Source organism: Micromonospora sp. WMMD1082, assembly GCF_029626175.1.
Lineage (GTDB): Bacteria > Actinomycetota > Actinomycetes > Mycobacteriales > Micromonosporaceae > Micromonospora.
In genome coordinates this window covers 5,134,131-5,248,102 of the sequence record NZ_JARUBM010000002.1, presented here as the reverse complement: position 1 = coordinate 5,248,102, position 113,972 = coordinate 5,134,131, and the positions used below count along the sequence as shown (strand labels likewise).

119 protein-coding genes, 2 tRNA genes and 1 pseudogene (2 of these 122 cut by a window edge) are annotated in these 113,972 nt (G+C 70.0%); 46 read left to right on the top strand and 76 right to left on the bottom strand.

Going from position 1 to position 113,972, the window contains the following annotated elements:
* The 4 genes in view from O7615_RS24245 to O7615_RS24230 are tightly spaced (at most 40 nt apart) and all read right to left on the bottom strand, a layout consistent with a single transcriptional unit that may run on beyond the window.
* Positions 1-171: the beginning of a hypothetical protein gene (locus O7615_RS24245; RefSeq protein WP_278180091.1), read on the bottom strand. Its footprint begins 888 nt before the window's first position; only the first 171 of its 1,059 coding nucleotides appear in the window; its start codon is at positions 169-171; its stop codon lies beyond the left edge, outside the window.
* Positions 164-3,481: a carbohydrate binding domain-containing protein gene (locus tag O7615_RS24240; protein ID WP_278180090.1), complete on the bottom strand. Its 3,318-nt coding sequence runs from the start codon at positions 3,479-3,481 to the stop codon at positions 164-166. The genes O7615_RS24245 and O7615_RS24240 overlap by 8 nt, the downstream gene beginning before the upstream one ends.
* Positions 3,482-3,521: 40 nt before the next feature.
* A complete protein-coding gene (locus O7615_RS24235) occupies positions 3,522-4,388 on the bottom strand; it encodes a hypothetical protein (RefSeq protein ID WP_278180089.1) in 867 nt (288 codons plus the stop codon).
* Entirely contained in the window at positions 4,388-7,213 is a 2,826-nt protein-coding gene (locus O7615_RS24230) for a hypothetical protein (protein ID WP_278180088.1), read from the bottom strand. The genes O7615_RS24235 and O7615_RS24230 overlap by 1 nt, the downstream gene beginning before the upstream one ends.
* A 170-nt stretch (positions 7,214-7,383) precedes the next feature.
* Here O7615_RS24230 and O7615_RS24225 point away from each other — a divergent pair, with 170 nt between their 5' ends.
* Genes O7615_RS24225 through O7615_RS24215 form a run of 3 tightly spaced genes read left to right on the top strand, consistent with a single transcriptional unit; the run spans position 7,384 to position 8,948 of the window.
* Positions 7,384-8,235: a peptidoglycan-binding domain-containing protein gene (locus tag O7615_RS24225; RefSeq protein WP_278180087.1), complete on the top strand. Its 852-nt coding sequence runs from the start codon at positions 7,384-7,386 to the stop codon at positions 8,233-8,235.
* A 9-nt stretch (positions 8,236-8,244) separates the two neighbouring features.
* Positions 8,245-8,634: a hypothetical protein gene (locus O7615_RS24220; protein WP_278180086.1), complete on the top strand. Its 390-nt coding sequence runs from the start codon at positions 8,245-8,247 to the stop codon at positions 8,632-8,634.
* Complete coding sequence (locus O7615_RS24215) at positions 8,631-8,948, top strand: hypothetical protein (protein WP_278180085.1); 318 nt, start codon at positions 8,631-8,633, stop codon at positions 8,946-8,948. Before O7615_RS24220 ends, O7615_RS24215 begins: the two co-directional genes overlap by 4 nt.
* Positions 8,949-8,997: 49 nt before the next feature.
* Here the strand turns inward: O7615_RS24215 and O7615_RS24210 are convergent, their stop codons facing one another.
* Positions 8,998-9,933, bottom strand: a complete 936-nt coding sequence (locus O7615_RS24210; RefSeq protein ID WP_278180084.1) for a hypothetical protein — start codon at positions 9,931-9,933, stop codon at positions 8,998-9,000.
* Positions 9,934-10,074: 141 nt separating this feature from the next.
* On the opposite strand from O7615_RS24210, the gene O7615_RS24205 reads away from it, so the two are divergent.
* The gene (locus O7615_RS24205; protein ID WP_278180083.1) at positions 10,075-11,076 is read left to right on the top strand and encodes a hypothetical protein; all 1,002 of its coding nucleotides are present in this window, start codon (positions 10,075-10,077) and stop codon (positions 11,074-11,076) included.
* A gap of 134 nt (positions 11,077-11,210) precedes the next feature.
* Here the strand turns inward: O7615_RS24205 and O7615_RS24200 are convergent, their stop codons facing one another.
* The 19 genes from O7615_RS24200 to O7615_RS24110 all read right to left on the bottom strand — a co-directional run bounded on the left by O7615_RS24200 (position 11,211) and on the right by O7615_RS24110 (position 24,047).
* Entirely contained in the window at positions 11,211-11,447 is a 237-nt protein-coding gene (locus tag O7615_RS24200) for a hypothetical protein (protein WP_278180082.1), read from the bottom strand.
* A 38-nt stretch (positions 11,448-11,485) separates the two neighbouring features.
* The gene (locus O7615_RS24195) at positions 11,486-11,830 is read right to left on the bottom strand and encodes a hypothetical protein (protein ID WP_278180081.1); all 345 of its coding nucleotides are present in this window, start codon (positions 11,828-11,830) and stop codon (positions 11,486-11,488) included.
* Positions 11,831-11,842: 12 nt separating this feature from the next.
* A complete protein-coding gene (locus tag O7615_RS24190) occupies positions 11,843-12,271 on the bottom strand; it encodes a hypothetical protein (protein ID WP_278180080.1) in 429 nt (142 codons plus the stop codon).
* On the bottom strand, positions 12,271-12,522 hold the full coding sequence (locus O7615_RS24185) for a hypothetical protein (protein ID WP_278180079.1): 252 nt from the start codon (positions 12,520-12,522) through the stop codon (positions 12,271-12,273). The genes O7615_RS24190 and O7615_RS24185 overlap by 1 nt, the downstream gene beginning before the upstream one ends.
* A gap of 3 nt (positions 12,523-12,525) precedes the next feature.
* Positions 12,526-13,071: a hypothetical protein gene (locus tag O7615_RS24180; RefSeq protein ID WP_278180078.1), complete on the bottom strand. Its 546-nt coding sequence runs from the start codon at positions 13,069-13,071 to the stop codon at positions 12,526-12,528.
* Complete coding sequence (locus O7615_RS24175; protein ID WP_278180077.1) at positions 13,068-13,850, bottom strand: hypothetical protein; 783 nt, start codon at positions 13,848-13,850, stop codon at positions 13,068-13,070. Before O7615_RS24175 ends, O7615_RS24180 begins: the two co-directional genes overlap by 4 nt.
* A gap of 1 nt (position 13,851) precedes the next feature.
* Positions 13,852-14,787: a hypothetical protein gene (locus tag O7615_RS24170; protein WP_278180076.1), complete on the bottom strand. Its 936-nt coding sequence runs from the start codon at positions 14,785-14,787 to the stop codon at positions 13,852-13,854.
* Between the two features lie 146 nt (positions 14,788-14,933).
* Positions 14,934-15,221, bottom strand: coding sequence for a hypothetical protein (locus tag O7615_RS24165; protein ID WP_278180075.1), 288 nt, complete (start codon positions 15,219-15,221; stop codon positions 14,934-14,936).
* Positions 15,221-15,604, bottom strand: coding sequence for a hypothetical protein (locus O7615_RS24160; protein WP_278180074.1), 384 nt, complete (start codon positions 15,602-15,604; stop codon positions 15,221-15,223). The genes O7615_RS24165 and O7615_RS24160 overlap by 1 nt, the downstream gene beginning before the upstream one ends.
* The gene (locus O7615_RS24155; protein WP_278180073.1) at positions 15,601-16,107 is read right to left on the bottom strand and encodes a hypothetical protein; all 507 of its coding nucleotides are present in this window, start codon (positions 16,105-16,107) and stop codon (positions 15,601-15,603) included. Before O7615_RS24155 ends, O7615_RS24160 begins: the two co-directional genes overlap by 4 nt.
* Positions 16,104-16,622, bottom strand: a complete 519-nt coding sequence (locus O7615_RS24150; protein ID WP_278180072.1) for a hypothetical protein — start codon at positions 16,620-16,622, stop codon at positions 16,104-16,106. The genes O7615_RS24155 and O7615_RS24150 overlap by 4 nt, the downstream gene beginning before the upstream one ends.
* A 146-nt stretch (positions 16,623-16,768) precedes the next feature.
* Entirely contained in the window at positions 16,769-16,957 is a 189-nt protein-coding gene (locus O7615_RS24145) for a hypothetical protein (RefSeq protein ID WP_278180071.1), read from the bottom strand.
* 302 nt (positions 16,958-17,259) lie between these two features.
* On the bottom strand, positions 17,260-18,261 hold the full coding sequence (locus tag O7615_RS24140; RefSeq protein ID WP_278180070.1) for an N-6 DNA methylase: 1,002 nt from the start codon (positions 18,259-18,261) through the stop codon (positions 17,260-17,262).
* Positions 18,262-18,353: 92 nt separating this feature from the next.
* Positions 18,354-18,869 carry a hypothetical protein gene (locus tag O7615_RS24135; protein ID WP_278180069.1) on the bottom strand — a complete coding sequence of 172 codons (516 nt, stop codon included), beginning with the start codon at positions 18,867-18,869 and terminating at the stop codon, positions 18,354-18,356.
* A 67-nt stretch (positions 18,870-18,936) separates the two neighbouring features.
* Positions 18,937-19,104, bottom strand: coding sequence for a hypothetical protein (locus tag O7615_RS24130; RefSeq protein WP_278180068.1), 168 nt, complete (start codon positions 19,102-19,104; stop codon positions 18,937-18,939).
* Positions 19,105-19,449: 345 nt separating this feature from the next.
* Entirely contained in the window at positions 19,450-19,869 is a 420-nt protein-coding gene (locus O7615_RS24125; RefSeq protein ID WP_278180067.1) for a hypothetical protein, read from the bottom strand.
* Between the two features lie 8 nt (positions 19,870-19,877).
* Positions 19,878-20,705: a hypothetical protein gene (locus tag O7615_RS24120; protein ID WP_278180066.1), complete on the bottom strand. Its 828-nt coding sequence runs from the start codon at positions 20,703-20,705 to the stop codon at positions 19,878-19,880.
* 64 nt (positions 20,706-20,769) lie between these two features.
* Positions 20,770-22,482 (bottom strand): major capsid protein, encoded by a 1,713-nt coding sequence (locus tag O7615_RS24115; RefSeq protein ID WP_278180065.1) that lies wholly within the window; start codon positions 22,480-22,482, stop codon positions 20,770-20,772.
* A 239-nt stretch (positions 22,483-22,721) separates the two neighbouring features.
* Positions 22,722-24,047 (bottom strand): hypothetical protein, encoded by a 1,326-nt coding sequence (locus O7615_RS24110; protein ID WP_278180064.1) that lies wholly within the window; start codon positions 24,045-24,047, stop codon positions 22,722-22,724.
* 163 nt (positions 24,048-24,210) lie between these two features.
* On the opposite strand from O7615_RS24110, the gene O7615_RS24105 reads away from it, so the two are divergent.
* The 4 genes from O7615_RS24105 (at position 24,211) to O7615_RS24090 (ending at position 28,773) form a co-directional block, all read left to right on the top strand.
* A complete protein-coding gene (locus O7615_RS24105) occupies positions 24,211-24,387 on the top strand; it encodes a hypothetical protein (protein WP_278180063.1) in 177 nt (58 codons plus the stop codon).
* 90 nt (positions 24,388-24,477) lie between these two features.
* Positions 24,478-25,707, top strand: a complete 1,230-nt coding sequence (locus O7615_RS24100; protein WP_278180062.1) for a radical SAM protein — start codon at positions 24,478-24,480, stop codon at positions 25,705-25,707.
* The gene (locus O7615_RS24095; RefSeq protein WP_278180061.1) at positions 25,704-27,077 is read left to right on the top strand and encodes a radical SAM protein; all 1,374 of its coding nucleotides are present in this window, start codon (positions 25,704-25,706) and stop codon (positions 27,075-27,077) included. Before O7615_RS24100 ends, O7615_RS24095 begins: the two co-directional genes overlap by 4 nt.
* Complete coding sequence (locus O7615_RS24090) at positions 27,070-28,773, top strand: carbamoyltransferase C-terminal domain-containing protein (RefSeq protein WP_278180060.1); 1,704 nt, start codon at positions 27,070-27,072, stop codon at positions 28,771-28,773. The genes O7615_RS24095 and O7615_RS24090 overlap by 8 nt, the downstream gene beginning before the upstream one ends.
* Here the strand turns inward: O7615_RS24090 and O7615_RS24085 are convergent.
* The 4 genes from O7615_RS24085 to O7615_RS24070 form a co-directional block, all read right to left on the bottom strand.
* Entirely contained in the window at positions 28,748-29,383 is a 636-nt protein-coding gene (locus O7615_RS24085; RefSeq protein WP_278180059.1) for a pentapeptide repeat-containing protein, read from the bottom strand. The genes O7615_RS24090 and O7615_RS24085 overlap by 26 nt on opposite strands.
* Positions 29,380-30,078, bottom strand: a complete 699-nt coding sequence (locus O7615_RS24080) for a pentapeptide repeat-containing protein (RefSeq protein WP_278180058.1) — start codon at positions 30,076-30,078, stop codon at positions 29,380-29,382. Before O7615_RS24080 ends, O7615_RS24085 begins: the two co-directional genes overlap by 4 nt.
* A 142-nt stretch (positions 30,079-30,220) precedes the next feature.
* Positions 30,221-31,159: an aminoglycoside phosphotransferase family protein gene (locus O7615_RS24075; protein ID WP_278180057.1), complete on the bottom strand. Its 939-nt coding sequence runs from the start codon at positions 31,157-31,159 to the stop codon at positions 30,221-30,223.
* Positions 31,160-31,174: 15 nt separating this feature from the next.
* Positions 31,175-32,542 (bottom strand): helix-turn-helix transcriptional regulator, encoded by a 1,368-nt coding sequence (locus tag O7615_RS24070; protein WP_278180056.1) that lies wholly within the window; start codon positions 32,540-32,542, stop codon positions 31,175-31,177.
* A gap of 629 nt (positions 32,543-33,171) precedes the next feature.
* Between O7615_RS24070 and O7615_RS24065 the strand changes: the two genes are divergently transcribed.
* The 9 genes from O7615_RS24065 to O7615_RS24025 all read left to right on the top strand — a co-directional run bounded on the left by O7615_RS24065 (position 33,172) and on the right by O7615_RS24025 (position 40,073).
* On the top strand, positions 33,172-33,447 hold the full coding sequence (locus O7615_RS24065) for a hypothetical protein (RefSeq protein ID WP_278180055.1): 276 nt from the start codon (positions 33,172-33,174) through the stop codon (positions 33,445-33,447).
* Complete coding sequence (locus tag O7615_RS24060) at positions 33,444-33,677, top strand: hypothetical protein (protein ID WP_278180054.1); 234 nt, start codon at positions 33,444-33,446, stop codon at positions 33,675-33,677. The genes O7615_RS24065 and O7615_RS24060 overlap by 4 nt, the downstream gene beginning before the upstream one ends.
* Complete coding sequence (locus O7615_RS24055; protein ID WP_278180053.1) at positions 33,674-34,420, top strand: GPP34 family phosphoprotein; 747 nt, start codon at positions 33,674-33,676, stop codon at positions 34,418-34,420. The genes O7615_RS24060 and O7615_RS24055 overlap by 4 nt, the downstream gene beginning before the upstream one ends.
* 44 nt (positions 34,421-34,464) lie before the next feature.
* The gene (locus O7615_RS24050; protein WP_278180052.1) at positions 34,465-35,958 is read left to right on the top strand and encodes an APC family permease; all 1,494 of its coding nucleotides are present in this window, start codon (positions 34,465-34,467) and stop codon (positions 35,956-35,958) included.
* A 17-nt stretch (positions 35,959-35,975) separates the two neighbouring features.
* Positions 35,976-36,635 (top strand): GNAT family N-acetyltransferase, encoded by a 660-nt coding sequence (locus tag O7615_RS24045; protein WP_278180051.1) that lies wholly within the window; start codon positions 35,976-35,978, stop codon positions 36,633-36,635.
* Between the two features lie 11 nt (positions 36,636-36,646).
* Positions 36,647-37,249 (top strand): GNAT family N-acetyltransferase, encoded by a 603-nt coding sequence (locus O7615_RS24040; protein WP_278180050.1) that lies wholly within the window; start codon positions 36,647-36,649, stop codon positions 37,247-37,249.
* Positions 37,250-37,341: 92 nt separating this feature from the next.
* The gene (locus O7615_RS24035) at positions 37,342-38,217 is read left to right on the top strand and encodes a hypothetical protein (RefSeq protein ID WP_278180049.1); all 876 of its coding nucleotides are present in this window, start codon (positions 37,342-37,344) and stop codon (positions 38,215-38,217) included.
* 386 nt (positions 38,218-38,603) lie between these two features.
* Entirely contained in the window at positions 38,604-39,257 is a 654-nt protein-coding gene (locus O7615_RS24030) for a hypothetical protein (protein WP_278180048.1), read from the top strand.
* Between the two features lie 105 nt (positions 39,258-39,362).
* A complete protein-coding gene (locus O7615_RS24025; protein WP_278180047.1) occupies positions 39,363-40,073 on the top strand; it encodes a hypothetical protein in 711 nt (236 codons plus the stop codon).
* 334 nt (positions 40,074-40,407) lie between these two features.
* Here O7615_RS24025 and rplL read toward each other — a convergent pair whose 3' ends face one another.
* The 3 genes from rplL to O7615_RS24010 form a co-directional block, all read right to left on the bottom strand.
* Positions 40,408-40,797 carry a 50S ribosomal protein L7/L12 gene (gene rplL / locus O7615_RS24020; protein WP_278176935.1) on the bottom strand — a complete coding sequence of 130 codons (390 nt, stop codon included), beginning with the start codon at positions 40,795-40,797 and terminating at the stop codon, positions 40,408-40,410.
* Between the two features lie 55 nt (positions 40,798-40,852).
* On the bottom strand, positions 40,853-41,398 hold the full coding sequence (rplJ, locus tag O7615_RS24015) for a 50S ribosomal protein L10 (protein ID WP_278176936.1): 546 nt from the start codon (positions 41,396-41,398) through the stop codon (positions 40,853-40,855).
* A 351-nt stretch (positions 41,399-41,749) separates the two neighbouring features.
* Positions 41,750-41,911, bottom strand: coding sequence for a hypothetical protein (locus O7615_RS24010; protein ID WP_278180046.1), 162 nt, complete (start codon positions 41,909-41,911; stop codon positions 41,750-41,752).
* A gap of 268 nt (positions 41,912-42,179) precedes the next feature.
* On the opposite strand from O7615_RS24010, the gene O7615_RS24005 reads away from it, so the two are divergent.
* Positions 42,180-42,512 carry a PadR family transcriptional regulator gene (locus tag O7615_RS24005; RefSeq protein ID WP_278180045.1) on the top strand — a complete coding sequence of 111 codons (333 nt, stop codon included), beginning with the start codon at positions 42,180-42,182 and terminating at the stop codon, positions 42,510-42,512.
* Positions 42,509-43,003, top strand: coding sequence for a hypothetical protein (locus O7615_RS24000; RefSeq protein ID WP_278180044.1), 495 nt, complete (start codon positions 42,509-42,511; stop codon positions 43,001-43,003). The genes O7615_RS24005 and O7615_RS24000 overlap by 4 nt, the downstream gene beginning before the upstream one ends.
* Before the next feature lie 102 nt (positions 43,004-43,105).
* On the opposite strand, the gene O7615_RS23995 is transcribed toward O7615_RS24000, so the two are convergent.
* From O7615_RS23995 to O7615_RS23970, 6 genes are read right to left on the bottom strand one after another with little or no spacing between them, the layout of a single operon-like run.
* Entirely contained in the window at positions 43,106-43,261 is a 156-nt protein-coding gene (locus O7615_RS23995) for a hypothetical protein (RefSeq protein WP_278180043.1), read from the bottom strand.
* A 12-nt stretch (positions 43,262-43,273) separates the two neighbouring features.
* The gene (locus O7615_RS23990) at positions 43,274-45,466 is read right to left on the bottom strand and encodes a phage minor head protein (RefSeq protein WP_278180042.1); all 2,193 of its coding nucleotides are present in this window, start codon (positions 45,464-45,466) and stop codon (positions 43,274-43,276) included.
* A gap of 2 nt (positions 45,467-45,468) precedes the next feature.
* Complete coding sequence (locus tag O7615_RS23985) at positions 45,469-45,702, bottom strand: hypothetical protein (RefSeq protein ID WP_278180041.1); 234 nt, start codon at positions 45,700-45,702, stop codon at positions 45,469-45,471.
* A complete protein-coding gene (locus O7615_RS23980) occupies positions 45,695-45,925 on the bottom strand; it encodes a hypothetical protein (protein WP_278180040.1) in 231 nt (76 codons plus the stop codon). The genes O7615_RS23985 and O7615_RS23980 overlap by 8 nt, the downstream gene beginning before the upstream one ends.
* The gene (locus tag O7615_RS23975) at positions 45,922-47,790 is read right to left on the bottom strand and encodes a hypothetical protein (protein WP_278180039.1); all 1,869 of its coding nucleotides are present in this window, start codon (positions 47,788-47,790) and stop codon (positions 45,922-45,924) included. Before O7615_RS23975 ends, O7615_RS23980 begins: the two co-directional genes overlap by 4 nt.
* A 3-nt stretch (positions 47,791-47,793) precedes the next feature.
* Complete coding sequence (locus O7615_RS23970) at positions 47,794-48,108, bottom strand: hypothetical protein (RefSeq protein ID WP_278180038.1); 315 nt, start codon at positions 48,106-48,108, stop codon at positions 47,794-47,796.
* 72 nt (positions 48,109-48,180) lie between these two features.
* Between O7615_RS23970 and O7615_RS23965 the strand changes: the two genes are divergently transcribed.
* Both O7615_RS23965 and O7615_RS23960 read left to right on the top strand, forming a co-directional pair.
* Positions 48,181-48,807 carry a hypothetical protein gene (locus O7615_RS23965; RefSeq protein WP_278180037.1) on the top strand — a complete coding sequence of 209 codons (627 nt, stop codon included), beginning with the start codon at positions 48,181-48,183 and terminating at the stop codon, positions 48,805-48,807.
* A gap of 496 nt (positions 48,808-49,303) precedes the next feature.
* Complete coding sequence (locus O7615_RS23960; RefSeq protein WP_278180036.1) at positions 49,304-49,699, top strand: hypothetical protein; 396 nt, start codon at positions 49,304-49,306, stop codon at positions 49,697-49,699.
* Positions 49,700-49,929: 230 nt separating this feature from the next.
* Here the strand turns inward: O7615_RS23960 and O7615_RS23955 are convergent, their stop codons facing one another.
* Together O7615_RS23955 and O7615_RS23950 are read right to left on the bottom strand one after the other, a co-directional pair.
* Entirely contained in the window at positions 49,930-50,451 is a 522-nt protein-coding gene (locus O7615_RS23955) for a hypothetical protein (protein WP_278180035.1), read from the bottom strand.
* Position 50,452: 1 nt separating this feature from the next.
* Positions 50,453-50,830: a hypothetical protein gene (locus tag O7615_RS23950; protein ID WP_278180034.1), complete on the bottom strand. Its 378-nt coding sequence runs from the start codon at positions 50,828-50,830 to the stop codon at positions 50,453-50,455.
* Between the two features lie 121 nt (positions 50,831-50,951).
* Between O7615_RS23950 and O7615_RS23945 the strand changes: the two are divergent.
* The 3 genes and pseudogenes from O7615_RS23945 to O7615_RS23935 form a co-directional block, all read left to right on the top strand.
* Positions 50,952-51,306: pseudogene (locus O7615_RS23945) on the top strand (transposase); the annotation flags it as partial.
* Positions 51,307-51,600: 294 nt separating this feature from the next.
* A complete protein-coding gene (locus O7615_RS23940) occupies positions 51,601-52,251 on the top strand; it encodes a hypothetical protein (RefSeq protein ID WP_278180033.1) in 651 nt (216 codons plus the stop codon).
* A gap of 63 nt (positions 52,252-52,314) precedes the next feature.
* Positions 52,315-52,674, top strand: a complete 360-nt coding sequence (locus O7615_RS23935; protein WP_278180032.1) for a hypothetical protein — start codon at positions 52,315-52,317, stop codon at positions 52,672-52,674.
* A gap of 906 nt (positions 52,675-53,580) precedes the next feature.
* Here the strand turns inward: O7615_RS23935 and O7615_RS23930 are convergent.
* The 6 genes from O7615_RS23930 to O7615_RS23905 all read right to left on the bottom strand — a co-directional run bounded on the left by O7615_RS23930 (position 53,581) and on the right by O7615_RS23905 (position 58,333).
* On the bottom strand, positions 53,581-54,171 hold the full coding sequence (locus O7615_RS23930; RefSeq protein WP_278180031.1) for a hypothetical protein: 591 nt from the start codon (positions 54,169-54,171) through the stop codon (positions 53,581-53,583).
* 99 nt (positions 54,172-54,270) lie between these two features.
* The gene (locus O7615_RS23925) at positions 54,271-54,636 is read right to left on the bottom strand and encodes a recombinase family protein (RefSeq protein ID WP_278182212.1); all 366 of its coding nucleotides are present in this window, start codon (positions 54,634-54,636) and stop codon (positions 54,271-54,273) included.
* A 207-nt stretch (positions 54,637-54,843) separates the two neighbouring features.
* Positions 54,844-55,245, bottom strand: coding sequence for a hypothetical protein (locus tag O7615_RS23920; RefSeq protein WP_278180030.1), 402 nt, complete (start codon positions 55,243-55,245; stop codon positions 54,844-54,846).
* A gap of 12 nt (positions 55,246-55,257) precedes the next feature.
* Positions 55,258-55,929, bottom strand: a complete 672-nt coding sequence (locus O7615_RS23915) for a hypothetical protein (RefSeq protein ID WP_278180029.1) — start codon at positions 55,927-55,929, stop codon at positions 55,258-55,260.
* 2 nt (positions 55,930-55,931) lie between these two features.
* Positions 55,932-56,717, bottom strand: a complete 786-nt coding sequence (locus O7615_RS23910; protein WP_278180028.1) for a phosphoadenosine phosphosulfate reductase family protein — start codon at positions 56,715-56,717, stop codon at positions 55,932-55,934.
* A 44-nt stretch (positions 56,718-56,761) separates the two neighbouring features.
* Positions 56,762-58,333 (bottom strand): ParB/RepB/Spo0J family partition protein, encoded by a 1,572-nt coding sequence (locus tag O7615_RS23905; protein WP_278180027.1) that lies wholly within the window; start codon positions 58,331-58,333, stop codon positions 56,762-56,764.
* A gap of 147 nt (positions 58,334-58,480) precedes the next feature.
* Here O7615_RS23905 and O7615_RS23900 point away from each other — a divergent pair, with 147 nt between their 5' ends.
* Positions 58,481-59,812, top strand: coding sequence for an ATP-binding protein (locus O7615_RS23900; RefSeq protein ID WP_278180026.1), 1,332 nt, complete (start codon positions 58,481-58,483; stop codon positions 59,810-59,812).
* A gap of 8 nt (positions 59,813-59,820) precedes the next feature.
* On the opposite strand, the gene O7615_RS23895 is transcribed toward O7615_RS23900, so the two are convergent.
* The 5 genes from O7615_RS23895 to O7615_RS23875 form a co-directional block, all read right to left on the bottom strand.
* Entirely contained in the window at positions 59,821-61,218 is a 1,398-nt protein-coding gene (locus tag O7615_RS23895) for a terminase family protein (protein ID WP_278180025.1), read from the bottom strand.
* Between the two features lie 3 nt (positions 61,219-61,221).
* Positions 61,222-61,530 (bottom strand): hypothetical protein, encoded by a 309-nt coding sequence (locus O7615_RS23890; protein WP_278180024.1) that lies wholly within the window; start codon positions 61,528-61,530, stop codon positions 61,222-61,224.
* 85 nt (positions 61,531-61,615) lie between these two features.
* The gene (locus tag O7615_RS23885; protein ID WP_278180023.1) at positions 61,616-61,765 is read right to left on the bottom strand and encodes a hypothetical protein; all 150 of its coding nucleotides are present in this window, start codon (positions 61,763-61,765) and stop codon (positions 61,616-61,618) included.
* Positions 61,743-62,357, bottom strand: a complete 615-nt coding sequence (locus tag O7615_RS23880) for a hypothetical protein (protein WP_278180022.1) — start codon at positions 62,355-62,357, stop codon at positions 61,743-61,745. The genes O7615_RS23885 and O7615_RS23880 overlap by 23 nt, the downstream gene beginning before the upstream one ends.
* Positions 62,358-62,426: 69 nt before the next feature.
* On the bottom strand, positions 62,427-62,711 hold the full coding sequence (locus O7615_RS23875; protein ID WP_278180021.1) for a hypothetical protein: 285 nt from the start codon (positions 62,709-62,711) through the stop codon (positions 62,427-62,429).
* A 280-nt stretch (positions 62,712-62,991) separates the two neighbouring features.
* On the opposite strand from O7615_RS23875, the gene O7615_RS23870 reads away from it, so the two are divergent.
* Positions 62,992-63,558 carry a hypothetical protein gene (locus O7615_RS23870; protein WP_278180020.1) on the top strand — a complete coding sequence of 189 codons (567 nt, stop codon included), beginning with the start codon at positions 62,992-62,994 and terminating at the stop codon, positions 63,556-63,558.
* Between the two features lie 62 nt (positions 63,559-63,620).
* Here the strand turns inward: O7615_RS23870 and O7615_RS23865 are convergent, their stop codons facing one another.
* The 5 genes from O7615_RS23865 to O7615_RS23845 all read right to left on the bottom strand — a co-directional run bounded on the left by O7615_RS23865 (position 63,621) and on the right by O7615_RS23845 (position 66,941).
* A complete protein-coding gene (locus O7615_RS23865; protein WP_278180019.1) occupies positions 63,621-64,565 on the bottom strand; it encodes a ParB N-terminal domain-containing protein in 945 nt (314 codons plus the stop codon).
* Positions 64,562-65,038 (bottom strand): DUF6085 family protein, encoded by a 477-nt coding sequence (locus tag O7615_RS23860; RefSeq protein WP_278180018.1) that lies wholly within the window; start codon positions 65,036-65,038, stop codon positions 64,562-64,564. Before O7615_RS23860 ends, O7615_RS23865 begins: the two co-directional genes overlap by 4 nt.
* Positions 65,035-65,493: a hypothetical protein gene (locus tag O7615_RS23855; protein ID WP_278180017.1), complete on the bottom strand. Its 459-nt coding sequence runs from the start codon at positions 65,491-65,493 to the stop codon at positions 65,035-65,037. Before O7615_RS23855 ends, O7615_RS23860 begins: the two co-directional genes overlap by 4 nt.
* On the bottom strand, positions 65,490-66,833 hold the full coding sequence (locus O7615_RS23850) for a hypothetical protein (protein ID WP_278180016.1): 1,344 nt from the start codon (positions 66,831-66,833) through the stop codon (positions 65,490-65,492). The genes O7615_RS23855 and O7615_RS23850 overlap by 4 nt, the downstream gene beginning before the upstream one ends.
* Before the next feature lie 35 nt (positions 66,834-66,868).
* A tRNA-Gly gene (locus O7615_RS23845) sits at positions 66,869-66,941 on the bottom strand.
* A 162-nt stretch (positions 66,942-67,103) separates the two neighbouring features.
* On the opposite strand from O7615_RS23845, the gene O7615_RS23840 reads away from it, so the two are divergent.
* The 3 genes from O7615_RS23840 to O7615_RS23830 all read left to right on the top strand — a co-directional run bounded on the left by O7615_RS23840 (position 67,104) and on the right by O7615_RS23830 (position 70,420).
* On the top strand, positions 67,104-68,177 hold the full coding sequence (locus O7615_RS23840; RefSeq protein WP_278180015.1) for an XRE family transcriptional regulator: 1,074 nt from the start codon (positions 67,104-67,106) through the stop codon (positions 68,175-68,177).
* A complete protein-coding gene (locus O7615_RS23835) occupies positions 68,164-69,312 on the top strand; it encodes a hypothetical protein (protein WP_278180014.1) in 1,149 nt (382 codons plus the stop codon). Before O7615_RS23840 ends, O7615_RS23835 begins: the two co-directional genes overlap by 14 nt.
* Positions 69,313-70,228: 916 nt before the next feature.
* Positions 70,229-70,420 (top strand): helix-turn-helix domain-containing protein, encoded by a 192-nt coding sequence (locus O7615_RS23830; protein ID WP_278180013.1) that lies wholly within the window; start codon positions 70,229-70,231, stop codon positions 70,418-70,420.
* Between the two features lie 294 nt (positions 70,421-70,714).
* On the opposite strand, the gene O7615_RS23825 is transcribed toward O7615_RS23830, so the two are convergent.
* Both O7615_RS23825 and O7615_RS23820 read right to left on the bottom strand, forming a co-directional pair.
* The gene (locus tag O7615_RS23825) at positions 70,715-72,010 is read right to left on the bottom strand and encodes a site-specific integrase (protein ID WP_278180012.1); all 1,296 of its coding nucleotides are present in this window, start codon (positions 72,008-72,010) and stop codon (positions 70,715-70,717) included.
* 242 nt (positions 72,011-72,252) lie between these two features.
* Positions 72,253-72,336: transfer RNA gene (locus tag O7615_RS23820), tRNA-Leu, on the bottom strand.
* A 211-nt stretch (positions 72,337-72,547) separates the two neighbouring features.
* Here O7615_RS23820 and O7615_RS34345 point away from each other — a divergent pair.
* Positions 72,548-74,827 carry a tetratricopeptide repeat protein gene (locus tag O7615_RS34345; protein WP_347405099.1) on the top strand — a complete coding sequence of 760 codons (2,280 nt, stop codon included), beginning with the start codon at positions 72,548-72,550 and terminating at the stop codon, positions 74,825-74,827.
* Positions 74,828-74,840: 13 nt separating this feature from the next.
* Here the strand turns inward: O7615_RS34345 and O7615_RS23810 are convergent, their stop codons facing one another.
* Positions 74,841-75,551 (bottom strand): HAD family hydrolase, encoded by a 711-nt coding sequence (locus O7615_RS23810; RefSeq protein ID WP_278180011.1) that lies wholly within the window; start codon positions 75,549-75,551, stop codon positions 74,841-74,843.
* A gap of 43 nt (positions 75,552-75,594) precedes the next feature.
* Here O7615_RS23810 and O7615_RS23805 point away from each other — a divergent pair, with 43 nt between their 5' ends.
* Positions 75,595-76,593 (top strand): adenosine deaminase family protein, encoded by a 999-nt coding sequence (locus O7615_RS23805; RefSeq protein ID WP_278180010.1) that lies wholly within the window; start codon positions 75,595-75,597, stop codon positions 76,591-76,593.
* Between the two features lie 103 nt (positions 76,594-76,696).
* Here O7615_RS23805 and O7615_RS23800 read toward each other — a convergent pair whose 3' ends face one another.
* Positions 76,697-77,041, bottom strand: a complete 345-nt coding sequence (locus O7615_RS23800; protein WP_278180009.1) for a helix-turn-helix transcriptional regulator — start codon at positions 77,039-77,041, stop codon at positions 76,697-76,699.
* 51 nt (positions 77,042-77,092) lie between these two features.
* On the opposite strand from O7615_RS23800, the gene O7615_RS23795 reads away from it, so the two are divergent.
* Positions 77,093-78,388: an enoyl-CoA hydratase/isomerase family protein gene (locus tag O7615_RS23795; protein WP_278180008.1), complete on the top strand. Its 1,296-nt coding sequence runs from the start codon at positions 77,093-77,095 to the stop codon at positions 78,386-78,388.
* Positions 78,389-78,434: 46 nt separating this feature from the next.
* Here the strand turns inward: O7615_RS23795 and O7615_RS23790 are convergent, their stop codons facing one another.
* From O7615_RS23790 to O7615_RS23780, 3 genes are read right to left on the bottom strand one after another with little or no spacing between them, the layout of a single operon-like run.
* Positions 78,435-79,124, bottom strand: coding sequence for a response regulator transcription factor (locus O7615_RS23790; RefSeq protein ID WP_278180007.1), 690 nt, complete (start codon positions 79,122-79,124; stop codon positions 78,435-78,437).
* Positions 79,096-80,418 carry a histidine kinase gene (locus O7615_RS23785; RefSeq protein WP_278180006.1) on the bottom strand — a complete coding sequence of 441 codons (1,323 nt, stop codon included), beginning with the start codon at positions 80,416-80,418 and terminating at the stop codon, positions 79,096-79,098. The genes O7615_RS23790 and O7615_RS23785 overlap by 29 nt, the downstream gene beginning before the upstream one ends.
* Before the next feature lie 8 nt (positions 80,419-80,426).
* The gene (locus tag O7615_RS23780; protein WP_278180005.1) at positions 80,427-80,996 is read right to left on the bottom strand and encodes a hypothetical protein; all 570 of its coding nucleotides are present in this window, start codon (positions 80,994-80,996) and stop codon (positions 80,427-80,429) included.
* Positions 80,997-81,268: 272 nt separating this feature from the next.
* On the opposite strand from O7615_RS23780, the gene O7615_RS23775 reads away from it, so the two are divergent.
* Positions 81,269-84,340, top strand: a complete 3,072-nt coding sequence (locus O7615_RS23775) for a M4 family metallopeptidase (protein ID WP_278180004.1) — start codon at positions 81,269-81,271, stop codon at positions 84,338-84,340.
* A gap of 79 nt (positions 84,341-84,419) precedes the next feature.
* On the opposite strand, the gene O7615_RS23770 is transcribed toward O7615_RS23775, so the two are convergent.
* The 3 genes from O7615_RS23770 to O7615_RS23760 are packed head-to-tail and all read right to left on the bottom strand — an operon-like array spanning position 84,420 to position 87,425.
* Positions 84,420-85,925, bottom strand: a complete 1,506-nt coding sequence (locus O7615_RS23770; protein ID WP_278180003.1) for a tripartite tricarboxylate transporter permease — start codon at positions 85,923-85,925, stop codon at positions 84,420-84,422.
* Between the two features lie 20 nt (positions 85,926-85,945).
* Complete coding sequence (locus O7615_RS23765) at positions 85,946-86,407, bottom strand: tripartite tricarboxylate transporter TctB family protein (protein WP_278180002.1); 462 nt, start codon at positions 86,405-86,407, stop codon at positions 85,946-85,948.
* A gap of 1 nt (position 86,408) precedes the next feature.
* Entirely contained in the window at positions 86,409-87,425 is a 1,017-nt protein-coding gene (locus O7615_RS23760) for a tripartite tricarboxylate transporter substrate-binding protein (RefSeq protein ID WP_278180000.1), read from the bottom strand.
* 170 nt (positions 87,426-87,595) lie between these two features.
* On the opposite strand from O7615_RS23760, the gene O7615_RS23755 reads away from it, so the two are divergent.
* Complete coding sequence (locus tag O7615_RS23755; RefSeq protein ID WP_278179999.1) at positions 87,596-88,279, top strand: response regulator transcription factor; 684 nt, start codon at positions 87,596-87,598, stop codon at positions 88,277-88,279.
* A gap of 6 nt (positions 88,280-88,285) precedes the next feature.
* The gene (locus O7615_RS23750; protein ID WP_278179998.1) at positions 88,286-89,761 is read left to right on the top strand and encodes a HAMP domain-containing sensor histidine kinase; all 1,476 of its coding nucleotides are present in this window, start codon (positions 88,286-88,288) and stop codon (positions 89,759-89,761) included.
* A 42-nt stretch (positions 89,762-89,803) separates the two neighbouring features.
* Here the strand turns inward: O7615_RS23750 and O7615_RS23745 are convergent, their stop codons facing one another.
* Both O7615_RS23745 and O7615_RS23740 read right to left on the bottom strand, forming a co-directional pair.
* A complete protein-coding gene (locus O7615_RS23745; RefSeq protein WP_278179997.1) occupies positions 89,804-90,763 on the bottom strand; it encodes a TAXI family TRAP transporter solute-binding subunit in 960 nt (319 codons plus the stop codon).
* 83 nt (positions 90,764-90,846) lie between these two features.
* A complete protein-coding gene (locus O7615_RS23740) occupies positions 90,847-91,179 on the bottom strand; it encodes a nuclear transport factor 2 family protein (RefSeq protein ID WP_278179996.1) in 333 nt (110 codons plus the stop codon).
* 138 nt (positions 91,180-91,317) lie between these two features.
* On the opposite strand from O7615_RS23740, the gene O7615_RS23735 reads away from it, so the two are divergent.
* Together O7615_RS23735 and O7615_RS23730 are read left to right on the top strand one after the other, a co-directional pair.
* Positions 91,318-91,857 (top strand): helix-turn-helix domain-containing protein, encoded by a 540-nt coding sequence (locus O7615_RS23735; RefSeq protein WP_278179995.1) that lies wholly within the window; start codon positions 91,318-91,320, stop codon positions 91,855-91,857.
* Between the two features lie 198 nt (positions 91,858-92,055).
* On the top strand, positions 92,056-92,805 hold the full coding sequence (locus O7615_RS23730; protein WP_278179994.1) for an alpha/beta hydrolase: 750 nt from the start codon (positions 92,056-92,058) through the stop codon (positions 92,803-92,805).
* On the opposite strand, the gene O7615_RS23725 is transcribed toward O7615_RS23730, so the two are convergent.
* Positions 92,802-93,233, bottom strand: a complete 432-nt coding sequence (locus O7615_RS23725; protein WP_278179993.1) for an alpha/beta fold hydrolase — start codon at positions 93,231-93,233, stop codon at positions 92,802-92,804. The genes O7615_RS23730 and O7615_RS23725 overlap by 4 nt on opposite strands.
* A gap of 130 nt (positions 93,234-93,363) precedes the next feature.
* Entirely contained in the window at positions 93,364-94,065 is a 702-nt protein-coding gene (locus O7615_RS23720) for an alpha/beta hydrolase (RefSeq protein WP_278179992.1), read from the bottom strand.
* 369 nt (positions 94,066-94,434) lie between these two features.
* On the opposite strand from O7615_RS23720, the gene O7615_RS23715 reads away from it, so the two are divergent.
* Positions 94,435-95,175 carry an alpha/beta hydrolase gene (locus O7615_RS23715; protein ID WP_278179991.1) on the top strand — a complete coding sequence of 247 codons (741 nt, stop codon included), beginning with the start codon at positions 94,435-94,437 and terminating at the stop codon, positions 95,173-95,175.
* 12 nt (positions 95,176-95,187) lie between these two features.
* Here the strand turns inward: O7615_RS23715 and O7615_RS23710 are convergent, their stop codons facing one another.
* The 7 genes from O7615_RS23710 to O7615_RS23680 all read right to left on the bottom strand — a co-directional run bounded on the left by O7615_RS23710 (position 95,188) and on the right by O7615_RS23680 (position 103,518).
* Positions 95,188-95,658: a MarR family winged helix-turn-helix transcriptional regulator gene (locus O7615_RS23710; protein ID WP_278179990.1), complete on the bottom strand. Its 471-nt coding sequence runs from the start codon at positions 95,656-95,658 to the stop codon at positions 95,188-95,190.
* Between the two features lie 87 nt (positions 95,659-95,745).
* Entirely contained in the window at positions 95,746-96,495 is a 750-nt protein-coding gene (locus tag O7615_RS23705) for a glucose 1-dehydrogenase (RefSeq protein WP_278179989.1), read from the bottom strand.
* Positions 96,496-96,607: 112 nt separating this feature from the next.
* Positions 96,608-97,231 (bottom strand): NAD(P)H:quinone oxidoreductase, encoded by a 624-nt coding sequence (gene wrbA / locus O7615_RS23700; protein ID WP_278179988.1) that lies wholly within the window; start codon positions 97,229-97,231, stop codon positions 96,608-96,610.
* A gap of 166 nt (positions 97,232-97,397) precedes the next feature.
* Positions 97,398-100,169, bottom strand: a complete 2,772-nt coding sequence (locus O7615_RS23695) for a LuxR family transcriptional regulator (protein ID WP_278179987.1) — start codon at positions 100,167-100,169, stop codon at positions 97,398-97,400.
* Positions 100,170-100,247: 78 nt separating this feature from the next.
* On the bottom strand, positions 100,248-100,937 hold the full coding sequence (locus O7615_RS23690) for a GntR family transcriptional regulator (protein ID WP_278179986.1): 690 nt from the start codon (positions 100,935-100,937) through the stop codon (positions 100,248-100,250).
* A 32-nt stretch (positions 100,938-100,969) separates the two neighbouring features.
* On the bottom strand, positions 100,970-101,101 hold the full coding sequence (locus O7615_RS23685) for a hypothetical protein (protein ID WP_278179985.1): 132 nt from the start codon (positions 101,099-101,101) through the stop codon (positions 100,970-100,972).
* Entirely contained in the window at positions 101,098-103,518 is a 2,421-nt protein-coding gene (locus tag O7615_RS23680) for a hypothetical protein (protein ID WP_278179984.1), read from the bottom strand. The genes O7615_RS23685 and O7615_RS23680 overlap by 4 nt, the downstream gene beginning before the upstream one ends.
* Before the next feature lie 411 nt (positions 103,519-103,929).
* On the opposite strand from O7615_RS23680, the gene O7615_RS23675 reads away from it, so the two are divergent.
* The 8 genes from O7615_RS23675 to O7615_RS23640 form a co-directional block, all read left to right on the top strand.
* Positions 103,930-104,544 carry a helix-turn-helix domain-containing protein gene (locus O7615_RS23675; RefSeq protein WP_278179983.1) on the top strand — a complete coding sequence of 205 codons (615 nt, stop codon included), beginning with the start codon at positions 103,930-103,932 and terminating at the stop codon, positions 104,542-104,544.
* Positions 104,544-104,915: a hypothetical protein gene (locus tag O7615_RS23670; protein WP_278179982.1), complete on the top strand. Its 372-nt coding sequence runs from the start codon at positions 104,544-104,546 to the stop codon at positions 104,913-104,915. Before O7615_RS23675 ends, O7615_RS23670 begins: the two co-directional genes overlap by 1 nt.
* On the top strand, positions 104,912-105,832 hold the full coding sequence (locus tag O7615_RS23665) for an ATP-binding cassette domain-containing protein (protein WP_278179981.1): 921 nt from the start codon (positions 104,912-104,914) through the stop codon (positions 105,830-105,832). The genes O7615_RS23670 and O7615_RS23665 overlap by 4 nt, the downstream gene beginning before the upstream one ends.
* On the top strand, positions 105,829-106,626 hold the full coding sequence (locus tag O7615_RS23660; RefSeq protein ID WP_278179980.1) for an ABC transporter permease: 798 nt from the start codon (positions 105,829-105,831) through the stop codon (positions 106,624-106,626). Before O7615_RS23665 ends, O7615_RS23660 begins: the two co-directional genes overlap by 4 nt.
* Before the next feature lie 215 nt (positions 106,627-106,841).
* Positions 106,842-109,454 (top strand): fibronectin type III domain-containing protein, encoded by a 2,613-nt coding sequence (locus tag O7615_RS23655; RefSeq protein WP_278182211.1) that lies wholly within the window; start codon positions 106,842-106,844, stop codon positions 109,452-109,454.
* A 25-nt stretch (positions 109,455-109,479) separates the two neighbouring features.
* Positions 109,480-110,475, top strand: a complete 996-nt coding sequence (locus O7615_RS23650) for a MoxR family ATPase (protein WP_278179979.1) — start codon at positions 109,480-109,482, stop codon at positions 110,473-110,475.
* A gap of 15 nt (positions 110,476-110,490) precedes the next feature.
* A complete protein-coding gene (locus tag O7615_RS23645) occupies positions 110,491-111,696 on the top strand; it encodes a DUF58 domain-containing protein (RefSeq protein ID WP_278179978.1) in 1,206 nt (401 codons plus the stop codon).
* Positions 111,697-111,737: 41 nt separating this feature from the next.
* Positions 111,738-113,972, top strand: the 5' portion of a protein-coding gene (locus O7615_RS23640) for a transglutaminaseTgpA domain-containing protein (protein WP_278182210.1). It continues 267 nt past the right edge of the window; 2,235 of the gene's 2,502 nt are visible here — the first part of the coding sequence; it begins with the start codon at positions 111,738-111,740; its stop codon lies off the right edge, out of view.

The window sequence follows — 113,972 nt, the reverse complement described above, 5'->3', positions numbered from 1 at the left end:
CTCCACCCGCCGCACGATGATGCCGGTCACGTCATGGACCAGGCTCGGTGTGGTGTCCCGCAGCGGCGTTACCGGCCCGCGCCGCGTCCCGGTCCGCCCGTCCACCAGCGCGAACCGGTACGACACCGACCGCTGCCCGACCCCGGACGGCAGGTCCAGTGGATCACGCACCGCAAATCCCGACACCCTCCACCTCCCACGTCGCGCCGGCCACATCAAGGAACACCTTCGTGCCCTTCGGCTGCGCCTCGAAGTCCGGGCCGACGATCAGCGGCCCGTCGACGCCGTTGCGCACCTCCACCCGCGACACCGTGATGTCTCCGCGAGCGCTCACCTCGATGAACCCCGCGTCCAGGTCCAGCGGCTCCGGGAAGCCATCCACCGCGAACCCTGACCCCCACGTCACCCCGTCCAACGACGTGTAGAACGTCACCCGGGCCTGGCCGTCACCGGCGTCCAGCTCGTACGCCGCCCGCAGCCAGCGCCGCTGGTTCCGCACCACCCCCAGCTGCTCTGCCGGCACACACTCGTAGAACACGTCGTAGTCGAACACCTCGAAGCAGGCTTCTACGTCCGACCAGCGGACGTTCCAACCCGACCCGAGGAACTCCGGGTTCGTGTCGGAGAAGTGCTCGATACGCACCTCCCACAGATCGCCGGTCGGGCGGATCTCCACCCGCAGGTCGACGTCGGGCATCGGCTTCCGTACCTGGACGCTGTCGACCTCCACCCGCCCGTCGATGTTGCCGTTCCCTGGCGACAAACCCGCCCCGACGCCGGCCAGGCCCGCCGCTGGCAGCGTCACCTCGACCTCCTGCACCGTCCATCCCGGCCAGTAGCTGCCCGGCTCGTCCTTCCACGCCGCCGCCCGCACCACCTGACCCCGGACCTGCATCCGGAACCAGTACCAGTCACCGACGACGACTGGCACCTCAACCCACTGCCAGTCGTACGCCGTCTCCAGCTCCGCCAGGACGATCGACTCGCCCTCGTGCAGCATCTCCAGGCCGACGCCGACCGTGCCGTCCGGAGCGAACGCCAGCCGAGCCATGTACCCGTTCGCCTCATCGAGGTGCCGGCCGTGCAGGTACGCGTTGATCGGCTCCCCTCCGGGTGGCCGGGTGATCCGCAGCCGCGCCAACACCTCGACGTCCCGCACGGGCGGGCCGGTGACGACCTGCCTGTCCACCGGCTCTGGACCGATCCCCGCCTCGTCGATGAACAGGCGATGCGAAGGGGGAGCCTCACCCGGCAGGTACACATCCCCGGCTACCTGCACCGTGTCCTCAGGAGCCGTCCAGGAGAACACCAGCTGCACCCACGTATTCGCCGGCACCGTCACCGGGTCGCTCTCGTCCAGGTCCAGCAGGTCGCCCTCGCCGTCGAACCAGTAGAGCGACAGCACGACATCGCGCGACACGTCGCAGCGCACCCACGCCGCGATCCGCCACGTCGCTCCTGGCACCGTCTCGGGGCCCGGCTCGCACTCGACGAACACGAAATCGTCTTCGCCGCTGGGCGTCAACAGCCCCGACGCGACACCCTCGTGGGCGTGCTCGGTCGACCGGACGAACGTGCCACCGCTCGGCTCCCAACCGGCCACGTCTTTCTCGAAGTACGGGTTCGCGTTCAGCGGCTCAGCCAGCTGGATCACCCCGACGCCGCCAGTCACCCACAGGTCCTCCGGCGGCCCGGACACCACCACCCACGGGTCCCCCGGCCTGTTAGTCGACCCGAACCCGCCGGTCGGCACTTCCCGATCGAACTGGTCGTCCACAGCCAGCGGACTCCAGCCGACGCTGGCCGGAGTGTCCGCCGCCGCGTACACCTGGGTCGTGTGGCCCTCTGGGCGCAGCCCTTCACATGGCGGCGGTCCACCGTCGACCGGCGCGGGAATGTCCGCCGCCTCCACGATCGTCACCTGCGCCAGCTGCATCTGCCCGCGCTGCCGCTTGCGCCGCACCGACCCGGACGGCACCAACAGCGTCGCCAGCCACCGGTTGTCCAGCTCGTCCCGCACGCACACGTACGGCACCTGGTCCCAGGCCAGATCCCGCAGGCTGCGGAATCCCCGGTCGAGGGTCTGCGCCGGCACCGCGACCGCGTTGACCAGCACGGTCCGAGTGAACTCCACGCCGCCGCGTTCCAGCGGGCGGAACGCCGCCCGGTAGTCGCGGCCGTACATCGCCCGCAACTCGACGTCCCGGGCCTCCGGGAACGTGAACTCCTCACCCGCGTTGCGGTCCTGGTTCGTGACGTACGCCAGGTTGCCGGCCGGGTGGTGGTTGCTCGTCAGGATCAGCGCACCGACATCCACGCGGGTGCCGGTCACCCCCGGCGCGGGGATCGTCGCCGCGACCGGCGCCGACCAGGGCCCGGGCACCCCGATGCGGTGCATCATCCGAATCCGGTACCGCGACTCGACACCGACCCGCGCCTCGTAGTCGTCGACGGCGGTGACGTTCGGCGCGGTGACCAGCGCGACCGTCTCCCACGCCTCGTCGTCCATCGTGTCGTCCTGGCGCTGCACCTCGTACGCGCCCCACCCGGCCACGACCTCGCTGTTGACGGCATCCCACGCCAGTCGGTGATAGTGGATGCCGGTCGGGACTCCGCCCGCCGGGCGGTCGCACTGATCGTCGACGACCGTCAGCGGCTGCACAGCCGACTGCACGACCAGGCCAGCAACCTCGTCCATCTCCCGGACCAGCATCAGGGTCAGATCCGCCGACCGGTCGTCAGCGTTGTCGATAGTGGCGTATGCTTCCGCCCCGCCGTACGTCGCGTCGCTGATCGTGCTCGGCCCCCCGCTGCCCGGTTCGGCGTCCGCGCCGAGGACCTGCCACGGCGCATCATCCTCCGCAGAGCTGGCCATCGTCCACCACATCACCCCACCGCCGCCGGCTGTCTCCAGCGGCGGATCCAGCCGCAGGGTGACCTCCCGCCACCCGTCGGCGACCTCCGGCAACGTCTCGAACTCGCCAACGCTGATCGTCGCTCTGGCGCCGAGGCTCACCCACGGGTCCGCCGGATCGGCCTGGTACAGGTGCAGCGGCTCCCGGGTGCCGGGCAGGTGCCGCGCGTAGAACCGCACCCACACGTACGTGCCGGCCGTGTCATCGACGATCCGCTGCATCAGGTCGCCGCCGAAGAACCGCCCGGACACCGTGCCGATCGCCTGCGCGAGGTAGACGTGGGAACGCCTGTCGGCGTCGCCCGGCAGCGGCAACCCCGTGTACATGACGATCGCCGGCAGGTCGTTGACCGTCTCCACGCTCGGCACGGCACCCTCGCGGACCGTCTTGCGGAGCTGCACCCCCCGCAGGCTGGGCAGCGCGTCGACCGTACCCAGCCGGTCAACCGGCACGGGCACCGTCGACGCCACGGACAACTGCCCGGAGCTCGCCCGACCAACCGTCACCGCGTACCGGTCGCCCGGCCGCATGGACACCGCGGACCCGTAGTTGTACATCCCGAACATCGGGACCTCGTAGTACGCCCCGCCCTGCTGGCCGGCGCCGTCAGAGATGTCGACCCCTCCGCCGCCGGCCCGGTTCTCCCCCCCCGTACGCCACCTCCAACGCGAGGTAGTGCAGCCGGAACACCGCATCATCGAGTGCCGACCCGGCAACCTGGAGGCACACGTTGACGTTCGTGCCGCCAGGTGCCGCCCACGCCGTCAGCCCCGACGTGGGCGACGTGTGACCCGCATACGTGTACGGCATCCGCCACTTCGTGGTCAGCGGCGTCGCCGCGGTGCTCCACCACGGGTTGAGCTCGCCGAGCCGCGACCGCCGCACCTCCGTCGCGGCCGCGTGCAGCGCCGGCCCCGTCAACGTCTCGTCCATCGGCCACACCACACCGGCCGACGGCCGTTCCAAGCCGAGCGTCACCCCCTCGGCCAGGTCGGCGAACGGGCCCGACATCACGTACAGCACCGACACGTCCAGGATCCGCCGCCGGTACAGAGCCCCCTGCACCGCCGCGGTGACCGTCGAGAACCAGAACCGGGCGGCGGCACCCGGACCCGTCAGGGCGATGTACCGAGGGTCGGACGGGTTCGCCACCGCGTCCTCCACGGACATGGCGGAGCCGCCCAGGGCCGCGCCGGCCAGCAAGGCCCCCGACCCGCAGGGAATCACCAGCTTCCGCACCGGTCCGGTGCCGGCGATCACGCCCGCCTGATACAGGTTCACCAGCAGCTCGGTGCGCGTCGGTCGACCCGGCGGCGTCGACGTCGACCGCAGCCACACCCGATCCACCTTCTCGGTAGCGGTCCTGAACGTGTACCCAGCCTCGGTGGCGGTGTCCAACACGACCGGTGCCTTCACCATCGGCGCCCACTGCATGCCCAACACGTACGGCCGGTCCGGGTTGTACTCGCCCATCAGATCGTCCTCACCGTCGTGGCCACGGACCGCCGGGCCAACGTCTCCAACACGCCGTCGCCGACCGCCCGACCCGCGTCCAGGGCCTCCTGTCGGGTCGGCACGACACCCTCGAACACCACTGAGATCGCGCCTCTGCCGAACGTGATCGGCGTCCCGCCTCGGCCCATCTCGCCGGCGAGCAGCGACAGCAGGCCCGACTCCTCGGCGAGCTGCCGGGCCCGCCGGGGCCGGGTCAGCGGGATCACTACCTCGTCGCCGGCCTCGCCGCCGACGAACAGCGTCGGGGCCCGCAGGATCGCGCCGTTGGCAAGCATCGGGATCCGGGGCAACGACCCGGGCAGCATCGCGTCGACCTTCGCGATGCCCGAGTTGATCGCTGCGATAATCCGGTTGAGCTGACGGCGGATCGTGTCCGTGATCGCCGACGCGATGCTGCCCAGCGACGGCACCTGCCGCAGCCCGTCAACGAGCTTTCTCACCAGCCCGGACCCTGCACTGAGGAACCGGCCGGCGTACCCGGAGATGCGACCGGGAATATCGTTGATAAACGACAAGATCGAGTTGAAGCCATTCACGGCCGCCGTGCGGCCGCTGCTGAGCGCGTTGCGGAACGCGTTCGTGATGATTCCGCCCAGCCGGGACAGCCCCGACCCGATCCGGTCCGGCAGGTCCAGCGCGAACCTCACCACCGCGTCGACACCGGTCCGGAACGCCTGCCGGCCCAGGTCGATCGCCTGGTGAAGCAGGTTGCGCAGCAGCCCCGGCAGCGCGTTGAGGCCGGCGAGGATCTGCCCCGGCAGCTGCGTCACCGCGTAGAGGATCAGCCCGATACCGACGCCCAGGGCCTGCAACGCCAGGTTCGCCGCCGACGTGAACAGCGACCACAGCAGCTGCGGCAGGCTCGCCAGGAACGCGCCGATCCTCCCGGGCAGCTCCGCGAACCACGTGCCGATCGACTCGAAGAAGCCCTTCACCGCGGTCCACGCCGTCGAGAACGCCCCGCCGATCGCCGACCCCACGCCACCCCAGTCGATCCGGGTCAGCCAGCCCGCGACGTCGGCCAGCCAGCCGGCCACACCCGACAGCGGCGACAGCAGCCACGCCATCGCGGAGGCGAGCGCCGACACCAGCGGCGCGACCGCCTGAGCGGCGAGGAAACCGACCAGCACCGCCGCGACCTTGATGAGCGGCGCTGCGACGGACACCGCGACGGCGGCGAGCTGCGCGACCAGCTCGATCAGCGGCGTCAACGCCACCAGGATGTCCACCATCGGCGGCAGCAGCCCGACGAGCGTCGGAATCAGCGGCATCAGGGCCTGCACGACCTGGACGACCAGCGGACCCAACGCGGCCAGGATCGGCGCGAGGGCAGTGCCGAGAGCGGCGACGACGTTGCCGAGCGGCGGACCCAGCTTGGTGAACAACTCGGCGAGCAGCCCGGCGACCGGGGCGAGGACCGCCGTCACGGTCCGGCCGAGTTGAAGCAGCACCGGACCGAGTGCCGACACGATCGGTCCAAGCAGCGGACCCAACGCGGTCAGCGCCTGCGCCAGCGGCCCGACCAGCATCGTCACCAGCTCACCGATCACCGGCAGGACCGGGGCGAGAGACACCAGCAGCGACGCGAGGAGCTGACCGATCGGCCCCAGCGACGGGGCGAGCGCCTGGATGCCCTGCGACAGCGCCGAGAACACCGGCCCAAGGGCTGGGCCGAGGGCACCGATCGCCGGCACGAGCGCCGATGCCAGCGCCTGCAACGCCGGCACGATGGCCTTCGCGATCGGCAAGAGCGCCGGCACCAGCGAATCGCCGATGATCCCCAGCAGCGTCATTAACACCGGCGACAACCCGGCCGCGACCGTGCCCAACGCCTGGAACACGCCACTCAGCGCGGCTCCGCCCTCCGCCGTGGCGAAGAACTCCCGCAACGTGCCCGTCGCCTGGACAAGTCCGGCGAGCAGGCCGCCGGTCGCCGCCTCGCTGGCCGCCTGGAGGACGCGGTTGAGGATCGCGCCGACGTTCGCCGTCAGCTGGCCCAACTGCGACAGCACCCCGCCCGCGCGGTCGATCGCCGCGACGGCCGTACCGCTGGCGGCCATAGCCGACAGCCACTCTCCGAACCGGACCGTAGCCCCGCCGGCAAGGTCGGACACCCGCGCGATCGACGGCAATGCCACCGCGGTGATGTCGCGGAACCCGGTCAACAGCGGCCCGATCGACGTGGCCAGGCTCCCCACCGACAGCCGAGCCGTGTCCAGGACCCCGGAGAGCACCTGCACGCTGGTCGCCTCGCGGACGAACTCCAACGCCGCCCGCGCCGCCGCCCCCCACTCGGAAGCGACACCGGCCAGGCCGGTCCGCAGCGGGCCCGCCAGCACCGATGCCGTTGCCGACAGCTGCCCCACCAACTGGCCCGTGAACGCGTCCTGCGCGGCGCTCCGCACGTCCGACAGCGCCGGGTAGATGTCGCGGAACTCCCGCGCCAGGCGCTGCGCCTGCGGGGACAGCTCCGCGATCGCCGCCTCGAACTTCGCGATGTCATCGCCGCCTGCGGTGGCGAACGCCTCGCCGAGCCCACGAGTGGCGACCATCAGCGCGCCGATGGCAGCCCCGCCGACCACCGCCGCCGCCGCCGGCAGGGCGTACATCGCTCCGCCGACTGACGCCAGGGAACCGGCCAGTCCGAGGAGGCTTCCTGACGCGCTTGCCGCGATCGTGCCAACCGACGCGATCTTGAACGCCTGCGTCAGGCCCCTCCGCAACTCCGGCGCGAACCGCTTTACGTCGCCGACGATCTCGATGTACGCACGCCCCAGCGCCACACCCTCAACGTAAGCCGTCTGATAGGGCCGCAATCGTCCATTGCGGCCGTATAAAAAACTCACATCGCTGCACCTCGGAGCGCCAGGGGGAGTCGCGTCGGCCGACTGCGGCCCGCTACCGTGAGAGGCGTCCCCCGACAGCCTATTGACGCTGCCGGGAGGACAACTCAGTGGACATCATCAGCCGCGCCGAATGGGGCGCCCGACCACCCGAAGGCCGCGACGTCACCACCTGGTCGAGGCGGACCGTCTTCATGGGCCACTACTCGGCCGCCAGCGCTACCCAAACCCCGCGTCAGATCCAGGACTTCCACATGCGGGAACGGGGCTGGGCCGATATCGGCTACAACTTCCTCATCTCGTCGACCAGCGGCGCGATCTTCGAGGGCCGAGGCTGGTTGACGATCGGCGCGCACTGCGCCGGCCACAACACCCCGGCCATCGGCGTCTGCGTCATCGGTGCCGACAAGCCCGGCGTGCAGGACGTCTCCGACGCCGCGCGCCGCTCCTTCAAGTGGCTCTACGAAGAGGCCAACCGGCGCAAGGGCAGCAAGCTGACCCTTCTCGGCCACAAAGACCGCGGCAACACCGCCTGCCCCGGCGACGAGATCTACTCGTGGCTCAAGGCGGGTCTACCAATCATCGGGCAGCCCGCGCCGGCACCGAAGCCCCCCACCGGCAGCAAGCCCGCACCCGGCACCCCCATCGCCTTCCCGTTGCCGGGCGGCTGGTACTTCGGCCCCGCGTCCGGCCCGGACTATTCGGTGTCCGGCAAGTACGAGCGCTACTTCCGGGGCCGCACCGACCGGGCCTGGCTCAAGGAGTGGGCCACCCAGCTCGGCAGGCGAGGCTGGAACATCGGCAAGGACCGCCGGTGGCTGTCCGGGCACGGCAACGACGGCATCTACGGTCCCGAGTACCGTGCCTTGACCCTGGCGTTTCAGCGTGACCAGCGTCTCCGCCAGGACGGGCTGATCGGCATCAACACGTGGACCGCCGCCTACCGCAACCCGGTCACCTGACGGCCGCCGATGAAGCCCGAACTGGTCCTCACGCTGCTCGGCGGCGGGTCGATCGCGGGCATCATCGTCGACCGCATCTGGACGTGGCTCGCTGGTCGGCGGAAGGAACGCGTCACCCTCGCCGACCAGTCGACCCAGATGGCAGAGCGGCTGCTGGTCCGCATGGACGCCCAGCTGGCCGGGGCCGAAACGAAGCTCCAACTCGCCGAGACGCAGATGGCGGCCGCGAACCTGACCATCGCCCAGCTCCGCGAGGAGCTGACCCGCACCAAGGGCGAGGTCGCCCACCTACGCGCCGAGCTGCGCAGCCGCAAGGACGTATCCGCTGAACGTGACCGACTCCTGGTCGAAAACGCCCAGCTCAAAGCCCAGGTCATCTCCCTCGGAGGACAACCATGACCCACACGACCCAGACCCGCCACCCATGGCGGGCAACCCTTCGCACCATCTTCGCCGCCGTGATCGGCCTGCTGTCGCTGCTGCCGACCATCGCGCTCGCGGCCGGCGTGGACGACGTGCCGCTCATCGCCCAGGCCCTCGGCGTCGCCGCCGCGGTGACCCGGGTCCTCGCGATCCCCGGCGTCGACGCCTGGCTCCGGGAGTACGTGCCGTGGCTGGCGAGCGCACCGAACGGCGAGGCGCAGTCCGAGGCGACGGACCAGCGGACGCCGCTACCGCCGCGCACCACCTTCCGCGACAGCGACTTCCGATAGTCCAGCGACGGATCATGACGGCTGTTGAGGCGGTAGCGGCGATGCGATGTCAGCCGAAGGCGCCGTTGAAGGCCAGTTCGGTAACGGCCTGAGCAGCGCCCCCAGCGGCGGCGGTCACCGAGCCAACGCCGAGCTTGCTGGCAATAGCGCGCAGCCTGCCGGTTTTCGCCATCACCTCGCCGGTGTCCGGCTCGTCGCTCTCGACAGCGGCGCGGAGTTCAGTCAGGGCGTCGAGGAGTTCGACGCGCTGACTGTCCGCGATGTCGGCCGCCGCCTCCTGCACCTTGTCGAGCAGCCGGAGCACGTCCTCGACGGTCAAGCCCTCCGTGCTGGCCTTCGCCTTGGCACCGATGGCGACGGGTCCGTTAGTGCTCTGGATCGTCGTGTTGTAGACATCCCCGATGCGGTGGCTCACCGCGGCGTCGACCTGGTCCTTCTTGGGTAGCTCGGTCAAGGGCGTGTCGGCGGTAAGGTCCGCGACGAGGTCCACAAGGTTGGTACGGATCTGACCGAGGATGCCTGCGATCGTTGAGCCGGACACGACGTAACGCAGGCCCATGATGCCCTCGAACTCGTCGAGCCTGCTGTTCCATGCGCTCTGCGCGTAGGCCAGGCCGGATGATCCGAAGGCCGAGTGCGACTGCACGGCAAGCCGCTCCAACTCCTCGATCGGCTGCCTAAACGGGAACGTGTCCGACAGGTATTTTCCCGCGTCATGCGGCAACTGATTGCGATCGATGATCTGATTCTGGGCGACTGTGAAACCGCCGAACGAGTCCATCGCGATCGGCGGACTAGGAATCTTGCGGTACTGCGGGATCTTGTCGTCGGCGCCGTACCCATTGAGCTCCTTGCGCGCCCAATCTCGCAACGCCTCGGAGCCGGTCTCGGCCCCGAGCAGCAGGCACTTACGGAGCAGCCCGGCGAGCGGCTCCGATTCATCGAGAAGGCGCTCGCGCAGCGAGCGAAGCAATGTATCGGTCATGTGTCGAGACTAGGAGAAGGGTCCGACAACCGAGCGGAGGCGCGCAACCGGCCGGCGTCCCGTCACGGGAGATGTTTGGCCCAATCGCTTCACCTTGCCCGCCTGGCCCGCGTCATTGCGTTGCTCGGTTAGCATCCGCCGGTGGACATCCTCTCGGAAGCACAGTACGAGGTGCTTGCCTTCGTCGGCGCCTGCAACCGGAACTTCTACAACCCGACTGCGACGCAGGTGGTGCTCTGGCGGAACAACCGCAACCCGGCGCACCCTGTGTACCGAACCGTTAGCCGGCCGGTCGGGCCGGCTACCGAGCGTGTCGTACCGCTCTACCGTCTGAGCACTGCGGGTAACCGAATGGTCGAGTCTCTTCTGGGAGACGTCCTGCGGCCGATCCAGGACAGGATGAGCGTGCTGGCGACGGCGCGGGTCTATCTTGCTGGCCACCCCCGCCACGTCACCGAGCAGCAACTTGTGAAACCGGGCGAGACGATGACCGAGCACCTGGTCCGTCTCACCTGGCTTGAGGAGGTCCCGGCACCGCATGGCGAGGACTTTGGGCTTCGGCTTACAGATCTGGGCCGCGCGCTGCTCCGTGACGCCGAGACAGACGACGAGAGCGACGAGGACGTTAGCGTCGTTGTCCTCGGGCGGGAGGACCCTCTCGCGTACCCGATCCTCGTCGGGCAGTTCGCTGCGGCCGGGACCGGGCTGCTGGTCGACCCGTACCTGAAGCTGGCGGATCTGCACACGATCGTGGTTAGCACCCAGCTCACGCGGTTGCTGGTGAGTGGAAAGCCCAACAACCGTGGCGTGGTCGCGTCCATGGAGGCTTACCTCGGCAGCAAGAGCCTCGCCCGGCAGATCGAGGTCCGATCGTCAGAAGGGCTACACGATCGGGTACTCATCGCGGACGATGGAGATGTGCTCACCGTCGGCACGTCACTCAACGGTGTCGGACGGACGACAACAGTCATGACTCCGATCCCGTCTCCGGCTCGGAAATCCCTGCGGGACGAGTACGAGCGGCTCTGGTCGGAGGCGACTCTGGTTGGCCCGAGCCCGACAGAGGACGAGGCAGACGAGGATCCCGACAACGTCAGTTCGCCGGAAGCAGGAGAGCCCTCGGGTGAGGGCGGTAAAGCCTGAGCCGCGTCTTCGTGGTGCTCTGGAGTTGGCTCTACGAGGTACCCAACCTCAGAGCAGTCCGAGGCTGGGGTTGGGCGATGTGACAAGGGACCCGCACTTCACGACGAAGGGCGACCCGACAGGGTCGCCCTTCGCTATCCGCGTGCCGCCCGCCGCATCCCGCCCAAAGCTCGGAGGAACGACTCGTCCGTCTCCTCGTCCGACCACTCGTCGCGGCCGTCCAGGTCGGCGCCGGTCGGCGGCGTCTCCAACGCCTGCCGGAACTTTGCCACGTCCTTCTCCGTGCCGCCTTCCACCCACCAGGCGTAGATCACGTCCAGCAGCGACGGCAGCGGCAGGTCCAGCGGCTCCCGGCCGGTGCGCAGCAGCACGCTCCCATGGAACTCGGGCCAGCGTGTGACCGCCAGGGTCAGGAGTCGCTGCCCGATCCAGTAGGGCGGCCGGACCACTCCTCACACACATGCTCGAAGATCGCCATGGCGTCGGGGAAGTCGAAGCTGTCCGTCGTGTTCAGCAACCGCCGCCGGAACACCGCCAGGCTGGCCGGGTCGAGGGTCTGCTCGAAGAAGTCCAACACCGCCGCCACCTGATCCGCTTCGGTGCGGCTCTGCGACGCCGCCGCGATCAGGTACGCCAGCTGAGCGTCCTTCGGCGCCCGGCAGGTCATCTCCACCGTGTCCAGCTTGAACTTCACATCCGGCAGCTTCCTACCGCTGTCGGTGGCCGTCTTGGCGCTAGTCGTGAACTCCCTCAACGTGTGTCCTCCCTATCTCCGGACGAGCCGGAATCCCTCCTGGCGCGCCACGTCTTCCATCGCCTCACGCAGCCACGGCTGCGCCCGAGTCCCCGGGTGGTTCACCAGCGTCGTGAACACCACCTGCCCGCCCGCCTCGAACCGCAAGAACCCGCCGGCGCGGTGAGGCCGGATGACGTGGGCGCCGCCGCCGTCGTGCACGGCCGCCGCGTACTCCACATCGTTGTGGACGAACCCGTACACCTGACCCAGGCGTACGCCGACCTCCTCGCGGTGCGCCGACCGCAGCCGTCCAGTGTCGACCGGGCACGTCAACACCGCCCGGGTCCGCACCTTCCGCGCCACCGAGCGGACGAACCGGACCACCGGTCCGACCGGGCCGTAGAGCAGCTTCCGGATCTCCCCGGCGTGCAGGTCGATACGAACGTCGGCGCGGACCATCAGCGCCGACGGGTGCGTCTCGCCGGTGCCCGCTCCTCGTCGACGCCGTCGGCCGTCTCGGTGTCGGCCGGCGGCTCGTCGACATCGGCCACCGCTGTGGTCGGCTGCTCCGGGTCGAGGACCTCGTACCGGCCGGCGTCGACCAGCTTGGCCAGCCGCGGCCCCCACTCCACCCCGTGCCGTACCTCGCCATCGGCGACACCGGGCATCGCCGTCAACGCCCGCACCGTCACCGCCTGCCCATCCCGCATCGGTCACGCCTCCTCGCACACGCAGATGTTCGTCATCACCGCGACCAAGACCTCCTGGCCGACGCAGCCGCCGGACGGACCGACGCTGGACTGCTCCCCGATCCACACCGCCTCCGCCTCTCCAGCGTTCAGCAGCTCGCCCAGGACCGACCGTCGGATCCGGCCGGCGTCGTCGGCCAGTTCCGCCGCCGAGCGCTCGAGTTCAGCGGCGGTCGGCGGCTGGCCGGCGTCGTCGATCGTCGGCGCGCACCGGGCGCTGCCCGCGCCCAGCTCCACCGCCCAGAACGCCCCCGGGTCGGCCCCGGAGTCCAGTGGAGTGCCCCGACCGCCCGGGAACTCGGCCGGCAGCACCGGGTACGTCCGCACGATCCGCACCCACGCCTGCCCGTCGCAGCAGGAGTCGATCGCCACGTCCCTGCCGGGTACCACCGCGCACACCGCTGGGGTGCCGCCGAGCGCGTCGGTCAGCGCCTCGCCGACGAGCTCACGCAGCCGCACCGCCACCGGCCACGCCACGTCGTCGGCGACGGTCAGCTCTGGCTGCGTCATGACGTTCGTCTCCTGCCTCTGTCCAGGTCCGGGGACCACACCACCGAGTCGCGGGGCAACCGGTGCGGGTTCACCACCCGCAGCCACTGGTCGACCTCCGGCAGCCCGGTCATGCCGTCCTTCACGAGCTGCGACGGGTCCACGAACGTGGCCTGCACCCCTTGGCGCACCACCGACTGCACCCGCCGAGGTAGCCGGCAGGTGCTGTCCCCGGTAAGGGCCTTGGCGACCTCGCAGGCGTACTGGCCGGCGGCGACCTGCCCGCCGACCGGCACCTGCACACCCCGGCGGTACGTCACCGCCCACGCGCCCGGCTGGTCGTCGCCGAGCGTCAGGTCCTGCGTCCACGGCCAGGAGCCGCCGTCGACGCGGACCAGCCACCGCCGGTCCTGCACCACGTACGCCTCGGGAGACAACACCTCGCCGTCCACCATCGCCTGAATGACGTCGTAGACCGGGCCGTTCAGCGACACCTCCGCTGCCGCCGGCACGCATTCGCAGCTGCCGAACCCGACGCAGCCGCACCAGGTCACCGCTAGGCTGCCGTACGGCAGCGTCAGCCACGGCTCTCGCCGCAGCCACCCGTCGTAGGTGCCGCGCCGGCACGGCCGCACCGTCAACGAGCACAGGCCGAACCGGCGACCCGACAGTGACCACAGCACCTCCCGCGCGAGGTCCGTGGCCGCCGTCCTGGCCGCCTCGTCGATCGTGTCCCAGCCCTTGCAGTACGCCGTGTTCAGCTGCCACTCGCAGGGGCCGGTCCGTGCCGGCTGCGTCACATCAGGCCGCCACGAACGACTTGAAGCGCTGCGCGCCCGACACCGTGTGCGTCACCGTGATCAGGTGCGTACCCGCCGCCGCGTACTGGTGGCTCACCGACGCGGCCATGGCCGGGCCGGCGGACTGCGTACCGTCGCCCCAATCCACCGTGTAACCGTTGTCCGGCAGCGCCGGGACGTACGTCGCGGTGAACTCGGCGGTCAGACCCGTCGCGTCGTCCTCGTCGGCGACCACGGTGCCGTCCGGCGGCCGCAGCGTCACGCCGCACGTCGGCGCCGGGGGCGGCAGCATCGTCCAGTCCATGTGCAGCAGGTCGGCGTCGCCCATCGGATCCATCAGCGGCTCGACACCCGTCGACCGTAGGTACACGTCGTACGGGCCGACACCCCAGCCCGCGTTCTCGATCGCCTTGCCGGTCAGCGTGAAGTTCGCCGCCCCGTTCTCGATCGTGAAGTCTCCGATCATCCCGTCGATGATCTGCGGCAGCAGGAAATATCCGAACCGGGGCCGCTGCACCGCGCCGGGCTGGCACTTCTTGAGCTGGGTGCCCGACCACAGCTCCAGGGCCACCGCCGAGTCGAGATTCACCTTGCTGGTGATCCGCAGGCCGGTCGCGTTACCGTCCTCGTCGAGCACGACCGGCATCCCGCTGAACAGCGTGTACAGCTCCGGGTCGACCCGCCCGCAAGTGACGGTGACGTTGTACAGCTTGATTCGCCGCCGCGCCGGCTCGTAGACGAGCGGGTCACCGTTGGCGTCCTTCTGGTCAATCTCCTCGCCCTCGTCGACCTCACCGGCGTACTCGACGGAGATGAAGCCCTTGGACGTGACGTGGATCGGCCAACCTCCGGCGCCCAGGATCGGGTCGCCGCACACTCCGAGCTTCGTGGCCCGGAGCATCTTCCCCTTCACGGGGGTGTCGCACACCGCGGACATCGGCACATCCTCAGGAGGAGAGTCCCATTGCCCGGCCCGCAGCCAGCGGCGAATACCTCGCCAGCGTAACCGAGAGGGCGCTGGCCCCGGGTGGGACACAGCGCCCTCGTCGACGAGCTAATGGCCTCGCAGTGCCAGGAGTCCCGTCACAGCTGGCGGCCGTCGATCACCTCAACCTCCATGCCCAGCTTGCTGGCCTTCGCCCGCAGCTCCGACTCCACCTCGTCCCAGGCGGCACCGTCGAGCACGAACGCCGAGCGGCTGTCACCCTTGACCATCGTCACCAAGACCGCCCGGGCGACGTCAAGCACCCGGCCGCTCCGCGAGCAGGTGATCGCCCGCATCACGGCGTGCCGCAGAACCTCGCGGTTGACGTACCGGTCCCGGTCGGCGTCGTTGTCGGCCATCAGCGCCCGCAGCACATCGCCCGACATCAGCGCCTCCCCACCGGGGCGACGAGCGGCAGCACCAGCGTGCCCTCCGCCACCGGCACCGCGCACAGGTCACACAGCGCCCGCCTCGGCGTGCCCATGGCCAGGTCCACGCGGATTGCCATCGGCCGCCCGCACGCCACGCAGGGCAGCCGCACCAGCCGCCGCACCGACAGCCCCAGCAGCTCCATTCCGCGCGGCACCAGCGTCTCCCTCGGCGTCCCGCCTGGCAGGGGCCGGATCACCAGGTTGACCGTCGTCGGGAACTCCCGCACGGCCTGCACGTCCATGACCTCCACGAGTTGCCCGAACAGAAGCACCTGGTCCCGGCGGTGAAGGTCCTCTGTCCTGACGGGCAGCCCGCCGTGCTTCACCTCGCCCATCATGCCGCCGCCTCCTTCCGGGCCAGCCAGCACCAGCGGGCCTCCACGTCGACCACGATCCGCGTCGTCAGGTCCGCCCACACCCCGGGCGGCAACGTCGCCAGGTGGTGCCACTCGCCGCCGTACGCCGCGTAGACATGCAGCGCGCCCAGCTGGTGCTCCCACAGGTACGCCCAGCACTCGCCGCCGAACGGGCGGCCGTTGCCGATCGACCCGGCGATCACCGGGCCGGACTCGGCACCGTGCTCAGCGCGGCCGACGCCGGACACGTACCGCCACCGGTCGCGGCCCTCCTCGACCACGGCCGTCGGCCACTCGGTCGCGGCGAGCAGCTGCCAGTCTCGGCGCAGGAGCGTCCCCACCAGCCGATCCGTGTTTCCCCGGAACTGGCCGGCCCACATCGCCCGCAGCTGGACGAGCGTCCAGGTCGGCTGGCCCTCCAGCTCGACGTGCCGCGCCCGGAACGACCCGGCCTCCGGAACGAATCGTCCCACCAGCGCCCTCATCGCGCCTCCTCCATTTCCAACTCCTTGGCGGCGGCCAGGTACGCCATCCGGTCACCGCACAGCCACTGATGCCGGTAGCCCGCCCGCTGCACGTCCAGCAGCTCAAGGCCGGGCACCAGCGGCAGCTCGGACACCGACCAGCACGCCCACGGCACCCACTTGCGCACGAACGGCGCGGTGGGCACCCCGAGGTAGACGTGCAACCGGTGGCCGCCGAACAGGTACGCCCACTCCCGGTCGTCGGTGCCGGTGGCGTCGATTCGGCCAGTCAGCACGTCGCCGGGCTCCTCGTCGGGGACACCGATCATCTGGGTGAACCCGGGCAGCGCGTAGACGCGCCGCCAGCTGCTCTCCAACAGCCGGTCGACAGCGGCCGCCAGGTCGTGGTCCAGCTCCTCGTGCACCAGCACCGACAGGGCCGGGACGATCGCGGTCGGGCAGCCGTCGTAATGGACGGGCCGCGCCCGGTACGAGCCATCAGCATCCTCGATGCCGATCAGCGCGCGTAGACCCATGTCAACCTCCACGTGAACTTGGGTCTTGCTCGAACAGTACCTTGCATCTATACGGTCGCAATAGTCAATAGCGGCCGTACGGCATGAGCCCAGCTAGGGACTCCGCATCAGGGCCGGGCGGCCACCCGGCCCCGACTACGCAGTCACTAGACGCGCTTCGGCACCGTCACCACGCCGACCCACTCGCCGCGCCCCAACTCGCCCTCCCGCCGCCGGAACACGGGTACGGCCGGGCCACAAACATCGAGGCCCTCACGCAGCAGCACCTCCACGGCCTCGCGCACGATCTCCACCCCGTCACCCACGCCGCGCAGTTCGATGTACGCCTGAAACACAGCCGACTCCGCCGGCCGCGCGTCACACTCGTCAGCCGGCTCGTCAGCGTGCTTGCAGTCCGGCTCATGCGGATCCGCAAAGTGTGCCCCGCAGTGCCTGCAGCAGTTGTTTTCGTCCAGGCAGTTGAACAGTCCACAGGACTCTTCCGCCACGTGCCTGCCACGCTGCGCGTTGCTATCGCCCATGTTTACCTCCACGTGAACTTGGGCTTCGGTTGTACATAGATATTGTATGACACAGAGCCCCGCATGTACATAAAAGATGTACATGCGGGGCGTGGGGCGGATCACACAAGCCCAGGTCAGAACAGGCGACCTTGGCGGAACACCGCCTCCGCGTCGAACGTTGACGAGTCCGGGGCAGGTGGGGGCGGGGGCGGCGCCTTCGGCATCGCCATCCGCACGTGCCGCTCCAGTGCGCTCTCTGGCGTCGGCAGCTCCAGCACCTCCCGCACCGCGCGGATCTGCTGGGCCACCCGCCACGCCCGCCGCATCTCGTCGATCGCGATCTGCCGGGTCCGCAGGGCCTCGTGCATCCACCTGTCCAGCAAGCCGTCACCGCAGCCGACGACCACCCGCCAGCCCAACCCCCACAGGTGCAGGTTCACCGCGCACAGCGCCGCCGCCAGCGGATCCAGGTCGTTCGCCCACCACTCACACACCGCCGGGTCGAGGCCCTTCTCCCGCATGGCCCGGGCCGCGCCGAGAAGCATCGTGCCCGTGCCTGCGCACGGCTCCAGGATCCGGTCGCCCTCCTTCGACCCCGCCATCCGGCCGAGCAGTTCCGTCACGTCCACCGGCGTCAGGAACTGGCCAATGCCCTTCCGCCCGCCGTGGCTCTTCATCTGCTGGAGCAGCGTCCCCAGCAGGTCGTAGTCGCCCCAGCCGTTCGGCCCGAACCGGGCGAGCACCCCGCGCCGCAGCGCCGCCTGGCCGACCGCGTACACCGCCCGCTTCACCGTCTCGTCCGGCTCATCCTCGGTCCACTCCCACAGGTGCTTCGTCCGCGGGTTCAGGTCCGGGCGCAGCGCTGCGAACTCGCACCACAATCGCTGGATGAGCAGCCAGAAGCCCTCGTGGTTCAGGCGCTCTGCCATCTCGCCCACCCGGTCGAGCTGGTCGGGGTCCGGCGCCTCCCGCGCCAGGATCGCCAGGACAGCCACCACCGACATCGGCACCTCGATCCGCGAGCCGCCGTACCGGCTGTGCCATGCCTGGTCGACCGCCTCCGCGATCGATCGCGCGTGCTCGCGCGGGTTGGACGGCACGGCGTTCGCGCGCCCCGCCACCGTCGTAGTCGACATTTCTTCTCCACATGAACTGCCGCCGGCTATCCCGCCGGCGGGAACGGCAGCGCCCCCGCAGCCGGCTGGCTGCGGGGGCGCTCAGTCGTCGGTTAGCCCGCAGTCGGCTCGTCGGTCGGGGCCGCGTCCCGGGCGGAGCTGTCTGCGGCCGCGACGGTGGAGCGCTGCGCGTCCGCCAGGTCCATCTCGTCCCGGTAGCGGTAGATCGGACGGGACGCGCCGTCCCACCCGACCAGCACGACCGCGCGGCGGACCGGCGACTCGACGGCTGCGCTAGCCGCCGGCTTAGGCCGCTTCAACCGCGCCATCTCGGCGGCCAGGCCCAGGGCCGCGCGCCGCTCGGCGACCTCCATCAGCACCGCGTCGTACGCGCCGGCCTTGTCGACCGCGCCGGCCGTCAGCTGGCCGCGCACCGTCTTGCGCAGGTCGCCCTTCTTCGCCAGCTCCAAGCCGCGCTCGGCGGCGGCGATGAGCTCACCGGTCACCCGCTCCAGGCGCTGCTCGGCGCTGGCCACCCGCAGCGCGAGGCGCGCGATGAGGTCGATCCGGTCGGCGTCCTCCGCCGGCACCCGGTACGCCCGAAGTAGCTCCTGAATCCGTTCTTCCATCTCTGCCCGTCCTCTGCCTGAAACGGCGAGCCGGCCGGGGCTTCCCAGCCGGCGCGCAGCGGCTTTCTCAGCTCGCCCGGTTGGCCTTCACGCTCTCGGCGACGAATGCCAGGGCCGTCCGCCGCTCAGCCACCTTCATGAGCGCCGCGTCGAACGCCGCCGCCTTGTCGCTCACAGCGGCCAGCAGGTCGCCGCGCACAGACGTCCGCAGGTAGCCCGCCGTCGCGGTCGTCACGGCGCTCGCGGTCGCCGCGGTGAGTTCGACGGCCTGCCGGCTCCAGCTCCCGCTCGGCCTCGACCAGCCGCACGGTCAGCTGGAGGATCAGGCCGTCCCCCTCGGCACCCTCGGCCCCGACATTGAACTCCGCGAGCCGCTCGTTGATCCGGTTCTCCATCTCGATCCCTCTCAGCGGGGGTGGCGCGTTGCGTACATATTCATTGTATACATCAGGCATCTTTACCGTACATATTTTTTGTATGTGTGGGCTGTGGATCGAGTCACACGAAAGACGCCGCCCCGCCGGTCCACGAGGAAGGGACCAGGCGGGGCGGCGTAGCCCGAGGTGTTAAGGTCAGCCGGTCAGCGACCACGCGAGGACCGCGACCGGGCCGCCTTCCCCGGCGGCTGAGAGGAACCGCCCACCGGCTCGGCGTCCAACTCGGACACGTCGGCCCCGGCGACGACCGACGCGCTCTCCTCGCCGGCCCCAGCCGTCTCACTCTCGCCGCCGGCCTCAGCCAACGTGCTCGCCTCGCCGCCCTCGACCAGGGCGCTGTCCGCCTCAGTGCCGGCAGGCGCCTCCAGGCTCGGCTGCACCAACCGGCTGCCGCCGGTGCCGAGAACCACGTCTGCGATGTCGTCCGGCACCTCGAACGCCAGGCCCAACGCCCCATCAGTGTTCGTCCGTACCTCGTCGTGCCGCTCTGGACCGGCCGCGTCGAGCAGCTGCCGCGCCAGCCGCCCAGCGTCTTCCCGATCCGTCGGGTAGATCAGCGTCATCTCTCCTCCTACGCCGGCACGCCCGGCAGCTTGACCTTCACCGCCGCCACCGTGCAGCTCCACCCCACCGTGTAAAACCGCTCAGCGACCGCGAACACCTCGTTGGACGTGCGGTTCAGGGACTCCGGCAGTCTCGGCAGGAACACCGCCGACCTGCGCACCATCACCGGCCCGGTCCCGTACAGCCATGCCTCATCCGCGTCCGGCACCTCACCGTCCGGCCCGACACCGGTCGTCTGCGCGAACACGACCGGGTTGCCCAGCGGCCCGACGAGCCGCGGCCCCTCCAGCCGAGTCAGCTGCTTCGACGCGAACCAGCCGGCCGTCCAGCGCGGGGCCCACAGCACGCCGAGCACACCCGCCGCCTGCGCCAGGTGCGACTCCAGCAGCCCGACGCCGGCCTCCAGTGCGACAGGCGCCGCGTCGGACCCGAAGAGCACCGCCGTACTGGCGGCTGCCAGGTGCGGCGTCGTGTCGGCCTCGCCGGTCCAAACGTAGTGCTCCAGCGACTGCTGCTCGACCAGGCCGATAGCCCGCCGGGCTCGCTCCAACAGGTCTGGTCGGGCCGCCGACCGACCCGTCAGACCTGTGTACAGCCGGATCACGCGGGACTGCACCAGCGGCACCCCGTCGGGCAGTTCCATCGCCTCCCGGTCGAGGTCCGACGCCGCCGCCGTGTTCGTCGGCGCGGGTGCGTCGACGCACTGCGGCTCCCACTCCACGCCGGCCTGGAACTCGCGCTGGTCCGCCGGATCGACCACGGCCGCCGCCGAGAACAGGCTGTACCGGTACGGCGTCGCCGCAGGAGCGTCGACGTACACGAAGGGCTGAGTCATCCGCCACCTCCCTGTGAAACTGAGGGCCACACCTGGTAGGGCGTCAGCCCCATCGGTGGGTCGCTCAGTCCTCGGACGTCGCGCACGAGAACGCGACGGTCTGCCCGGTGACACCGGTCGGGCACAGCGGCACGGTCAGCCGGTACGACACGTAACACCGCTTCACCAGCAGCGTCGCCTGCTCAGTGAACAGGGCGATGTACTCGTTCTCCTTCAGCTTCATGCTGTCGTAGACCGCCGACAGGTCGATGATCGGCTTCGTACCCTTCACCCACGTACCGGGCGCGTAGATCAGGAAGTCGACCGTAGCCGGCCACTGGCCCGGCGCGGTGGCCCCGCCGAATCCGGCACCGCCCGCGTTGACGTATCCGTCCTGCCAGTCATAGATGAACTGTGGACGCAGGTGCCTCCGCGTGAACCAGGCGGTGATTTGCTCGTCGGTCACGTCGAAGTAGGGCACCCCGGCTCGGCGTGCCATGTCGGCCCGGATCCAGTCGAGCAGCCACAGCGGCACGACACACTCCAGCAGGGCACGCCGGCTCATCCGATACCGGTACCGGTAGTCGGTCGCCGCGAGCGACAACGCACCGAGCACCGCGGTGGTCGTCTCGTCGCCGCCGATGTCGCCGCCGAGAGTGAGCGTGAACTGCGTCGACTGCGACGGAGCGGTGGCCATCCGCTGCACCATCCGCGCGTTGATCTTATGCTCGTGGGCGGTCATCGCCCGCCGCACCACGTCCCGAGTCAGTTCCGGCCACACCGCGTTCTGCACGATGTCCTGCTCAATCTGCACTCCGTCGATTTCCAAGCGGGTCTCGACGAAGTCGACCGTGGGCACGCGGTAGCTCGGCTTGTCGGTGCCGGCGACCGAGTCGGCCTCCGTCTGCACGAACCCGGTCGCCGAGTACAGCGTGGCGAAGTCCAGGTTGGCCGGCACCTTGATGCCGCCGCCACGGGGGATCGAGATGCCCGGCAGGTCGAGGATGCCCTCGGTCGTCTCCAGCCCTTCGCACAGCTCCCACAGCGTCTCCGACGGCGCACCCCAACCACCGGCGGCCACCAGGTTCCCGCCGGTAAGACGCGATTCGCTGCCGGCCAGGTCGATCAGTCCCAGGTCGACCAGGCCGCTGCCCCCGGCGACGAGGGCCTGGTCGACGGGCAGCTCCACCCGAGCCACGTTCTGCTTGATGCGCGTCTGCACCTGCGAGCCCACGCCACGCGGGAACCCCGCGAACTTGTCATCGAACGCCGCCGCGACCTCGGTCACCGACGAGAACACGTGCCCATGCGGCACGTTCGGCACATCCGCCGCCGCCTTGATGATCGCCGACCGGCCAACCTGCGTCACCTTCGGCTTCGGCTGCCGGCGGGCCGCTCGCCGCGCCAGCGACGCCACGACCGGCATCGGCTGCTGCGGTGCTGGCTGTGCTTCGGCCGGGGGTTCCTCGGCCGAAGGCTCCTCAACCGGGCCGCCTTCACCGTCGCCGCCGCCCGGCTCATCGTCGCCGCCCTCACCGTCGGGCTCCTCCGGGTTCCCGTGAATGGCGGCGTCCAGGTCATCCAGCTCCGACGCGACCGCTGCCGCGTGTTGCTCGATCTGTTCCTGCTGTGCACGAACCGACGCGACGAAGGTCGCCAGTTCCCGCAGCCGGACCAAGCCCGCAGCGTTCAGCTCCGGGTCGTCACGAAGGGCGTCAAACGCCGCGACGGCCTCAGCTTCCAGGCGACCCAGCGCATCAAGGTCGAGCCCGTCCAAGCTCGCGGGAATCTCAAACACCGTCGGCTCCTCAGCACGGTAGGGATCTCATCCCGACCGGCCCGCAGCCAGCATCGGCGGTACAGCGCCCAGACTAACGCAGCGAGGGACGGGCAGGTCCGACGCAGGCTCCGCGTCAGCGTCCGTCGGGCGTTGAAGCCCCTCTACGCCCATAGAGCGGATCGCACTACGTGTCGCGCGTTCGGCGGATCGTGGTGCCAAGGATCGGTGCCCCACAGCTCGTCGCGAGGGCCCGCCACTTACGCCGCAAGAACCTCCGCGAGTCCGCGTGCAGCTGGCCTAGAGCGGAGGATTGCAGGGATGCTGCGGTAAAGGTCGACGGCACGGCGGCGGGCCAGGCCGGTGCGGTAGCGAGCGGGGACGCCAACAAGAGTGGCGGTGGCGGCATGGCAGGCGTCGATGGTGTGTCCGTCGCGGTGTTGGCAGGCTGCGGCGTCGAGGCGTAGCAGGGTGGGGGTAAGTGTGCTGGTGGGGGCGGAGAGGGCGAGGGCGTGAGCCTGGCTTTCCCGTGCGCGGTTCGTCTCGCCGAGCGCGGTGAGGGCGTGGGAGAGATGGACGTGGTGCTTCTGCTCGCAGTGGCCGAACCAGGTGTCCGCGCGTTCGGTCTCATTCAGCCTGTCGGCGAGGCGGTCGGCGTCGCGAAGTGCCGCGGTGGCTTCGTCGCGGCGTCCGGCCAGAGCGTAGGCGCGGCCGGTGACGGCGGCGGCGAGGGTAGCGACGGCAGTAGGTGCTGTTCCAGCGATGCGCCTAGCCTGTTCAGCTAGTTCGGCTGCGGCCTGGGGTGCGCCGAAGTTGAGCGGCAGCATCGCCTTACGAGCGAGGATCCAAGCATGCAACTGCCGGTCGCCGGACTCCTCTGCGGAGCGGGCTGCGGTGGCGAACCAGCTGTATGCCTCGCGCTGGTTGCCGAGGTCGTGAAGGACGACAGCGGCCATGCCGCCGAGTTGGCCCATGATCCGTGTCAAAGCGGTCCGGGTCACAGCCGGCTGAGGACGCTGGAGCAGGGGAACCACGTCGGCGAAGTCGGCGATCAGGTCGGCCAGGACGTCAGTAGGCGCCCGGCCTCCGTAGCCGTAGCTGTGCTTCTCGGTCGCGGCCTCGAGATGCCCGAGGTCAGCCGGGTCGGTGACGGCGAGGGCGTTATCGGCTTTGGCCAGCACGTCGGACAGCTCAGTGAGCGGGGCAGCGGTCAGTCCAGCGGCGAGGGCGGAGCGCAGAAGATTTCGTCGATGCATAGATTCATCCTCCCTCGCGGGCTGCTGTTCGACACCGGTGTGGCTCTCCCAGGATCGCGCAGCCAGGCCCACCATGGCACCGGGGATGCGCAATCCGTCGGCGATCCGTTCGATGGTGTCGATGCCGGTGATCCGCGCTTCGCCTCGGGCGACGAGGCTGATCCGGTCGGCTTTCAAGCCTGCGGCGGCGGCCATGGCGTTCCAGCTCAGCCCCGCCGCCTTTGCGGCGGCGAAGACCGCTTGAAAGTTGCGGTCGCGTAGGGCTTGCACCACGACGGGGTCGCGAAGCAGTCGGCGGGGAAGCATGCGTGCGGATGCCGACGGATCCACAGGACTCCTCAATGGAATCGCAGGCTGATCGGTGGACTATACCGCCAATCACCCACACCCGTGTGACCCCCCGTAATGGTGCCCCCATCGTAGGGTTACACGGCGTGGGTTGGGTGGGGTGTAGTGACCCTCGTCGTTGCAATCCTCGTAGGAAGGCAGATCGATGGTCCCCAACACCTCGCCCACGGCCCCCGCGGCCACCTCGACCCCCAGAGGCTCCGACCGCGTCCGGCAGTTCTCCTCCGTTGCGGAGGCGACGCTCGCGCTGGGCTGCAAGACCTACTCCGGCACCATCGCCCAGGGCGGTGGCGGCCTCCCCACCGTGACGTCCGCGCAGTAGATCCGCCCCCGCTCTTGATCAGAGCGGATCGAGATGGCTGCCGGCTCGCGAACCCCGTCGCGGGCCGGCAGCCCAGTCTGGGAGGCACCTGTGACATCACTTCCCCCGGCGCTGCGGATAGCGGACATGCGGCTCCGCCACGAGCACTTCGGCGCCTTCGCCTGGACCACCACCCAGCCCCGCCGCTTCGTGGAACTACCGAGAGCAGCGGCGATGGTCGCGCTGCTGGCTCGCGAGCCGCTGGCCCCGCAGTTCCCGCCGTTGGCACAGACCGCCCTCGGCGACCGTTTCGGCCTCGACCAAGCCCGATGGGATGCCACCGTCGGTGACCTGCGCTCCGCAGGTGTTCTTGCGCCGGCTGACGATGTGACGGCCGAGCCGGTGACCGCCGCGCGTGTTCACGCGGTCGCCGACGAGGCGGACACTGCCCGGCCCAAGGTGAAGGTGCTCAAGCCGTTCTGGGTCCATCTCCAGCCATTCACGGTCTGCAACCAGCGGTGCTTGCACTGCTACTGCTCGGGCAGCCCCAAGGCAGACCCGTTCCTGGTGCCTCTGGACGGGTGGCACGAGATCATCCGTCGGCTCGACGACTACGGCGTGCCGGACATCTACATCACCGGCGGGGAGAGCCTCCTCTTGCCGGGATTCTTCGACCTAGCGGCCGACATCATCGGCCGGGGGTTGGGCTTCGGGGTGTCAACCAACGCCACGGTGCTCAACGCCGGCCGGCTGGAGCGGCTGCGCGAGTTGGCGGTGTCCCCGGTGCAGGTGTCGCTGGACGGTGGCCAGGCCACGACGCACGAGATGATCCGGGGCGCGCCGGGATCCTGGCCCAAGACCCTCGCGGGTATCCGTGCGCTCGGCGAGTTCACCGAGGTCGTCATCAACACCGTGGTCAACCACGTCAACCTGGGTGAGCTGGAACAGGTCGTGCAGGTCGGACTCGACGTCGGGGTACGCCGGTTCAAGTTCTTCCCGCAGAAGCCGGTCGGGCGGTCCAACCCAGCGGTGACCCTGAACGACCGCACGATCCTGACTGTACTGCTGCCGGAATGCCAGCGTTTGGCTCAGGCGTACGACGTGGAGATCGAGACGATCAGCCCGGCCCAAGGGTGCGGCAGCGGCAGCATCGGCTTCGCCGTCGACCAGCGCGGCGACGTGTACCCGTGCATCTTCGGGGTGGAGAACCGGTCCCTGCGGGCCGGGAATCTCCTCACCGACGACCTGGACACCATGTGGTTCGGCGCAGCGGTGTGGGAGCAGTTCCGCGGTGAGTCGACCACGCCGTGCCGGCGGTGCGAGGTGCCATGCCCGCGGTGACCGATCCCGACCGGGCGAGGGTGCTGGTGTGGGCGCCGACGCTATACGAGTCTGGGTTCAAACAGCGCCACGTCGACGGCGACGCCCTGGCAGTACAGGCGTCCCTGCGCACCGCCGGCTACGACAGCGTCTTGTTAGACGCCTACTACCGGGGCAGGCCCGCCGTGAGCCTAGCCGACACCCTCGCTGATGCCGCCGCCGTCACCGGGTTCGACGTGCTGGTTGTGCACCTGTTCACCTCGGACGCGTACGGACCTCGGCTGCGGCGCATCGCCGACGAGTTGGTGGCCACGCGGCTACGGCATCCTCGGCTGGCCGTCATCGGCTTCGGACCTCTCGCGGTGTCCGCCGCCGGGGAGTTGATGGCGCACGGCGCGGTGGACCACGTTGTCGCCGGGCCCGCCACCGTCGCGACCGACCCGTTCGTCGCAGGGCTTCTAACGCACCTTCGCGCGCACCTCGCGGTCTACACGTCGCTCCGGTCGCTCACCGCTGCCGACCTGCCCTACGGCGCCGACTCGGTGGTGTCGGTGGCCGCGAGCCGGGGTTGCCGATCCCGCTGTACGTTCTGTGCCTACAACGCCGACCTGCCCGGCGGCGGCTGGCGTGACATGCCCATGGCCCCGGTCGTTGACGACATCGCCCACCTGCACCAGGCCATCGGGGCGACAGCGTTCGCGTTCTCGGACTCCGACTTCGGTGGCACCCGCCACGAGTGCGCCCGCCGCGCCGTCGAGTTGCGCGACGGTCTGCGGGCGACGGGCCTCGCGGGCACGCTCACGTTCGCGATCAGCGTGCGCGCGGAAACCCTCGACCCGGACACCGTCGGCGTGCTGGCCGACGCGGGGGTCCGCACCATGCTCATCGGCGTGGAATCGTTCAACCCGGACACCCTGCACCGCGTCTACGGCAAACGTCAGAACCTCACGCACCTGCGGGAGGTGGTGGCCGCCGCCGATGATGCCGCAGTCACGACCGTGGCCAGCTACATCTTGTGGCATCCCTGGCAAACCCTCGACGGGCTCCGCACCGAACTGGATGCCCTGCACCGCTTCGGCCGACACCGGATCCCGCACTTCATGGCCCGCAGCCGCCTGGAGGTCATCCCCGGCACCGTCATCGAACGGCAGATCGCCGCTGACGGGCTGCTCATCACTGCACCGTTCCACCGCGCGTTCACCATCGCGGACCCGGCCGCCGCCGCCGTCGCCGATGCCCTGACCGAGTGGTTTGCCACCACGGCGGCGCCGGTGCTCGCCGGCCTGCACGAAGCCGACCCCGGCAGCCTGGACCGGCTCGCCGAACTCAAGATCGCCGAGTGGGCATGGCTCACCGAAACCGTGCACCGAGAGGCCGCCTGTCATGGGTGATCTGCTGCTCGGCATCCACGGCGGTGCGAACGCCACCGCCGCCATCGCCGTCGACGGGCACCTCGCGCACTGCGTGCAGGAGGAACGGCTGACCGGGATCAAGGGCTACATGGGCTTCCCGCACCAGGCCGTCGCCGCGTGCCTGCGCGCGGTCGGCGCCGTCCCCAGCGATGTCACCGAAGTCGTCTACGGCAGCCGCTCCGGGCCCGTGGACCACTGCCCCCGCGACGAGTGGCTGCACCGTCTCGCCGCCTTCCACCACCAACCGACCCTGGTCGAGGGCGAGGAGCACCTGGTGGTCGCCGCGCCCGGCGCGATGCCGCGACGGGTCACCGAGCTGCTGCGGCAGGATGGCCTCACCGCCGCTCGGGTCACCTACGTCGACCACCACACCGCGCACGCCGCCGCCGCATACTACGGGCTACGCACCGACCCCGACCGTCCCTACCTGGTACTGACCTGCGACGGGTTCGGGGACGGCGCCTGCGCGACCGTCTCCGCCTGGACCGCCGGCCAGCGCACCGAGATCGCCCGCACCGACATGCGCAACTCCATCGGCCTGCTGTGGTTCTGGTTCACCCACGCCGCCGGGTTCACCCCACACGAGGACGAGTACAAGCTCATGGGCATGGCCCCCTACGCCCGCCCTGACCGGGCCCGGCAGGTCGCCGACATCCTGCACACCTACCTCGGCCTCGACCCCACCGGCCTCCGGCTGCACCGCACCACGACCGCCAGCATCGAGCGAGCCTGGCCCGACATCGAACAACGCCTGCGAGGCCGACGCTTCGACGACCTCTTCGCCGGCCTGCAACTGTTCACCGAAGACCTGCTCACCCGATGGACCCGCAACGCCGTCACCGCCACCGGCATCCGAGACGTGCTCGCCGGCGGCGGCGTCTTCATGAACATTAAGGTCAACCAGCGTATCGCCGATCTGGACTGCGTCGACACATTCGCTGCGTTCCCCTCCTGCGGCGACGAAAGTCTCCCGCTGGGCGCCCTCTACCACCGCCTCGCCGTCACCCATGGGCACCACAGCGTGCAGCCGATGGCCGACTGTTACCTCGGCGACGACATCACCCCCGACGACGCCCGGCGCGCCGTCGCCGGCACCGGTCTGCACCTGCACGAACCCGACCGCATCGAGGACGTGGTGGCCGGTCTCCTCGCCGAGGGGCAGATCGTCGCCCGCTGCACCGGCCGGATGGAGTACGGCGCCCGCGCCCTCGGCAACCGTTCCATCCTCGCGAACCCTGCCGACGCCGATGTACCACGACGCCTGAACCAGCTCATCAAGCAGCGGGACTTCTGGATGCCGTTCGCGCCCGCGATCCTCCGCAGCCACCAGCACCGCTACATCCGCAACCCCCGCCGGCTACGCAGCCCTTACATGATGCTCGGCTTCGACACCCAACCCGACGCCGCCACCGACATGATCGCGGCAATCCACCCCGCAGACCTGAGCTGCCGACCTCAGATCGTCGATGAGGACAGCCCCACCGGCCTCGCCAGGATTCTGCACGCCTACCACGCCCGCACCGGCCAGGCCGTGCTGCTCAACACCTCGCTGAACCTGCACGGCCACCCCATCGCCCGCACCGCCGTCGACGCCGTCACCGTGCTCCGGCACTCCGACCTGGCCTACCTCCAACTCGGGCCGTACCTCGTCACGAAGCACGCACCGACATGCTGAGGCTCATCGCGATATCCACCGCCTGATCGGCCGTGATGATCGCCTCCCGCAGCTCCACCTCGCGCGGGTCGAACGCGGTCAACACGCTGCCCCGCAGGTCCGCGCGGGAAAAATCCGCCTCCCGCACATCCGCACCGGACAGGTCCACATCCCGCAGCACGACACCCTGGCACCGGGCACCGCTCAGGTTCGCCCCGCGCATCCGCACCCGGGTGAACTCGGCGGTGCCCAGATCGGCGCCCAACATCTCGACGTCCGACCAGTCCCCGCCCTGCACCTCCAGACCAGATAGGTCACACCGGTCGAACACCGACCCGGTCAGCGTGCAGTCCGTCATCGACGCATCCCAGCAGTTGCAGCCAGCGAACCGGCAATCCTTGAACGTCGAACCGACAAGCCTCGCGCAGTTGAACCGCACCGCGGTGAACGTGCATGACTCGAACACACAGTCTTCAAGCGTCGCCTCACACAGGTCGACCTCCCGGATCGCGGCCCCCTCGTACCGCAACCCCACAAACCCTTCCGCCCCATCGGAGCTCGGTTCCGGAGCCGGCCAGTCAGCACTGGTGACAACCGGCCGGGCCGCCGATGTGCGCCTACCCGCCCTCATGAATCCTCATCCTCAATACGAATGCCCGCGGCCCGTGCAAGCCCATACGACAGACTCATCAAATCGGTGTGGTGCACGATCGCTCCCTTCCAATTGGAAACGTCACCCACACCGGCCAAATTGCAGCCGCGGAACCGCGCCCCTTCCATTGAGGCATGGTGGAACACCGCACTGGTCAGATCGCAATCCCGAAACACTGCTCCACTCAGATCGGCGTTGGTAAAGTCAGCTCCGCTGAGATTGCATTCCACGAAGCTGACCGCATCAAACTTCGTCATCCGCCAAGCCGACAAATCCGCCCGACACTCCGCGATGGTGACATCCCGCAGTAAACCGTCAGCCCAGGTCACGCCTGTCATCCTGCATTGGGAAAGCCGAATCCGGGTCATGCTTCCACCGTCAGAGCGGAGGTTCGCCAAGCTGGAGTCCGTCACCAGACAGTCCGTCATCGTCACTTGGTCCAAGCGGCAGCTGGACAGATCCGCCCCGCGAAAGCGGCACTGGGCAAACGTTACCGAGTCGGCATCCTGTCCGGCCAGGTTGACGCTATAGAAGGCGCGGCTCTCTAGCTCCGACTCAGATTCCAGAGCGGCGGCCTCGAAGAGCAGTAGTTCGGACGGCGGCAACGGACTCCGAGGGTCTCTCACCTTCCTGGTAGCGGCTGAACGGGCGGTGGACACACGTCGGGGTGACATGCCCTTCAGCCTAGGCCCTACCATCCTGATTGCCAGGGGTTGAATCGCCGTACTTCAACTGGATCGAGACAACACCGGTTACCGAGGACGGCCCGAACCGCCGTCCTGTAGAGCAATAGCCCAGCCGCGTGGGCTGGGCGAACTATCGGTAGCGCTGCCATACTGCCGAATTGTCGCCAGCCAGGTACGTACGTAGCCGATGTCCCAGCGTATCTGCCACTTCGGGTCTGCCGGGAAGCTTGTCCATCACGCTGGTCACGAGTTGGAGTTCGCGCACGTCCCGTAGCAGCGGCCAGAACGGCGACGTCGCAAGGTCGAAGCCGTAGGCCGCTGTGAACCTCTCGTACGGCTCTGTTGGGTCGCCGAAGCGGATGGCGCTGTGCACCAGCGGGACCAGGTCCCACTCCCGCGGCCCGATCGCCAGCGAGTCGAAATCACACAACCGGCCCGCGAGGACGTTGCCGACGTGGGCGTCGCCGTGCACGACACCGATGGGTAGCTGCCAGGTGGCGGACGCGACCTGAGGTTCCAACTCGTCGCAGCGCTCGCGCAGCCGTGCAACGAGATCGTCGAGTGGTAGCGCGACTTCGCGTGATGCCCATCGTTGCGTGAACAGCAGTTCGTCGGCGGGGAGAGTGGCGAGCCCGGCCAGCCGGCGTCGAGCCGTGGCGACGGGTGACCAGCGCGGCAGGAATGCTGGTGTCTCGACGATGGCGTGCAGCCGCGCCAGGGGTGCGGCCAGTTCGACTGGATCGGGGCGGCGTGCCGGATGCGGAAGGTAGTGCCAGATCGTGGCCACCCACTCGTCGACCACTACGGGCTGCGCGACGCTGGTGTCCAGTTCGACCGCTGGCACCTCGTGCTGTCTGAGCAGTGCCATCGCGCGGACGACGCGTTGAGCCCGCTCTCGTGCCACCTCGCCACGCGACAGCCGTAGCACTCTGTCGCCGATCCTGTAGACCGCGTTGATCGTGTATCGCATGAGTTGCGCCTTGCCAGAGACAAGTCCGGCCTGCTGGCGGACGGCGTCGAGTCCCCGCTGGATCTCGTCGGCAGCCTCAGCGGTCAGGGTGGTCGACATACCCGCCAGGTTAGGTCACGCGGCCACTCGTGCTCGGATGGCCGTCACCACCTCCGCCAGCTGCCTGTCTCGGCGCGGTTCGATAACGTCCGCGACGTCGCTGAGCCGGTCGAGCAGCCGGCGAGACCTCACGTGTTCTGCCGCATCCAGGACTGCTTGAGCGTGGGGTGCAACCTTGTCTTGTTGCCCGAGAAGGGCGTACCCCATTGCCATCGTCACGTGGTCGAACGCACCGCTGCGTGATGTCTCGGTTCGCCGCTCCAACGCCCGACTCGCATGATTCAGCGCAAGGACGGCGTGTTGCTCACGGTACTGAGAATAGCGAGCGAGGGCAGAGTGGACGACTCCTGACATGCCCTCCAAGTCGCCTGGCTCGCAGAAGAACCGCGTCCATTGGGGTGCTTGCGTGGTGTCGGCCCTGCCGATTTCGTCGCGAGCGCGCGCTAGTGAGTCGCGCATCGCGGGCGCGTTTCCCATTCTGGCGTGGGCCCAGGCAATGTTGGCGTGCAGGATCGCCACCGACGTCAAGCAGTTCGAGTTCGTGGCAACCATCTGGCCGAGCTGGAACAGGTGCAGCGCCTCTGCGGAGTTCCCCTGGTGGATGCTGACGCGGCCGAGCCGATAGTAGGCATCCGCCATCAGCGTTGAGCTATCAGCTTTTTGCGCGTAAACGAGACCTTGCGCGAGATGGCGGCGCGCGTCCATATGTTTACCCAGATCATGGGACATCCACCCAACGAGGTTGTGCAGGTCCGCCAGCCCGGCATACAACGCAGCCGCGATGCCGGGAGTTTGGCAACGGCTGCGAGTGAGACACTGCGCCCATGCCAGGTAGCCCAGCGCCGAATCACGGCACGAGCCACCGCCGTACGCAGCATCCAACTCTCGATGACGCTGAGTAATCTCCCGAACGGTAGCGACGGCCGCCGGATTCACGACTTCCGGCACTGATGCCGGCCATTCTCCTGACCGAGGAAGCCATACTTCGACGTCCGGTGAACCGCCAACGGCAAATCCGGCCAGTGCAGCAATGAACTGCCTTCGCTGCCCAGGTTCATCCAGAGGAAGCGGCTCGGCATGATTCGCGTAAGCCGATTCTGTCCCGTATCCGAGGCCCATCAAGGCACGCGGAATGCCTAATCCCTCTGCGATACGCACAAGGACGTCGTAAGCCATGACCTGGCGGCCGCGGGTGATTTCGTACACCTCCGACGCAGCGAATCCAGCAAGCTCGGCGATACGGCGCTGCGTCATGCCGTGACGCCGGTTCAGCAGCATGAAGATTTGACCAACGTCCCGGCGCGCCAGGGCACTTCGCATGGCTGGCTCATCCCACCACGACTGATCAGGATGCATCATCTGCGAAAAGCGGTCCACGTTCACGACAGCCCCATCGACGGAGGGAAGTGAGAGCAGCATAACCCGCAGTCATCGCCCAGCCAGCCTTCCTCGTCCTCGGACCAGCCAAGGCGACTAGTCGCGCTAGTCGCCACCCGCAGCCCGAGCTATCCCGCACGGTCTGACCTGCCGCGCGGGTTCCATGCCACCGGCGCCGGTTGCCATGGTCAAACCGCTTCCACATTGCCTCCGACGACCCACTGCCTTCACGAAGCCAGGAACCCGTCGGAGGCCGGCGAACAAGCCGGGTGCAGTGCCCATGCGTTCTCACACGGGAACGGGCACCGCAACCCAATCGGTCAGGTGCGCGGTCGGTGCCGGGGAGGGCCCGGCCGCGCATCTCAAACCGCTCAGAAGAAGGTGACCGCAGTGCGCGTCAAGTGGTTCGTCCCCGGTGACGGTGAGCAGTCCTTCAAGCCCTTCGGCATCGACTGCGAAGGGCCGGCCACGCGCTACGCCCACAGCGACGGGTCTGCGCTCGCCGGCCATAGCGGTGAGGGCACCGCATCACTCACCCATCTCGCCAGGAACAAGCACACGTTTCACGCGAGTCCCGACCGGCCCTCCCCAGGCACCGGCCTGCGCCAGCGTTCGGAGCGAGGAAGGACACGGCCATGAACCGAAGCCCTGAGCCTCTCCCCGACATCGCCCCAGGCACTCTGCTGCTGCTGGATCCGAACGACTGGTCCTACGGCCGTGATCTCACCCCCGGCACACCGGTCGCCGTCACCGTAACGGGCGTCCGTGATCTGCCGAACCGCAGCGACGAGTGGGTCTGGGTGCTCGGCCACCAACCCGAGTGCGTATACCCGCACGTCGACCGGCACCCGCCATGTATGGAGATGCGGGTCACCGTCGCCGCCATTCGCCGTCACCACGCCACGCAATGACCGGCACCGACGACGGTGATCGCGCGGTGGATCGCTTCGAGTCCGCGCGCAGCACCGTGCTTCAGCACCGCGACGAGGGCAGCTGCTTCCACTGCCGCGACGGCGGGTGCGGGCAGTACGCCTGGGCGGTCGAGGAACTGGGCCACCATCCCGGTGGCCGTGACCTCCTCCTACAGCTCGGGCTCCCCATCCCCTGTGACCCATCGACTCAGGAAGGCCAGCCGCGGTGAACACCCCACCTCACGGCGCAGCCGACGATTACGCCCCACACCTGCGCGAGCATGCGGCACCAGCAGAACCGACTCGGCCGGTACGCGCCATCGGCAGCGCCGCAGCGCAACCCACACGCCTCGCTGACGAGTTCTTCTACCTGGCGCACGACGATCAGACCGGCCGCCCTCGCCTGTTCGAGTCCGCGACGGCGCACGGCCTGGCCGCCGCGCTGCTCGCCGAGCTGTACCGGGAAGGCCGGATCACCTTCGAGGGCCGGCACATACGGGTGACCAACCCCTTCCCGCCGACGGATTGGCTGCAACACCTCGTCCTCGACCGCCTCGTTGCCGAACCCCGTCACACCGCGACCCGCACGTGGCTGGCATTCCTCGGCACCACCGCCTACGAGCAGGTGGCGACCCGGATGTGGCAACTCGGACTGCTCCAGCCGCAGCAGGTCGGCCGGTTCTGGCGGCAACGAACCGTCTACGTCCCCACCGATATGAACACCGCTGCCTGGTCGTGGGCGCGGCTGTCGTTCCAGCTGCGCAACTACCGCCCACTCGACGCCTTCGACGTGGCGCTCGCGGGTGTGGCTCTGCACACCCAGCTCTCTCCGATCCTCCTCGACGGCACATCCCCGACGACGCGGGCGTTCCTGCGCCAGCAGATCGAGCAGGCCCACCCGCCGTTGCGCGACCTGCTCGCCGACCTCGGCGCCGTGGTCGGTGGCGCTGTCCTCAGTCACCGCACCTCCTAAGTGTGCGGCCCCCTCCATCCCTCCTTCATTTGAGAGAGACCTCCATGCCTCGTTCCAGTCCTGACACCGTGTCCGCCGTGCTTGCGCGGGGGCGGCTCGGTATTCCGTCGGTGGTGTTCTTCGTGATCGCCGCCGCCGCACCCCTCACGGTGATTGCCGGTGGGGCGACCACCGGGTACGCGGTCACCGGTGTGACCGGCATCCCCGTGTCGTACCTGCTGGTCGCGGCGGTGCTGGCGTTGTTCGCGGTGGGCTATGTGGCGATGTCGCGGCGGATCGTCAACGCGGGCGCGTTCTACACCTACGTCACCCGGGGCCTGGGTCGCCCGGCCGGGGTCGGTGCGGCGATGGTGGCGTTGCTGGCCTACAACGCGATGCAGATCGGCCTGTACGGCGGGGCGGGTGCGGTGACCGCGATGTTCCTCAACGACCGGTACGGGTTCAACCTGCCCTGGTGGGCGTGCGCCCTCACGGTGTGGGCGGTGGTGGCGGTGCTCGGCGTGGCTCGGATCGACCTCAACGGTCGCGTCCTGGCCGTGGTGCTGGTCGCCGAATGCGTGGTCGCGTTGACCTTCGACGCCATCATGGTCACCCACCCGGCCGACGGGACGGTCAGCTTCGACACCCTCGCCCCGTCGCACGTGTTCGCCGCCGGGATCGGGGCCGCGCTGGTCACCGCGATCACCGGGTTCGTCGGCTTCGAAGGCACCGTCGTGTTCTCCGAGGAGACCAAGGACCCCCGGCGGACGATCGCCCGCGCCACCTACATCGCCGTCGGGGTGACCGGTCTGCTGTACGGGTTGTCGGCGTGGGCGATGTCGGTGGCCACCGGCCCGGACCGCATCGTCGAGGCGGCCCGCACCGACGGCACCGACCTGATCTTCAACCTGGTGTCGCCGTACCTGAGCCAGAGTGTCATCACCGTCGCCCGGGTCCTGTTCATCACCAGCCTGTTCGCCGCCCTGCTCTCCTTCCACCACACGGTGGCCCGGTACCTGTTCGCCCTCGGCCGGGAACGGGTCCTACCCGCCGTGTTCGGCCGCACCAGCCGCCGCACCGGCGCCCCCAAGGTCGGCTCCCTCGTCCAGAGCGGCCTCGCCCTGGCGGTGCTGGTCGGTTATGCCCTCGCCGGGGCGGATCCGATCGTGCACCTGTTCTTCTGGATCACCGTCACCGGCGGCCTCGGCGTCCTCATCCTCATGACCGTCACCTCCGCCGCCGTCATCGGCTTCTTCACCCACACCCTCCACACCGAAGGACCCTGGCGAGCATTCATCGCACCCCTGGCCGCCACCATCGCCCTCGGCGGGATCCTCACCGTCACCCTGCGGGAGTTCGCCACCCTGCTCGGCGTCGCCCCGGACTCGCCGCTGCGGTGGGCGTTCCCCGCCGCGTACGCCGCGGCCGCGCTGCTCGGCATCGCCTGGGCGCTGGTCCTGCGGGCTGCCAACCCGGAGGTCTACCACGCCATCGGCCTCGGCGCCGACAGCGACATTGGTCCGCTGCGCGTCCCCGACGCCGTCCGCCAACCCGCCTAACCAACCAGGGAGTTGCCGTGACCATCACCAACAACGAGCTGCGTATCCGACCCGCCGCCGAAGCCGACGCCGCACCGCTGATCGCCGTTCTCGCCGAGGCGTTCCACGCAGGGCCTCTCGCCGAGTGGCTGATTCCCGACCCGGGCGACCGGCGGGCGGTCTACTACCGGTACTTCGCCGACGCCTTCTACCAGGGCCTGGCGCGGGGACAGGTTTACACCACCGGCGACCAGGCGGCCGTCACCATCTGGTACCCCCGCCTGGCACCCGCGCCCACCGACAGTCATCGGCGGGTGGAGGAGTTGGAGGGCATCGCGGGCGCGTACGCGCCGAAGTTCGTGCTGCTGGAGGAGATGTTCGACGCCTTCCACCCGGACGAGCCCCACCACTACCTGGCCTACGCCGCCGTCGACCCCCGCCGGCAGAACCGTGGCATCGGCACGGCGCTGCTCACCGACTACCATCGTCGTCTCGACGAACTCGGTCTGCCGGCGTATCTGGAGGCCAGCAACCTGCACAACCGGCGGATCTACCTGCGCCACGACTACACCGCCGGCCCCACCATCGTGCTCCCCACCGCCGGGCCACCCATCTGGCGCATGTGGCGCGGCGCCCCCACCACCAACGACGGCCGGACCCCGTTCCCACCCACCAGACCACGCCGGCGGTCACTGTGACCACCACCCCCGTGACCACCACACCGATCCGGCCCGCACAAGCCGGCGACGTGGCCGCCATCACCGCCCTACTCACCGACGCGGTCGCCAAAGACCCGATGGGCGCATGGCTGGTACCCGACCCCGCCGAGCGGCGGCACGTCTTCCACCGGCTGCTCGCCATGGAAATCGACCACGCCATCGAATGGGGCAACGTCGACGTCACCCTCGACATGACCGCCGTCGCCGTCTGGCACCACCACCCCAGACCACCCACCGCACCCCTGTTCGACTACCACCTCTACACCTCCGCCGGCCCCGCCCTCCCCCGCTTCCAACGCCTGCACACCCTCATCCGCCGCTACCGCACCGCCGCCCCACACCACTGGCTCGCCTGGCTGCACGTCACCCCCAACACCCGCCAACAGGGCACCGGACAGGCCCTGCTCGAACAGCACCACCAACGCGTCGACCAACACGGCTATCCCATCGACACCATCGCCACCAACACCCCCACCCGCGACTACCTGACCAAACACGGCTACCGCGCGGGAACCCCCCTACGCACCCGCCCACACCTGTGGCCCCTGCACCGCGCCGGGCGACCCGTCCCGCCCACCACGGCGGGCAGCTAAGCCACCCACCCACACCCGATTTCGGCGGGCTGCCGCAACGACGCGGCAGCCCCAGGCGACGAAGATTAACCACGGCAAGGAATCCCATACCCATGATCCGTTCGACCGGCCCTGCCCGCCGCGTGACCGCTGCTCTCGGCAGCCTCCTGCTCGCCGGCTGCCAGGCCGCTCCCGCCATCCCCGCCCCCGCACCACCCTCGTCGACCTCGGGCAGTCAGCAGCCCACGGCCACCCCTGACACAGCGGCGGCCACCGCACCCGGCCTCACCCCGCAACAACGCCTCACCACCATCGCCACCACCCTGCACCCGGTCCCCGCCGACAACACCACCCACCTGCCCATCACTTACCTGCACCTGCAAACCTGGACCCGCGCCACCACCGTGATCCGCCGCGAAGACCTACAACGCTGGCGGCACCCAGATGGCTCCGGCCGCGAAGTCAGCCGCCGCGCAGCCGACGTGCGGGACGTCGACCACCAACCCACACCTGGCGAACGGCACCTGTTCCTCGACGCCCCGCCCACCACCACCCGCTACCGAGGCGACCTACACCCATACCTGCCCGAACCGCTGCCCACCGACCCGAGCACCCTGGCGGAGCTGCTGGCACCACCCGAACTGGCCACCGAACCCGCCTACCCCAGAATCCTCACCGGAGCAGTCATCGCCCTCGCCGCCAGCCAATACCTCAACCAACAACAACGCACGACCACCCTGCACGTCCTCGCCACCGTCCCCGGCATCGACTACCTCGGCACCACCACCGACCTCGCCGGACGCACCGGACTCGCCTTCCAGGTCATCGCCGACACATCGACCACCACACTGATCATCAACCCCGCCACCGGTGAACTACTCGCCGCACAAGAACGCATCACCGGACCCAGGCTCGGCCTGTTCTCCCACGTCCTCATCCTTCGGCGGGGACACACCAGCACAGACGGCGTACCGCCCGAGCCCGCCTAGCCCCGGGGTAGTGGCTTCTACGGCGACGGCTACTCACACCACCGACACCACATCCCTGCCTCAACGGCCCAGCAGCCCTCCGGGAACCAGACCAACACGGCAAGGACCTACGCACATCGCAGCAGTCGATGCAGCAAATGCAAGTGCGTTCTGCAACCTCTAAACTACTTACCGTGCTTTATGCCGGATCATTTGCCCGAATTCTAGCCGCAGCGAGCTGAATCATCATCACTCTTCGTGACCAATCCGTCCGATAGGTCTGATGTGGCAAAAGATGCGCCTTGATCCCATTGAATCGATCACCTACGGTGAGTGAATCGAGCGGTGACGATGCGTCCACATCGCCACCGCCCTTCGTCCTCACTGATCACAGAAGGAGGCTCTCCATGAGGACACGTGCCAGATTACTGCTGTCCGCATCGCTGGCCCTATCGATCGTCCTGCTAGTTCCCACCGCCGCTGTCGCGAACTCCGCAGAACCGGCAACGCCAACGCCCGCAGCGTCGAAGGCGGCTGACGAAGAACAGGGTGTCGACAAGAAGACGGTCCTCTTCGTCACCCCGAAGAAGAAAGAGAACGTGGCTCGCTTCACGGTCAGCAACTTCCGCCTACTGCAGGATCCGCCCCTAGGCGGCTGCGACTTGAGCGACGTGAACGGCAGTATCAGGGCCACGTACCTCAATGGTGTTCTGGCAACCACCGAATCCGAGTGGAGCGCCAAGGTGCTGTGCATCACGACCGCACCGGGCCAGGCGATGGCCGGCATCAGCGTGGACTCCACCTGGTGGCATAACGGGGTAAACGTCGCAAACGGTGCCACGTTCACCTGCACCAACTGCAACCTGGGGAACTCCACCGGCGCTGACATCTGCGCTGGCGTCACTTGCGCCGGAGGCTACTTCGCCGGCTCACTGGTCACCCTCACCCTGCCGGCAGGATGGATCTGGACAGGGACACCGTCGAACTGCCTTGCCCTCTCGCCGCAGGCAATCACCTGCTCGGAGGTAAGCAACGTGGCCAACGTGCCCGCGTCAAACTGACCCCCTACAGGGCATTCCGCGCCGGCCGGTCGAGCAGTGCCTGCTCGGCCGGCCGGCGCAGGTAGACTACGGCCGCCAAGCTGTGCCGACGCAGGGAACGGACGCGTGGACCGACAGGAGATACTCGCCGAACTGCTCCGCCAACATCTCGAAGCCGGGACGGGCTTGACCGATGATGGCTCGTTGGCCCGCCTCGGAACGGCCGGCGTTGAGGGTGTTGCGCTCGGCCTGGTAGCCGCGTCCAACCTGCCGCCAGGGGAACTTAGCCGAGCGCGGGCAAGCCTGGAGCCGGTGCTTGAAGACCTCGGTTTACTCAAGCGTCGTCGGGCGGTATTGCAGCGACTAGAGGCGGTCCCGACGATGTCGGTCATCCGCGAAAGCGAGAACACGTCCGCAGACAAGCCGGTCCACGGTCACCCAACCCCCGCTCAGCAACTCCCGATGCTACTGCGCGTCCAATCCTTGGCCGGTGAGGAGATCAGCATCGGCGGCCAGCCCGCCGTCCTGGTCAGCCTAGAGCTGTGGTCGATGTCTATGAGGCTACGACTGGCCTACCCGAACCTGCGCCGCCCAGCAGCCGAAATTCTGCGCCGGCACCGTCCCTGGCGCGCCTGGGACGACGCAGGAACGCAGTACCGCGAGCGAGGCAGCGAAACGTCCGATACGGGGGGAATCCTCGTTGAATCCCGAGTGTTCGACGCGACAGCGCCTGCCGAGGCTGCTCTCCTGACCGTCACAGCCGAACACGAAGCAGGAGCCGACCAGTTCACCGTCCCGCTTCGACCAAATTCCTCGGAGCACCATTCACCTCGATAATTCCAATGTCACCCCCACCTCCGCTGATGGTTCTCCCAGCACAAGGCGGGGCACACCCGCCCGGCCTCACCGCTGCCTCGCCGGACCCCAGAGAACCAAAATCAAGCCGCTATCCAGACACCGAGGCAGACGGGCACCGCCCGAACCATCCAACACGCGAGCGGGTTCACCGGCACCGTTGACGGGCCGGGCGCCCGCCTCGACGCCCCTGCTCATGCCTACTGCCGGCGGGTCCACCAACACGGCGGGCGGCGATCCAGGTGTCGGATCGCCGCCCGCCGCGATGTGGTGTGCCCCGACTCACGTACGCCGGGACGGCCAGGTGGGACTCAGGTCACTTGAGGGTGACCTTGGCGCCCTCGCCCTCCAGCTTGGCCTTCGCCTTCTCGGCGGTCTCCTTGTTGACCTTCTCCAGGATGGCCTTCGGCGCGGACTCGACCGCGTCCTTGGCCTCCTTGAGGCCCAGGCCGGTCAGCTCCCGCACGACCTTGATGACCTGGATCTTCTTGCCACCGTCGGCGTCGAGGATGACGTCGAACTCGTCCTTCTCCGGCTCGGCCTCGGCGGCGGCGCCGCCGCCGACCGGGGCAGCCCCGGCCACGGCGACCGGAGCGGCCGCGGTGACCTCGAAGGTCTCCTCGAACTGCTTCACGAACTCGGAGAGCTCGATCAGCGTCATCTCCTTGAACGCGTCGAGCAGCTCGTCAGTGCTGAGCTTCGCCATGTCTGGCGTCCTTTCCTGAATGATTTACCTAAGAACGTGGTGGCACCGGGCAGCCTCAGGCCGCCTCGGCGCCCTCCTTCTCGCGCTTCTCCTGCAGGGCAGCCGCCAGGCGGGCGGTCTTCGACAACGGGGCCTGGAACAGGGCCGCGGCCTTGCTCAGGTTGCCCTTCATCGCACCGGCCAGCTTGGCCAGCAGCACCTCACGGGACTCCAGGTCGGCGAGCTTCGTGACCTCGGCCGCGGAAATGGCCTTGCCCTCGAAGACGCCGCCCTTGATGACGAGCTTCGGGTTGGCCTTCGCGAAGTCGCGAAGCCCCTTCGCCGCCTCGACGACGTCGCCCGAAACGAAAGTCAGCGCGGTAGGACCGGTGAACAGCTCGTCGAGGCCGGAGATGCCCGCGTCCGCCGCAGCACGCTTGGCCAGCGTGTTCTTGGCGACCGTGTAGGTCGACTCCTTGCCGAGCGAGCGCCGCAGCTGGGTCAGCTGGGAAACCGTCAGACCGCGGTACTCGGTCAGCACGGTGGCACCCGCGCTGCGGAAGCTGTCGGTCAGCTCAGCGACGGCCGTGGCCTTGTCGGCCCGGATCGGCTTGTCCGCCATGTCCCTCCTCTCTCGTTGCTCGAGGCTGGTCACCGCCGCAGGCGATCGCCTGTGACGATGGCGGAGGTGGCGCGGCAACAGAAAAGCCCCGGCGCAGGGCGCTCGGGGCGAGGCCGGCGGAGATCACCGTGGTCGGCGGACCACAGGACGCTGCCGATGTTCGCTTGCCGCCCTGCGCGGGTCGCCCGTCTTCGCGGAACCTTCGACCGTGCCGGAGCACGGTGACCAGCGGTCTCTGGGTGGAACTTCGCGGCTAAGGTTACGCGACACGCACGGTGACCACAAATCGCCCCCCAGAGTGCGCCCTCCCACTCTGCTCCGGCCGGCGGCCGCACCTGAAGTCGGTGACGTTCACACCCATCGACCGGGCGGTGGGCCGGCGATGATCTTCTGAGCGTGGTCGAGGTCTGGATCGTCCCGCCGCCCCTTCTGGATATCGGCGATCTCCGCTGCCGTCTTCAAGCTGTACTCGCTCACCGGGCTGGTGCTGTCGTTCGCCGCGATCGCCTGCATCCTGCCGGTGACCCGATCCCGAGACGGTCGCCGGCTACCAGGCCGCTGCGGAGACCCTGTACGGCCGAGTTGCGCATGGGGAAGCAGCTTGGAGACTCCTAGAGAAGTTCGCCGACGCGGATCTCGTTGTTGCCGACCGGGACCCCAGGGGTAGCCGCTAGGCCAGCTGCCGGCACGCCATCGGTGATACCGACCTGGACGAGGATCGCCGGCATGCCAGCGGGCCACACAGTGGACGCCTCTTAATTCACCTACTATCGTTAAGCGCATGCCTGACGGACCTGTACGGATAACGGGACCGCTCCTGGCCGTCCTGAACGCCCTCCTCGAAGCTGCCAACTACGAGCTGCACGGCTGGGCGATCATGAAGACGACGGGGCGATCCGGACCCACCATCTACAAGATCTTGGAGCGGCTCGCCGAGTCGGGGTGGGTGACCTCTCGCTGGGACACCCACACCGAGCCCGGCAAGCCCCGCCGCCGCTACTACCAGCTCACCGGACACGGCATAGCCAGCGCCCGACAGCTGATCGCCCAGCGACAGACCAAGGCGGCACCGGCCACCAGGACCCGCCTGGCCTTCGGCTGGTGCCGCGCGTGAACCGCTGGGAGATCATCCTCGGCGTCGTCCTCGGACTCTTCGTGAACGAGGTCACCGACATCTCGCCATGGATCGCGCGGAAGCTGGTGCGCTGGTCGGCGTACCGCTGGACGACTAATCCCGAGATCGCCGCAGAGTACGCGGAGGAGTGGACAGCACTCATCAACGACCGACCCGGCATGCTGCCTAAGCTTCTGACCGCTATGCGGTTCAGCGTTGGAGCCGCCGGTCGCGCTGCACCAAGGATCATCCGAAACCGCCTCAGGGCCGCCCGCAGAATTGGCCGCAGATCCAGGTCACCCCGGGCATTGCTCAACATGCTCTCCAGGGACCAGCGCCCCACGGTGTGGGTCGACCGGATCTACCTGACCCAGGGTATCGACGTCAAAGAGTGGCAGGTGCGGCGGGCCGACATCGTCGTTGACGATGTCATCATCTATCAGGTAAAGCCAACTCCGAAGCACAGACCGTTTCGGCACCCGCCCAGGTAGCGCATCCCCTAGTTCCGCGACCGCCGACCAGCCCGTCTTCTGAGACGGGACGGGTAGATGCCTGGGGTGCGGTGCCCGCCCGCGAGGTACCGCACCCCATTTCTACTTCTGCGCCTGGCGGATCGTGCCACCGCCGCCCTTCTGGACGTCGGCGACCTCCGCTGCCGTCTTCGACTTGTACTCGCCACCGGTGCGGTTGTCCTCGTAGGACAGCACCCACACGGTGCGACGGGCCTTGCTTCCGCAGTTGCAGCCCACCAGCCTTCCTCCCTACTTGCCGTGTACCTCCGAGGCCAGCGCCGCCACGAGCGTGCGCCGGTCCCGGCCGATCGTCGCAGCGATCCGGTCGGCGACAGCCGCGTTCGCGAGCCGCTGCCGCTCGGCGGCGAACCCGGCCGCGACCGCACGCCGCACCGCCGCGTCCAGAACGGCCGCGTCGTGCCGGCCGGCGGTCGGGTCGGTCGGCTTCCAGCCGGCCCAGCCGGAGGCGACCATCGCGTACGCTCGTCCGCCCGACGACCGTCCCCGTACGACGGGGAACCCACCGACGTTGACGCACAGCGCGGCAACGAGCTGACGGGCTCCGCCGATCCACCGCCAGTCCCCGGACAGCGGCGAGCGGCGCAGCATCTGCACCTGCTCCTCCGTGGCCTCCGGCACCAGCGATCCGGCAACCCACGTGCCGTGCGCATCGCGGCCGGCTCGGATTACCGCCACCTGCGTGCCGGTGTCGTCGTAGTGCGCCACCGCACTGGCCGCGCTGGCCGCAAGGTCAGCGTGCCCGGTCGCCGCCGTGATGTGCCCGACCGCGAGCAAATCGCCCTCGGCGGTCTGGATCTCCGGCCGGTGGAACCAGTCGAACCCGCCCTCGGCCGGCGGCAGCACGCACTGGCCGCCGGTCAGGAACGACAGGTGGCAATCGTTGTCCGCAAGGTGCCCGAACACTCGCCCGTCCGCAGTCACCTGGATGGGCGTCAGCTCGGACAGGCCCGGGTCGTCGAACCACACCCGGGGCGGGTACAGCGGCGCGACTCCCTTCCGGGTACCGTCCGCGCCGGCCGCGGTGACAGCGGCCTCGTCCTCCGCCTCGTCCGATGGCGCCTCCTCCTCGGCGTCGTCCGCAGGCTCGTCGTCGACCAGGTCCAGGCGCGCCTCCATGAACGCCTGCGTGCCGAGCATGGTCACCGCCATGACCCGGCCCTTCGTCACCGTGATGTACGGCTCCTCGCCGGACTCGATGAACGCTTCCCACTCCTCGTCACTCATGTCCGCGATCGGCGTACCGTCGCCGTCGGTGTACACGAACTCGAAGTCGTCCAGGTCCACGCTCGGGAACAGCACCCCGGCCCGCCACAGCTCCAGGGCCTCGGCCAGTTCCGGCACTGCGTCGATGAAGTCACCTTCGCCGGCCAGCTGCGTCGGCTGCACCTCGCCTGCCGTGATCCGGCCGATCGTCACTGCGCCCTCGTGCGCGGGGGCGTCTTCCCGTGCCCACCGCAGCGGCAGCGGCAGGTCGCGGAATGACCACTCGCCGTCCTTTGCGAATATCCGCCGGTCGCCGGACACGGCGCCCAGCGGCGCCAGCTTTCCCTTCCAACTCGCCATTGGTTTGCCACCCTTCGCGGCTGCCGCCGCCGTCACCGTGATGTCCAACCCGGTAGCCCGTCGGGGCCACGGGTGCTTCGGGATCGCGGGCAGCGGCTCGTCGGCCGGCACCCCGATCATCGTGCAGCGGCAGCTCACGACCTGGCCCGGCGGCGCCGCCGGGTCGCCCGGGAACCGCAGCGGCACCCCGCCGACCATGAACACGCCATCCAGGGCGACGCGCTGCCCGTCCGCGTCCCGGTGGTCGTGCCTCGTACGGTGGTCGTGGGTGGCCACCCACACCTTGTCCACCTTCTCGTCGAACGCCCGCGCTGACGTCAACCAGGCCGTCAGGGTGCCCGCGTTGTAGGCGCCGATCGTCTCCGTCCGGGCGATCGTCGCGGCCCGGTCCTCCCACGCCAGGTCCCCGAGGATCAGCTCGATCGCGTCCCGGATCCGCGGGATGCTCGCACCCTCTGCGGTCAACTCGGCGACCGCCGCGGTGACCTGCATCCACGCCCCGTCCGGCACCCCTTGCAGCCGGTTCGGCAGCTGCGCCAGGTACTCGTCTTTCAACTGCTCGACCCGCAGCACGTCGACATCGCCGCCCGCGTCCGCGACGCCCTCGAGGAACGTCGCGTCGACGGCGGGCACCAGGTGCACCGTCATCGCCTCGAACCACGCCTGCCCGGCCCCGGCGAGCGCGTTCGGATCGGGGGGCAGCGCCGCCGCGGTGACCGTTGGCAGGGTCACCGTCCGGGCCGACCGTAACCAGGCCCGCAAGGCTGCGCGGGTCGCCTGCGTCATACGCTTCTCGGCAGCGATCACCCGCGCTTCGTGCGTGAGCCGCAGCGGCAGCCACGGGTCCCGGTCGGCCACGCTCACTCCTCCTGGGCTGGCGGCGTTTCGGCGACCACGGTGATCGTCTGCCCGACGCACTGCACGCCACCGTTGGGCAGGCACGCCGGCATCCCCGACTCGGTACGCACTAGCCGGTGCACCGTCAGCCCGTTCTCCCGCAGCTCCAGGCTCACGAAGTCCTCGTCGAGGACGATGCCGACCTGCGTGAGAGCAACGCGCAGGTCGCTCACGGTCACGCTCTGCGGATCATCCACCGGTCCTCCTGGTCTGCTGGTAGCGGGCCGCCGCATCCGGGTCGCAGGCGTGCTCCGCGTCGCTGAGGGGCGGCTGGTCGCCGTCCCACAGCTCGCCCCACCACCCGCAGGTTCGGCACCGCGACCAGCGGATGAGCTGACAGCCCTTGCCACGCCCGGACCGCTGGCAGGCGTGCCCGTGCGCCAGCACCAGGTCAGGGACGAGGACGGCCGGGGTGGTCACGCCGGCACCAACTCCCCAGCGACGGTGCCGGCCAGGTGCTCCCGCAGCTCGTCGGCATCGTGCCGGCGTCCGCTCACCAACAGCGCACCGACGTAGCCGGTGAGGGCGGCCGTCAGCCTCTCCGCGTCGACACCGAGCCGGCCGGCCACGGCCGGGACCGCGCCGAACGCGTCCTGGAGCAGGCGGGGAACCGACGTGGGCGTGGACTGCCGCACCGTGTGGTACTCCCACACGGACAGGTCAGTGTGCCGGTACCGCTCCCGGCCGATCACCCGCTTCCCAGCGACTTCCAACGCCCGCAGTGTTAGGGCCTCGCAGGCCGCCACGAACGGCCCTGACAGCGGGTCGGCCGCAGCGGCGATCGCCGTCTGCTCGGGCGGGCCGCGACCCTCGGTGTCGCCGTCCGGCGGCGGGTCCGTAGCCGGCTCCTCGTCCCCGGCCGGCGTCTCGGCGGGCAACTCGGCCGGCGTCGTGTTCAACGCCTCCGGGTCGACCTGTACCGACACCCCGGCGACCTCCAAGAGCCGCTGCACGAGCAGCGGCCCAGCCGCCGGCACCGTCCGGATGATCTCCAGGAGTCGGCGCAGCTCCCGCTCATCGTCCGTGGGCTTGTCCTCGTCCCCGAAGCCCGTCTCCCGGCGCAGCGCGTCACCGGACAGCTCACCGAGTCCGTAGAGGTCCTTCGCGTCGGCGCCCTTGTCCGGGCTCTGCGTCAACTCGCTGGTGTCGTACCAGACGATCCACCGCTTCGCGTCGACGACGCCGGAAGCACCTTCAAGCGCCGGCCGCAGCATCTGCTGGGTCAGTGCCGCGCACACCAGCTCTAGCTTGCTCTCGACGTGGTACTTGATCGTCGCCTCGTCGGTCATCCAGGCGCCCCAATGGTTCGCCTGGGTCATTCCCAACAGCATTTCCGGCGGGGCGTCCAGGCCGAGGGCGAGCCGCCGGATCGCGCCGTCGAGCATCGACGGGACCGACGACGACAGCTCCGTGGCGAAGCTGAGCAGGCGAGCCTTCTCCAGGTGCTCCGCCGGCCCCTGCACGACGATCGGCACCAACGCGGCAACCGAGTCGCGGTCCTTGACCGCGGTGGTCATCGCCTCGGTCAGTGCCGCCAGGAACGACGACACCCCGTCCTCCGGGTTCTCCTCCTGCTCCGGAGCAACGAAACTCAGCTCGTTCGGCAGCAACAGCACACCCGCGCCCGCCAAACGAGAGTCGATCTGCGACTGCACATACTGCGTCAGCCGCTCGATCAGACGCAGCACCCGCCGGTTGGACTGCACCTGCGATGACGGCAGGGCGTGCTTGCGAGGGCTCGGCGACCAGATCCGCACGATGACCGTCTCGTCGGGCTCCAACTCCCTAACACCCGCGCCCTGGTCGAGGACGTACTTCCCGGCACGCTCGGACAGCTCCTCCGTCGAGGCAATGATCCACGTCTCCCGGTCGGTGGCCCTGCCGTCGTCGTCGCGTTCTGGCTCACCGATCAGGTAGCACTCGCCGGGCACGCCAAGCTGGATCCCGGCATCCGACAGCAGCTCGGCCTGCTTACTCGGGCCGCCGAGGAACGTCTCGTTGACGCCGGCCGGCGCCTGGTCCGGCGTCTCGACCGGCCGGCCCTCGTCATTGACCTGCGTGATGTACAGCCGGGCCCGGCCCATCGCCTTGGCGATCGTGTTCACCAGGTAGGCCAGCTCGCCGCACTCCTCGTAGTGCCGCCACGCCTCGTCCTGCCACTGCTGCTTCGTCACCTTCCGCAGCGCGCCGCTCGACTCGTAGCGCATCTTCGCAGCCGACGCGACGACCGCGGTCGCCTTGCCGAGCGGGCTGTCGGCGCTCGGCTTCGTGCCCCACCAGGCCACCGGCTACGCCTCCGGCTCGGCGCGCACCAGCAGGCCGGTCGCGTACGACAAGGCCAGGGCTACGGTCGGCACGTCCACCCACCAGTAGCCGGACCAGCGGGGCAGATGCGACAGGTGCCACCAGCCTGCGGCGGCCAGCGCGGCAACCCAGACGGACAGGCACCACCGGCACATCACCAGGTACGCCAACGGGCTTCCCTCGGGCAGTCGTCTCACGATCGCTTCCCGGGGCGGGCGGGTGACTTCGTCGGCCACGATCAGCCGGGTCACCCGGGCCACGACGAACAACACCACCACGATCTCGATCAGCATCGTCACGGCTATGAGCATATGCAAAGCAACTGCGACCGGACAGATGCCGGGCGTGCGAGCCCGCTCTACCGTGTAGCCGTGGCAGGAGCGGACTGGATGGTCTTGGCCGCCGGACTCGGCGGTACCGCACTCGGCTCCGCGCTGCAATGGGCGCAGAGCGCGTTCCACGCGCGGCGGGAGCGCATACGGGAGGAGCGAGCCTGGTCGAGAGAGGACCGGCGGCTCTGGGCGGAAAAGCGCCAGGCGGTCTACCAGGACGGCCTCTCCGTCGCACAGCGCCAGATCTGGTCGCTCGATTTCCCCCATCGCTTGAGCGCTCTCGGGCTGTCAGCTGAGTTCGCCAGACCAGAGGGGAAGTGGCGTCGAGCGCCTGACGTGGTGGGCTCGTGGAACCAGCGGCTCGCCGAGGTTGAGTTCTACGGCTCCGACGAGGTGCGCGCTGCCATCACAAAGCTCGCCGAGACGCTGAACGTACTCGAAGATGTCGCCACTGGGGAGGACCTGTACGTTGCGCTCTCCTCCCTCGCCAAGGAAACCTACGCGGACTGCGTCTCCTTGATGCGACGCGACCTCGGCCTGTCCGACGGCAGCCTCGTCGATCGCGACGAGATCGCCCGGACACTTGGAGAGGTTCTGAGCCGCGTCAGTCGCGCCCGAGAGAGCCTGGGCGACCGGGAGGGGCAACCCAAGGACCGGCCGGAGTGACGCAGACTCGGACACATGGCGTGACGGTCATCGAGCGCTTCGTCAAGCCCCTGACCCGGCCGAGGCACCTGGACGGGCGGCACGCGCCGGCCGCCTGGGCGCGCGTCCGGCGCGCCGCTGTCGCTCCACGCCGGCTACGCAACACGCCTGGCGGCTGCCGCGGAGAGCGGAGAGCCCGGGGACCGCCGCAGAGGGGATGGGTGTGGGTGTTCCAGGGGGAGGGCGGGTCGGCGACAGACAGGATGGAGAAACATGCTCTCGGATTGATACGCTAGTGGTGGTAGCAATTCCCTTGTGATACGCGAGAAAAGGTCACCCGAAGATGCCTTTGAGGCCATACTTGCCAATAGGATGGAACAAGCGCATTACCAATGTGCGGGTATATTTGGATGACGTAGATCAAGCACTCTCGGATCTCGCACCTAAAGGGGACGCGCGCCTACTGGCAACCCATAAGGACGGGCGGCTATCCAGCTGTGAGACATCTAATGATCTCATGGGGCGAGAAGACATAGTTGGCCTCATCGTAGTGCTCGTAACGCCCAACAACCATGAGCGTGTCAGCATCGAGGTAGACGCCAGTGCCATTCGGGCGGAGGTCGGCACCAACCGACACGACATAAAAGTTCTGGTCGAAAATTTCATCGACTCACTAGAACGGATTAAGCCCATCAAGCTCCTTGTTCCATCGCCATTCCCTATTTTAGGTGCCCTCAGCCTTCGTGAACGCACCTATAACCGAGTGCAACTAGTTCTAGACCGTCGAATAAGTTCTTTCCAGGCGCGTCAGCAGCGTCGCCACAACCTCCTCGTCAGCATTGTCTCAGGAATTGTTGGAGCAGTTCTCGGCGCCGTCGCAACCATCGCAGCGACCGTCCTTGGCAAGTCATAGGTTAAGGACCGGCGGCGCGGAATGCCTGTGCTCGTGCCCGAGGCGTCCCCGATGCAGCGGTCTACAGCGGCGTGAAAAAGCACACCGACAGCGGCGAGCTGGACGTTCCCCGCCTGCCAGGCGGAACAACTATTCGCAGTACAGATCAAGCCGATTCCCAAACTGACAGTGGCTCCAGAGAAGGTCGAGTCCGCGATCAGGAGGCCAGGCTGCCCGTAGTGCCGCTCGTATTACTTTCCTCGCTGCAAGTTGTCCAGCTTGGAAAGTTGTCTTAACATCGCCGCCGATATTGCTTGAGTATCGGACTGGCGACCAACTCCCGAGCCCTTGAATGTTGGGTGCAACATTCTATTGCGGACATTCAAGAGCATCAAGAAATCTTGGATATCCGATTCCGTTACTCCAGGAAGCCTTTCGTAACTCTTAAGCAGAACCTTCATTGGAATAACGCCCGCCTGGGAGGAGTCGATCGGCGCCACTTCGCGAAGTCGCCGCTCCAGTACGGCCCAGGCGACCAAGAACTCGTCCTCGGTGCGCAGGTTCAGCAGCGGGAAAGGAGGTGCGGAATCCCCGCCTCGTCTGAAACCAAAGAAAGCGAATGCTGCTGCGACTAGACCAAGAATCGCTGCTACTATGCTCGCGGCTTGGTCGCCGGCAGCGATGTCGCCGAGAAATAGGAATACGCCAAGGGCGCCGATTGTGAGGATTGCGCCAAGAGTGAGAATGGCAATTTTGGTTAGCCGCCCGCCCATGTCACTCCGTTCCTTTACTGAAAGTAACTAAAGCGGCAAGGGCGCATATGGCGAATCCAATAGCGCCCCACGGCTTGTTCATATTGTTGGTAAAGTAACCCAGAATTGCGGTTGCGAGTAAGCTTGAAAGCATCCAGTTGCGCGCCTTCTTGCTCATCCGGGGCTTAGCATAGCCAAGCTGTTTGAACATGTCCGCATGATTAATCATGAAAGGAGTGATCATAGGCTTACGAGAGTCCGGGTTCGCTGCCGCCTCCAACCGTCCCGCTTCCTCGATGAGTTCCTTCGCGCGACGCGTCAACACCTCTCGGACCGCTTCTTGGCTCTCGGCAGGTAAGGCCGACAGCCCAACGACCGTGATACTCACCTCTTCGTCCACACAGGGATGTTATCGATGCGGGGATGGTGATCACGAGCCGTCACTGTCCTGTCGCTGACCGCCCGTCCAGGTCGCCCAAGGTCGATCGGTCTGAGGTTATGGGTGACCAACCTCCACATGACTGTCGGCGCTGCTCGACTCGATCCGGGTCAACAATCCGGACCCGGGCGACCCCGCAAGCGCCCGACGTCCTGATCGCGGACAGGGCTACGCCCACGACTGCACCAGACGCGCCCTGCGCCACCGAGGAATCCGACACCTCATCCCCGAACGCAGCAACCAGGTCGCCCGCCGCGTCGCCAAAGGCAACACCGGCGGGCCACCCGCCTTCGACCGATCGACCTACCGCAACACGCAACGTCGCGGAACGCTGCTTCAACCGCCTCAAGCAATGGTGTGACCTAGCCACCCGCTACGCCAAACGGGCATCCCTCTATCGATCGAGCCTCACCGATCGCCACCATCTACTCCCATGATCGACAGGACGGTCCTAGCCCAGCGGGTCCGCGCCGACCCTCACGTGGTCACCTTCCCGTGCTGCGGGTAGGGGAGTTGGTCGGCTACGCGCCGGAGTGCTCTGAACCCGGGGCTCGACAAGGGCGCTGTCCGCAAAAACAGGCGCCGCTACGGCGGCGACGATCAGCCGGGTCACCCGGGCCACGACGAACAGCACCACCGCGATCTCGGCTGGCCTCGCCGCAGCTATGGGCTCCTGCAATGCTATTGCGGCCGGACAGACCTCGCGTGCGCGGCCGGTCTACCGTATGTCCGTGGAGGAATCGCAATGGGCCGTCCTGATCGCCACCTTGGCCGGCATCGTGCTCGGCGCGGGGCTGCAATGGATGCAAGCCGCGTGGCAGGCGCGCCGGGAACGGCAACGTGAGCGGGAGGGCTGGGCGCGGGAGGACCGGCGGCACTGGGCCGACGAGCGCAAGCGTATCTACCTAGACGCTACCGACAATGCGCGCCGCCAACTCAACTCGTACATCTACGCGAAGCACCCGAATCTCGACCCGCAAGGCCGTCCCGGTCCATCGGTTGACCCGTCACTGTGGAGCCGCAGGCCGAAGACGCCGGACGAGTGGGTATGGAGCCGCAGTCCCGAGGTGCTAGCCGAGTGGGGTCGCCTGCTGACCGAGGTCGAGTTCTACGGCTCGGACGCGGTCCGCGAAGCGCTCGAAGGGCTTGAGCTGCAGCTCCGCATGCTCGAAATGGCGCCGGCTGAGGACCATGACGATCTCTTCAACAACGCGGAGGCCGCCTACGTGGAGTCGGTGGCGAACATGCGGCACGACCTCGGCCTGTCGGCAGGCCGCAAGGCGGGCTCGCGGTCCAGCTTCTGGTTCCTCTCGGTAAATCTTGATCAAACGGACTTTCGCGGCGAAAAGGGTAGCATCCCGCCGTCGGCTACGAAAGCCTGACGCACCGCCGCCAGAGCCGCCGAGCATCCTACGATCGAACGCCTGTTCGAGTACGGTCAGGTCGTGGAGTGGCGTACGCGATGGCACATCACCATCCGCTGGGACCGGGCCGACAACAGCCCGGCCGGCGTGACCGTCATCGGGCGCGTCGTCGACTCCCCAGCGCAACTGCGGCACCTGGTCCAGCGGGCCCGCGCCGACCCGCACGTGGTCGCCTTCCCACACCGGCAGACGCGCGAGCTGGTGGGCGACGAACCGACACACTGCCGCAGCGGACACTCCTACGCTGGCGGGTCCGCGACCCGGCCGGCGCGCGACTGGTGGACGTGCTCGTGCGGCGGTCACCTGGTGCTGCGCTGCCTCTGTGGTGACGTGCTGGCGGACCCCCCGGTCGGCCCTGGCTGCGACGTCCGCGAGAGCTAGGTCCTTCCCGCGGCCGGTCATTGACACAGCCTACGGGCACCTTCGGTCCACAGTAGAGCATCCACAATGGAGGTCCAACGGTGGCGAAACGGTGAAATGCTGGACGCGGCCTGGCTGGTCAGGCAGCATCAACAAAGGAAGCTATCGGGCACACCTACTGTCCACCAACCCACCCGATTTCCCCGTAGCATGTTCGCTCCGATAGCGCCTCTCGGCATCTACAGTTTCATCGTCCAGCAAGTCGAAGCCCGACGTGAATTGCGCCGGAGCACCCGGCATCTGGACGCCGTGCCACGCGGCACGGAACAGACGGCGGGCACCCGGTCCGACCCAGGTGCCCGCCAGATACGCCAAACCCACCGGCAGTCAGACCCAGGAAGGCTCAACGCGATGACCAGCGTACGACCTCACAACAACGAATCCCACAACAAGGTCCAAGAATTTAGGCCGAAGGAAACTCCCAACCCTGCTGCGATGAGATCCGCAGTTAATTCGTCAGAACGAAGCCCAGAACGCTCCATCCCTCTAACAGTCGTTTTCAAACTTGTGATAGCTGCCGCCGTTGGCGTCGGTGGACACCACGTTCCCGAGGTCGGCGGAGTGGTGGCCCTCGGCCTGGTGACGTTCCTGGCCATGGATCGGATCACTCGCCAAGTCCGTTGAGTCAGTTTCGCCATGGCCGACTGTGCAGGGGCTGTCTCGTCGGCGCTGGCGCACGTGCCCCGCCGCTATGGGTCAGCGCCGACTGCGGCACACGAGGGGCGGGCCACGGCATCACCGTGACCCGCCCCGGTTGGTCCGCTCAGCGGACCTGCTGCCGAACTCGGATCGACGTCCGCGCATCCACGAGGCGACGGGGCCGGCGCGGGCGACCCTCGGCGGCCTCCTCCTGCCGGATACCCGGGTTCACTGGCCGCGCCTGATCGCGTCGTCTGCCAGCGCCTCGACGTGAGCCCGCTGGATGGCATGGCGATCCGTCGGGGCGAGGATGAAGCTCTGCATCGGAGCGCAGCGGACAGTGCATCCGGCCGAGGTCTGGAACTGGTAGTAACGCTGCGTCCGACGACCCGTGTCGTCGGATCCCACGACCACGTCGGTCACTACCAGCGTCATGACGTTGGTCCTCCGATTCGTCGGCTGGAGAAGGGGCTCCCGGCCACACCGCTCGGCCGAGGCCGCATTTTCCCGGACCATCAGGACGCGGACCGGCTCCACGGCGGACACGTGGACAGCGAGAGCCGCGGCAGTGACCTTTCCGTACCGGCCTGGGCCGGCGTTCGCGAATCCGCTGGGCGACGCGTCCGTGTCGGCCGGGCGGTCCGGGTTGTCGGAGTGCTCTTCAGACAGCAGGTGCCTGGTGAGCGTCTGTTGGTGGTCCAGCAGTATCCGCAGCATCTCAACGTCGGTCAGGCCGTGCTCTTCCTGGAGCCGATCCAGTTCACCGCTGATGGTGGTGCCGGCCCCCTGGACGAGCAGAGCGCGCGGGTGCAGTTTCATGGGCCGCTTCCGTTCCTGACGGGTAGCCGTGCGAGGCAGCAAGGGTGAGGGTACGGGGGCGGCCCGCGGCCTCGCAGTGACCCGCCCCGGTTGGTCCGATCAGCGGCCCGACTGCCGCACCCGGGCCGGCGTCCGCGCGTCCAGCGGTCCGCGGGTCCGGTGACGGGAGCCCTCAACGACCTCCTCCTGCCGGATGCCCAGCTCGCTCACCAGGTCGTCGTGCGTGTCCCGGCCGATGACCGGCGTGAGGCCGCCGACGCCGGCGAGCCGCGGATCGAGCAGCAGCCGCTTGAGCGTCTGCGTCGTCCACGGCGTGCCGTCGCGGCGCGTTAGCCCACGGGAGGCGAGGTCCTGGCACACCGCGCTGAGGCTCATGTCCTCGTCGAGGATCTTCACCGCAACCTCGCGGATCGTCTCGGCTTCGCTGGCGACAACCTGACCGTCTGGGTCGTAGACGTAGTTCATGGGCACAGCTGGCTCCTTGGCCTCGACGCATCTCCGTCCCGCACGATACCTATACGGCCGCAATGGCTCAAGCGCGGGCATTGCTGCGGCGCGCATACACGCCGAGGCGGGCCACGGCATCGCCGTGACCCGCCTCTCGGCTGGTCCGCTGGACGGACTAGCTGCCCGCGTGCCGTGGCCTCCCGTCGTTGCCGCCGAGGTCACCGATCACCGGCACCGCCCGCGCCTCTCCGTCTCCCGGATCGCGCACACCATGCACAACACCAGGGTCGCCTCCGGCGCCCGCACCGCCACCGCCTGCTGCCTAGGCCCGATCCACATGTCCGTACCGCAGTCGCCGCACCGCGTCAGCGAGTGTTCGACGGTCGGCACGTACCGGGGGTTGCCCGTGCCCTCTAGCAGCTCGTTCATGTTCGTCGGCGGGCACGCCAGAATCACCCTCCTCTCTCGCGGCATACCCTGGCCGTCCCGCTGGGCGATGTTCACCGCCGCGCCGACCTCGACATCATCCGCGCCGAGCGTCCGCATCCGGTCGGGGTCGAGCGTCCCGTAGCGGTTCAGCAGCGCCTCGCGCGCCACGTCGAACGCGCTGCGCTTCCCGTCCTCCATCGTGGATTCCCTTCACGTTCCGGCGGTCGTCGTCTCAACGACCCGCCCGGCCTCGTCGACGTGCAGCCCCGGCCCGGCGACGTCGCCGCCGAGGCGCCGTACGGCAGCGATCCGCTCGAACACCTGCTTGCCGAACCCGAGGCGCTCCACCGACGGCACCACGACCAGCTCCGCCGCGCCGTCCTCGACGTCGGCCACCGTCTCCCGCCAGCCGCGCGGCCCGACCCGCGACGCGACCACCTCGATGCCCTGCTCGTCACACCAGCGGGCCGCGACCTTCGCCAGCTCCTCGACCGTGGCCCGGCCGCCGCGCACCGCGCGGGCGAACAGCACCCCCCGGCGCCGCACCCACCGCCGCCGGTCCGTGTCCCACCGCGCCTGCTCGTACAGGCGGGTCAGGTTCGGGCCCGAGCCCTCCACGTCCGGGGAGCACGGCACCCACCGGCTGGCTTCCTGGTCCCACTGGATGTGCCAGCCGAACTCCCGGCACTCCCGGTGGCCGGGCCACCGGCCGGTCCAGTCGGCCTGCCCGCAGTCGTGGCCGGCGGAATCGGCCAGGGCCCGGCACCACAGCCGCTTCCGGCCAGTCGCCAGGCACTCGGCCACATCGCAGTCATCGGCGTGCATCCCGCCGATCCCGGCCTCGCAGGCCGGGCAGCTGCCGCGCAACACTTCCTCGTCCACGGTCATACCCCGGCCTCATCAAGGATCCGCGCCATGCTGAGGTCCTGCCGGAAACGGTGCCTGATCTCCGCTTCCACTGCGGCATACTCGCGCGCCAGATCAGGACGAAGACGGCACGCCGTCAGCAGGTCCCGCCGCGACGCGAGAACGCAGAACGAGCACGACAGCCGCGACATGCCCTCGTCGTACGCCGGGTGGTGCGGCATGCCGCTGGCGCGGATCTGATTCCACACCTGATCGACGGTCCAGCCGAGGATCGGCAGCCACGTCCACACGTGCCGGGTCGTCTGCGTCGACGCTGCCTGGTCGTAGGCGAACGCTTCCTTGGCCGCCCGGCCCGGCGACTCCTGGGCCCGGAAGCCGTAGCACTGCACGATCCGCGCGGGCCGGGCCAGGGCGAGTTCGCGCGTCAGCTCCGTCAGCAAGGTCCGGCCGGGCCCACGCTTATGGTCACTGGTGCACCAGCGGCGTGCGGCATCAGGGAACTTTCCCCGCCGACGGATGTCGTCCAGCAGGTCCGGGCCGCGGCGGCTCCGTACCTCAAACCGAAGCCCGTAGTGCTCGGCGTGCTGCTGGGCGATCTCGCGGGCGCCGGGCCACTCGACTCGGCCAAGGTCGTTGTGTTGCACCACGACGCGGTTCAGTACGCCGGCAGCGTCGGTGTCGTGCGCGACGACATCCAGCATGGCCAGGGAGTCCTTCCCGCCGCTGTGGTTGGCCACGAACACGTCGCATTCCGCGAGTTCGGGCGCGTTCGGGTGTGCCGGGAGACGCCGGGAGGCGGCCACCGTGGTGGCCGCCTCCCGCCCGTCCCGGGCAGGGACGAGTCGCGTCACGCCTGCGCTACCCCCTCCGTGTCAGCCTCGGCGCGCGGGTCCGGGTCGGCCTCCGGCTCAGGGGCGACGTCTTGCTCGGGCAAGTCCACGTCCACGATTGCCGTCTCGGTGACCTCCTGGTCGTCGTCCTCCTCAGCCTCGTACGCCAGGCGCTCGGCTTCCTCCTCCTCTTCCTCGCGCCGGCGTTCCTCTTCCTCCACGGCGAGCCGCGTGCGCAGCTCGACCTCGGCATCAGACAGTTCGTAGCCGTCCTCCTCCAGCCAGGTCAGCCACTTCACGATTAGGTCCTTGTACTGCGACCATCGGCCGGCCGCGACCTGCTCGACGTTGGACTCCTGGGCGCCGATCAGCCGGGCGACGAGCATCCGGTTCAGCCGGTCCTGCCCGGCGGTCATGCCGTCGGTCAGCTCACCGCCGCACAAGTCCCGGAGCAGTTGCCCGTCGACGTTGTGTACCAGGAAGCTGGGGTACACCACGGCGATCCGCAGCGCGTCGACGAGCAGCGTCTTGGCACCCTTCGCACTGCCGTACTTCTCGATCAGGAACGTGCGGCGCACCCGGGCCGCCTCGTTCAGCCGCTTCCGGCGGTCCTCTTCGGCCCTCCGCTGCTCTTCCTCGGCGGCCTTCTGGACCGGACTCGTGTAGTAGCTGTAGCCGGTACGGACGTAGCCGTGGGCGTCGGGGTCGATGCAGACGATGATCGCCTCCGCCGACTCCCACCGCTCCTCCACGAGTGCGCCGAACCCGTCCAGCGTCTTCACGGCCTCGGGGTCGATCTCCTGGCCGTCAGCCGTCGTCAGCGAGGTCACCCTGGTCATTGCGCAGTTGTGCGGCCACTCCTTCGGCCGCTTGACGATCTTCACGCCCGCCGCTTTCAGGTCGGCGGTCAGCTTCGCGACGGCCTCCTTGACCTTCCGCTTGCGTCGTTCCTCTTCGACCCTGTGCTTGATACCCCAGCTGTTGCCGACGTCCTTGAGGATCTTGTTGACCAGGGCCGGGTCGTCCTCGAACTCGGCCAGTTGGGCAACATCGTCCAGAGTCAGCTTGCCGGCGTCGGCCGCCGCCGTGGCCTTCTCACCGAACGCGACGAGCCGCAGCGAGTCGGTGACGTGCTTGAGGCTGCGTCCGGTGCGCCGGGCGATCTGCATGGTGTCGAGGCCGAACAGTTCCAGTTGCGCGTACGCGACGGCCCGCTCGGTGACCGTGATGTCGGCGCGCTGGTCGTTCTCGATCAGCATGGACAACACCTGGCTGGCGGGGACGCCGGCCAGGTCGGGCCGCACGAGGCACGGCACGGTGGGGGGCATGTCCTCGGGCCAGTCGCCGGCTTCCAGCGCCTCTGCGGCTGCGGCGGCGCGGCGGTGGCCGGCGACGATCAGGTGGCCGCCGTCTTCGGGAACGACGAGCAGTGCCTGGATGACGCCGCTGGCGGCGATCGAGGCGCGCAACTCGGTCAGGTCGCCGTGCTGGTTGCGGACGTTACGCGGGTTCGCTAGCAGGTCGCGCGGGTCGATGTCCGCGAGGTACGGCGCCTTGGTCTTCGGGCGCCGTTTGGTGGCTGCTGTCACTGGTGGTCCTTCCTCTTCCACGTGAACTGCATACAGCTCATGCCGTACATAATCATTGTATCAATCAAGATCATTTCCCGTCCAATCGAGATCCCCAGTGACCTGCGGATTTGCCCTACCTGGGCTCGGCGGTCCACGATCGAACCCATGCCGACACTGAGGAATTGCCGACTCGAACAGCTCCTCGGTGGACCCATCGACGAATCCCTGACCTATAAGCAGGTCACGGGCCTCATCCCGGGCACCGCCGAAGGCCCCGACCTGGACTTCAAGCGCGACACATACGGCAGCCGGGACAAGGACCGGAAGGCGCTGTGCGGCGATGTCGGCGGCTTGGCCAACGCCAACGGCGGCCTGCTCATCCTCGGCATGGCGGAGGACAGTCAAGGCCGCGCCACGAAGGACGAAGGCGTCGACATCAGCGACGCCGAGCGCCTCCGGCTCCACCAGACCGTCGTCGCCAACGTCCAGCCGACTCCGACGTTCGACATCATCCCGGTCGAGGATCCCGACCGGCCCGGCACCGGTTTCCTCATCATCTGGGTCGCCCGGACGGCGACAGCCCCACACGCCTACATCCAGAACAACTCGCTGCTCTACCCCAGGCGCATCGGCACCCAGACTGTATGGCTGTCCGAGGCACTGGTGGCCGAGGCGTACCGGGCACGGTTCGTCGGATTGACCAACCGCATTGAGGAGGCTGCCCGCCTCGAAGCTGACTTCGCCTCGCGCCATGCGGCCGACGAATTGCTCGTGGTGGTCACCCTCGTTCCGGACGTGCCGGGCGGATTCACCGTCGACACCGCTGCCCTGAGGGCCTTCGAGCTCAGCAATGCCAGCCACACTGCCGGTGCTTTCGGCAATCCAGTACGCCGCTTCACCCGGTCGACAGTGCGGCATCGCCGGCTGGTAGGTGTCGGCACGTTCAAGCCCAGCACGCCTTACAGCCGTGGGGCATGTGAACTCCATGAGAACGGCGGTGGCACCTTCTCCACTGCCGTTGGTTCGACGGTGTCCGGAAACGAGGACCCCAGCGCCCGCCTCGTAGACACACAGTGGCTGACCCTCGGCGTGGGAGCCGGCCTCCAGTTCCTCGCCCACCACGCACGCGACCGGGCTGCGGCCGGAGGGCTCGCGACCGTCCGAGCCACAATCTGGCCCATCAGTAATCGACCTATCGCGCTCGTGTCCAACGTCGGCTGGCCGAACGAACAGATTGGCTCCGACACGATCATTGAGCAGCCGTACGCCGACACAGTCGCCGACATCGACGACCTCTGCGCCGGGGACAGGGGCCTGGTCGCGACGACGCATCGGCTCACCAGTGAGCTGTTTCAAGCGTTCGGCGCACCTGAGGTAGCACAGGTCACTGCGGAAGGAGCAATCCGCATCCGGCACTGGCATCGGTCCAGCCAGGCAGCCATCACCCGCTGGGCCGAGGAATCGGGCGTCCAAGTGCTCACCGAGACGCTGGGCTGATTCCCACATCACGGCGGTCCTGAGCGTGGTGGGATCCGCGGTCCGAGTGGCGAGGCAACGACCGCACGGCGAGACTCCTTTGCCCGCAGGTACGCCACCCCGTGCACCAGCGCGTCCAGCCGGTCCGGGGAGTTCCCGGACTCCGGCGTCCACGTCGTCTGCTGGTCCTCCAACGCCGGGAACGTGCCGACGTGGTGCACCCGTGGCGGAACAACCTCGTACCGAGCCGCCACCGGCTCGGCGCGTACCCGCTTCGACTGGCGGGCCTGCACCACGTCGATCGGCGGGTCACCGCCCGGCAGCAGCCCCTCCGTCTGCATGGCCACCCAGGCGTCGACCAGGATGTCCCGCAGCCACGCCGACGACCCCTCGTAGATCACCACGTCGGCGTCGACGTCCAGGTAGCACTGCCAGATCCGCCGGGCGGCGGCCACCCCGGCGATCTTCATGCTCCGGTCGGCCAGCACGTAGTGGTCGCCGTCCTCGCCTCGGCCGACCGCGACGATGCCCGTCTCGTCGCTCGTCTCCGACACCGTGTCCGCCGGGTCGACGCTGACGACTGTGCGGACCAGCGGCGGCACATCGTCCTTGTCGACCCGGCCGGCCTCGATCCACGCGGACATCCACAGTGCGCCGTCGACGTCCGACAGCATTTCGGCGTTAAGTTCCTGCCGGCCCAGCCGGGTGCCGCCGTACTGCTCCAGCAACTCCTCCAACGCCTCCGGCGACAGGTTCGCGGCGTTGTCCATCGTCTTGCCGCGGGTGATGACCACCCGGGGCCGGCGGCTGCGCGCCAACTGCTTCTTCGCCCGCACCAGCAGCTTTTTCACGTGCGGCAACGGCTTCGGGGTGGTCGAGATGACCATGCGCGGCTTGGGCGCCTCGCGCATGCAGAACCACAGCATGTCGAACACACCCTGTGCGGTCTGCAACGGCCAGGCCGAGTACTCGTCGAGCCAGCAACCGTCAAAGTCGTAACCGCGCAGCGTGTCCGGGTCCTGCGCGCCGAACCCGCGAATGATCGCGCCGTTCGTGAGTTCCAGGTACGGCTCGCTCTTGTTGAACGTCCGCACCTGCTTCGGCGGGATCACCGCCAGCAGCCCGGCCCGCCTGGCGGTGAAGCACACGTTGTAGACCTCGCGGTGTGTCTTCGCGATCACCGCGTAGTGCCCGCCCGGCCGCGTCCCGGCCCAGCCGCGTACCGTCTCCGCGCCGGTGCGGGTCTTACCGAAGCCACGGCCGGCGAGCAGCATCCAGATCCGGTAGTACGCCGGCTCCATCTGCTCCGGTCGCGCATGGCGCCGCCAGTCGTACCGGACCATGCCCTGCACCTCGGACACCTCGCGCAGGTACGCGGCCAGCTCGGCGTCCGTCATCAGCGCCGGGTCCGGGTACGACAGAAGCATCGCTCAGCGCCCGCCCCACATCTCGTCGGCCTGCTGCCGCAGGTCCACCAGGGAGCACCACCACAAGCCGAGCAGCGGACCGCCCATCAGCAGCGGGCAGCCCAGCCCGACCGGGCCGAGCCACCGCCACGCCAGCCAGGCGGCGAGCCCGGTCAGCGCGATCCAGCCGGCCAGCAGCAGCCGCCACGCCCACGTCCGGCGGACCAGAGAGCGGCGCTGCACCGGGTCCGGGGCGACGACCGGGACGCGCCCGACCCACCGCTGCCCGGCGACGTCCAATGCCGCCCACGTCTGCTGGCCGACCCGGGTCACCGGACCACCGGGCCGGTAGGCGGATCCGGCGGGCGGGGCCGGCGGTGGCCGGTCAGCAGCCGCGTCGAGCGGGGGCCGCGACGGCTCACCCGGCCACCAGCAGCATCACCACGGCGGTCACGTTCGCGGCGCCCAGCAGCAGCACGCCCGCCGTGACTGCCCGCACCGCCCACCGCGGCGCGTGCACCTCCACCGCGATCCGCACCTGCTCGTCAATCCTGCGACGCCGGCTCATCGGCTGTCTCCTCGTCGTCATCGCCGGGCGCCAGGTCGTCGGGCTCGGCGTTCGGGTTGGCCTGGCCGGCGCGGGCTGCCGCCTCGGCCATCAGCGCCCGGAAGAATTCGGCGCGCTGCTGCTCGGTCATCTGCTCGACCTCGGCGCGGATTGGGCCGCCGTCCGGGCCGGTGTGCGCCGTCGTGGAGTCGGGCAGGCCCAGCGCCAGCCGCTCGACCCGGGTCGCCACCTCCAGCCAGCGGGCGATATCGGCCACGCTGAGCTGTTCCGGCTTGAGGGACTGCAACCGGGCGACGAGCTTCCCTTGCAGCGCCGACGCGATCCGCGCGTGCCGCTTCGCCATGTCCCGCCGCTGCTCGGCCAGGCCCTCGACGTACAGCCGGTCCTCTTCGCGGTCCCACGCCTGCGCCCGCTGCACCCACTTCCAGCTGGTGGCGAGCTTGTGGAGGTAATCCCGGGATTTGTCGACCTCGGTGGCGACCTTGGCGACCGTGCGGGTGCGGCCGAGGTCCCGGTACAGCACGAAGTACCCGTACGCCTTCTCGGGCTCACGGTGCTGCCGGTCCCAGGCCAGAATTTCCGGCTCGCTCATGGTCACCTCCTCGTCATGCTGGTGCGGGCGGCCAGGCGGGCGGGGAAGTGCCAGCCGGGCCGCCCTGTCTCAGTGGCCGCCCCGTCGGCCGTTGGCCATCGGGGGGCGTGCGATCGCCGCGTTGCCATACATGAGCGCGTCGTCCAGGGAGGTCAGGACCATCGACGTTTCGCGGCAGGGCGGCAGGCTGCGCATCGCCTCGGCCATCAGGACCTTCATGGCGGCGCGCCACCTGCCGTGGGCCTCGGCTTGGACGGTGCTGCGCGGCGGGTGGTGGTCGCAGCGGCGGTCCAACTCGTACCGCTGCCGCTCATCGAGCCCGGCGTAAAGACCCTGTGGATTGCTGTCGGCCATCTCTCCTCCTTGGCCGGTGACAGTTGTTTACTGCGACCGCACACCTTCCGGTGAGGAGGGTGCCGGGCGATCGCATGGTTGGCGGTGCTTGATGTGCGAGCTAGGCTTGGTCGTACGGTGGCCCTGCGCCGCCGGTTTCTCCTGTTGCCCGCCGGCCCACGCCCGGCACTGCGACACCGAGGGACAAGGCGTTGATCGTCACGCAGGTGTTGCTGTGGCTCCGGTACATCCAATGTCGCCGGTGGTCGCGTGGGATAGTCCGCCGGAGGATGGATCGACCGTGAGTAGGGACCAACAGGCCAAACTGCTGGCGAAGAAGCTCAACATCCCATACAGCGAAGCGCTGCGCCGTGTCCGCAAGCAGCGGGAAATGGAGTCGCTGTTCCCGTCGCTGGAGAGCCTTCTGCCCGAGGAGATCACCGGCCAGTGCCGGAGCATGGCGGGCAGCGACGTTGCCCGCGACGTGGGGCGGAACCGGCTCGCCGGTCTGACGTTCGACGAGGTCGAGCTGCCTACCGACATCCTTCACGAACTGGTGCTGGACGAGGTGCTGCCCGACCTGGCCACGATCGACTGGCAGATGGTCGATCCACTGCCCGACGGCGACCAGGTGGTCACCGTCGAGGTTGAGGCTCATGTGCGGTTCACCGGCTGGGGTCCACCGGCCGGCGTCGCCGACCGTGACGATGTCCGGCTCGTTGACTCTGACGTGGACGGCTTCGCTGAGGTGACCTTCGACCGGCAGGTACAGCTGAATTGGCACGTCGTGTACCGCCCCGGCGTCGACTTCCTCAGCTTCGAGTTCGCGGGCGCGTCCGAGCTGGTGCCGATTCATCCGCACGCCTAGGCCCGGGCAGGGGTTCCGGTGTCCGCTGCGCGGTGGCGCGGCGGACACCGGGCTCATCCCCATTACGCGCCCGCCAGGTAGTCGGCGGCTAGAAGCTCCAGGGCGCGCCACCGCTGGTCGGCGGGCACCTCCCCGGCGGCCACCAGCTTGTTGACCGCGCGGGTCAGCACAGCGGCGGCGTCGGCTGGCATCGAGCGCGTCTCGATGATCGTCTCGACCGGCACCAGGCGGCCGGCCGCGCCGATCGACTCGCCGGACTCCGGGTCGAACCACACTCCGTCGCGCAGCTCGCCGAGGTGCCGCTCGAACACCTGGAGGATCAGGCCGAGCGCGGTGGCCACGTTGCCGACGTTGTGGGCACCGTGGGCCGTCGCGAGGGCGTCCAGGGTGGTTTCGTACTCGGCATACCCGGCGAGCCAGCGGACGTCGGCCTGGACGATGCGGCGGGCTTCCTCGAAGCTGCCGCGGGCGGCGTCCAGCTCGTGCGGCAGGAACACCAGCTGCACGGTGGCGAAGTCCAGGTTCGCCTCGGACAGGCCCTCCAGGTCGACCTGCGCGAGCAGGTCGAGCTGCTTGTCGTCCAGGCCCGAGTAGGCCCGCCAGTCCACGTCGTCCAGCTCGTCGTACAGATGCTTGAGCGTGGCCGGGTCGTCCTCGCCCTCAATGGCGTTGTGGGACAGCTGGAGCGCGACCTGCCGGGCGCGGGTCAGCGGCTGGTCGACCACGATGACGGAGACCTGTTCCAGGCCCGCCTCCCGGGCGGCCATGATCCGGTGGTTCCCGGACAGCACGACCATCCGGCCGCTCACCTCGTCGTTCCACACCAGCGGCGTGCTGGTGAGCGCACCGTCGCGGCGAACGTTCGCCACCAGGCGGTCGAACGTCTCCTTACGCATGTACCGCGCGTTGACTTCCAGCAGCGTCAGGTCGGCCGGGGCGACCGTTGCGGGCCGCAGGTTCAGCGGGCCGGCGTCGGCGGGTCCGGGCAGCTCGTCGATGTCGCTCACCGGGCCGCCCCGATCACCAGCACGCCGTCCTCGGCGCGGCACTCAAACACACCCAACTCGTCGGGGACGGCGGTCAGGCCCCGCTCGGCGACCCGGTTCACCTCGCAGGCGAACAGGTTCGGCCGGCACGACAGGGGGTGCTGGACCGTCCAGCCTTCGGCGCGAAGCTCGACCAGGTGCGCCGTCTCGGCGTCGACGGGCATCATGCGGCCAGCGCCGGCGAGAGCCGCGAGGGCGGCGGTCATCTCGGCACGGAACGGCGGGTCGGCCGCGACCCGCTCAGCATACCCGTCGGCCCCCTCCAGATCGGCGGGGTACGCCCGGAGGTAGCGGGCCCGGGCGACTGCCCGGACCACAAGATCGACGTCGGCACCCGCCGGGTACAGCACGCCGGGCAGTGCTCCCGGATACGGCGGCACGCAGTGCGTCGAGTCGCCGCGGTAGACCCCGGTGTCGTGGCGCTCGCCGCTCACCGCTCACCCTCGCCCCGGAACTGAATGGCGAACCCCGGAATGCTCAGGCCGAAATCCGGGTCGGCGCTGGAAGGCCGGATCGGCGCGTGCAGCGTGAACTCGTCCGGGCTACAGGCGGGCATACCCGGCATCAGACCGGCGGGTACGCCGATCCAGCGGAACCGCTCCTGACAAGCCAAGCAGCGGACCTGGAGTTCGACGATGTACGCCACCACGGTGGGATCGTCATCGGAGGCGGTCAGCCGCTGCACGTCGGCGTCCAAGTGCATGTTGCCGTGGAGGCACGCCCGGTCCGGGTCGGCCGGCTGCGGGTGCCGGAACTGGCCGTGCAGCGGGCAGACGCCGCTGTCGGCACCCTGGTTGCACCGAATGCTGTCGAGGCCGTCCCACATCACCTTGGGGCAGCCGGCCGGCTCGGCGGCCGGCTGCTGGCCGTCGAGCTGCTCGTCGTTCATCGCATGTCCTTCCCGTGGCGGCGCTTCCACTCCGCCAGCGCCTCTTGCAGGGTCCAGCCGCCCAGCGGGCCGCCGTACTGGAGCTGATAGCGGTGGATGCCGTCGACGGCCGGCTCGCTGCGCTTCTGGAGCTTGACGCCGGGGATGCCCCGGCCGTACTTCGCGCTGTTCGGCCGGTCGGTGAACGCCGTGGTCGACCACGAGGTGAGCCGCTTCGACAGCGACCGCTGCAACAGCAGCTGCGCCTCGCGGCTGGCGGCCGCCATCACGATCAGCTTCGCCAGCCGGCGGTACCGGGTCCACGACACGGGGAAGTCGCTCATCAGGTAGGCGCAGGCCGGGTCGAACTTCGGCGGCAGGTAGGCGAACGCCCCGACGAGCTTGCCGTCGACGCTGACGCCGCAGGCGAGCAGCGGCGACCCGGGCAGGATCGTCTTGCTCATGAACTGCGAGCGGACGGCGGCGAACTGGCCGCCGTTGAGCACGTGGATGGCCATGCGGTCGCCGATGTCCTCGGCGGGCCCGATCTTCGGCATGAGGATCGGGGCGACCTGCTGGACGGGCGCGACGACGCGCCGCGCTCCGGACGACGCGTAGACGTAGATCGGCATACCGCGGTTGGAGGTCTGCACGACGCCGCGCAGCCACGGGCGCAGCTCCTCGCGGGCGATGTGCAGGCCGAGGATCCAGTGGGGCCGGTCGAGGACCGCCCCGATGATCTCTTCCTTGCCGTCCTCGTCGAGCGTGTCGTACGTCGGCGCCGGCCAGGCGAAGAACTCGTCGATGCCGGCGAACTGCGCCTCGTAGTCCCCGGCGTAGAACGGCGGGAACATCGCCACCGGGGCGTCGTCGGGCACGACGTCGCGCAGGTAGTCCCGCACGTCGCCGCAGTAGTACGAGGCCAGGCGCAGCGTCAGCGCGTTCAGCTTGGCGACCGTCTTGGCGTGCATCGTCGGGAACTGGCCGATGGTCGCTCGGACCATCCGCTCGTAGTAGACGCCGGGCCGCCCGACGTACTGGAGGAACCGGGTGCCGAGCATCAGCGAGGCGAGGGTGTCCGTGGAGCTGGTCAGGTACGGCTCCAGCCAGGCCAGCTCCTCGCGGTGCTCGTCCTTGAGCCGGTAGTCCAGGTCCCGGCCGGCGAGCCACCAGCCGAGCGCGCTCGAGTACGACTGGACGTCGTTGCCGTGAATCGCGCGCTGTTCGCCGGGCCGGCTGTGCAGCGTCCGCTCGATCGTGAAGTTGCCCGAGCAGCCGACGTACAGGTCGGTGTCGGGCCAGGACTCGGCGTGCTCGTAGATGATCGAGCGCAGGTCGGCCGGGATGCTGCCGTGGAACACGCGCCTCTACCACCTTCCCCTGTGGCCGGGCGTCGAGCGCCGGCCAGGATTTGAACCTGGGCCTCCACCGTGGAACGGCGGCGTGCCACCAAGCAGCACTTCCAGCGCGGAGCGTATGGGAACGCAGTACAGCATTGTAGCCGTACATGCCGACGCGCCTAAGACGACGTTGGAATGATCTAGGAATGACTCAGGAATATTTCGCGCACCGACGTGCTACTGTGGCCGGACACGATGGAGGGGGGCAACATGCGAGGCAATGGGGCGGCCGTGACCGTAGTTCGGCAGTCGCGGGCGTGGACGCAAGCCGAGCTCGCCCTCAAGGCCCGCGTCTCCCAGGGCTATGTGTCCAAGATCGAGAGCGGACAGCTTGAGCTTGAGGGCGAGCAGCTTGCCCAGCTCGCCGAAGTCCTGGAGGTGCCTGCCGAGCTCCTCACCGTCCGCGAACCGAGCCTCGGTGCCAACGTCTCCTGCGTCCACCACCGTCGACGTCGGAGCAAGCTCACCGCCCTCGCCACCAAGCGCATCGAGGGACTAACACATCTGATCAGCCTGACCGCCACCCGGTTGATCGAGGAGCTACCACACAGGCCAGAGGTCGGTCTACCCGAGCTGCCTGTGGGTGCGGTCCCCCCGCACGAGGCCGCTCGACGCGTGCGAGCGCTGCTCGGCGTCGGCGACGCGCCCATCGACGACGTGATTTGCATGGTCGAACAACTCGGGGTTGCCGTGATCCGGCGAGACCTCGGCACGGATGCGCAGGACGGAGTAAGCCTCAACCTGCCCGAGCGCCGGCCCATCATCGTGGTCAACACCGCCCTCCCCGGTGACCGTCAGCGGCTCAGCGTCGCCCACGAATTAGGCCATCTGGTGCTACACGGCTGGCAGGTCGCCACTGGAGAAGAAGCGGTCGAGCAGGAGGCGTTCGAGTTCGCCGGCGAGCTCATCGCGCCCTCCACGGCGATCGGTCAGGATCTCTCCGGCCTGAACACACGGGACTTCGGACGCCTGCTCGACCTCAAGGTCACCTGGGGCATGTCGATTGCCGCCCTGATCCAGCAAGCCTCCCGCCTCGGGCACATCGACGACCAGTCACATCGCATGCTGCGAATCAGGCTAAATCAGCTTGGCTGGGCGAAGGTTGAACCCGGCGCAGTCGCCGAGGAGAGGCCGCAGCTGATGACGCGCATCGTCGGTGCCCATTTGGACGGTCTGGGCAGGACGCTGGACAAAGCCGCCTCGACGGCCCTGATGCTGCCGGGCCCCTTCGCACGCCACTACTTGCCAGACCGGACGGACACAGCGCCGATTCACCAGGAAGGTACGGGCAGTGAGCTTGGATAACGCCCGCCAGCACAGCGACAGCCGGATGCCCTCACGGCTACAGCCCTTCCAGGAGGCCCTCCTCATTCAGTGCTATTCGGACGAGGCGATGAATGTTGCCAGACTGGCGCGTCGGGATAACGCGGGTCTCGTAATCACCGCCAGGAAGGGCAACTTCAGGGCAACGGACGCGGCGTCCCGTGTCTACCAGGCCGCACGGTACCTGCGGGAGCACAACAACTTCCGCCAGCCGCTGCTGCTCGACGCCGCCCGATATGCCGGTGCTAACCGCGTGGCCGCGCAGACCCCGTTCAACGGCACCTGGATCCGCGATCAGAGGAACCTCGGGCTTCCGGTTCTCACGGACTCCGGCTATGTGAGCGAGGGTGACGAAGCGGGGCTTCGAGACATTCTTCGCCGCGCGGCAGATATCAAGGATGCGATCGCCCTGCTACCGCTTCACATCTCCTGGCTACGTTCTGCGCCGGCACTCGACACACTTCTCTCCTCCATCGAGCAGGCGGGCATGCCCGTCGCGGTCATTCTCGAGCACGACAAGGACCCACTCGGCCTGAAGAACATGGTCCGCTCGCTGCTGCGGTTGTTGAACTGCCCCGTCCCGGTAATGCTGCTCCGCTGCGACGTGTCCGCCCTTGGGGCGCTCTGCATGGGCGCCCTCGCAGCGGCGGTGGGTACGTCCACCAGCCTTCGCCACCTCTACCCGGTGAAGGACGGGGGCGGCGGAGGCGGCCACGATCCGCAGATTGCCGCAATGGTGAAGGAGTGCCTCGCCTACATCAGCGTCGACAAGATCGCGCTTGCCGCACAGGCGGACCCTGACGATGGACTGTGGCAGTGCGCCTGCGAGGCTTGCCACTCCCGACCCTTGGGGCAACTGGCTATCCACCCCTGGCCCGAGCAGGAGCGACTGGCGTTCGAGCACTCCCTCGAGGTGCTGCTTGATCTTCGCGACGAACTCCTGCCTCACGGATCGACGAGGGCCGCGCGGACGGAGAGCTGGCGCGCGAAGTGTTGGAACGCGCAGGTCCGCCATTACGAGGTGGAGAGCAACACCGACAAGTGGGAGCCGCCCCCGTTCCTAGGGGGCTGGCTCAAGGCATTGGAGCCGGCGACGCTACAGGAGCGCGTCCGCTAGCTCCGCGTCCGCCAAGAGGCGTCCATAGAGCTTCTCCTCGATCCAGCGGTCCACGGTTGTCCGACGGGCGGTCGCTAGGCGGCCGGCATGCCCAGGTTGGATGATCCTCGCCTCGTCCTGGTCCTCGCAGACAACGGCAATCCCCGAGTACGAACACTCCAGGAGGAGATCTCGACTTGCCTCAGCGACAGATGGCAAGGCCACGGCGGTAGCGGCGAACCCGCGCCACTTCCGCGCGGTCGAAAGCGCGTTGCGGGGCGACCTCTCTACGCCAGCGAAGACTCCTTGGATGGAAACCGCAGAGGGGGGGAACAGCCCGCGGCCCTGCGGCCACTCCCACATTGCTAGAGAGTCAGGATCAAGCAGAGGTTCGGCGCACCGGTTCTCCAAGCGCCACTCGTGCGCGGCGGCATCACGGACCACGACTACCGAAACGTGGGTGCCAAGTAGTGACACATCAGGCACGACCACGCCTGACCACCCAAGGGCTTCTGCAGCTCTCTCCATGCACGGGGCGGTCGACCGGGAGGGGAGGCAACGGCCTCGTTGCCGAGATGTCATCGTTCCCTCTCTAGGCTGACGATCCAACTTGGCCGACGATCCGTACGATGCGTAAGGTAACCTCCACCCGCAGTGCGCAACGAGCGAAACGTTCGGACGTAACAGGGAGTGTGATCGAACATGCGTACGATCACACCCCCAATGCCGTCACTCTAGTCAGCGTGACTCGTTCGCGGAACCGTCGGGCAGCAGTCAACTCCTAGATCACGGCGTGGTAGCAGGCGCGACCCACGCGAGAGCAGTCCCCGAAAGCGCCGAGGGCTACTCCACGACTTCCTCGTAGCTCTATACGGCCGCAATGCTTTACTGTGAACTCATCAATCTCGCTCATCCGAGATCTTGGAAGGCAGGAGACGTGCAGGAGTACACCTACGCCGAAGCCGCAGTAAAGCTGCGCGTCGCGGAGACCACCCTGCGGCGCTGGGTGTCCAAGGGCCGCATCTCCTGCCACCGGCTGGGCCGGCTGGTCCGCTTCACCGACGACGACCTGGCGTCGGCGTACAAGCCGTCGCCGGCGATCCCTGCCGGCGCGGGCCGGCGGCGCTGATGACCTGGGGGCCGCCGGTACAGCAGGTAGTTCACTGCCGGCCCATGCCGGCGCCCGGCGGCCCTCAGCACCACACCAACAGACCCGGGGGCCGCCGGTTCTTTCGCTACAACCCGCACTCATCGTTCTCGGCCGGCCAGACGCCGGCAGCCGGCGGCCCCCGTCGTAACTCACCACCCCTAAACCGTCCTAGGAGGACGGCAGATAGAAAGCGGGCGGCGAGCCATCACAGCTCGCCGCCCGCTTCGTCGGCCGGGTGACCCCCTCGACCCGGCCGGCTCCCCCCGAAGCGGTCTACGGGCGCGAGGCGGCCGGGCGCACCTGCCGCGCCCCCCGGTGGATCCGGCCGCGAAGGTCGGCGGCTCGGCCGGCACCGGCGGCGCGCTGCTCCTCGCCGGCACGGATGCCGGCCTCCAGGAACCCGCCGACAATCCGCCGCACCGGCTCGTGGTGCGTCCTGGTGCCGTGCACGTAGACGTCCATCGTCGTGGACACCTGTGCGTGCCCGGCGACGCCCTTGAGCGCCGCCAGCTCCAGGCCCTCGTTGGCCAGCAGGGTCAGCAGGGAGTGCCGCAGCCCGTGCATCGTCATGTGCCCGGCCAGCCCGCGCGACTCGGCCAGCTTGCGGATCTTCACCCACCGCCAGTCATAGAAGTCCTCGTACCGCCAGTGGTTGCCACGCGGCGCGACGAACAGGAACTCGTTGCCGGCGGCCGCGCGCCGCATCACGATCTCCATGACCAGAGGGTGCAGCGGGACCTGGCGGTAGCCCTGCTTTGTCTTCGGCTTGGGCTCGACGACCCACCGCCGGTTGACCTTCCGCAGGACCTGCCGGACCTCGACGGTGCCAAGGTGCGCCCGGACGGCCCGGGGCGGCAGGGCGGCGACCTCCCCCCATCGCAGGCCGGTGGCGAGCTTCGTCAGGAGCAGGTCGGCGGCCTCCGGGTCGACCTCGTACGCCGCGGTGAGCAGGATCGAGGCGTCCTCGGGCGTCTCCAGGATGTCCGGCACGTACTTCTCCCCCTCGGGGAGGGCCAGGCCGTCCAGCGGGTTATACGCCCGCAGGGGCGACTCCTCGTCCTCGCCGGGCCGGCATGAGGCGCGGAAGATCGGGAACACGCTCTCGCCCCGGATATTGGCGATCGTCTTGCGGGACAAGCCGGAGGCCAGCAGCGCCGTCTGCCACTCGCGCATCACCCGCCGGGTGATCTCGTCGATCGGCAGGTCGCCGAGCGTCGGGAAGACGTGCTTCTCCAGCCGCTCCAGGTACTTCCGCTTCGTCTCGACGCTCGGCTTCGTCAGCGTCTCCAGCCAGGCCAGCGCGTACTCGCGGAACGTCTTCTTCGCGGGCCGCTCCGGCACCGGGGCGGACCCCGCCACCAGGAAGCCGAAGCCGTGGTCGACCAGCTGCTCCGGCGACGGCCGGCGGTTACCGCAGGCATCGACGAGCGCCTTGAAACGCTTCGCGTCGGCCTGGTAGTCGAACGTCTCGCCGTCCCAGTCGCCGTCACGGCGGCCGCCGTCGCGCCACTTCACCCGCCACCGGGTGGTCTTTCCGTCCTTCGTCTGTCTCTTCTCGACCTGCGCCACTGTTCCTCCACGTGAACAGGCGGCCCCCAGCTACGCGGGCTCTGCCGCCAGCCGCGCCTATATGCGCAGCAGTGGCACCGTAACCGTCTTGATCGACGGAGGCAAGATCGCACCCTCGACAGTCCTCATCTAGGGCCGTGATCCCACGGTGATCCCACGGCGGCAACAGCCCGAGAAACAACTAAGGCCGCTGACCTGAATTAAGCCAGGTCAACGGCCGTTTGCGTTCGTTCTCAAGATCGTGTCCGGAGGGGGACTTGAACCCCCACGCCCTATACGGGCACTAGCACCTCAAGCTAGCGCGTCTGCCATTCCGCCACCCGGACCTGCTGCCCAGCCTACCGCCCCGGCCTCGGTGGTCCCACCACCCGTAGGCCGCCCGGTGGGCTGCACGGGGAGTTACTGTACACGCCGCTCGTGGATCATGCACATCGGCATGCGGCGTCCGTGAGGGTGTCTTGTCCGGGTTCTGAAGGGCGACGACGGATCCTCGGACCGGGTAGCGTCGGAGCGCCCCTACCCGGCAGCATGGGCCTCGTGCCCCATGCCTCCCCCTTGGCCGTCGCCCAGCAGCGGGCCCTCGCGCTGCGCGGTGCGGGTAACCTCGGCGCCGCCCGTGACCTGCTGATCGATGCGGTCGAGTCTGCCCAGCCGCCGTTCGGTAGGGATCATCCGGACGTCCTGAGCACCGCGCACCTGCTGGCCCGGCTGCACCGGGAGGCCGACGATCCGAGCGCGGCCCGCCGGGTGCTGGAGGAGGCCTTCGCCGCCGGGGAGCGCCGGTGGCCGCACGCGGATCCGCTGATGCTGGCCCTGTCGTTCGAGCTGGGGTCCGTCGCGGACGAGCTGGGCAACCGTCATGAGGCGCGTCGCAACTACACCCGCGTCGCCGCCGCCGGCCCCGCCGTGCTCGGCGTCGACCATCCGGCGGTACGCACGGCACGGGAGTATCTCGGCGATGCCGCTCCCGCACCGCAGCCCGTGGCCCCTCCCGCTGCCCAGTCCGCTGCCCAGCCGGTATCGGTGAGCCAGCCCGTCCCGGGAGCGCTGGATGAGCCGACGGTGTCGCTGGCCGTGCTCTCCACCCTCTGGAAGCCGCACGATGCGTCGACGGCGGCGGCGCCAACCCGTCCGTCGGTGGCTCCTGTCTCGGCCGCACCCGGCACGGCCGGCGTTCCTCCGGCGCCGAGCGTGCCCACAACGGCCACCGTTTCGCCTGCGCCTCGGGCGGTGTCGGGGCCCGCCGTGCCGGGCTTGCCGCGCACTCCGCCGGCCCCGCCCACCCTCGCCGCGCCGTCGGCGCCGGCCACGGTTCCGCCGCCTCCGGTACCCGTGCCACCGCCGCCGGTCGTGCCGCCGGTGATCCCGCCGCCTCGGGTGGTGACGCCGTCTCAGGCCGTGCCGCTGCCGAGGACTGCCCTTCACGATCAGGCTGCTCGCCCCGTTACTCCGCCGTCCCCGAGGCCGACGCCGACCGGGCCGGCTGCCGGAGGCATGGGGCCGGGCTCGACCATGGTCGGTGCTCCCGGGCTGGGCGAGGCACAGCAGAGCCACGAGCAGGAAACCGGCGGGGCGCCGTCACCGCCGGCCGTCGACGGATCGACGTCGCCCGCGCCCGCGTCGCCCGGGGATCCCGAGTGGGCCCGGCCAACGATCCGGGTCCAGCAGATCGGGCCGCTACTCGAGGAGGAGATGGCCGGCCGGCCACCGCAACGTCCGGCGCCAGTTGCCGGCACGGGAGCCCCGGTCAGCGCACCGCCCGTCAGCGGGCCCCCCGCCTTTTCTCCCGTCAGCGCACCGCCCGTCGTAGCCCAGCCGACCAGCGCACCGCCCGTCGTAGCCCAGCCGACCAGCGCACCGCCCGCCCTGGCCCAGCCGACCAGCGCACCCCCCGCGCTGGAGCCGCCCGGGTGGGCGAGCCCTACGGCGGGTCCGCACGAGTTGACCGCGTCGTTGCCCCAGCCGGACCCGACCAGTGGGCCACCGGGCTACCCGCCCACCAGCGGGCCACCCAGCTTCGCGCAGACCAGCGGGCCACCCGACCAGCCACCGGTCAGCGGATCGCCGCACCAGGCTCCGATCAGTGGACCCGCCCCGCACGCCCCGGTCAGCGGCCCGCCGCCGTACGGTCCGGCCGGTGGCTCCGCCTCGCACGGCGCGTCGGTCGGGATGCGCCAGCACGACCCGCAGCAGCCGATCCCGGCCAGTGGCGGCTACCCGGGTGGGTCGCATCAGCAGTTTCCCCAAGGTCCACCGGCCTATCCGCACCCCGGCGGCAGCGTCGTACCGCCGTCGTACGCTCCGCCCCCCGCTCCCGCCTGGGGCCGACCCGGCGCCGCACATCCGGGCGTCGCCCCGCCTTACCAGGGTTCCCTGGTGATGCCGCCGGCGAGGTCCGCGTCGGGTCGCGGCCGGGTGGCGATCGTGGTGGCGGTGGTGGCCGTGGTGGTCGCCCTCGCCGCGGTGGTCGGGGTGGGTTTGTTGATCCTCGACCGACGGGCGGCGCCTCCGGCGACGCCGACACCGGCGACGGGTGAGGCGGGTCCGCCGCCGGGGGATCTGGCGATGCGCGACGACACCACCACGATCACGTTGACCTGGACCGACCCGTCGGACGGGTTGGTGCCGTTCATGGTCGCCGGTGGGCGGACCGGGCAGGCACTGGGCATGATGGCCACGGTGGAGCCAGGGAAGACCAGTTACACGGTCAACGGGTTGAGCACCCGGGTGGATTACTGCTTCGCGGTGCTGGCGGTGTACGACACCGACAGGTTCGCCACCTCCCACCAGGTCTGCACGTCACGGGAGGGCCGGTAGGCCCAACTGGTGCTCAGGGCAGCAGCCGCGCAGGGAGATCGGCGAGCGAGTCCAGCCGCTGATCGGTGGGGATGTCGTACGCGTGCGCCGGGTCGATCAGGTAGGCCCGGATGCCGGCCGCTTCCGGGCCGACGAAGTCCGCCTCGTACGAGTCGCCGACGAAGACCGCCCGACTCGCGTCGATGCCGAGCCGGTCAAGCACCTCGGTGTAGATCGACGGGTGCGGCTTGCGCCAGCCGAACTCGACCGACATCACGACGGTGGCGAAGTGATCGCCGATGCCCATCGCGGCGATGTGCGCCGGCACGAGTTCGGGCTCGTGCGTGTTCGACACGACCGCCAGGCCGAACCGTTCGGCCAGCCCGGCCACGATCGCCGGGGTGTCCGGCCGGTACCGTACGCCGTCGTTCCACCGGCGCGTGTATGTGGTGACGAGCGCTCGGCACTCGGCCGGCGTCGGCTCCCGGCGCAGCACGTCGGCCAGGAACGACCGGCTCAACTGCGCCATCGAGAACTCCCGGCGGTCGACGACGGCGACCGCCTTGAACGAGTCGTACGCGCCGTCCCATGCGCTGACGAACGTGGCCTCGTCGAGGCCGCCACCGTAGGAACGGATCAACGCGGCGCAGTCGGTGGCGGCGCACGCGCCGTTGACGGCGGCCGAATAGTCCACAAGGGTCCCGAAGAAGTCGAACAGGACGTGCGTGGTCCGGTCGGGGGCCATGGCACCCATGATGTCACCGCCCGCTACTACCCTCGGAGGAGCGATGAGCCAGGTGCAGCGGTCGGCGCCGAAGATCGAGCTTCACGTGCACCTGGAGGGCACCGTCAGACCCGGCCTCCTGGCGGAGATCGCGCAACGCCACCACAGCCCGTTGCCGGAGCGCCTGGAGCACCTCTACCGGTTCCGGACGCTGTACGAGTTCATCGACACCTGGAACACGCTCACCCGGTGCCTGCGCAGCCCCTCCGACTACCGGTTGATAACCCTGGCGTACGCGGCCGAGGCCGCCGCGCACGGCGCCGTGTACCTGGAGCCCGCACTGGATGCCGAGGAGCGCTTCGGCGGCCCTGCCGGCTGGGCCGACATCCTCGCCGCCTGCTGCGACGCCGCCGACGAGGCGCGGGAGCGGTTCGGCGTCACGATCGGCTGGACTCCGCAGATCTTTCGCGGATACGACGTCGCCATGGGCGAGGAGGCGGCGCGAGTGGCGACCCGGTTCGTCGGCCGGGGCGTGGTGGGCTTCGGGCTCTCGGGCGCGGAGGGACGCGCGGCGACCGCGCCACATGCCAGGGCCGTCCGCATCGCCCAGGAAGGCGGACTGCCGTTCGTCCCGCACGCCGGTGAGGCCGCCGGCCCCGAGGCGGTACGCGAGGTGCTCGCGCTCGGCGCGGTCCGCGTCCGGCATGGGGTACGGGCCGTCGAGGACCCCGACCTGGTGGCCGAACTCGCCGACCGCGGCATCGTGCTGGACGTCACCCTGACCTCGAACGTGCGTCTCGGGGTGACGCCGTCGTTGGCGCGGCATCCGCTGCGCACCCTGCTGGCGGCCGGGGTGCGCTGCTCGGTCTCCACCGACGATCCGGCGATCCTCGACACCACCCTCTCCGACGAGTACGCCGTGGCGGAGGAGCTCGGGCTCAGCGCTGGTGGTGCCTTTGCGGCGGGTCTCGCCGGGGCCCTGTGCGATCCGGCAACCCGGGCGCGGCTGGCCACCGTCGGCGAGCTCGCGTACGGGCCGACGGCGACGTGGGCCAGTCCCTGAGGCACGATGTGGATGGCGCGCGCGTCGCGGGCATCCACGACGAATGGCATCCACGTCGGCCGAGGTGACACTGGCCCAACTACGGATGCCGGAGCGCCGCAGGTCATCCGCGCGGACGGTGTGCCGTCCCGCGGGACGGAATACCGGTGGTCAGGGCGTCGATCAGGCCGGGGAAGCGGGCGTCGAGTTCGTCGCGGCGCAGCTCGATGGTGTGTGTACGGCCGGCCACGACGGTGCGGGTCAGGCCCGCCTGCCGTAGCGCGCGGAAATGGTGCGTCATGGTCGATTTGTGCACGCCGAAGTCCCAGTGCGCGCCGCATTTGCCGTGCGGCCGGCCGTCGGCAAGCGTCTGCACGATGCGCAGGCGGATCGGGTCGGCGACCGCCCGCAGCACGTCGACCATCGTCACGTCGGCGATGTTCGGCATCGCATCGTCGTCCCGGGCCATGCCCTCACCATATCGTTGGACATCCGTCATACCTTTGCCTATGTTGACTGTATGACGGATGTCCAACGATATGGTTCGGCGCGCTGGTCCTGGGACGCGGACGGCGTCGTCACCGTGACACTCGACGACCCCGGCCGCACCGCGAACATGCTCAACCGGCGTCACTACGACGGGCTCGGCGCCTGCCTCGACGACCTCACCCGGCAGCGCGGCCGGCTGCGCGGCGTGGTGCTCACCTCGGCGAAGCGCTCCTTCATCTCCGGCCCCGACTTCATGCCGAGCGAGATCACCCCGGACGAGGCGGCCGGCACCTACGACCTGCTGATGCCGCTGCGCGACCAGGCGCGCCGGCTGGAGACCTTGGGTCGGCCGGTCGCCGCCGCGCTCAACGGCTCCGCGCTCGGCGGCGGCTTCGAGCTGGCGCTGGCCTGCCACTACCGGGTCGGCCCGAACGACCCGTCGGTCGTGTGGGCACTCGCCGAGACCGGGATGGGCATCATTCCCGGAAGTGGCGGGACGGTCCGGGTGACCCGGATGTTCGGGATCGCCGCGACGGTGTTGGAGATCGTCGGGCCGGGCACGGCGTATCACCCGGCGCAGGCGCTGGCCGCCGGGTTGGTGGACGAGTTGGCCGACGATGTGGTCGCCGCGGCGCGAGCCTGGGTGCTGGCCCAGCCGGCCGGGCATGTCGTGCAGCGGTGGGAGCGGCCCGGCTATGAGATTCCCGGGGGGACCGCGGAGCCGCCGGGTCTTGCCGAGGCGGTGAGGCGACGCTCGGAGGGGTCACCGGTGCGTGCGCTCGCCGCGGTTCTGGAGGTGGCGGTGCGTAGCGCGGCGGTGCCGCTGGACGAGGCCTTCGAGATCGAGACGGCGGCGTGCCGGGCGTTGCTGAGCGCGCCCGAGTTTCCGGATCTGGCGCATCTCTTCTATGCGATGCGTGCGGTCGCCACGACACCCGCCGAGCTTCCCCCAACGGGTGTGCGGGCCGGGCTTTCCTCAGCCGGCTCGCAGGCCGGAATGCGTGAGTTCCCGCAGCTCGCCGCCAATCCCCTGGCAGCGGTGTTCTTCGCCGTCGACGCCCCGATCGTCGAGATCACCGACGCCGACCTCGTCCCCGAGGTCCGCGCGAAGGGCGGCATCCCCGTGCTGATCCATGGTGGCCACGTCTCCTTCGTACAAACTCTCCTGGACGCCGGCCCCGACCCTGCCGCCATGGCCGCCGCCGCCCGCCGCGCCCTCGACAACGGCCTGCAGGTCGACCCGGCCGGCGCCGACGTCGCCTCGGTGCTCGCGGCCGGCTTCCCCTCGTGGACCGGCGGCGTCCTGCACGCCATCGACGCCCGGTGACGTATCCGCTCGTCGGAGGCGAGCCCAGGACACGCGGCGTCGAGGGTCATGGTTGCCTCGGGGAGCGGCGAGGCTGCACCAGCCCGCTCTCGTACGCGACCATCACCGCCTGGGCCCGGTCCCGCACCCCGAGCTTCACCAGGATCCGTCCGAAGTGGGTCTTCACGGTGCCCTCTCCCACGTGCAGGCGCATGGCGATCTCGATGTTGGACAGGCCACGGGCGACCTGCGTGAGCACCTCCCGCTCCCGCGCGGTGAGCCGATCCAGACCGGCTGCCGGATACGGCTCCGGTCGCTCGGCGAACTCGTCGATCAGCCGGCGGGCGACGGCCGGGTCCAGCCATGCCTCCCCGGCGGCCACCGCCCGGACCGCAGCGGCCAACTCGGTCGGCGCGGCGTCCTTCAGCAGGAAACCGGAGGCACCGGCCCGCAGCGCCGCGTACACCGCGTCGTCGACGTGGTACGTGGTCAGGATCAGCACCTTCACCACCGGGCGGGCCGGGTCGAGGCTGCCGGCGTCCTCGGTGATCAGCCTGGTGGCCGACACGCCGTCCAGGACCGGCATCCGGACGTCCATCAGCACCACGTCCGGCTTGGTCGTCCGGGCCCGGTCCACCGCCTGCCGACCGTCGTCAGCGGTGCCGATCACCTCGATATCCGGCTCACTGTCCAGCAGCATCGCCAGGCCCGCCCGGATCAGAGGTTGGTCATCCGCCAGCAGGATCCGGATCGCCATCGCCACCCCCGGCCTGTACCAGCACCAACTCGTCGGTTGCCGGTCTGGAGGGCCCCGCCGGCAGGGTCGCGCACACCCGGAATCCGCCGTCCGGCATCGGTCCAGCCGACAGCTCGCCACCGACCACCGCGACCCGCTCCCGCAGGCCGAGCAGCCCGTGCCCGGTGGACAACCCCGCGGCGGCGGTGCTCGGCCGGCCCTGCCCGTCGTCGGTCACCTCCACCTGGAGTCGGTCCCCCAGCCAGCTCAGCCCCACGACGGCCCAGGTGCCCGGCCCGGCGTGTTTGACCACATTGGTCAGTGCCTCCTGGACCACCCGGTACGCGGCCAGCCCGACACTGCCGTCCAGACCGCGCGGCACACCCTCGTGGCGCAGCTCGACGGTGATGCCGGCCTGGCGGGGCCCGGCCAGCAGGGCGTCGAGGTCGGCCAGATCCGTCCGCCCGGGATCCGGCCCGGTCACCAGGTCCGGAGGGTTCGCGTCCGGCCCGCCCACGGCGGGCGCCTCGGGACGCAGTACGGCGAGCATCCGGCGCAGCTCGGCCATTGCCTGCCCGCCCAGGCCGGCGACCGTGCCCATGGCCTGGTCGGCCCGATCCGGGTCGGTGCGCAGCACGCGCTGGGCGCCGGCGGCGGTCAGCACCATCACGGTGACCGAGTGCGCCACGATGTCGTGCAGCTCGCGGGCCAGCCGGGCACGCTCGGCGGCGACCGCCTCGCGGGCCGCGGCGGCGCGGCGGCGTTCCAACGCGAGCGCCTGCCGCCGGCTGGCCGCCCGCCAGAACCCGACCGCCCACACCGTCAGACCCACCAGTACGAAGAAGACCGCCACGCCCACCGCCGTGCTGAGTTGGTCGTGGGGTGCGGCGGCGCGGACCTCCTCGGCGACGGCCAGCCCACCGGGCACCAACGCGGCGGCCAGCGCGGCCAGCCCGAGCCGGGCACTCCGGTACGCGGCGACCGTGTAGAGCGCGACCAGCACGCCGACCGTCGGCCGGTAGCCGGACAGCGCGAACGCCGCCACCGAATGGATCCAGACCACCCCGAAGACCAGTAGCGAGGCCCGCCGGCGCCAGACGAGCGCGGCGCAACCGACCATGGCGTACGCGATCAGAATCGCGGCCGGCAGCCGGCCGGCGGCGGACTCCGGGCTCGACAGCAGCCGGGAGAAGAGCACCAGGTCGACCACGAGCGCGGCACCCGCCAGTGCCACGTCCTGCCAACCGATGTGCGCCTGCCGCTGGGCCCTTTCCGGCCTCGTGCCCGCGAGGCGCGGGCCAGTCAACTGTGCCATCGCGGTAGCTAGCCCGGCTCGCAGATGCAGAGGATCCGGCAGAGGCTGAAGCCGATGTCGCCCGGTGTGCCGTACCGGTGGTTGCGCAGCCGGGTCCGGCGCTGCTCGCGTTCCACCTCGGCCAACCGATCCCAGACCTGCGCCGGCAGGCCGTCACGTAGCCCGGGTTCGACCATGCCCAACCGCTCGAACGCCGTCCACACGTCGCCGGACAGCTCGTCGAGGGTCCTGGCCAACGTGGGGCCGTCGAAGCGACCGAGGGTGGCCGGATGCCGGCTCGGACGGTCCAATGTGATCACCGCGAGCGGGGCGTCGCCGTCCACGCCACCGACCCGGTGGGCGTTCAGACAACGGGCATCGAGTCGCTCGATCGGCCGGTGCACCGCCAGCGGCAGCGGGATGACCAGCGCCTCAAGCTCCACCCCCGGGTCGAACAGCCGGGCCGGCGCTGCGGGTACCACCACCGTGCCGCTGTCGCCGAGGACCCCCGTCGCCAGATGGCCCTCCACTGGCGTCGCGCCGAGCCGCCGGTCCTGCATCGAGACGACGACGGTGTCCGTCAGTTCGTTCTTCCTCACACCCGTGCTCCCCCTTCGGTGCCGCCCTGTCACGTTCGTTGCTCGCTCTGCTGCGGCGCCGACATCCGACCGGGTCCGTCGTCAATCCAACCCGCAACGGCGCGATCGGTCTGTCTGGCTACGGACAGATGATCGGCATCGGCGTACGACTCGGGTGGGACGGCGGTACCCGGCCTGGAGACGGACGACAGCGACGCCCGTCCCGCGCAGTCTGTCGCCGGGGCTGACCAGGTTCGGCCGCCGCTGTCCGCTCAGCGTAAGGATGTGAGACCGTGTTCAGTAGGGCCCGAATGGCCGCTGTCGGGGTGCTGGCGCTTCTGCTCTCGGGAAGCTTCGTGCTCAGCAGTGTGTCGGCTCAGGCCGAGCCGCAGGCCGAAGCACCACGATCCACAATAGACAACGATTTCCGGGAGGATCCGCACTTCTCGGCCGAGCAGAAGAAGCTGCTGCAGGCGCTCGCGGAACGATCGACCGAGCCGCTGCGGGCGGAGAGTTGGTCACACGGGCGCACCGTCGGCCGGTTGGAACTGGCGGTACCGAGCGAACTGCCGGCCGAGGCATCCCTCGCCGAGCACGCCGTGGCCTTTGTGGAGCGGAACCTGCTGCTCTGGCGGCTGGATTCCGCCAGGCAGCTCAGGGTGACCGCCGTCCGGGAGGCCGGTGACTGCTCCACCGTCACCCTGCAACTCGTCGGCCCGGACAAGCTACCCGTGTTCAACGCCGTGATCGGGGTGGTGGTCAGCCCGGACGGCATCATCCGGGCGGTTGCCGGTCATGTCACCGGCGACCCGGTCGGCGAACCCCAGGGTGCGCGGATCGACGCCGAGGCGGCGGCCAAGGTGCTCCGTACGCATCTGAAGGACCGCGGGGGTCACGAGAGCGCCGAAGGGACGCTGCCGGAGCCGACCGAGATGATCCTGGATCCGTTCTACCTGACCGACGGCGCGCACCAGGCCACCCGGAGCTGGGTGTTCGACGGTGCCGACGACGGCGGCGAGCCGAAGCGTACCCGGGCGGTGAGCACGGTGGAGGTGACCACCAACGCCGCTCCGGTGGTCCACGTGGTCGACCAGTCGGCCGGCGCCGTGACGGTCACCGGCCCGAGCATCAGCCTGCCCGGTCAGGAGGTGGCCGGTTGCGGGCAAGCGAACCCGGTGCGGTGGCTGGGCGAGGTGGTCGTGGACCCGATGACCGGCACTCCCGCGTACGTCGGACTCGGTCACCTCAACGTCAAGACCACCGGCAGCACCGCCACGGAGCGGGCCTACGACGTGCTCTCCAAGCCCTTCATGCTCGACCTGTACGGCGATCGGGCCGTCCGGCGTCATCTGCGCGACGCGCGGGAGATCGCCGGGGTGGGCGGCCGCACCCGAGTCAGGTTCCAGGAGTACTACGGCGGCCTGCCGGTGGAGGGGGCCGGTCTGACGGTGACCCTGCTGCCCAACGGCAACGCCGAGTCGGTCAGCGGCCGGTTCGTCTACTTCCCGCACGTCAACACGGTGCCGGACATCTCCGAACGGGAGGCGCTGGCCACGGCGTACGAGGAGTATCTACGCATCGTGTGCGGCTCCGACGACAAGTGCCGGCGAGCGGCGGCCGACGAGTACGCCAACGCCACGGTGACCGCCCGACCCGTGATCCTGTCGGCCGAGATCTTCCAGGGCACCCGGGTGCCCACCGGCGAGGAGCGCCTGGCGTACCGGATGGAGTTCCCCCGCCGGGTCGTGTTCTGGGACGCCGACCACGGCGGAGCGCTCTGGGGCTACCCCACCGTCGACCATGCCATCCCCCACACCATCCGCAACCGGGCGGCCGGCAACCGGGTGGAGATCGTGAACGGCACGCCGGCGGCGGGGATCACACCGCACGCCGACTCGACCGCGGTCTCCGCCGCGTTGGGCGCCGTCGACGCGTACTACCTGGGGCTCGGCCGCAACGGCTTCGACGACCAGGGCGGCTCGGTCGACGTGGCGGTCCGCGCCGGCGTGGACAACGCGTTCTGGTGCCGGACCGGCTTCCTCGACCAGTGCGGCACCCGGATGCTGTTCGGCACGAACCTGACCGCGGACGACGTGGTCGGCCACGAGTTCACCCACGGCGTGGTGGAGTTCACCGCGGACTTCGTCGGCGGCGGCGAACCGGGCGCGCTCAACGAGCACTACTCGGACGTGCTGGCCAACGTCATCTTCCCGGACGCCCGGGCGGGCGAGTGGAAGCTCGCGGAGGAGAGCCCGATGGGTGCCGTCCGGGACATGGCCAACCCCGGCGCCTTCGGCGATCCCGGGCACTACGCACTGCTCACGCACAACTGCGCCGACCCGGAGTACTGCGTGCACAGTTGGGCGGGCGTACCCAACCGGGCCGCAGTGCTGATCGCCGACGGCGGGGTGCCGGGTAGCGCGCACCCGGGCGTGGGCCGGGACACCCTGGGGCAGCTCTACTTCACCACCCTCAGCACCGGTGGAATGGGCAGCTCCGACCTGTTCCTGCACGAGCGGGTGAACACCATCGCGAGCTGCCGCCAACTGGTCCAACTCGGCCAGCCGATCGGCGGTCGGACACCGACCCTGGCCGACTGCGACCACGTGGCGCGGGCCTTTGACACCGTCGGCGTCACCGCCACCACCGAGATCGGCTGGACCCGGTTCTCCGCGGGTCTGTTCGGCGGCAGCACCGAGGTCGAGACCCGCTCCGGGTTGTCGTTGCACAACGGCTGCACGATCGCCAACCAGATCCTGCGGGCCGAGGACCCGAGCGGCCGCGTGCGGACCTCCGACGTGGCCGACGGTCTGGCCATCGACTTCGTCGGCGAGTGGGGCACGTACGTGCTCGCGCGGGGCGCGGCGAGCGACCCGAGGAACCGTGCGGTGCAGTACCGAATCTGGACCAACTGGTTCCACGCCGGCGTGGTCGACGTGGACGAGGTGTTCGCCAAACCGGCCGGGCTCACCGACGACCAGTGCCGCCAGCCGGCCGCTTCGGTCCACCGCCGAACGCTGTTCAGCACCGCGCAGGTGGCGCACTGGGCGGTGTTCTTCAACGGCGGCAGCGGCGACGACCGGGTCAACGCCGGGCTGCTGCTGCCGGCCGGTTGCCAGATCGAGTCGGTACGGGGCCTGCACTATCACCACGGCGTGCCGGAAGGCGCTCCGGCGCTGTGGCTCAGCCACCAGGGCCTGCACGGCTTCCGGATCAGCCGGCCGTCGCTGGACCCGCGAGCGCTGGAGACGAATGTGCGCTGGTGGCACGAGGGCATCTCGGGCATCTTCGTCCGGGTGCAGTACGACATCTTCGAGCCGGCCGGCGTCAACTGCCTGACCAACGGGCTGCGCACGACGCCCTGACCCGGCACGCTGCCGACGGTGGTGGACGGCGACCGCCGCCACCACCGCCGGCGGCCCAGGAGGTAGGCGCTGGTCCTGACTACTCGTCCTCGGCGAACACGACGTCGCGGCGCTTGCGGATCGTCGGCAGCACGGCGACCACGAGCGCCGCCACGGCCACGGCCAGGAGCGCCGCGGAGATCGGCCGGGTCAGGAACACCGATGCGTCGCCCCGGGAGATGATGAGCGCCCGCCGCAGGTTCTCTTCGAGGAGCGGACCGAGGACGAAGCCGAGCAGCAACGGCGCCGGCTCGCACCCGCACTTGATCAGGATGTAGCCCAGGACCCCGAAGAACACGATCGCGTAGACGTCGTACGCGTTGAACCCCAGCGAGTAGGTGCCGATGGCCGCGAACAGGATGATCATCGGAAACAACACCTCGTACGGGATGCGCAGCATCCGCACCCAGATGCCGATCAGCGGCAGGTTGAGCAGCACCAGCAGCACGTTGCCGATCCACATCGACGCGATCAGGCCCCAGAACAACGCCGGTTCGTCGCTGATCACGTTCGGTCCCGGGGTGATGCCGTGGACGATGAACGCGCCGACCATCAACGCCATCACCGGGTGCGCGGGCAGCCCCAGGGTGAGCAGCGGAATGAACGACGTCTGCGCGGCGGCGTTGTTCGCCGACTCGGGACCGGCGACGCCCTCGATCGCACCCCGCCCGAACTCCTGCTGCCGCTTCGAGATCCGCTTCTCCACGGCGTACGAGGTGAACGACGCCAGCACGTGACCACCGCCGGGCAGGACGCCGAGCGCGGCACCGAGACCGGTGCCGCGCAGGATCGGGCCGACCGTCCGACGCCGGTCCTCGCGCGTCGGCCAGAGGTTCTTCACCCGGCTGACGATGGCCGTGCGGGTCTGCTCGTGCTCCAGGTTGCGCAGAATCTCGGCCACCCCGAACATGCCGACCGCGACCGACACGAAGTCGATGCCCCCGAACAGCTCGCGCTGACCGAACGTGAACCGGGGCGTACCGGTGTAGATGTCCTGGCCGACCGCGCCGAGCGCGATGCCGAGCGCGATCATCGCGAGTGCCTTGAGCGCCGCGCCGCGCGCCAGCGCGATCGACATGATCAGGCCGAGCAGCACCAGTGAGAAGTACTCGGCCGGCCCGAACTTCAGCGCGACCCGCGCCAACGGCGGGGCCGCGACGGCCAGTACGACGGTGGCGAGCGTACCCGCGATGAAGGATCCGATGGCGGCGGCCGCCAGGGCCGGGCCGGCCCGGCCCTGGCGAGCCATCTCGTGACCGTCGAGCGCGGTGACCGCCGCCGACGACTCACCCGGCAGGTTGATCAGGATGGCCGTGGTCGAGCCGCCGTACTGTGCGCCGTAGTAGATGCCGGCCAGCATGATCAGTGCGGTCACCGGCTCGAAGCTGAAGGTGATCGGCAGCAGCATCGCCACCGTCGCCGTCGGCCCGATGCCGGGCAGCACGCCTACCGCCGTGCCGAGCAGCACTCCCACGAAGCAGTAGAGGACGTTCTGGAGCAGCAGGGCGGTCGAGAAGCCCAGCACGAGGTTGTCGAGAAGTTCCATGCCTCATTCCGGATGGCGGGTCAGAACCGGAGCCACGGGCCCCAGAGCGGGATCCGCAGTTGGAGCCCGACGACGAAGATGAGCGTGCAGGCCAGGGTCAGCACCGCGGTCACCGCCAGGACCCGCAGCGGCCGCACGTGCGGGCTGGCCAGGATGGTCAGGAGGGCGGTCACCGCCGACGCCGGAACGAACCCGAGGCGCCGTACGGTGGAGCCGAAGAACACGAGCGCCAGCACGATGGCGGCGACCGCACGCCAGGAGATCCGGCCGAACGAGAGCACCTCGCCGGCGACGAGTCCCTTGATGGCGATCGCCAGGCCCAGCGCGGCCAGGGTCGCGCCGACCAGCAGCGGGAAGTAGCCGGGGCCCATCCGCAGTGGGGTGCCCAGGTCGTAGCTGAGCGATCCCACCACGAATGCGCCACCGATCAGGACGAAGAGCCCTCCGGCGAGGACGTCCGGCAGGGAGCGTCGACGTTCCACCTCAGGAGGCCTTGACCCCGGCGTCGGCGATGATCTTCGCCCAGGTCTTGAGCTGCTCGTCGAGGTGGGCCCGGTGCGCCTGCGGGGTCGCGTCCTGCGCCGTGACCGGCGCGGTGCCGAGCTTGGCCATCTGGTCGATGACCCCCTGGTCGGTCAGGGCCTTCTGCAGCGCGTCGGAGAGCTTCTGGACGATCTCCTGCGGGGTGCCGGCCGGGACGTAGAGGCCGTGCCAGACGCTGACCTGGAGCTCGGGCATCCCGGCCTCGGCCGTGGTGGGCAGGTCGGGCAGGCTCTGCACCCGCTCCGGGGTGGTGACCGCGTACGCCTTCACCTGGCCCGCGGAGATCTGCCCGCTGGTGTTGGTCGTCTGGTCACACATGAAGTCCACCTGGCCGCCGACGAGATCGGTCAGCGCGGGACCGGTGCCCTGGTACGGGACCTCCTGGAGTTGGACACCGGTGGCGGCCTGGAACAGCAGGCCGCACAGATGGGACGCGGCACCGATGCCGGCGTTGGCCAGGGTGACCGTGCCGGCGTTCGCCTTCACATGGCTGACCAGTTCCTGCAGCGTCGCGGGCGCGAAGTCCTTGCGGGCCACGACCGTCATCGGCACCTCGGTGACGAGCCCGACCGTCTCGAAGTCCTCGAGCGGCGCGTAGCCCAGGTTCTGGTAGAGGGCAGGTGCCGTGGACATGCCGATGTGGTGCATGAGCACGGTGTAGCCGTCGGATTCGGCCCGCGCGACCTCGCCGGCGCCCAGCGTGCCGCCCGCGCCCTCGACGTTCTGGACAACGATCTTGGTGCCGAGATCCTTGGCCATCGGCTCGGCGAGCAGGCGCGTGACGGTGTCCGTCGGGCCGCCCGCGCTGAAGGGCACGATGAAGGTGATGTTCCGATCCGGGTAGTTCTCGGCGCTGCCGCTGTCGCCGCCGGTGTCGGCACAGGCGGAGACGAGTGACATGGCGGCGATCGCGGCGGTGATCCGCGCGGCGGCCCGGTGCCTGCTGGTGGTGCGCATGGCGCGACCTCCTCGTCGGTGGGTGGTGTTGGTCGGTGCGAGGCCCAGTGTCGGCGGGGAGAGCCGCGGATGGTGTCAGAGAAATCCCAAGGAATGCGTCAAATGTCAGAGGAATCCCAAGAACTCGCGGGCTGACACGAGCACCGACCTGGGCCGTAGAATCTGCCGGTATGCGGATCACCGTCATCGAGGATGATGACCGCGTCGCGCGGGGCCTGGTGACCGTCCTGGTGCAGGCAGGCTTCGACGTGCATCGCATCGCCACCGCCGCGGAGGCCGTGCGGGCCGCCCCGTCCGATGTGGTTCTCGTCGACCTGGGTCTGCCCGACGGCGACGGGCTCGACGTGATCCGCCGGCTGCGCGACCACCCGGAGACCGCCGTCATCGCGGTAACCGCGCGATCCGAGGAGCACGAACGGGTCCGGGGCCTGCGCGCCGGGGCCGACGACTACATCGTGAAGCCGTTCGGAGTCCCCGAGCTGCTGGCCCGGATCGACGCCGTCCTGCGGCGTACCCGGACGGCTCGCGCCGTGAACCATCCGGACGAACCACTCGTCATCGGCCCGCTGTGGATCGGCGTCGGCACCCGCGAGGTCACCGTCGACGGGGCGCCCGTGACGCTGACCCGCAAGGAGTTCGAGCTGCTCCTGCTGCTCGCCCGGCGGGCGCCGAACGTGGTCAACCGCGACGTGATCCTCGACCAGATCTGGGGAGCGACCTGGGAGTCGTCGAGTCGCACCCTGGACACCCACATCGCGGCGCTGCGGCACAAGCTCGGGCCGGACGAGCTCATCCGCACGATCCACGGGGTCGGCTATCGGCTCCTGGCCGACCAGCCGGAGCTGATCGGCTGACCTGCCGTGCACCGTCGCCTGCTCGTCGTCCTGGTGCCGCTCGCCGTGTTGCTCGTGGCGGCGCTCGGAGTGCCGCTCAGCGTCACCGTGGCCGAGCGGGAGATGCAGGAGGTCTACGTCGACCGGCTCAACGACATCGGCCGGTTCGCGTCGTTGGCCGAGACCGCGCTGTCGACCGGGCGGACCGAGGCCCTCGACCAGGAGCTGACGCGCTACCACGCGCTGTACGACATCCCGGTCGCGGTGATCGACACGTCGGGCGAGGTGCTGCTCGGACCGGCCGGTGCGTACCAGCAGACGGCGCGCGCCGAGCCGGCGCTGCCCCGGATCGTGACCGCGGCGCTGGCCGGGGCGAGGTCCGAACCCTCCGGGGAATGGGCGCCGTGGGACGACTCCGCACTCGTCGTGGCGGAGCCGGTGGGCCGGGACAGCGAGGTCGTCGGCGCCGTCGTGACGATCTCCGACCTGTCGAAGACGCGCGATCGCATCCTGGTCCGCTGGGCTCAGCTCGCCGGGATCGGGCTGCTGCCGCTGATCGCGCTGGTGGCCGTCGCCTGGCCGGTGTCGGCGTGGGTGCTGCGGCCGGTACGGGAGCTGGACGTGGCGACCGCACGGATCTCCCAGGGCGATCTCACGATCCGCGCCGACGCCGAGGCCGGCCCGGTGGAGCTGCGGCGGTTGGCGGAGTCGTTCAACACCATGATGGACGCGGTGGAAAATGCCGTGCAGCGGCAGCGGGCGTTCGTGTCCGACGCCTCGCACCAGTTGCGCAATCCGTTGACCAGCCTCCGGCTCGCGGTGGAGAGTCTGGCGCCGCACCTGTCTCCCGCCGGCAGCGGGCAGCCTGCCTACGAGGTTGCCGTCGACGAGCTGAAGGCGATGCAGCGGTTGTTGAACGCGCTACAGGCAAGCGCGCGGATGGAGAGCATGCGGACGGCATCGCCGGTGGACCTGGACACGGTGCTGGCCACCCGGGTGGACCGGTGGCGGGCGCTGACGGCGACCGCGGGGCAGACGCTGGCGGTCGACGTTCCGCCGGGGCTGCGGTTGCTGGAGCCACCGGGCGGGCTGGGCAGCATCCTGGACGAGCTGATGAGCAACGCACTGCGGCTGTCGGACGCACAGGTGGTGGAGGTGACCGCCCGGGTCGTCCCCGGCGCCGCGAGCGCCGGCCGTGGCGGGGCGGCCGGCGGCGTGGTCACGATCGCCGTTCGGGACGACGGTCGGGGGATCGACGCGTCCGAGCGGGCCCAGGCGCTACGGCGGTTCTGGCGGGCGCCGCGACACCAGAACGTCTCCGGGACCGGCCTGGGCCTGGCGATCTGCGCCGACCTGATCAGAGGGGCCGGGGGCGAGTTGCGGCTGGAGGAGGGCCTGGCCCGTCCGGACGGGACCGGGCACGGATTCGCCGCCGTGGTCGCGCTGCCGATCGCGCCACCGGTGGCGTCGCCGTCCGACGCACCGGCTCCGGCGCCGGCCTGATCACCCGGCCCCGTCACGGTCGCGCGCGGTCGCCGTACCAGGTCAGCGCTTGCGGTCCCGGAACCAGGCGGCCGCTCCCGGATGCAGCGGGATCGATGCGGTGGAGATGCCGGTACGCACGTTGATCTGCCACGCCTCGGGCACAGCTTCGGCATCGTCGCGGCTGGCGGACGCGATCGTGCCGGTGTGGGTGAAGATCGTGTCGGTGATGGCGTAGACCAGGTTGTCGGGCAGGTCGTCGCGGACGAGAAGCACGTTCGGCACCGCCACGGTGCGGGTGGCCGGGACGCCGGCGTAGGCGGTGGCGGGGATCATGGCCGGAGCGTAGGGGCCGGGGTACGTCGTGACGAGCGCGTCGGCCGGTTCGTCCAACGGGACCAGCCGGACCGGATGCCGCTGTGCCAGGTCCGTGATGGCGGGTGTGGGGACGCCGGTGAGGGAGAACATCGCGTCGATCTCGCCGTCACGCAGCGCCGCCGCCGATTCGGCCTGGCTGAGGTACCGGCCGTCGGCGTGCACCGGGCCGGACCTGAGCACCCGCAGCGACGTGAACTCCGTGCCCGAGTCGCGGGCCCCGAGGGATATCCGCCTTCCTTCCAGATCCGGGAACTCGTCGATCGTCGAGCCGGCCATGACCACGAGATGCAGGTGGCTGTCGTAGAGCCGGCATACCGCCGAGAGCCCGTCGGGCGCGCTGCCGTCCGTCTCGATCAGCGCGTCCAGGCTCGACAGCCCGAGATGCACGTCGCCGGCCCGCAGCATCCGGATGTTGTCGGTGGACGCCCGGCTCGGCACCGTGGTCACCGTGGCGCCGGGCACCTGCTCGGTGATGTGCTCGGCCAGCGCACCGCCGATGCGTCGGTACACCGCCCCCGCCGGGCCGGTGGCGAGTCGCAGGTGGACCGGGTCGACCTCACGCTGCGGGGAGCAACCGACGAGCAGGCCGCCGGCGGCCAGGAGCACCGCCCGCCGGCTGGGCCGTAGCTCCGGGTGCAGCGCCATGCCGAGATGATACGGACACCGACCACGCCGTGCGTCGCGCTCAACCGGCGACGCCGGGAAGGCTGCCGAACAACAGATCTCGATCAGGGTGCGATGCGGAGCCGACGGATCTGCCGGTCGTCGTAGTCCTCGAAGCGGTACCGCAGGCCGGCGAAGGGACTGCCGGGAAAGTCTCCACTGATGGTGGCCGTCACCACCGTGCCGTCCGGGGTCTGCTCGACGTCGGTGATGTCGTACGTCACCAGCGGCACCTCGGCGCGCCAGGCGCGGATGGCGTCGATACCCACGTGCGTCCTGTCCTCGTCCTCGACGACGGCGTCGTCGGCGAAGAGCGCGAAGTACGCCTCGGTGTCCGGCTGGGACGCCAGCGCGAAGTAGCGACGGATGATCTCGGGTGCGGATGCGACCTCGGGCATCGGAATGACCTCCTCGTGATCTCAGACGGTCGGGATCGTGCCGCAACACACGCCGGTCGTCGCGGGACGCCGTACAGTTGCTTCTGAACTGAAAGCTAGTTACTTCGACTCTAGCACCTACTCCACGAGGAGGCGTCCGTGGCAGGCAAGATCCGGCTGGAGGACCGCGAGTGCCCGCTCTCCAGTGCGCTCGGACACGTCGGCGAGTGGTGGACGCTGCTGATCCTTCATGACTGCTTCGACGGTTACACCCGCTTCGACCAGTTCCAGGCCAACCTGCAGATCTCGTCGAGCATCCTGACCAACCGGCTCAGGACGCTCACCGAGAACGGCCTGCTCGATCGGCGCCGGTACCAGACCCGCCCGGACCGGTACGAATACGTTCTGACCGAACTCGGCCGCAGCCTCCGGCCGGTGATCATCGCGCTCGCCGCCTGGGGAAACTCCCGGCTGGACCCCGCGCAGCGCAGCATGATCCTGGTCGACCGAGAGACCGGCGTCGAGACCGAACCGGTCATCGTGGACCGGGCGACCGGGCGGCGCCTCGACGGTGACGACTTCGTCTACACCGCCGGCCCCGCCGCCAGCCCGACGATGCGCGCCCGCTACGCCGAATCGCCGAGGACACCGGGCGGCAGGGTGTCGCCGCGCAGCGACGAGCGACACAGCCGGCCGTAACAGCCGGCCTGCGGCCGGCATTCGCACCCGGCCTCGTCGAATACCCACCATCAGCAGCGGCCTACGTGCTACATGTTGCATGTTGGTCACCAACGTGCGGCCCGAACAGGCGTCCCACCAGCGATAACACCGTCCTTTCGCCGTGTCCGCCGCACGCCGGCGTCCGCAGCGGCGCGGGCAGAACCCGAAGGAGTGCCGATGAACGCCAGTCCTGACCCGTCTGCTCCGAATGCTGCGCTCCCCACCGTCCTGCTGGTCCACGGCGCGTTCGCCGAGTCGTCGAGCTGGAACGAGGTGGTCGCGCACCTCAAGCGACGCGGCTACGAGGTCATCGCCGTGGCCAACCCGCTGCGCGGTCTCAAGGTGGACGCCGACTACCTGAGCGCCGTCCTGGGCGGCCTGTCCGGGCCCGTCGTGATCGCCGGCCACTCGTACGGCGGATCGGTGATGAGCGAGGCCGCGGACGGCGCCACGAACGTCCAGGCCCTGGTGTACGTCGCCAGTTTCATCCCGGATGTCGGCGAGAGCACCGGGGAGTTGGCCGCCAAGTTCCCCGGAGCCCAGCTCGAACCGGCCCTCAACCCCGTGCCACTGCCCCTCCCGGACGGCGGCGCCGGCATGGACCTCTACATCCAGCAGGACAAGTTCCGGGACGTGTTCGCCGCCGACGTCGCCCCGGACGTCGCCGAACTCATGGCGACCACGCAGCGGCCCGTCGTGGCGACCGCCCTGGAGGACACCGCGACCCGGGCCGCCTGGAAGACCATCCCGTCCTGGACCCTGATCACCACCCAGGATCTGACCATCCCGCCGGACGCGCAGCGCTTCATGGCCGACCGCGCCGGATCCACCACGGTCGAGATCGACGCGTCGCACGCCGTGGCCGTGTCCCAGCCCGGCCCCGTCGCGGACCTGATCGACACCGCCGCCCGCGCCACCACCCGTTAGCGTCCTCGGTCGAGCCGAGGCGGAGTCCAGGTGGCGGGTTCGTTCAGCGCGGCCTCGGTGATCGGCCGTTGGCCGACCGCCATCAGGTCGGCGACCGGGCGGGCAACGTCGGCGGCGAACACCGCTCGGAACCTGTCCTGCTGGATGTAGAGGTCGGTACCGGTGCCCCCGCCCGGCAGCGGCACCAGCACCGAGTGGAGAGCGGTGCCGAGCTGTCCGCCGGGGAACTTGGCGGCCAGCTCGGCGGTGCTCTCCCCCTTCTCCAGGCTGAAGCTGGCGATGTAGACCAACGCCTTGACATCCCGGTCACCGGCGGCGGCCTCGCTCATCACCGATCCGCCGTACGAGTGCCCGGCCAGCACGATCGGGTCGGTGATGCTGTCCAGGAGGCTGCGCAGGTACGCCGCGTCGGCGCGCAGACCACGCAACGGGTTGGCGGCGGCGATGACCGGATAACCGTCGCGCCGGCAACCACGGCCGTGACGACACTCTTGATCTTCATCAGTGCATCCTTCTCTGTTGATGGAGGACGCGGCAGCACCGCGTCATCTGTTCGGCTCAGACGGCGGCTGCGGCCTCGAGGATGAAGGTGGCGACCGCTTCCGGCTGGGACGCCGGCAACGCGTGCGAGGCACCGGCGACTTCCACCGTGGCGCGGGCGTTGGCGCGCTGGGCCATGAAGCGGAACGCCTCGACCGGGATGGCCAGGTCGAGTTCGGGATAGATGAACCAGGTCGGGATCGTCTTCCAGGCCGGCTCGCCCGAGCCCTCGTTGACTGCGACGCTGTGGAACGGCCGCTGGGTGGCGGCGTCCAGGGCGGCCTGCTCGGGCGTGAGGTCGGCGCAGAAGTGCTCGTGGTAGGCGTCGCGGTCGACGTAGACGTCGGCGGTGCCGTCGGCGAGGGGCACCTCGTAGAGGTGCTCACCGAGGGTGGCGCCGGGATACTTGCCGGTCAGGTCGGGCACGTTCTCCCCCTTGTCCGGGGCGAGCGCGGCCACGTACACCAGGGCTTTGACGTTGTCGTTGTCGACGGCGGCGTTGGTGGCGACCGCGCCGCCGTAGGAGTGGCCGACCAGCACGATCGGGCCGTCGATGGTGGCCAGCAGAGCCGCCACGCTGGCCGCGTCGCCGGACAGGCTGCGCAGCGGATTGCCGGCGGCGACAACCGGGTGGCCGGCGGACCGGAGGCGGGCGATCACGCCGCTCCAGCTGGCGGACTCGGCGAAGGCGCCGTGGACGAGGACGATGGTGGGCTTCACGGATCTGCTCCCCTGATGCGGAACGAAGGTGCGGCTCCGGTGACCGGTGCCGCCGGGACGAGTCCACGATCGGCTTCGGTCGCAGGCCGAGGAATCTGTCATTCGCCTCCGATCGAGGACCGCAGGGTGCTCCCCCACCGGTCCGCACGCGGCGATTCGACGCAGATGGTCCCGATTACGCCGCGCCCCGCCGGCCGGAGCACCAGGTCCGCGACCCACCGCCCAGGCACACCGCGGCGGCGCGGCCTACGTCGTTCGACAGATGCCGCCGGGTGTGACAGATGCCGCCGGGCCGGACGTTGCGGAGACCCGAGCTGCTGCTAGCATGCAATATGTTGCACATCGCTGTCCGGGAGGGGGCTCGCCTGCATGTACACGACCGCACCCCTGGTGCTGCTGCCCGGACTGACCTTCGACCACCGCCTGTGGGATCCGCTGCGGCGGGAGTTGGCCACGCGCGACCCGGGCCGCCAGGTGCTCGCCCTTGACCTGCCCGGCCATGGCGACGCGCCCCGCCGCGACTCGTACCCGCTGACCGACGTGGCCGACCAGGTGCACGAGCAGGTGACCGCCGCCGGGGTGGATGAGCCGGTGCTGGTGGGCCACTCCATCTCCGGCATCATCGCCACGATCTACGCCGCCCGGTTCGGCGCCGCGGGAGTGGTCAACCTGGACCAGTTCCTGCTGCCGGGAGGCTTCGGCGACACCGTACGTGCCGCCGAGCCGAAACTGCGCGGCCCCGATTGGCGCGAGGTGTGGGACGGGATGCTCGCCGGCATGCACATCGAGCTGCTGCCGCCGGCGGCACAGGACCTGGTCCGTACCACCAGTGAGCCCCGGTCCGACCTGCTACTCGGCTACTGGGCGGAGCTGCTGACCACGCCCGCGGCGGCCATCCGGGCGGAGCGGGAGGAGCAGCTGGACGCCATCCGCGAGCGCGGCATTCCGTACCGACTGGTCACCAGCTCCGCACCGCCGGAGCCCTATCTGACCTGGCTGCGGTCGCGGTTGCCCGCCCTCTCCCTGACCGTGCTTCCCGACAGCGGTCACTTCCCACACCTCGCCCACCCCGCAACCCTGGCGGCGATCCTGACGAACGGACGCGCGTGACCGAGGACGCGCTCAGTCGTCGAACGGCTCGCCCTGGAGGTTCTCCAGCACCGTTTCCGACACGACGGCCAGAGTGTCCAGTTGTCGCGGGGTGAGAACGTCGAAGAAGAGGCGACGCACGTAGCTGACATGCAGCGGCAGCGCCCTGTCGATCACTTTGCGGCCTTCTCCGGTCAACGCCACGTTGGTGCCACGGCCGTCGTCAAGGCAGGTGTGCCGTTCCACCAGACCGCGTCGCGTCATCCGCGACAGCTGGTGAATGATGCGGGTCTTCTCCCACCTGAGGGCTTCTGTCAGCTCGAACACCCGCATCGGACGATCCGGTGAGACGCGTAGCGCGCTCAGAATCGAGAAATCCGCCAGGGAGATCCCGGCTTCGTCGAGCAGGTGACGATTCATGTGGCGCCGGACGTCCTCCTGCATCGTCAGGAAACCACGCCAAGCACGCAGCTCGCGATCATTCAGCCTGTCTGGCCTGGTCATCACGCAATGCTAGCCACTCGGGAGTTCGGGGTGCCGAGGCGTACGCCGGGCTCGGCCGGGTCATGCCGCAGCTGACGGTTACCAGTTCTATCGGGGTAGCCCCTGATAGTCGGCCGGACCAGCGATCTGGCCGCCATCGCCAGCTATCTCGCTACCCGTGACGAACCGGGCGTCGTCACTCGCGAGAAAGAGCACGATCCGGGCGATGTCGTCCGGCTCGCCGACCCGGCCGAGCGCGACGTTCGTGGTGTCGAAGGTGACGCCGCTCGTCATCGGCGTGTTGATCTGTCCCGGGTGGACGGCGTTCACCCGAATCCCGTATGCACCCAACTCCAGCGCGACGGTCTTGGTCAGCCCGCGGACCGCCCACTTGGACACCACGTAACCGGACATTCTGGGGATGCCCTGGAGCGCGCCCACGGAGCCGATGTTGACGATCGACCCGCCACCGGCCCGCTTCATCGCCGGGGCCACGGCCTGGATGCCGTTGAAGACGCCGATCAGGTTGACGTCCAGCGTGCGCTGCAGCCGTGCCGTGTCCCACTCCTGCAGGGGAGCCGGATCGGCGATGCCCGCGTTGTTGACCAGGATGTCGACGGAGCCGAAGCGCCCCTCCGTACGCTGGACGACGGCCACCCACTGGTCCGGTGACCGTACGTCGAGTTCCTCGACGACGGCCTTCGGTCCAAGCTCGGCAGCGAGGGCCTCGGCCGCCACGACGTCCACGTCGGCGATGACCACGTTCGCGCCCTCGGCGACGAGCCGGCGGACGGTGGCGGCGCCCATTCCCATCGCACCGCCGGTGACCACTGCGGTCTTTCCTGCTACTCGCCCCATCGCGAGCTCCTTTCCCGCCGCGCATCCTCGTGATGCGGGCGTTCTCCTGGTGTCGAAGTCGGTGCCTCGGTGAGGTGCTCCCGCGCCGCCTGCCCGGCGGCGGACCGTGCCCTCAGTCGGTGCTGCCCTGCTTGAGCGCCCGCGCGATCCGCACCACCCGCTCGGCTTGGTGGCGGGCGGCGTTACGGGTGTCGTCGTCGATCGAACCGAGGTCGGGGCCGAACACGGCGTGGTGCGAGGTGCCGTACGGGTTGCCGTCGACGAACTTGACCGGGTCGGTGTATCCCGGTGGCACGATGATGCCGCCGAAGTGGTGGATGCTGTTGTACATGGCGAGCAGGGTCGACTCGTGCCCACCGTGGCGGGTGCCGGTCGAGGTGAAGCCACTGTAGACCTTGTCGGCCAGGCTGCCCTCCTGCCACAGCGGCGACAGGGTGTCGAAGAACTGCTTCAACTGGGCGGCGATGTTGCCGAACCGCGTCGGTGAGCCGAAGATGACGGCATCCGCCCACACAAGATCCTCGGGGATCGGTACGGGCACGCTCGCGGTGGCCGCATGGTGGGCGGCCCAGGCCGGGTTCGAGTCGATCGCGGCCTGTGGGGCCAACTCGGCGGCCTTGCGGAGGCGGACCTCCGCGCCGGCGCCCTCGGCGGCCCGCGCGATCTCCTGCGCGATCTGGGTGCCGGTGCCGGTCGCGGAATAGTAGATCACCGCGAGTCTGACGGGGTGGGACATCTCTCGCGCCCTTCGATGTGTACGGATGAGGTTCGGCTGGCGCTCGGGATCCGCGATCGGTGCGGGGCGCCAGCGGCAACACTAGACATGTCAAGGTGACACGTCACCTATTCGTGAGAGGTGACACATCACCTAGTTGCCGATCACGCACGTGTTGGGGCGGACCTCAGGGGGTCCGACTGATTCGCGAGAGGGCGTCCCGCAGCCCGGCCCTTGACGAGATACCGAGTTTGGGAAAGATCCGGTAGAGGTGCGTACCCACGGTCCGGTGGGACAGGAAGAGACGCTCGGCGATCTGTTTGTTGCTCATGCCGCTCGCCGCCAGCCCGGCGATCTCGAGTTCCTGAGCGGTCAGCGGGACGGGTGCGTCCCCGACGACGGGACGGTAGCCGGTGGCCCGCAACTCCTGGACGGTCCGGGTCAGCCACGGCTCGGCACCCATGGCGGCGAACCCGGTGCGGGCGTTCAGCAGGTGGGAGCGGGCAGCGGAGAATGCCCGCTGGCGGCGGAGCTTCTCGGCGAAGGCGAGCCGGATCCGGGACGCCTCGAACAGCCAGCGCTCCGCGGCGGGATCCCGCAGCATCTCCTCGAGCCGCGCGCCGGCCTCGTCGCCGTCGAGCACGAGCGCGTCCACGCCGCGCTGGATCAGCGCCATCCGCGGCGACAGCGCGGCCACGTCCGCCACCCGCATCGCGTCGGCGTGTGCCCGGGCCTCGGCCGTACGCCCGGTGCGCAGCGCCGCCTCCACCAGGTCGAACATCACCCAGGTGCAGATCGGCACGTACGGCGCGAGGACGCCGGCCGGGCTCATCGCGGTGGCGTGCAGGTAGGCGGACTCGAAGTTGCCGTCAGCCGCCGCGGCGAGCGTGCGCGGGTGGTGCGCGATGGCCGCCGCGCCCGCGACTCCGCGCGGCAGTGCCCAGTGGGTGATCTCGTCGGCCAGCTTGTACGCCTCGTCGGCTCGGCCACGGCCAGCCGCGATGATGGCCCGGTGGTAGAGGAAGTACCAGCCGAAGAAGGGCAGCCCGCTGGAGGCGGCGACCCGCTGGCCCTCGTGGGCCAGTTCCTCGGCCTCGTCCCACCGGCCGGTGAGGTAGTCGTCCAGGCAGAGATGCATCAGCGCACCCAACTGCCGTCGCGGCGCGCCGCCGTCGCGGCCCTGGTGGACCAGCCGCCACGACGACTCCCGATTGTCGGCGAGCCGGTCCAGGTAGACCGACGCGGTACCTATCCGCATGACCCGGGTCAGGTCGTCCTCGTCGGTCAGGGTGGCGAGCAGGGCATCGAGATCAGGCCGGGCGGCAGCGCCGGTGCGTACCGGATCGGGGAAGGTCCGGCTCATCACCGAGAGGATGTCGCTCGGGCCGGGGACGAGCCGCGCCATCGCCCGATGGAACACCGCCCAGTGTTCCGGGGTGCCGGCGTACCAGGAGAGCAGGACGAGGGTGTGCATAGCCTCGTCGAGCGCCTGGTCGTCGGCCCGCCAACCGTGGTCGCCGGTCTCGATCGCCCCGGCCAGCAGCCGGTGGGCGGTGTGCACGTCGCCGTCGCCGTTGAGCATCAGCAGCGCCGCCGCGTTGGCCGCGTGCAGCGATCCGGCGGCGTCGAGACTGGTCGTGCGCGCGTCGGCCAGCAGGGTGGTCGTATCGCCGGCTCCGCCGGCCTCGGCGCCGAGATAGGCGGCCTGGGCCAGCCGCCGTGCCCGGTGCGCCGTGCTGGCGCTCAGTTCCGCGGCCCGAACCAGGGCCGCGACGGCTCCCAGGGCGTCACCGCGCATCATGACCCGGTGCGCCGCCTCGTCGAGCAGCGCCGCGACCGTCTCGTCCGGGCCGGCGGTCGCCGCGGCCAGATGCCAGGCGCGGCGCTCCTGGTCGCCGGGGAGCGCGTCGGCGATGGCCAGGTGGGCGGTACGCCGTTCCTCGTGGGTGGACATCGCGACGATCGCCGACTGGATCAGTGGATGGCGGAACGTGATGCGCGCCGACACGTCGTCCACCCGGAGAAGTTGCACCCGCTCGGCCGGGGCCAGATCGGTGAGGTCGGTCATCCCGCGCAGTACCCGGACGTCGCCGCTGCCCTCGAACGTGGCGAGCAGCAGCAGCCGGCGCGTGGCATCGGGCAGCTCCGCGATCCGCGCGGCGAAGAGAGTCTGGAGCCGCTCGCTCAGCGGCACCAGGCCGGACCGTTCCGGAGGGTGGGCGGCCGGACAGTGCATGATCGAACCGTGCATGATCGAACCGTGCGCGGTCGATCCGGTCAGCGTGGCCGGCAGTTCGACGAGCGCCAGCGGGTTGCCCTGGGCGAGGTCGAGCACCTGCTGCCGGGTGCGTGGCGGCAGGCTCGGAAAGCGCGCCTGCACGAGCTGCGCGGACGCCTCCGCGCTGAGTGGCTGCACCACCACCTCGGTGAGGCCGCGCCGGTCGAGGAAGCTCTCCGTCCCGGAGCGGGAGGAGACCACGACGCCGACCGGGGAACCGGCGACGCGGCGGGCGATGAAACCGAGCACCACGGCGCTCGGCCGGTCGATCCACTGCACGTCGTCGACCATCAGCAGGACCGGCGCCGCCTTCGCGGCGGTCACCAGCAGCGACAGGGCGGCGTTGCAGACCAGCAGCGCGGCCGGCGGCGGGCCGGGGCCGAATCCGAGCGCGACGGTCAGCGCGTCGCGCAGGCCGGGCGGTAGTCGCTGCACGTCCGAGTGCAGGGGAAGCAACAACTGGTTGAGGAACGAATAGCTGATGTCCGCCTCGAACTCGGAGCCGGAGGCCCGCAGCACCCGCATCGCGGCCTCGGTCGCGAGGTCCGCCGCGGCGGCGAGCAGCGCCGACTTCCCGATGCCCGGTTCGCCACGGACCAGACGTACGTCACCGCCACGCCGCACCGACTCCAGGAAGCGGGAGATGCGCCCCAGCTCGGTGTCGCGGCCGTAGAGCTCCACCAGGACACTCCCATCAGAGCAGATCCAGATCGGCGTCGGCGGCACCACTCCGGCCGGAGCCGGCGCCGGCCATGCCGATCAGCTTCGGTCGGATCCGGCCTCGTCCTCGTCGATCGCGGTCTCCAGCAGGGGTGCCAGGGTTTGCCAGTTGGCGCGGGTGGCGGCGACCGCGGCCTCGACGTCGCCGGCCTCGCACAGCGCGATGATGCGTTCGTGCTGGGCCACCGAGCCGCGGCCGCTCAACGACGAGAACCGGAGCCGCTCGAGCCGCCGCAGGGCGGGCGTGAACTGCTCGAGCACCGATCGCAGCGCCGCGTTGGCCGAGGCGGCCACCGCGACACCGTGGAAGTCGTCGTCGGCCGCGAGGGCCGCGTCGACGTCGTTGGCCCGCAGCGCCTGAGCGAAGCGGGCGTTGGCCGCGCGCATCGCGTCCAGCTCGGCGGCGGACAGGTTGGGCAGCGCCTCGCGTACGGCCAGCTCGTGCATTGCGGTGGTCACCGACTGGGCGCCGAGCAGCGCCCGCGTGTCGAGCGGGCTGACCATCGTGTAACGGCCCGGCTTGGTGCGGACCAGGCCGGCCTCCTCGAGGCGGGTCAGGGCCTCGCGCACCGGAGTGCGGCTGACGCCGAGCCACTGTGCGAGGTCGCCGTCGTTGAGCCGCTCGCCCGGGGCCAGCGTGCCGTTGACGATCGCGTCACGGATCGCTCGGAAGGCATCGTCGCGCAGCAACGAGCGGGAGACGACCCGGGGACCAACGGGAAGCGGCATGCAATATATTGCACATCGCATTTGAGTCGGTGTCAAGACACCATCGCGGCGATACCGGCAGGCAGCCGGGTGACCGCGACCGCCAGGATCGGGCGGGCCGAGGCGGTGAGGCGGCCGGACCGCGCCGGTGCCACGACGGCACCGACGCGGCCGGTCAGGGTCACGTCGCGTCGTCGTCGCGCACGGTGAGCCAGGCGAAGCTGTTGCCGATCACGGCACCCGTCGGTGCCGAGATCGAGATCTTGTAACGGAGCGCGGGCGTGTTCTCGTCGGTGTTGCCGTGCAGCGGCACGGCGATCGTCACGGTGGTGGCGCCCGCCGGAATGGTCACCGGGAACGAGGTACGGAGCACCTGCCCGGCGACCGGGGATCCGGACACGGCAGTCTGGACCTGGACCGTAGCCGCCCGCGTGGGCGGCCGGCTCAGGGTCAGCCGCATCGTCGCGATCCCCGGGCCGTCGCCTTCCCGCACGGTGTTGTCACGGATGCTGACCTGCGGCAGCGACGTCGGGCCACCCTGACCGACGCCCGTACGGTCGAAGGTGATGTCAGAGAGGTAGGCGCCTCCGGTGGGAGTGGCCGGCACGACGGTGACGAGGCGGACATCCCCGAGGTCCACCTGCCGTAGCTGGCCGATCGGGATGCGGACGGTGCGCAACCAGGTCTTGCCCAGCCGGTCCATCCCGTACGTCGTGTTCGTCGACGCCGGGAACGGGTGAAGCGCCGGGCTGACGGCACCGACGCGTACCGTCGCGGCGCGCCCCCGCCCGTCGGTCACGGTGACCTTGAGGTCGACGTCACCGACCGCCGCCTCGTCGCGGGCCACCCGGACAGTGAGCGCCTCATACCGGCGTACGTCCCGCTGGCGCCGGTCGAGCGCCACGTTGACCTGTGGCGAGGTCGACGACCCGCTCCAGCGCAGGCGCAGCATCGGGCCGGTCGGGACCAACGTGGCGTAGCGCGCCGGCGTCCAGTGCGGGACCTTGGCCCACTCCGACGCCTCCGAACAGGGCATGCCGCCGGGTCGCACCTTCGAGACGACGCTGTGGCAGTACGCCCCGAGGTCGAAGCCGACGACCGAGACGTTCGCGGCCGGGCGTTGGAGTGTCGCGACGTCCAGGCGCCGCGAGCCGGGCTGCTGGGCCTGGGCGTAGACCTCCGCGCGGCCGACCGAGGCGACAGTGCCGTTCGTGCCGTCGAAGAGAGGCAGGAAGGCGGTCTCCCGGCCCTGGACCAGCCGGAAGAAGCCGGCCAGATAGGCCCTGCCGACCGCGCGCTGCTCGGCGCCGGTCAACCGGGTCGGGCTGACCGTGCCGCACACCTCGTCGTCCTCGACCCGCCAATCGTCGCTCGCCGGCGCGACGGCGACTCCGGGGGTCCACTCGGTGTTGAAGAAGTTGTGGTTGGCTCCCATGACCATGAGAGCGGAGCGCAGCACGTCGTCGCGGGTGGCGTGTCGGGTGTCGTCGAAGAAGTGCTGCCCCTGCTGGTCGGCGACGTCCCCGTCGCAGTAGGGCAGCAGGACCGCCATCGGCGCGTCCGGGATGGTGAGCCGGGCGAAGTCGACCGGCGCCAGCGGCAGCACGGCACGGACGCCGTACGGGTGCGTGCGGTCGGCGTTGAGCAGGGCGGCCTTCACCACGCCCTCGCCACCCCGGGAGTGACCCATGAGCCCGACGTTGCGCAGGTCCAGCCGGCCGGCCAGTCGGCGGTGCTGCCGCCCGTCCTTCCCGTCCGTCGCGTCGTTCCACCCGGCCAGCAGGTCGAGGTGTTTCATGACCAGTTGCGCGCGGGCCAGTGCGCCGTCGTCGTCGGTGTCGTCGTCGGCGACGTTGATGCCGTTCGCGCTGATCGAGACCACGACGTAGCCGTGCGTGGTCAGGGCCTCGGCGGCGTATGTGTATCCCAGGTAGCTGTCGATCGGGAGCAAGCCGGTCGGGCAGGGCCAGTCGGTGTCTTCTCGGTTCCGACTCTGCGGGTCGTAGCAGGCCTCGTGCCGGCCGTGCAGGAAGACCACGACCGGCCGGGCGCCCTTCGCCCCGGCGGGCGCGTAGACAGCCGCCCGCATCTCGACCGGGTGATCGCCCAGCCCGGAGAGCCGTGCCGCGGTGTCGCCGAGGTCGTAGTCCAGCCGTTCGACCCGGTACCGCCCGGCAGCGGCCGGGTCGGGGTGGACCAGCCGGCGGGGGCGGTTGCCCTCGACATCGCTGGCCGGTGGCGGCGCCGGCGCCCGCGTGGCGTCCGGCCCGGGCACCAGCCCGTTCCACGCGATCTCCACCCGTTCGGCGCCGACGACAGCGGGATCGGTCGTCTCGGCGCTCAGCACGAGCCCGTCGGGGGAACTCCGCGCCGGGCCGATGATCCGGCCGTCGACGGCGAGGTCCGGCAGGACGGCCCGGACGGGCAACGGCTCGGCCAGCCGTAGTTCCACCCGCCAGCCGCCGTCGGGAAGCGGCGTCACGGTGAAGTCCGATCGCGCTGGCGCGTGGTGGCTCGCCGTCGCCACGGCCGCGCCGGCGGGCACCACCAGCAGGTTGGGCGCGGCGAGGCCGGCGGCGAGCAGCACGGCCAGCGCGGCCACCAGCCGGTGCCACCTCCTTGGGCCGGCGGATCTCGGCAGGCCCTTCCGGCATCTTCGCGGTCCGGTCGAATCGCGGGCCGGCGCCGGTCCGGTGGGTGTGCGCCTCGACGAGCGGTCGATCGTCATTGGTCTCCCTCATGCAGCGAACGTCGGCAGTAACGGTCGTGCGCCGTCTTCCGTCCGGGCTGCCCGCCGCCGCCCGTGCGGGGGCATCGCGCGTGAAGGGCGGGCGAGGCGCGCAGCGTCAGGTCAGCGCTGCGCAAACACGAAAATGGATCGGGAAGCGCACACCGATCCTCATCAAGGAGTACGGGTGCGATAGCGGACAAACCACCTGTTCACCCCGACGGGTGACGATCACGCCACTCCCCCGCTCACCTTTATCGCTCTCGATAGTGATAGCGTTGGCGCGTGACGTTGTCGAGGGACCGGTGGGCGGAGTTGGCGCTGCACCCGGTGCGCATCCGCATCCTGCGAGCCGTGGCGGGCACCCGGCTGACCACGCACGACCTCGTGGCGCTGTTGCCGGACATCCCGCAGGCCACGCTCTATCGGCACGTGGCCACGCTGGTCAAGGCCGGCCTGGTGGAGGTGGTCGAGGAGCGCAAGGTTCGCGGCGCCCTCGAGCGGGTCTACGCCCTACCGGCCGGCGGCGCGACACTGGACGCCGCTGCCCTGGCCACCGCGACGCCCGAGGATCACGCCCGCTACTTCACCGCGTTCGTGTCCAGCCTGCTGTCGGAGTTCTCCCGTTATCTCACCCGAGGGCGGATCGACTTCGCCGCCGATGGCGCTGGTTACCAGCAGGTCGTGCTCCACCTGACCGACGCGGAGCTGGCCAGGTTCGCCGCCGACCTCAACCAGGTCATCGGCCCATTGCTGGGCAACAAGCCCGGCGGCGACCGGGCGCCTCGGCTGCTGGCCACCATCCTGCTGCCGGCCGACCAGCCGGCGGCCACCGACGACACCACACCAGAGCCGCCGGAGCGACCAGAAGGCTCCGGCGCGAGCGAAGGGATTGCCTGATGGCATCGATTACGGTTACCGGCGAACTGGTCGACATCCGGTTCACCGGGTGGGAGCGGCTCTGGATCGGACGCGAGCGGCTGGTCTTCCCGGTCGCCGCGGTGCGGGGTGCGGCGGTCGTGGCCGACCCGCTGCGCCTGGCCCGTGGCGCCCGACGCGGAATGGTGGTGTCCGGCTTCGTCAAGATCGGTGTTTGGGGGCTGTTCGGCGGTCCCCGTCAGCTCGTCTCGGCACGCCAGGGCGAGCCGGGACTGCACCTCGTCCTCGACCGGGCGTCGGCCGGTGGCGAGTTCGACGAGGTCGTGCTCTCCAGCCCGGCCGCGCCGGGTGTCGCGGACGCGATCGGACACGCGTTGGCGGCCGGCGCGTGAGCAGCGACCGACTGACGATCGAGGTCTCGCACCTGACCAAGCGGTACGGCGAGGTCACCGCCGTACGTGAGCTGACCTTCACCGTCGAGCCGGGCGTGGTCACCGGGTTTCTCGGCCCGAACGGCGCCGGCAAGACCACCACGATGCGCATGCTGACCGGCCTCGTGTCGCCCACCTCCGGCACCGCGACGATCGGAGGTCGGCCGTACCGGCGGCTGTCGCAGCCGTCACGCACCGTCGGGGCGGTGTTCGACTCAGGCGCGTTCCACCCCGGCCACACCGCTCGCGACCACCTGCGCGTCTATGCCGCGCTGGGCGGCTACCCCGACAGCCGGGTCACCGACCTGCTCGACCTGCTCGGGCTCACCGAGGCCGCCGACCGCCGCACCCAGGGGTTCTCCACCGGAATGCGACAACGGCTCAGCCTCGCCACCGCTCTGCTCGGCGACCCCTCGGTGCTGCTGCTGGACGAGCCGAGCAACGGCCTCGACCCCGAGGGCGCGCTCTGGCTGCGGGGTTTCCTGCGGCGGCTGGCCGACGACGGACGCACCGTCCTGGTCTCCAGCCACGTGCTCAGTGAGATCCAGCAACTCGTTGACGACGTGGTGGTGATCCGCCGCGGCGAACTCGTCGCCGCCGGACCATGGTCGCGGCTCGCCGGACCGCCGGCGGTACTGGTGAGCTCGCCGGATGCCGACCGGCTGGCCGCTGCCCTACGGGTCAGCGGACCAGCCGGCGACGCACCGCGAGTGGAAGCCGTCGAGGCAGGGCGGCTCCGGGTGCACGGGCTGGACGCACCGCGCGTCGCGGACCTGGCCGCCGCGCACCGGCTGCGGGTGCACGAGCTGGTCACTGAGAGCGCCAGCCTCGAACAACTCTTCCTCCAGCTGACCACCGACAGGACGGCCACCGCATGAACCACCTGATCAAAGCCGAGTTCCGTCGGTTGTTGGCCACCCGCATGTGGAGCGGGCTGCTGCTCGTCGCCGTGCTGGTCGGCGGCGGCATGATGGGTTCGATGGCGCTGGTCGGTCCGGAGAACTTCGACCCACCCATGCCCGGACTGGATACCGAAGCCGGCATCCGCTCGATCCTCGGCATCCTCGGCTACACGGCGTTCGTGCCGGCCGCCGTCGGCACTCTCGCCGTCACGTCCGAGTACCGGCACCGCACCGCCGCCGTCACGTTCCTGTTCGCGCCGCGCCGCTGGCAGGTGTTGGCCGCCAAGCTCGCCGTGTACGGCGCCGTTGGTCTGATGTACGGGCTGCTCCTCGCCGGCACCGCCGCCGCAGCCCTCTTCGCGGTCGCCGCCACCCGCGGCGTGCCGCTCGGCCTGCCGGCCGGCACGGTGTTGGCGCTGCTGGCCCGCATCGGCCTGGCCATGGTCGTATACCTGCTGATCGGCGTGGGCATGGGCGCCCTGCTCCGCCACCAGGTGGTAGCGCTCTGCGTCGTGATCGGCTATCTGTACCTGGGCGAGCCGCTGCTCATGATGATCCCCGGCGTCAACGTGCTCTATCCAGTTCTGCCCGGCGGTGCCACCGCCTCCCTCACCGGCTTCACCTACGTCGCCGACGCCGTGGCCGAACAGCTCGGCAGCACCGCCGACCCACTACTCCCACCCGTCACCGGCGCACTCCTGCTCACCGCGTACGCCCTCGCCGCCTCGCTGATCGCCGTCGTCGTTCCCATGCGCCGGGACATCACCTAGCCGCCTCGGTCGCTGGCGGCCCGTGGATCCAACGTCGAACAAACTCGTCACCGGGACACGCCGACGACACGCCACGCTGGGTGTCCACAGTCGGACGGTGCGGGTTCCCCGGGTCCACAACGTGACCATATGATGGCTCCCGGCTCAGGGGAGGGGTCGCCGTACGGGGGCGCCACCGGCCAGGACGACACGGGAGGCAGCCGGCTGTGGCGAGCATCGACGAGGCCGTTCCGACCCGCACCGCCCGATCCCGGTCCCGGTTACGCGGTGGTCTGGTCACTGTGGGCACGGTGCTGGCACTGCTGGCGGCGATGGGGCTCACCGTGCTCGGCCTGGGTGCGGCGGACAACGCGGTGGCCAGTTACGACGCGAGTTCGTGGCTGTGGAGCGCGGCGCGTAGCGAACTGGCCCGGGTCAACGGCGTCACCGCCCGGGTGGACACCCGGATGGAGGTGCCGGCGGCGCGGCGGCATCCGATGCAGGTGGTGCAGACGGACCGGTTGCTGATGCTGCGGGATCTGAACACGGGTCAGATCAGCGCCCTGGACCTGGCCACCCTGCAGATCACCGCGACCACTCCGACCACCCCCGGGCTGGGGGTGAGCGTGGCGCTGCACGAGGACGCGGCGTTCGTGGTGGACGCGGTGCAGGGCGTGGTGCGCCAACTGGACCCACGGTCGCTGGCGCCGGTGGGCGAGCCGGTGCGCTACCCGCCGGGGATCACCGGCGGGGCGTTCGACGGCACGGGGCGACTGTGGATCGCGGTTCCGGCCGAAGGGACCGTCTCGGCGATCACCCCGGCCGCGCTGCCGTCGGCCCCCGCCGACGGCGGGCAGGTGGGTCCGCCGCAGGTCGAGACGTACGACGTGGCCGAGACGAGCCACGAGTTGGTGATCTCCACGTTGGACGACGGGGTGGCGGTGCTGGACCGGACGGCCGGTGCGTTGGTGACGGTGGTGCGGGGCACCACGCGGCGGACGGCGTTGGCATCCACGTTGACCGGGCCGGGCATCATGCCGGTGCGCACGAGCGGGCCCGTGGTGCCGGTGACGGTGCCCGGGCAGCGGCAGGTGCACGCGATCGGCGACGGTGGCGAGGTGCGCTCGTTCACCGTGCCGGGTGACGGTGACCGGCTCGGTCCGGCGGTGGCGTGGGCCGGGCGGTTCTACTGCGCGGACGAGGCGGCGGGCACGGTGTACGCGTTCGACGCGGCGGGTCAGCTGACGGACACGATCCGGGGCCGCTGGGGTGGGCCGCTGGAGCTGGAGGTACGGGAGAACCACCTGTTCATCAACGCTCCCGACGCGGCGACCGCCCGGGTGGTCAACGACTCGCACCAGGTGCGGGAGGTCGACAAGTACGCCAACGACGTGCTCGGTGGCGACCCGCCGCCGGCTCCCCCGCCGCCGCCCCCGCCGCCGAAGAAGCCGGAGGTGAGCCGCCCGGGTGCGCCGCGCAGCGTGACCGCCGCGGCCGGTGACGCGCAGGCGCGGGTGAGTTGGCGGCCGGCGGCGGCCAACGGCGCGGCCATCGTCCGGTACGTGGTGGAGGGTGCCGGGCAGCGGCTGGAGGTCGGCGCGAACCAGCGGTCGGTGGAGGTCAAGGAGCTGACCAACGGCGAGACGTACCGGTTCTCGGTGCACGCGGTCAACGCCAAGGGCGCCGGTCCGGCGCGCAACAGCAACCCGGTGACGCCGACGGCGGAGGTGCCGGACGCGCCGACCTCGGTGACCGCCGAGGCGCGGGCCGACGGCACGGTGGTGGTGAGCTGGCCGGCGGCGAACGGGCAGGGCAACACCATCGCCCGGTACGCGGTGACGGCCACCTCGGCCGGCACGAACGCCCCGGCCGGGGAGGCGACCGGCACCGAGCTGCTGATCAAATCCGGTGAGCTGGAGTACGGCACGCAGTACGCCTTCACGGTGGTCTCGGTCAACGACAAGGGTGCGGCGTCGGAGGCGTCGCCGGTGAGCAACACGGTGGTGCCGTTCACGGTGCCCGGGGAGCCGGTGGAGCTGCGGGCGAGCACGGTCGCCGACCGGCCGGGAACGGTGGCGGTGCAGTGGGCGCCGGCACCGGCCAACGGACGGCCGGTGAGCGGCTACGTGGTGGACGTCGGCGGCCGCCGCAGCGAGGTCACCGACACCCAAGCCACCGTGGACGGCCTCGGCGACGGGCAGAACGTCACGGTGCGGGTCCGGGCGGTCAACGAGGCCGGCGAGGGCCCGGAGGCCACGACGACGGCGCGGACGGTGGCGCCGCCACGGGTGACGGTGACGGGTTCGTCGGCGACCGCCACGGCGGCGACGGTGACGTTCACCGTGGACGCCGGTGGTGGGCAGGCGACCTGCACGCTGACCCGGTCGGGACAGCCGGCCAGGAGCGGTCCCTGTTCGAGCATCACGATGAGCGGGCTGACGCCGGGCACCGGCTACACGTTCACGGTGACCGCGACCAACGCCGCCGGCACCGGGACCGCCACCAGGGCACAGACCACGAACGCCCTGTACGGCGTCGCCACCTGCAACAACGGCCCGGAGGGTGATCAGCGCACCTACTGCGACCGGGACGTCGCCGGCCGCAACGGCAACGAGATCTTCTCGGTGGCCCGGCAGGACAACGACCGCCAGGTCGGCTGGGCGAAGCCGGGCACCCGGCTGAAGGCGTTCTGCAAGCAGCGGGGCGAAGAGGTGTACGCGTACATCTACAACAACGAGAAGCGCAGCACCTGGTGGGTGCAGGTCGACTACAGCGGGAAGAACTACATCCCGTGGGCCTGGCTCAACCTGGAGGGTGGCGACGACATCAACGTCCTGCCCACCTGCTGATCCACCCCGGCCGAGGAGCACCACCGTGAACAGCCAGGAACCGCTCACCCAGCAGGAGGTGCAGGGCTTCGCCGCCCTGGCCGCCCGGCTGGCCGAGAACGTCAACACGGTGGTGCTCGGCAAACCGCAGGTGGTCCGCCTGGCGTTGACCGCGTTGTTCGCCCAGGGGCACGTGCTGCTGGAGGACGTGCCCGGGGTGGGCAAGACGACCCTGGCGCGGGCGATCGCGGCGACGGTGAAGGGGCAGTGGCGGCGGATCCAGTTCACCCCGGACCTGCTGCCCTCCGACGTGTCCGGGGTGACCATCTTCAACCAGGCCACCCGGGGCTTCGAGTTCCACCCCGGTCCGGTGTTCGCCAACATCGTCATCGCCGACGAGATCAACCGGGCGTCACCGAAGACGCAGTCGGCGCTGCTGGAGGTGATGGAGGAGCGGACGGTCACCGTGGACGGGGTACGGCATCCGGTGCCGCAGCCGTTCCTGGTGGTGGCCACGCAGAACCCGGTGGAGATGGACGGCACCTACCGGCTGCCGGAGGCGCAGCTGGACCGGTTCCTGGTGAAGTTGTCGGTGGGCTATCCGGACGAGTCGGTGGAGGTGGAGGTGTTGCGCGGGGCGACGGTGCGCTCCCCCGAGGCGCTCACGGCGGTCACCGACACCGCCACCGTCGGCGAGATGGTCCGGATGGCGCGCCGGGTGCACATCGCCGAGCCGCTCTACGCGTACGCGGTGCGGCTGGCCGCGGCCACCCGCACCCATCCGCAGGTCCGCGTCGGCGTCAGCCCGCGCGGGGTGATCGCGTTGACCCGGGCGGCCTGCGCGTACGCGCTGATCGACGGGCGGGGCTGGATCATGCCGGAGGATCTGAAGATCCTCACCGAACCGGTCTTCGCCCATCGGCTGCTGCTCACCCCCGACGCCCAGGTGCGCGGGGTCACCGCCGCGGACGTGCTGCGTCAGGCCGTCGCCTCGGTGCCGGTGCCGCTGCCGTCGGGGCAGCCGGCCCCGGCGCAGCTCTGACCGGCGAGGCACGGCGTGGGGATCACCGCCCGGGGCATCGGCCTGCTCACCGTCGCCGTGCTGCTGCTCGGCGCCGGCTTCCGCTTCGCGTACCCGGAGTTGGCGCTGCTCGGCGCGGCGGCCGGTGGGGCCCTCTCGGTGGCCGTGGTGATCGCGGCCCGGCGGCCCCGGCTGCTGGTGCACCGGCAGGCCGACCCGGACCGGGTGGCCCGGGGCGAGCCGGCGACGATGACGTTGACCGTACGCAACGCGGGGCGGCTGCCGGCGGCGAGCCTGCTGGCCACCGACCGTTGTGGTGACCGGGTGGTGCCGGTGCCGGTGCTGCGGCTGCGCCCCGGCGCGGACACGACGGTCAGCTACGACGTGCCGACGAGCCGGCGGGGGGTGGTGCCGGTCGGGCCGCTGCGGATGACTCGCCGGGATCCGCTCGGTCTGGTGGTGCTGGCCCGCTCCTACGGCGACGGCGTGCCGGTCTGGGTGCACCCACGGATCCACCCGTTGAACGCGGTGCCCACCGGCGCGGGTCGCAGCCTCGACGGGCGGGTCGACGCGGTGCCGCACGGCTCGATCACCTTCGACTCGCTGCGGGAGTACGTCGTCGGCGACGAACTGCGCCGGGTGCACTGGCGCACCAGCGCGCGCGTCGGTGAGCTGATGGTGCGGGAGAACGTGGACACCAGCCTGCCCCGGATCGTGGTGCTGCTGGACAACCGGGCCGCCGCGCATCCCGGCCGGGTCGACGGGGTGGCCGAGTCGTTCGAGTCGGCGTGTGAGGCGGCGGCGTCGGTGGTCACTGCGGCGGTGCGGGAGGATCTGCCGGTGGTGCTGCTCTTCGTCGCCGCGCAGCACGATCCCGGCGCGCAGCACGATCCCGGCGGGCAGGACCGTCGCGGCGGGCAGGACGGTGCCGCCGGGGCGGTCGGTGTCGGGCCGCTGGACCGGCTGGCGGCGGTGTCGCTGACCGGCGAGGGCACCATGGCGGCCGCGGTGGCGCGGCTGCGCCGCGACCGGCTCGGCGACACCCTGGTCGTGCTCACCGGGCCGGGTGGGCGCGACGATCTGGGGCACATCGGCGCGCTGCGCGGCGCGTACCCCTCGGTGGTGGTCGGGGTGTTCGGGGCGGCCGAGCCGACGCCGCCGGGCGCGGCGGGCCTGGTCGTGGTCGACGCCGCCGACGGGGCGGCGTTCGCCGCCGAGTGGGACGGGGTGCGCCGGTGGTGAGGCTGCTGCGCGCGGCGCCGGTGCCGGCGGTGCTGGTCGCGATGGTCACGCTGGCCGGCGTGGCGCTCGGCCGGGTGTACGCGGGGTCGCTGCTGACGGCGCTGGTGGCCGGCGCGGCGGTCGGGTCGGTGCTGGTCAGCGTGGCGACCCGACGGCTGCCGTCGTGGCTGGTCGCCCCGGTGTCGGTGCTGGCCATGGTCGGCTGGACGGCGTGGTGCCTGCGGCTGGCCGCCGACACCGCGCGGTTGCCGGGCGGGTTCGCCGAGGTGGCCGGCGACGCCGCCCGCAACGCCATCCCCCGGCTACTGACCGCCATGATCCCGGTGGAGCCGACCCCGGACACGGTCCTGTTGCCGGTGGTCGCCGCCTGGCTGGCGGGGCTGGCCGGCGCGGAGGTGGCGCTGCGCGCCGGGCGGGTGCTGCTCGGCTACCTGCCGCCGGTGCTGCTCTACGTCGGCGCGCTGTACGTGGTCGGGCCGAACGCGGAGCCGGCGATCGGGCCGACGGTGGCGCTGGTGGCGGTGGCCGCCCTCGGGTTGGCGGCGTCGGCACGGGCCCCGGGCGGCGATGCGGTCGACGGGCTCGCCCCGGCGGTGCGGGCCGGGGTGCGCCTGCGGCGGGGCGTGGCGTCGGCCGCCGGTACGGCGGTGGTGGTGGGCCTGGCGGCGCTGGTCGGCCCCGCGGTGGCCGCCCTGGTGGACACCCGGCCGGCGGATCCCCGGCGCTACGTGGAGCCCCCGCAGGTCGAGACGCTGGACGAGAACCCGCTGATCCGGATCTCCGGGTGGGCGCTCAACCCGGACCAGCAGCTGTTCCAGGTGACCACCGACCGGCCCGACAGCTCCGGCCCGGCGGACCCGACGACGGCAGACCCGGCAGCGGCGGGCCCGGCGGCGGTGCGGATCCGGCTGGCCGTGCTCAGCGACTACGACGGGATCACCTGGCGGGTCGGCGCCACCTACCGCAACGCCGGCCGGATCCTGCCGGCCGCGGCCGCCGCTCCGCACGCCACCGTGGAGACGGTCCGGCAGGAGATCACGGTGGGTGAACTCAGCGGCCGGCTGCTGCCCGCCGTGCCCACCCCGCGCGAGGTCAGTGGTGCCCGGGTCGCCTACGACCCGGGCACCGGCACGTTGATCCGCCCCGACGGGCTCGCCCCCGGCCTGCGGTACACGGTGACCTCGGCCCGGGAACGCCCGGACGTCAACCTGCTGGCCACCGCGAACACCCCGGCCGGCGACGAGGTGGCCCGGGTGCTGCACGTCGCCGACGGCACACCCGAGCCGCTGCGCCGGCTGGCCGCCCAGTTGGCCGAGGAGAACGGCGCCCCGTACGCCCGGGCCGCGGCGATCGAGCAGTGGCTCGCCGAGCACTACCGGCTGGTCGCCGACGCGCCCAGCGGCCACGCCTACCCGAACCTGGCGTTCTTCCTGTTCGGGCCGGTGGGCGGCGGCGGGCAGCGGGGCACCTCCGAACAGTTCGCCGCGTCGTTCGCCGTGCTGGGACGGCTGACCGGGCTGCCGACCCGGGTGGTGGTCGGGTTCGCCGCCCCCGGGTCGGGCCCGGTGCGGGCCGCCGACGCGTACGCCTGGCCGGAGGTGCTCTTCGACGGGCTGGGCTGGGTACCGTTCGACCCGCTGCCCCGGCCGGACGACGAGCCCCGGCCGGTGGAGGCGGACTTCCGCCCCCAGCCGGAGGACCCGCCCCCGTCGGAGCAGCCGGAGCCCACCCTGGAACCGACCGCCTCGCCGCCACCGCAGGCCGCCCCCACCGGCCCCGCCGACGGCGGTGGCGTGTCGACACCGGTGCTCGCCGCCGGCACCGGTGGTGGGCTGGTGCTCGTGGTCGTGGCATCGCTGGCCGCCCTCGCCGGGTTGCGCCGGGCGCAGACCCGCAACCGGCTGTACCGGGGCGACCCCCGCCACCGCATCGCCGGCGCCTGGCGGGAGCTGACCGACGCGTTGCGCCTGGCCGGCCAGCCGGTCGCCGTCGACCTGTCCGCCACCGAGGTCGCCGAGCAGGCCCGGCACGCCCTGGCCGCCGCCCTGGTTCCGGCTGCCGGCCGTACCACCGGACGGCCGCCGCCCCGGCCGGACGCCGCTGGTGCCGGCGGTGCCGGCACCGCCGGGCAGGACGCCATTGCCGGGCGGGACGCCATTGCCGGGCGGGACGGCATTGCCGTGCGGGACGGCACCGCCGGACGGGACGGCATCGCCGGACGGGACGGCATCGCCGGACGGGACGGCATCGCCGGACGGGACGGCACCGCCGCGGTG

Coding starts and splice junctions, on each gene's coding strand:
- O7615_RS24240 (WP_278180090.1), bottom strand. CDS start 3,481: ATGTTCGGGATGTACAACTACGGGTCCGCGGTGTCCATGCGGCCGGGC.
- O7615_RS24235 (WP_278180089.1), bottom strand. CDS start 4,388: ATGGGCGAGTACAACCCGGACCGGCCGTACGTGTTGGGCATGCAGTGG.
- O7615_RS24220 (WP_278180086.1), top strand. CDS start 8,245: ATGAAGCCCGAACTGGTCCTCACGCTGCTCGGCGGCGGGTCGATCGCG.
- O7615_RS24215 (WP_278180085.1), top strand. CDS start 8,631: ATGACCCACACGACCCAGACCCGCCACCCATGGCGGGCAACCCTTCGC.
- O7615_RS24210 (WP_278180084.1), bottom strand. CDS start 9,933: ATGACCGATACATTGCTTCGCTCGCTGCGCGAGCGCCTTCTCGATGAA.
- O7615_RS24190 (WP_278180080.1), bottom strand. CDS start 12,271: ATGGTCCGCGCCGACGTTCGTATCGACCTGCACGCCGGGGAGATCCGG.
- O7615_RS24185 (WP_278180079.1), bottom strand. CDS start 12,522: ATGCGGGATGGGCAGGCGGTGACGGTGCGGGCGTTGACGGCGATGCCC.
- O7615_RS24180 (WP_278180078.1), bottom strand. CDS start 13,071: ATGACGCAGCCAGAGCTGACCGTCGCCGACGACGTGGCGTGGCCGGTG.
- O7615_RS24170 (WP_278180076.1), bottom strand. CDS start 14,787: ATGTCCGCGGTGTGCGACACCCCCGTGAAGGGGAAGATGCTCCGGGCC.
- O7615_RS24165 (WP_278180075.1), bottom strand. CDS start 15,221: ATGTCGGGCGATGTGCTGCGGGCGCTGATGGCCGACAACGACGCCGAC.
- O7615_RS24160 (WP_278180074.1), bottom strand. CDS start 15,604: ATGATGGGCGAGGTGAAGCACGGCGGGCTGCCCGTCAGGACAGAGGAC.
- O7615_RS24155 (WP_278180073.1), bottom strand. CDS start 16,107: ATGAGGGCGCTGGTGGGACGATTCGTTCCGGAGGCCGGGTCGTTCCGG.
- O7615_RS24150 (WP_278180072.1), bottom strand. CDS start 16,622: ATGGGTCTACGCGCGCTGATCGGCATCGAGGATGCTGATGGCTCGTAC.
- O7615_RS24140 (WP_278180070.1), bottom strand. CDS start 18,261: ATGTCGACTACGACGGTGGCGGGGCGCGCGAACGCCGTGCCGTCCAAC.
- O7615_RS24135 (WP_278180069.1), bottom strand. CDS start 18,869: ATGGAAGAACGGATTCAGGAGCTACTTCGGGCGTACCGGGTGCCGGCG.
- O7615_RS24125 (WP_278180067.1), bottom strand. CDS start 19,869: ATGACGCTGATCTACCCGACGGATCGGGAAGACGCTGGGCGGCTGGCG.
- O7615_RS24120 (WP_278180066.1), bottom strand. CDS start 20,705: ATGACTCAGCCCTTCGTGTACGTCGACGCTCCTGCGGCGACGCCGTAC.
- O7615_RS24105 (WP_278180063.1), top strand. CDS start 24,211: ATGGTCCCCAACACCTCGCCCACGGCCCCCGCGGCCACCTCGACCCCC.
- O7615_RS24090 (WP_278180060.1), top strand. CDS start 27,070: ATGGGTGATCTGCTGCTCGGCATCCACGGCGGTGCGAACGCCACCGCC.
- O7615_RS24085 (WP_278180059.1), bottom strand. CDS start 29,383: ATGAGGGCGGGTAGGCGCACATCGGCGGCCCGGCCGGTTGTCACCAGT.
- O7615_RS24080 (WP_278180058.1), bottom strand. CDS start 30,078: ATGTCACCCCGACGTGTGTCCACCGCCCGTTCAGCCGCTACCAGGAAG.
- O7615_RS24075 (WP_278180057.1), bottom strand. CDS start 31,159: ATGTCGACCACCCTGACCGCTGAGGCTGCCGACGAGATCCAGCGGGGA.
- O7615_RS24065 (WP_278180055.1), top strand. CDS start 33,172: ATGAACCGAAGCCCTGAGCCTCTCCCCGACATCGCCCCAGGCACTCTG.
- O7615_RS24060 (WP_278180054.1), top strand. CDS start 33,444: ATGACCGGCACCGACGACGGTGATCGCGCGGTGGATCGCTTCGAGTCC.
- O7615_RS24050 (WP_278180052.1), top strand. CDS start 34,465: ATGCCTCGTTCCAGTCCTGACACCGTGTCCGCCGTGCTTGCGCGGGGG.
- O7615_RS24035 (WP_278180049.1), top strand. CDS start 37,342: ATGATCCGTTCGACCGGCCCTGCCCGCCGCGTGACCGCTGCTCTCGGC.
- O7615_RS24030 (WP_278180048.1), top strand. CDS start 38,604: ATGAGGACACGTGCCAGATTACTGCTGTCCGCATCGCTGGCCCTATCG.
- rplL (WP_278176935.1), bottom strand. CDS start 40,797: ATGGCGAAGCTCAGCACTGACGAGCTGCTCGACGCGTTCAAGGAGATG.
- rplJ (WP_278176936.1), bottom strand. CDS start 41,398: ATGGCGGACAAGCCGATCCGGGCCGACAAGGCCACGGCCGTCGCTGAG.
- O7615_RS24010 (WP_278180046.1), bottom strand. CDS start 41,911: ATGCAGGCGATCGCGGCGAACGACAGCACCAGCCCGGTGAGCGAGTAC.
- O7615_RS24005 (WP_278180045.1), top strand. CDS start 42,180: ATGCCTGACGGACCTGTACGGATAACGGGACCGCTCCTGGCCGTCCTG.
- O7615_RS23960 (WP_278180036.1), top strand. CDS start 49,304: ATGGGGCGAGAAGACATAGTTGGCCTCATCGTAGTGCTCGTAACGCCC.
- O7615_RS23955 (WP_278180035.1), bottom strand. CDS start 50,451: ATGGGCGGGCGGCTAACCAAAATTGCCATTCTCACTCTTGGCGCAATC.
- O7615_RS23930 (WP_278180031.1), bottom strand. CDS start 54,171: ATGAAACTGCACCCGCGCGCTCTGCTCGTCCAGGGGGCCGGCACCACC.
- O7615_RS23925 (WP_278182212.1), bottom strand. CDS start 54,636: ATGAACTACGTCTACGACCCAGACGGTCAGGTTGTCGCCAGCGAAGCC.
- O7615_RS23920 (WP_278180030.1), bottom strand. CDS start 55,245: ATGGAGGACGGGAAGCGCAGCGCGTTCGACGTGGCGCGCGAGGCGCTG.
- O7615_RS23900 (WP_278180026.1), top strand. CDS start 58,481: ATGCCGACACTGAGGAATTGCCGACTCGAACAGCTCCTCGGTGGACCC.
- O7615_RS23895 (WP_278180025.1), bottom strand. CDS start 61,218: ATGCTTCTGTCGTACCCGGACCCGGCGCTGATGACGGACGCCGAGCTG.
- O7615_RS23885 (WP_278180023.1), bottom strand. CDS start 61,765: ATGAGCCGGCGTCGCAGGATTGACGAGCAGGTGCGGATCGCGGTGGAG.
- O7615_RS23880 (WP_278180022.1), bottom strand. CDS start 62,357: ATGAGCGAGCCGGAAATTCTGGCCTGGGACCGGCAGCACCGTGAGCCC.
- O7615_RS23875 (WP_278180021.1), bottom strand. CDS start 62,711: ATGGCCGACAGCAATCCACAGGGTCTTTACGCCGGGCTCGATGAGCGG.
- O7615_RS23855 (WP_278180017.1), bottom strand. CDS start 65,493: ATGAACGACGAGCAGCTCGACGGCCAGCAGCCGGCCGCCGAGCCGGCC.
- O7615_RS23810 (WP_278180011.1), bottom strand. CDS start 75,551: ATGGCCCCCGACCGGACCACGCACGTCCTGTTCGACTTCTTCGGGACC.
- O7615_RS23805 (WP_278180010.1), top strand. CDS start 75,595: ATGAGCCAGGTGCAGCGGTCGGCGCCGAAGATCGAGCTTCACGTGCAC.
- O7615_RS23800 (WP_278180009.1), bottom strand. CDS start 77,041: ATGGCCCGGGACGACGATGCGATGCCGAACATCGCCGACGTGACGATG.
- O7615_RS23795 (WP_278180008.1), top strand. CDS start 77,093: ATGACGGATGTCCAACGATATGGTTCGGCGCGCTGGTCCTGGGACGCG.
- O7615_RS23790 (WP_278180007.1), bottom strand. CDS start 79,124: ATGGCGATCCGGATCCTGCTGGCGGATGACCAACCTCTGATCCGGGCG.
- O7615_RS23785 (WP_278180006.1), bottom strand. CDS start 80,418: ATGGCACAGTTGACTGGCCCGCGCCTCGCGGGCACGAGGCCGGAAAGG.
- O7615_RS23770 (WP_278180003.1), bottom strand. CDS start 85,925: ATGGAACTTCTCGACAACCTCGTGCTGGGCTTCTCGACCGCCCTGCTG.
- O7615_RS23760 (WP_278180000.1), bottom strand. CDS start 87,425: ATGCGCACCACCAGCAGGCACCGGGCCGCCGCGCGGATCACCGCCGCG.
- O7615_RS23755 (WP_278179999.1), top strand. CDS start 87,596: ATGCGGATCACCGTCATCGAGGATGATGACCGCGTCGCGCGGGGCCTG.
- O7615_RS23745 (WP_278179997.1), bottom strand. CDS start 90,763: ATGGCGCTGCACCCGGAGCTACGGCCCAGCCGGCGGGCGGTGCTCCTG.
- O7615_RS23740 (WP_278179996.1), bottom strand. CDS start 91,179: ATGCCCGAGGTCGCATCCGCACCCGAGATCATCCGTCGCTACTTCGCG.
- O7615_RS23730 (WP_278179994.1), top strand. CDS start 92,056: ATGAACGCCAGTCCTGACCCGTCTGCTCCGAATGCTGCGCTCCCCACC.
- O7615_RS23715 (WP_278179991.1), top strand. CDS start 94,435: ATGTACACGACCGCACCCCTGGTGCTGCTGCCCGGACTGACCTTCGAC.
- O7615_RS23710 (WP_278179990.1), bottom strand. CDS start 95,658: ATGACCAGGCCAGACAGGCTGAATGATCGCGAGCTGCGTGCTTGGCGT.
- O7615_RS23705 (WP_278179989.1), bottom strand. CDS start 96,495: ATGGGGCGAGTAGCAGGAAAGACCGCAGTGGTCACCGGCGGTGCGATG.
- wrbA (WP_278179988.1), bottom strand. CDS start 97,231: ATGTCCCACCCCGTCAGACTCGCGGTGATCTACTATTCCGCGACCGGC.
- O7615_RS23690 (WP_278179986.1), bottom strand. CDS start 100,937: ATGCCGCTTCCCGTTGGTCCCCGGGTCGTCTCCCGCTCGTTGCTGCGC.
- O7615_RS23670 (WP_278179982.1), top strand. CDS start 104,544: ATGGCATCGATTACGGTTACCGGCGAACTGGTCGACATCCGGTTCACC.
- O7615_RS23660 (WP_278179980.1), top strand. CDS start 105,829: ATGAACCACCTGATCAAAGCCGAGTTCCGTCGGTTGTTGGCCACCCGC.